Annotated in this window: 90 protein-coding genes and 2 tRNA genes (1 of these 92 cut by a window edge); 43 read left to right on the forward strand and 49 right to left on the reverse strand. The window is 58.5% G+C overall.

From position 1 onward, the window contains the following. The 3 genes from tnpC to tnpA all read right to left on the reverse strand — a co-directional run. Positions 1-313, reverse strand: partial view of an IS66 family transposase gene (tnpC, locus tag DET50_RS07595; RefSeq protein WP_113862267.1) — the 5' portion only. 1,253 nt of this gene lie to the left of the window's left edge; only the first 313 of its 1,566 coding nucleotides appear in the window; its start codon is at positions 311-313; its stop codon lies off the left edge, out of view. Positions 314-388: 75 nt separating this feature from the next. Then, complete coding sequence (gene tnpB / locus DET50_RS07600; RefSeq protein WP_113862268.1) at positions 389-724, reverse strand: IS66 family insertion sequence element accessory protein TnpB; 336 nt, start codon at positions 722-724, stop codon at positions 389-391. Then, positions 721-1,086 (reverse strand): IS66-like element accessory protein TnpA, encoded by a 366-nt coding sequence (tnpA, locus tag DET50_RS07605; protein WP_113862269.1) that lies wholly within the window; start codon positions 1,084-1,086, stop codon positions 721-723. Before tnpA ends, tnpB begins: the two co-directional genes overlap by 4 nt. A gap of 332 nt (positions 1,087-1,418) precedes the next feature. Here tnpA and DET50_RS07610 point away from each other — a divergent pair, with 332 nt between their 5' ends. The 4 genes from DET50_RS07610 (at position 1,419) to DET50_RS07625 (ending at position 5,109) form a co-directional block, all read left to right on the forward strand. Beyond that, on the forward strand, positions 1,419-1,868 hold the full coding sequence (locus DET50_RS07610; RefSeq protein ID WP_113862270.1) for a hypothetical protein: 450 nt from the start codon (positions 1,419-1,421) through the stop codon (positions 1,866-1,868). A 130-nt stretch (positions 1,869-1,998) separates the two neighbouring features. After that, positions 1,999-3,825 (forward strand): DUF4209 domain-containing protein, encoded by a 1,827-nt coding sequence (locus tag DET50_RS07615; protein ID WP_113862271.1) that lies wholly within the window; start codon positions 1,999-2,001, stop codon positions 3,823-3,825. A 136-nt stretch (positions 3,826-3,961) separates the two neighbouring features. Further along, positions 3,962-4,483: a Z-ring associated ZapG family protein gene (locus tag DET50_RS07620; protein ID WP_113862272.1), complete on the forward strand. Its 522-nt coding sequence runs from the start codon at positions 3,962-3,964 to the stop codon at positions 4,481-4,483. A gap of 41 nt (positions 4,484-4,524) precedes the next feature. Next, the gene (locus DET50_RS07625; RefSeq protein WP_113862273.1) at positions 4,525-5,109 is read left to right on the forward strand and encodes a hypothetical protein; all 585 of its coding nucleotides are present in this window, start codon (positions 4,525-4,527) and stop codon (positions 5,107-5,109) included. Positions 5,110-5,482: 373 nt separating this feature from the next. Here DET50_RS07625 and DET50_RS07635 read toward each other — a convergent pair whose 3' ends face one another. The 3 genes from DET50_RS07635 to DET50_RS07645 form a co-directional block, all read right to left on the reverse strand. After that, positions 5,483-5,719, reverse strand: coding sequence for an addiction module protein (locus tag DET50_RS07635; protein WP_113862274.1), 237 nt, complete (start codon positions 5,717-5,719; stop codon positions 5,483-5,485). Between the two features lie 132 nt (positions 5,720-5,851). Next, positions 5,852-6,148, reverse strand: a complete 297-nt coding sequence (locus DET50_RS07640) for a type II toxin-antitoxin system RelE/ParE family toxin (protein WP_113862275.1) — start codon at positions 6,146-6,148, stop codon at positions 5,852-5,854. After that, positions 6,148-6,387, reverse strand: a complete 240-nt coding sequence (locus DET50_RS07645; RefSeq protein WP_092002830.1) for a type II toxin-antitoxin system ParD family antitoxin — start codon at positions 6,385-6,387, stop codon at positions 6,148-6,150. Before DET50_RS07645 ends, DET50_RS07640 begins: the two co-directional genes overlap by 1 nt. Positions 6,388-6,819: 432 nt before the next feature. On the opposite strand from DET50_RS07645, the gene DET50_RS07655 reads away from it, so the two are divergent. The 4 genes from DET50_RS07655 (at position 6,820) to yghU (ending at position 10,809) form a co-directional block, all read left to right on the forward strand. Then, positions 6,820-7,668 carry a sulfurtransferase gene (locus tag DET50_RS07655; RefSeq protein WP_113862277.1) on the forward strand — a complete coding sequence of 283 codons (849 nt, stop codon included), beginning with the start codon at positions 6,820-6,822 and terminating at the stop codon, positions 7,666-7,668. Positions 7,669-7,711: 43 nt separating this feature from the next. Then, positions 7,712-8,623 carry a homocysteine S-methyltransferase family protein gene (locus tag DET50_RS07660; protein ID WP_113862278.1) on the forward strand — a complete coding sequence of 304 codons (912 nt, stop codon included), beginning with the start codon at positions 7,712-7,714 and terminating at the stop codon, positions 8,621-8,623. 103 nt (positions 8,624-8,726) lie between these two features. Continuing rightward, positions 8,727-9,842 carry a Glu/Leu/Phe/Val family dehydrogenase gene (locus DET50_RS07665; RefSeq protein WP_113862279.1) on the forward strand — a complete coding sequence of 372 codons (1,116 nt, stop codon included), beginning with the start codon at positions 8,727-8,729 and terminating at the stop codon, positions 9,840-9,842. Between the two features lie 91 nt (positions 9,843-9,933). Beyond that, entirely contained in the window at positions 9,934-10,809 is an 876-nt protein-coding gene (yghU, locus tag DET50_RS07670; RefSeq protein ID WP_113862280.1) for a glutathione-dependent disulfide-bond oxidoreductase, read from the forward strand. A gap of 72 nt (positions 10,810-10,881) precedes the next feature. Here the strand turns inward: yghU and DET50_RS07675 are convergent, their stop codons facing one another. Continuing rightward, positions 10,882-11,583, reverse strand: a complete 702-nt coding sequence (locus DET50_RS07675; protein WP_113862281.1) for a DUF2202 domain-containing protein — start codon at positions 11,581-11,583, stop codon at positions 10,882-10,884. A gap of 301 nt (positions 11,584-11,884) precedes the next feature. Here DET50_RS07675 and DET50_RS07680 point away from each other — a divergent pair, with 301 nt between their 5' ends. From DET50_RS07680 to DET50_RS07690, 3 genes are read left to right on the forward strand one after another with little or no spacing between them, the layout of a single operon-like run. After that, entirely contained in the window at positions 11,885-14,290 is a 2,406-nt protein-coding gene (locus DET50_RS07680; RefSeq protein ID WP_113862282.1) for a Lon protease family protein, read from the forward strand. Further along, a complete protein-coding gene (locus tag DET50_RS07685; protein WP_113862283.1) occupies positions 14,283-15,146 on the forward strand; it encodes a universal stress protein in 864 nt (287 codons plus the stop codon). The genes DET50_RS07680 and DET50_RS07685 overlap by 8 nt, the downstream gene beginning before the upstream one ends. A 32-nt stretch (positions 15,147-15,178) precedes the next feature. Further along, entirely contained in the window at positions 15,179-15,904 is a 726-nt protein-coding gene (locus DET50_RS07690) for a ZIP family metal transporter (protein ID WP_113862284.1), read from the forward strand. A gap of 9 nt (positions 15,905-15,913) precedes the next feature. Here the strand turns inward: DET50_RS07690 and ftsH are convergent, their stop codons facing one another. Genes ftsH through ggt form a run of 3 tightly spaced genes read right to left on the reverse strand, consistent with a single transcriptional unit; the run spans position 15,914 to position 19,816 of the window. Continuing rightward, positions 15,914-17,824 carry an ATP-dependent zinc metalloprotease FtsH gene (gene ftsH, locus DET50_RS07695; RefSeq protein WP_113862285.1) on the reverse strand — a complete coding sequence of 637 codons (1,911 nt, stop codon included), beginning with the start codon at positions 17,822-17,824 and terminating at the stop codon, positions 15,914-15,916. Further along, the gene (locus DET50_RS07700; protein WP_092002801.1) at positions 17,821-18,069 is read right to left on the reverse strand and encodes a YkoF family thiamine/hydroxymethylpyrimidine-binding protein; all 249 of its coding nucleotides are present in this window, start codon (positions 18,067-18,069) and stop codon (positions 17,821-17,823) included. The genes ftsH and DET50_RS07700 overlap by 4 nt, the downstream gene beginning before the upstream one ends. Before the next feature lie 43 nt (positions 18,070-18,112). After that, positions 18,113-19,816: a gamma-glutamyltransferase gene (gene ggt, locus DET50_RS07705; protein WP_113862286.1), complete on the reverse strand. Its 1,704-nt coding sequence runs from the start codon at positions 19,814-19,816 to the stop codon at positions 18,113-18,115. Positions 19,817-19,960: 144 nt separating this feature from the next. On the opposite strand from ggt, the gene purU reads away from it, so the two are divergent. The 12 genes from purU (at position 19,961) to pyrF (ending at position 34,255) form a co-directional block, all read left to right on the forward strand. Continuing rightward, a complete protein-coding gene (purU, locus tag DET50_RS07710; RefSeq protein ID WP_113862287.1) occupies positions 19,961-20,815 on the forward strand; it encodes a formyltetrahydrofolate deformylase in 855 nt (284 codons plus the stop codon). 126 nt (positions 20,816-20,941) lie between these two features. Further along, the gene (gene gyrA / locus DET50_RS07715) at positions 20,942-23,509 is read left to right on the forward strand and encodes a DNA gyrase subunit A (protein ID WP_113862288.1); all 2,568 of its coding nucleotides are present in this window, start codon (positions 20,942-20,944) and stop codon (positions 23,507-23,509) included. Then, complete coding sequence (serC, locus tag DET50_RS07720) at positions 23,506-24,588, forward strand: 3-phosphoserine/phosphohydroxythreonine transaminase (protein ID WP_113862289.1); 1,083 nt, start codon at positions 23,506-23,508, stop codon at positions 24,586-24,588. The genes gyrA and serC overlap by 4 nt, the downstream gene beginning before the upstream one ends. Positions 24,589-24,590: 2 nt before the next feature. Then, positions 24,591-25,688: a prephenate dehydratase gene (gene pheA / locus DET50_RS07725; RefSeq protein ID WP_113862290.1), complete on the forward strand. Its 1,098-nt coding sequence runs from the start codon at positions 24,591-24,593 to the stop codon at positions 25,686-25,688. A gap of 12 nt (positions 25,689-25,700) precedes the next feature. Further along, positions 25,701-26,825 (forward strand): histidinol-phosphate transaminase, encoded by a 1,125-nt coding sequence (gene hisC, locus DET50_RS07730; RefSeq protein WP_113862291.1) that lies wholly within the window; start codon positions 25,701-25,703, stop codon positions 26,823-26,825. Between the two features lies 1 nt (position 26,826). Continuing rightward, entirely contained in the window at positions 26,827-29,055 is a 2,229-nt protein-coding gene (locus tag DET50_RS07735; RefSeq protein WP_113862355.1) for a bifunctional prephenate dehydrogenase/3-phosphoshikimate 1-carboxyvinyltransferase, read from the forward strand. Continuing rightward, complete coding sequence (gene cmk / locus DET50_RS07740) at positions 29,055-29,735, forward strand: (d)CMP kinase (protein WP_113862292.1); 681 nt, start codon at positions 29,055-29,057, stop codon at positions 29,733-29,735. Before DET50_RS07735 ends, cmk begins: the two co-directional genes overlap by 1 nt. Before the next feature lie 130 nt (positions 29,736-29,865). Further along, a complete protein-coding gene (gene rpsA / locus DET50_RS07745; protein ID WP_008938049.1) occupies positions 29,866-31,557 on the forward strand; it encodes a 30S ribosomal protein S1 in 1,692 nt (563 codons plus the stop codon). Positions 31,558-31,687: 130 nt separating this feature from the next. After that, positions 31,688-31,984, forward strand: a complete 297-nt coding sequence (locus DET50_RS07750) for an integration host factor subunit beta (RefSeq protein ID WP_008938050.1) — start codon at positions 31,688-31,690, stop codon at positions 31,982-31,984. A gap of 57 nt (positions 31,985-32,041) precedes the next feature. After that, the gene (locus tag DET50_RS07755) at positions 32,042-32,344 is read left to right on the forward strand and encodes a LapA family protein (RefSeq protein WP_113862293.1); all 303 of its coding nucleotides are present in this window, start codon (positions 32,042-32,044) and stop codon (positions 32,342-32,344) included. Next, positions 32,344-33,513 (forward strand): lipopolysaccharide assembly protein LapB, encoded by a 1,170-nt coding sequence (gene lapB / locus DET50_RS07760; RefSeq protein WP_113862294.1) that lies wholly within the window; start codon positions 32,344-32,346, stop codon positions 33,511-33,513. Before DET50_RS07755 ends, lapB begins: the two co-directional genes overlap by 1 nt. Before the next feature lie 31 nt (positions 33,514-33,544). After that, a complete protein-coding gene (pyrF, locus tag DET50_RS07765) occupies positions 33,545-34,255 on the forward strand; it encodes an orotidine-5'-phosphate decarboxylase (protein ID WP_113862295.1) in 711 nt (236 codons plus the stop codon). Positions 34,256-34,738: 483 nt separating this feature from the next. On the opposite strand, the gene DET50_RS07770 is transcribed toward pyrF, so the two are convergent. Beyond that, positions 34,739-34,814, reverse strand: a tRNA-Asn gene (locus tag DET50_RS07770). Between the two features lie 70 nt (positions 34,815-34,884). Beyond that, positions 34,885-36,069: a pyridoxal phosphate-dependent aminotransferase gene (locus DET50_RS07775; RefSeq protein ID WP_113862296.1), complete on the reverse strand. Its 1,185-nt coding sequence runs from the start codon at positions 36,067-36,069 to the stop codon at positions 34,885-34,887. Positions 36,070-36,253: 184 nt separating this feature from the next. On the opposite strand from DET50_RS07775, the gene uvrB reads away from it, so the two are divergent. Further along, positions 36,254-38,314: an excinuclease ABC subunit UvrB gene (gene uvrB, locus DET50_RS07780; protein ID WP_113862297.1), complete on the forward strand. Its 2,061-nt coding sequence runs from the start codon at positions 36,254-36,256 to the stop codon at positions 38,312-38,314. Here the strand turns inward: uvrB and rimI are convergent, their stop codons facing one another. Beyond that, positions 38,315-39,433: a ribosomal protein S18-alanine N-acetyltransferase gene (rimI, locus tag DET50_RS07785; RefSeq protein ID WP_113862298.1), complete on the reverse strand. Its 1,119-nt coding sequence runs from the start codon at positions 39,431-39,433 to the stop codon at positions 38,315-38,317. It lies immediately after the preceding gene. 197 nt (positions 39,434-39,630) lie between these two features. Between rimI and DET50_RS07790 the strand changes: the two genes are divergently transcribed. Next, positions 39,631-41,130 carry a RimK family protein gene (locus DET50_RS07790; protein WP_113862299.1) on the forward strand — a complete coding sequence of 500 codons (1,500 nt, stop codon included), beginning with the start codon at positions 39,631-39,633 and terminating at the stop codon, positions 41,128-41,130. A 16-nt stretch (positions 41,131-41,146) separates the two neighbouring features. On the opposite strand, the gene DET50_RS07795 is transcribed toward DET50_RS07790, so the two are convergent. Next, on the reverse strand, positions 41,147-42,307 hold the full coding sequence (locus DET50_RS07795; protein ID WP_113862300.1) for a cation diffusion facilitator family transporter: 1,161 nt from the start codon (positions 42,305-42,307) through the stop codon (positions 41,147-41,149). A gap of 408 nt (positions 42,308-42,715) precedes the next feature. Between DET50_RS07795 and DET50_RS07800 the strand changes: the two genes are divergently transcribed. Beyond that, entirely contained in the window at positions 42,716-43,744 is a 1,029-nt protein-coding gene (locus tag DET50_RS07800; protein ID WP_113862301.1) for a quinone-dependent dihydroorotate dehydrogenase, read from the forward strand. 161 nt (positions 43,745-43,905) lie between these two features. Here the strand turns inward: DET50_RS07800 and rmf are convergent, their stop codons facing one another. Beyond that, on the reverse strand, positions 43,906-44,118 hold the full coding sequence (gene rmf, locus DET50_RS07805; RefSeq protein WP_092002744.1) for a ribosome modulation factor: 213 nt from the start codon (positions 44,116-44,118) through the stop codon (positions 43,906-43,908). Between the two features lie 320 nt (positions 44,119-44,438). Between rmf and rlmKL the strand changes: the two genes are divergently transcribed. Continuing rightward, entirely contained in the window at positions 44,439-46,613 is a 2,175-nt protein-coding gene (gene rlmKL / locus DET50_RS07810; RefSeq protein WP_113862302.1) for a bifunctional 23S rRNA (guanine(2069)-N(7))-methyltransferase RlmK/23S rRNA (guanine(2445)-N(2))-methyltransferase RlmL, read from the forward strand. A gap of 15 nt (positions 46,614-46,628) precedes the next feature. Here rlmKL and DET50_RS07815 read toward each other — a convergent pair whose 3' ends face one another. Continuing rightward, positions 46,629-47,246 (reverse strand): outer membrane beta-barrel protein, encoded by a 618-nt coding sequence (locus tag DET50_RS07815; RefSeq protein WP_113862303.1) that lies wholly within the window; start codon positions 47,244-47,246, stop codon positions 46,629-46,631. A 239-nt stretch (positions 47,247-47,485) separates the two neighbouring features. After that, the gene (locus DET50_RS07820; RefSeq protein WP_113862304.1) at positions 47,486-47,971 is read right to left on the reverse strand and encodes a hypothetical protein; all 486 of its coding nucleotides are present in this window, start codon (positions 47,969-47,971) and stop codon (positions 47,486-47,488) included. A 116-nt stretch (positions 47,972-48,087) separates the two neighbouring features. Between DET50_RS07820 and DET50_RS07825 the strand changes: the two genes are divergently transcribed. Further along, complete coding sequence (locus tag DET50_RS07825) at positions 48,088-49,377, forward strand: M18 family aminopeptidase (protein ID WP_113862305.1); 1,290 nt, start codon at positions 48,088-48,090, stop codon at positions 49,375-49,377. Positions 49,378-49,429: 52 nt separating this feature from the next. On the opposite strand, the gene DET50_RS07830 is transcribed toward DET50_RS07825, so the two are convergent. Beyond that, a tRNA-Asn gene (locus DET50_RS07830) sits at positions 49,430-49,505 on the reverse strand. Between the two features lie 130 nt (positions 49,506-49,635). On the opposite strand from DET50_RS07830, the gene DET50_RS07835 reads away from it, so the two are divergent. Next, entirely contained in the window at positions 49,636-50,544 is a 909-nt protein-coding gene (locus DET50_RS07835; RefSeq protein ID WP_258546076.1) for a YheT family hydrolase, read from the forward strand. Here DET50_RS07835 and DET50_RS07840 read toward each other — a convergent pair. Then, positions 50,539-51,195: an arylesterase gene (locus DET50_RS07840; protein WP_113862307.1), complete on the reverse strand. Its 657-nt coding sequence runs from the start codon at positions 51,193-51,195 to the stop codon at positions 50,539-50,541. The genes DET50_RS07835 and DET50_RS07840 overlap by 6 nt on opposite strands. Positions 51,196-51,258: 63 nt before the next feature. Between DET50_RS07840 and DET50_RS07845 the strand changes: the two genes are divergently transcribed. Together DET50_RS07845 and DET50_RS07850 are read left to right on the forward strand one after the other, a co-directional pair. Further along, a complete protein-coding gene (locus DET50_RS07845; protein ID WP_113862356.1) occupies positions 51,259-51,978 on the forward strand; it encodes an ABC transporter ATP-binding protein in 720 nt (239 codons plus the stop codon). Next, positions 51,978-54,464 (forward strand): ABC transporter permease, encoded by a 2,487-nt coding sequence (locus tag DET50_RS07850; protein ID WP_113862308.1) that lies wholly within the window; start codon positions 51,978-51,980, stop codon positions 54,462-54,464. Before DET50_RS07845 ends, DET50_RS07850 begins: the two co-directional genes overlap by 1 nt. Positions 54,465-54,470: 6 nt before the next feature. On the opposite strand, the gene DET50_RS07855 is transcribed toward DET50_RS07850, so the two are convergent. From DET50_RS07855 to DET50_RS07870, 4 genes are all read right to left on the reverse strand, one after another. Then, the gene (locus DET50_RS07855; protein WP_113862309.1) at positions 54,471-55,241 is read right to left on the reverse strand and encodes a substrate-binding periplasmic protein; all 771 of its coding nucleotides are present in this window, start codon (positions 55,239-55,241) and stop codon (positions 54,471-54,473) included. Positions 55,242-55,394: 153 nt separating this feature from the next. After that, positions 55,395-56,582 (reverse strand): iron-containing alcohol dehydrogenase, encoded by a 1,188-nt coding sequence (locus DET50_RS07860; protein ID WP_113862310.1) that lies wholly within the window; start codon positions 56,580-56,582, stop codon positions 55,395-55,397. Continuing rightward, on the reverse strand, positions 56,583-57,128 hold the full coding sequence (locus tag DET50_RS07865) for a hypothetical protein (RefSeq protein WP_113862311.1): 546 nt from the start codon (positions 57,126-57,128) through the stop codon (positions 56,583-56,585). Positions 57,129-57,300: 172 nt separating this feature from the next. After that, positions 57,301-58,575, reverse strand: a complete 1,275-nt coding sequence (locus DET50_RS07870) for a M48 family metalloprotease (RefSeq protein ID WP_258546077.1) — start codon at positions 58,573-58,575, stop codon at positions 57,301-57,303. Positions 58,576-58,737: 162 nt separating this feature from the next. Between DET50_RS07870 and DET50_RS07875 the strand changes: the two genes are divergently transcribed. The 7 genes from DET50_RS07875 (at position 58,738) to DET50_RS07905 (ending at position 67,553) form a co-directional block, all read left to right on the forward strand. Continuing rightward, positions 58,738-59,475 carry a DUF599 domain-containing protein gene (locus DET50_RS07875; RefSeq protein ID WP_113862313.1) on the forward strand — a complete coding sequence of 246 codons (738 nt, stop codon included), beginning with the start codon at positions 58,738-58,740 and terminating at the stop codon, positions 59,473-59,475. Positions 59,476-59,493: 18 nt separating this feature from the next. Further along, a complete protein-coding gene (locus tag DET50_RS07880) occupies positions 59,494-59,964 on the forward strand; it encodes a PaaI family thioesterase (protein WP_113862314.1) in 471 nt (156 codons plus the stop codon). Further along, entirely contained in the window at positions 59,961-60,395 is a 435-nt protein-coding gene (locus DET50_RS07885; protein ID WP_113862315.1) for a PaaI family thioesterase, read from the forward strand. The genes DET50_RS07880 and DET50_RS07885 overlap by 4 nt, the downstream gene beginning before the upstream one ends. Before the next feature lie 224 nt (positions 60,396-60,619). Then, positions 60,620-62,512 carry a molecular chaperone HtpG gene (htpG, locus tag DET50_RS07890; RefSeq protein ID WP_113862316.1) on the forward strand — a complete coding sequence of 631 codons (1,893 nt, stop codon included), beginning with the start codon at positions 60,620-60,622 and terminating at the stop codon, positions 62,510-62,512. Between the two features lie 602 nt (positions 62,513-63,114). Then, positions 63,115-65,286, forward strand: coding sequence for a catalase/peroxidase HPI (katG, locus tag DET50_RS07895; RefSeq protein WP_113862317.1), 2,172 nt, complete (start codon positions 63,115-63,117; stop codon positions 65,284-65,286). Positions 65,287-65,423: 137 nt separating this feature from the next. Further along, a complete protein-coding gene (locus tag DET50_RS07900; RefSeq protein WP_113862318.1) occupies positions 65,424-66,401 on the forward strand; it encodes a tRNA dihydrouridine synthase in 978 nt (325 codons plus the stop codon). Positions 66,402-66,557: 156 nt separating this feature from the next. Continuing rightward, positions 66,558-67,553: an MBL fold metallo-hydrolase gene (locus DET50_RS07905; RefSeq protein WP_113862319.1), complete on the forward strand. Its 996-nt coding sequence runs from the start codon at positions 66,558-66,560 to the stop codon at positions 67,551-67,553. Positions 67,554-67,562: 9 nt separating this feature from the next. Here DET50_RS07905 and DET50_RS07910 read toward each other — a convergent pair whose 3' ends face one another. Further along, entirely contained in the window at positions 67,563-68,582 is a 1,020-nt protein-coding gene (locus DET50_RS07910; protein WP_113862320.1) for a class I fructose-bisphosphate aldolase, read from the reverse strand. A gap of 156 nt (positions 68,583-68,738) precedes the next feature. Here DET50_RS07910 and DET50_RS07915 point away from each other — a divergent pair, with 156 nt between their 5' ends. Next, positions 68,739-70,796 carry a dehydrogenase gene (locus DET50_RS07915; protein WP_113862321.1) on the forward strand — a complete coding sequence of 686 codons (2,058 nt, stop codon included), beginning with the start codon at positions 68,739-68,741 and terminating at the stop codon, positions 70,794-70,796. A gap of 13 nt (positions 70,797-70,809) precedes the next feature. On the opposite strand, the gene DET50_RS07920 is transcribed toward DET50_RS07915, so the two are convergent. The 5 genes from DET50_RS07920 to DET50_RS07940 form a co-directional block, all read right to left on the reverse strand. Continuing rightward, on the reverse strand, positions 70,810-71,214 hold the full coding sequence (locus tag DET50_RS07920) for a bacteriohemerythrin (RefSeq protein WP_113862322.1): 405 nt from the start codon (positions 71,212-71,214) through the stop codon (positions 70,810-70,812). Positions 71,215-71,373: 159 nt separating this feature from the next. Beyond that, positions 71,374-71,883 carry a methylated-DNA--[protein]-cysteine S-methyltransferase gene (locus tag DET50_RS07925; protein ID WP_220150129.1) on the reverse strand — a complete coding sequence of 170 codons (510 nt, stop codon included), beginning with the start codon at positions 71,881-71,883 and terminating at the stop codon, positions 71,374-71,376. A 16-nt stretch (positions 71,884-71,899) separates the two neighbouring features. Next, on the reverse strand, positions 71,900-73,474 hold the full coding sequence (locus DET50_RS07930) for a glutamate synthase-related protein (RefSeq protein ID WP_113862324.1): 1,575 nt from the start codon (positions 73,472-73,474) through the stop codon (positions 71,900-71,902). A 128-nt stretch (positions 73,475-73,602) separates the two neighbouring features. Beyond that, complete coding sequence (locus DET50_RS07935; RefSeq protein ID WP_258546078.1) at positions 73,603-74,391, reverse strand: alpha/beta fold hydrolase; 789 nt, start codon at positions 74,389-74,391, stop codon at positions 73,603-73,605. A gap of 52 nt (positions 74,392-74,443) precedes the next feature. Further along, on the reverse strand, positions 74,444-75,475 hold the full coding sequence (locus DET50_RS07940; protein ID WP_113862325.1) for a threonine aldolase family protein: 1,032 nt from the start codon (positions 75,473-75,475) through the stop codon (positions 74,444-74,446). Positions 75,476-75,615: 140 nt separating this feature from the next. Here DET50_RS07940 and DET50_RS07945 point away from each other — a divergent pair, with 140 nt between their 5' ends. The 3 genes from DET50_RS07945 to DET50_RS07955 all read left to right on the forward strand — a co-directional run bounded on the left by DET50_RS07945 (position 75,616) and on the right by DET50_RS07955 (position 79,288). Next, on the forward strand, positions 75,616-77,634 hold the full coding sequence (locus tag DET50_RS07945) for an oleate hydratase (protein ID WP_220150130.1): 2,019 nt from the start codon (positions 75,616-75,618) through the stop codon (positions 77,632-77,634). A 67-nt stretch (positions 77,635-77,701) separates the two neighbouring features. Then, positions 77,702-78,613, forward strand: coding sequence for a pirin family protein (locus tag DET50_RS07950; RefSeq protein ID WP_113862326.1), 912 nt, complete (start codon positions 77,702-77,704; stop codon positions 78,611-78,613). A gap of 81 nt (positions 78,614-78,694) precedes the next feature. Further along, positions 78,695-79,288, forward strand: a complete 594-nt coding sequence (locus DET50_RS07955; RefSeq protein WP_113862327.1) for a LysE family translocator — start codon at positions 78,695-78,697, stop codon at positions 79,286-79,288. Here the strand turns inward: DET50_RS07955 and DET50_RS07960 are convergent. The 13 genes from DET50_RS07960 to DET50_RS08020 all read right to left on the reverse strand — a co-directional run bounded on the left by DET50_RS07960 (position 79,247) and on the right by DET50_RS08020 (position 88,646). Then, complete coding sequence (locus DET50_RS07960) at positions 79,247-80,116, reverse strand: AraC family transcriptional regulator (RefSeq protein ID WP_113862328.1); 870 nt, start codon at positions 80,114-80,116, stop codon at positions 79,247-79,249. The two genes, DET50_RS07955 and DET50_RS07960, sit on opposite strands and share 42 nt — an antisense overlap. After that, positions 80,097-80,723, reverse strand: a complete 627-nt coding sequence (locus tag DET50_RS07965) for a class I SAM-dependent DNA methyltransferase (RefSeq protein WP_113862329.1) — start codon at positions 80,721-80,723, stop codon at positions 80,097-80,099. Before DET50_RS07965 ends, DET50_RS07960 begins: the two co-directional genes overlap by 20 nt. Positions 80,724-80,901: 178 nt before the next feature. Continuing rightward, a complete protein-coding gene (locus tag DET50_RS07970; RefSeq protein ID WP_147252199.1) occupies positions 80,902-82,299 on the reverse strand; it encodes a hypothetical protein in 1,398 nt (465 codons plus the stop codon). A 181-nt stretch (positions 82,300-82,480) separates the two neighbouring features. Then, the gene (locus DET50_RS07975; RefSeq protein WP_113862331.1) at positions 82,481-83,224 is read right to left on the reverse strand and encodes an SGNH/GDSL hydrolase family protein; all 744 of its coding nucleotides are present in this window, start codon (positions 83,222-83,224) and stop codon (positions 82,481-82,483) included. Positions 83,225-83,237: 13 nt separating this feature from the next. Beyond that, positions 83,238-83,930 (reverse strand): aspartate/glutamate racemase family protein, encoded by a 693-nt coding sequence (locus tag DET50_RS07980; protein WP_113862332.1) that lies wholly within the window; start codon positions 83,928-83,930, stop codon positions 83,238-83,240. After that, positions 83,927-85,183 (reverse strand): MFS transporter, encoded by a 1,257-nt coding sequence (locus DET50_RS07985; RefSeq protein ID WP_113862333.1) that lies wholly within the window; start codon positions 85,181-85,183, stop codon positions 83,927-83,929. Before DET50_RS07985 ends, DET50_RS07980 begins: the two co-directional genes overlap by 4 nt. A gap of 120 nt (positions 85,184-85,303) precedes the next feature. After that, entirely contained in the window at positions 85,304-85,543 is a 240-nt protein-coding gene (locus DET50_RS07990) for a hypothetical protein (protein WP_113862334.1), read from the reverse strand. A gap of 131 nt (positions 85,544-85,674) precedes the next feature. Further along, positions 85,675-86,082: a PaaI family thioesterase gene (locus DET50_RS07995; RefSeq protein WP_113862335.1), complete on the reverse strand. Its 408-nt coding sequence runs from the start codon at positions 86,080-86,082 to the stop codon at positions 85,675-85,677. 46 nt (positions 86,083-86,128) lie between these two features. Continuing rightward, a complete protein-coding gene (locus tag DET50_RS08000; protein ID WP_113862336.1) occupies positions 86,129-86,611 on the reverse strand; it encodes a VOC family protein in 483 nt (160 codons plus the stop codon). 4 nt (positions 86,612-86,615) lie between these two features. Continuing rightward, positions 86,616-87,284 (reverse strand): dihydrofolate reductase family protein, encoded by a 669-nt coding sequence (locus DET50_RS08005; protein WP_113862337.1) that lies wholly within the window; start codon positions 87,282-87,284, stop codon positions 86,616-86,618. Between the two features lie 92 nt (positions 87,285-87,376). Then, positions 87,377-87,709 (reverse strand): YnfA family protein, encoded by a 333-nt coding sequence (locus tag DET50_RS08010; RefSeq protein ID WP_092002643.1) that lies wholly within the window; start codon positions 87,707-87,709, stop codon positions 87,377-87,379. An 82-nt stretch (positions 87,710-87,791) separates the two neighbouring features. Continuing rightward, positions 87,792-88,220 carry a GFA family protein gene (locus DET50_RS08015; RefSeq protein ID WP_113862338.1) on the reverse strand — a complete coding sequence of 143 codons (429 nt, stop codon included), beginning with the start codon at positions 88,218-88,220 and terminating at the stop codon, positions 87,792-87,794. A 159-nt stretch (positions 88,221-88,379) separates the two neighbouring features. After that, positions 88,380-88,646 carry a DksA/TraR family C4-type zinc finger protein gene (locus DET50_RS08020; RefSeq protein ID WP_113862339.1) on the reverse strand — a complete coding sequence of 89 codons (267 nt, stop codon included), beginning with the start codon at positions 88,644-88,646 and terminating at the stop codon, positions 88,380-88,382. Between the two features lie 93 nt (positions 88,647-88,739). Here DET50_RS08020 and DET50_RS08025 point away from each other — a divergent pair, with 93 nt between their 5' ends. Beyond that, a complete protein-coding gene (locus DET50_RS08025) occupies positions 88,740-89,063 on the forward strand; it encodes a thioredoxin family protein (RefSeq protein ID WP_113862340.1) in 324 nt (107 codons plus the stop codon). A gap of 55 nt (positions 89,064-89,118) precedes the next feature. On the opposite strand, the gene DET50_RS08030 is transcribed toward DET50_RS08025, so the two are convergent. The 7 genes from DET50_RS08030 to DET50_RS19765 form a co-directional block, all read right to left on the reverse strand. Continuing rightward, positions 89,119-89,868 (reverse strand): endonuclease NucS domain-containing protein, encoded by a 750-nt coding sequence (locus DET50_RS08030; RefSeq protein WP_113862341.1) that lies wholly within the window; start codon positions 89,866-89,868, stop codon positions 89,119-89,121. A 42-nt stretch (positions 89,869-89,910) separates the two neighbouring features. Further along, positions 89,911-90,417 carry a hypothetical protein gene (locus tag DET50_RS08035; protein WP_113862342.1) on the reverse strand — a complete coding sequence of 169 codons (507 nt, stop codon included), beginning with the start codon at positions 90,415-90,417 and terminating at the stop codon, positions 89,911-89,913. A 57-nt stretch (positions 90,418-90,474) separates the two neighbouring features. Then, on the reverse strand, positions 90,475-90,900 hold the full coding sequence (locus DET50_RS08040; protein WP_113862343.1) for a GNAT family N-acetyltransferase: 426 nt from the start codon (positions 90,898-90,900) through the stop codon (positions 90,475-90,477). After that, positions 90,900-91,163, reverse strand: a complete 264-nt coding sequence (locus DET50_RS08045) for a Txe/YoeB family addiction module toxin (protein ID WP_113862344.1) — start codon at positions 91,161-91,163, stop codon at positions 90,900-90,902. Before DET50_RS08045 ends, DET50_RS08040 begins: the two co-directional genes overlap by 1 nt. Next, positions 91,160-91,402 (reverse strand): type II toxin-antitoxin system Phd/YefM family antitoxin, encoded by a 243-nt coding sequence (locus tag DET50_RS08050; protein ID WP_113862345.1) that lies wholly within the window; start codon positions 91,400-91,402, stop codon positions 91,160-91,162. The genes DET50_RS08045 and DET50_RS08050 overlap by 4 nt, the downstream gene beginning before the upstream one ends. Positions 91,403-91,539: 137 nt before the next feature. Beyond that, positions 91,540-91,770, reverse strand: coding sequence for a ChaB family protein (locus DET50_RS08055; protein ID WP_113862346.1), 231 nt, complete (start codon positions 91,768-91,770; stop codon positions 91,540-91,542). Positions 91,771-91,840: 70 nt separating this feature from the next. Further along, entirely contained in the window at positions 91,841-91,987 is a 147-nt protein-coding gene (locus DET50_RS19765; protein ID WP_404932725.1) for a CPBP family glutamic-type intramembrane protease, read from the reverse strand. Between the last annotated feature and the right edge of the window lie 108 nt (positions 91,988-92,095).

Here is a 92,095-nt window from a genome sequence, read left to right on the forward strand (position 1 = left end):
GCCGGGTGGCTTTCTCCTCCTCGGTCATCGCCTGATCCAGCTCGACCTCGATCGCTGCCAGGTCGCTGTCGATCAGTTCGTCCAGCAGCTTTCCCTGAACGGCATCGAGTTGCTCACTGCGCCGGGCGTACTTGTGACGCTTGAGGATGGCGACTTCGTGGGTCAGCTTCTCGATGATGGCGTTGCTGCGCACCAACTCTCGCTCCTTCCGGCCCAAGACTTGATCCTTGGCGTCCAGAGAGTCCATCAGTTCCGTCGCCAGGGCACGGAGCTGATCGGCAGAGAGTTGGTTGATGTCGGGGCGCTGAGTCATGCCGCCTAGTATGCCAAGTCCCTGTGCGGCAAGCGATTCGCGGTTCTGGCTATAGCGGCATCACGGCACTTGTGGTTACAGGATGGAGATAACGCCTTCCGCGCCAATGCGCTGCCAGGGCAAGCCCTGAACCAGGGCGGACAGCTGTTCCTCAGTCAGGCGTAATTGGTCACCGCGCCAGGATTCGCCCCAATGGAATTTACCCCGGTTCAGCCGACGGGCACAGAGCCAGATGCCCAGTCCATCGTGGATGAGCACCTTCATCCGGTTGCCCCGTTTGTTGGCGAACAGGTAGGCGCAATTGGGCCTGGCCGAACCGAACACCTGAATAACCCGGGCCAGGGCCTTGTCGGGCCCGGCCCGCATATCCAGTGGTTCGGTGGCCAGCCAGATCTCGTCAATGCGGATCATCCCAACAGGTCCCGCAGCAAAGCGATGCACTGGTGCGCCTGCTCCGCCGGCCACTCCACCACAACCACACCACCGGCGCGGGGAATCTCGATGCGGATGGTGCTACGCTTGCCGGAGACCGATTGGTGGCTCGGCGCTGAGGTTGCCGCTGGCAGTTTGACCGGTACAAATCCCGGTGTTTTATCCGCTCGCTGCGCTTCACTCATCCAGCGCCGGACCATGTTGGCGTTGAGACCGTTATCCAGCGAGATCCGGGAAACAGAGGCACCGGGTTCCAGGCATTTGGCGACAATCTGGGCTTTGAATTCCCGGGAAAACCGGCGACGGCGTTGGTAGGGCTTGGTTACGCTTACTTCGTTCATGTTAAGTGTCCACTAGAAAATAAGTGGACACTATCCTGACGGCGGCAACGCCAGGCTCAAGATGGGATTACCGGACGGTTACGCTGAATCTACATCGCTTTCGAAATACTGCCTACCACCAAGGACTACGACACGAAGGCATTCTTCATTCGCTAGCAGTTTTCTACTTCATTAACGCGTGCGACCTCTTACTATGTTACGAGCCCCGTTTCTGGGCATGGTCTAGTCAAGACAGATACTCTCATCGAGCTCGCAAGTACATCGGCGACATCAAGATGCGGGACCACAAGGATGTTCTCCAAAGCGCGTCTCTCCGGTTAAAAGAAGTCGCAATGTCACTGGATTTTGATCTTATTCAGGATCTTGCAGCAGATATGGAGTCCTCAATCGAGGCAACGAACGAAATGATCGATTTCTTGGCTAATGATGCACCTGAGAGGCGCACCAGGGACCAAGTTATTGTGGATGTGCAGGCGTGGCCGTTCGCATTTACCGAAGAAGCAAAAGAGTTTGCGAGGAATAACGGGTGTACAGCTAAATACGTAGGGTCTTACGTCGAATGGATTGCTCAGAACTACAAGTGGCCAGTCACATCAGACCCTGTAGTATCCTGGCGTGATCGATTGAATACCGTTCGCCAGCAAGCTGACCCTCACGAAGCCCTAAAGCGATATTGTGATTTTATGAGTCAGACGAAAGTCTTGCGAGCTCGGATTGATGAGGCTGCTGGCCAGCTTGATACACACATTCAGCAGCTCATTGACGAAGCTCGTGGCAAGTGATCTTCTAACCAGTGCAGGCACGGTGACGCCTACTACATTGCGCCTTCGGCTCCATTCCAAGGGCGCGCATGCTGCAAGCGTTATGAGGCTCTAAGAGAGTAGGCTTTGAGTTCTAAACGGAAAGGAACGTATGGATACTGCAGTAAAGTTAACTCGTGAAATCTTTATGGAATGCGACTGGAGTTATGACGTATCCCCGGAAAACCACTATGGATACTCTTCAGTTATGAGTTGTCTGCAGAAATCTGCAAAGGCAATGGAGGAAGCGGGGAAGCCAGAGCACGCTAAAGTCCTAGAAGTGCTGTCGCGAGCAGCTTCAATGATGCTGAGACCGAGTAGTCTCAATGAGCCCTTCACCGCACGCTTCCAAGACTTTCAGGCAGGAAGGCGGTCTTCTCAGCCTGAAGACTTTACCGAGGAAGAATTAATTTTCTTCGACACCATTCTAAACGATATCGATGAGCCATGGTTAAGAGCGAGGCTGGCGGATCTACTTTGGCTGCTAAGAAAACCGAAGAACCCAGAACATGCAAAAATTGCAGTAGATTCGTATATTGCGAATCCGATTGATTCGGAAACTTGGCATCGCGATGTAAGAAATGCATGGGAACGGGCTGCTCGTTTATGCATGCAAATCAAAGATTATGACCGGCTAGATAATATAAAAAATGGCTTGTTCTCAGTGTTCTGCTCCGAGCATCCAAGAAGTAAGTTCATGGCGTTATGGGTCGCGGATTTACTGGATCAGCTAAAAATTGATAGAGATTTTAAAGAAGATATAGCTTCATCGCTGAATGAAAAAGCGCTCGAATTAAAACGTGATGGGGATTTCCATTCTTCGAGATCATATTTTGAATTGGCAGCAAAGAAGTATCAGCAGTGCTCTGCGGAGCAAGGCTGGCTGGAAGCACTGATAGCGATAGCCGACTGTTTTGAGCTGGAAGCTGATTCGAGGTCGCATGGTAGTAACATGGCTGCCAATTCTTTCTATGAAAATGCAATACAGGCATACCGTCGAATCCCGAACAAACATAGAGAAGGCTACGATGTCGATAACAGAATCTCAATAATACGAAGTAAAATCAAAGAATCAGGTCGAGCTACACTAGAGGAAATGGACGTGTTAGAAACGCCTGGGGTAGATATATCCGAGATTTCAAAGTCATCAATGGCGCATGTTGCCGGGAAAGACAGTCCGGGGGACGCCTTGATGTATTTTAGCGGCTTGTTCAATGGTCCCAAATATCAAGAATTGGCGTCTAGCGCAAAAGAAAGTATGCAGGAATGCATATTTAGTAGTCTATCAGGCTCAAACCATATGAGTAGTGATGGCCGCGTTGTTGCGAAGACCCCTCCCATGAACTTGACCGCGGGTGAGGACGATCCGGCAAATCAGGCTGTTTTGAAAAGGCAGGTCCAACAGCAATTTTCTTTTGAGGTACAGCTTGTAGTGCAAGGTCAAATACTGCCTGCACTGGGACAGTTGCTTATGGAGCACAGGTTTACAAAGGACTTGCTCATAGCTTCGTGCTATCAATCCCCCATTGTTCCAAAAGATCGAGAGAAACTCTTAGGTGATGCGTTATGGCAAGGCTTCGAATACGAGTTTGGTGCTGCGATCTACTTGCTTTGCCCTCAGGTTGAGCACATCGTTCGGACACAGCTGAAGGAATCTGGTTTCCATACAAGCACGATTGATAAAGATGGAATAGAAAATGAGAATGGACTGAGTACGCTGATGGATTCTCCGGAAGCTGTTCAGGTATTCGGTGAAGACCTGTCTTTTGAAATAAGAAGTATCTTCACTGAGGCTCTGGGCTTTAACCTCCGTAATGAAACTGCACACGGGCTACTGGACGATAATGCATCCTCCTCTTTAGCTGCTATTTACGCGTGGTGGATGGTTCTCAGGTTAGTCCTTCGTTCAATTGTGCTTGGCGGCATCAAAGCCGACTAGCATCGCGCGCATGGCCAGAGAATGATAGATCCGCATAACCAAACCATGCACCGGATGTCAAAACCTTCGCTTCGCTATGGCTTTGCCACCGGTGATGGCGGGCGTTATGCAGCCGGATTGACTAGGGAGATAAGGAATGCCTGAGTGGGGCGTAGCCTTAATTGGTGTTTTCGTTGGGTTCCTATTGAACGAAGTAGTGTCGTTCCTCAAGCGGTACTGCCAGCTTTCGACCTATCTAAAGGCTCTGAATGATGAGCTAGAAGCAAATAAGTTTCAGATACGGCAAAAGAGAGAAATAGCAGAGAAAATTCTCGAAGCACTTGAAAAAGGCCATTTTCTTCCCGGCAAAAGCGTCCCGTTTGCTTCACTCGCGTATTCCAACTACATGGCCAATTTAGTGCCAAAACTCAGCCCCATCGAGCGAGACAACGTCAGACACATTTACGGAAATCTTTTGGCAGTCGATGAAATAATGTCGTCGCTTGAGGAGTCATTCAGAACAGATCATCAAGCAGGCGTCATGGAGAACGTCTCAGAAGCTTACAAGGGGAAGGTTCGAGACATTATTACGAATTATGATGTGATTTCGCACTTAATTGATAGTTATCTCAAAGGACAACCTGAAGACATTTATCATAGAAATCAGGAAAATGCATAATTAGCTGTTATATAGAGAGAAGCGCGAAACAGGGAGTTAGTATGAAAAACTATTTCTACTTTTTAGTTCTGATGCTTTCCGTTCCAAACTTGGCTTCGGCGGACGAAAGTTCCTCTCTACTTTTTGATGGAGGAATGGGCAGCCTAATCGCCTTAAGGGATAATTTTTTTATCGAATATAGTGACCAAGTTTCGGATGGCTGTCTTCCCCAGCCCTCGAAAATGAAAGACAAGATGGAGTTAGCTCTCCGACAAAACGGGTTCTCCATTTCATCAGAAAAATCATTTTTCCCGAATGTGGTAAAAATTACAGCACTGGGATTTGGTACAAACAACTATTCATGTGCAGTTCATGTCGAAGCGAGTCTTGTATTTTTCGCCAATGTTGCAGTGCCTTACGCACAAGAAATGGAAGACGGTAAAACCACATTTGCACCAGTAACTTATAAATTTGGTAGCACAATGTTGACTGGTAGTAAAAATGGGATGCAGGGACGCGTAGAAGAAACAGTAAAAGAATATGGTGATAATCTATACTTGCAAATTTCTCGTTCCAAGGACGAACTGGCTGAAAATTTTCCTGAAATTCTCGAATACCACACAAAGCAGAATTCGCAGAACAATTAAAAATATAACAAGGTGGTCAACAGGACGCCAACTACGCTGCGCTCCGTCGGCGCCCATTACCACTGGCGTTAGGGCTTACCACGTCCCAGCCAATAGCCAGGCTTGCGAGAGTGGTGGGCAACGGCAATTACGACAGTTTCTTCCGGCAACTCAATCGCAACTATGTCGTACGGGAATCGGTCAAGGATTAGACGTTTTGCACCGGTATCGCCAGCTTCTTCGGGGAGAGGTGATAAGGGGATAAAGTTTTCTTCAATCACATCAATGGCAGCGAAAAACTCAGCTCCAAGTCCAGCCTGCTCATATTCGTACTATGCTGCTGCCTCTATTGCTTCCTGCGAGGCTTCTTCCAGTATCCTTACCGTTCGCACTGTTACTGGCCTAACCTCGCTCGCATCTTTGATCGGAATTCTTCACGGCTCAGCAGCGTGGCTTTTCCGCTCTTGACCTTGGAAACACGACGAACAATTTCATCATTCCAAGCCTGCTCGACAGAGTCGTCGCGAGGGCCGTCCAGGCTCATTATGATCTCGCGAGCCAGCGCTGCACGTTCCGATTCGGAGAGAGTCGAAATCTGGGAACGTAGGTGGTCTAATGTTTCGGTAGTCATGGTGCCTCCGAGAATGGCGATACGATTATGCTATCCCTATTCAAAGGCCCTAACAAGGCCAGTCACGGCGACGCCCACTACATTTCGCCTTCGGCTCCATTTCACGGGCACGCATGCTGCAGGCGTTATGCCTTAAAGCAGATGCCCTTCTGGCAACATTCGTTTGTGCAGAATACGGATAACTTCAACAACACCGTCGTTGGCTACTCGATAAAAGATGATGTGGCTTCCTTGGGGGTACTGTCGGTACCCCGGGCTGATCTCCTCGCAGGATTGCCCCAGGTTCGGATTTTCACCCAGTAGGTGGAAGCACTGGTCGAACTGAAAAATGTAGTGGTTTCGCTGATCCCGGTCCCATTCACGCTCCGTGTAAACTGCAATCGATTTGAGGTCAGCTTTGGCCTTCCTGGAAAGCTTGAAATTCAGCATCAGCGCTCTTCGTTGTCCAGTTCGCGAATGAACGAGTCATAGGAGTAGTCTTCAAAACCACTGTCCTCGCCTTCCTTAAGCAGTTTGCGGAGAGCAGTCAGGCGGGTTTCGGACTCTTCAAGCAGGCGCAATCCTGCACGAACAACTTCGCTGGTTGAGCTGTATCGGCCATTTTTGAGTTGTTCCGCAATGAACGCATCAAAATGTTGGCCTAGAGTGATGCTGGTGTTCTTTTGCATGATGCCACCTCGCTAGTACCAATAATTGGTATATTTTGGTCCAGGTGGCATGACAATGCAATCCACGCGACAAGCGCCTGATTGGTGGCCTAATGATCGTAGCGTCTGTCGTTGGTAGGGCCAATGCCCAATGAAACCTACAGCCAAAGAACGCAAATTCTGGTGCGTGGTCGTGGTTACGCTCGGATTGCTTCTGTTCTTTTCTGTTATTGCTAATTCCGTGCTTGCTACAATCGTTCCCGCGGGAATCACGTTGCTGCTTTTTGCCAGTCTCGTTGCCATAGGGATCGGAAATGCGTTCGTGAACGTTTGATCAGCGGCAACCCTTGAGGGGATATTGCGAACGAACGTGGCCATACCCAATGGTCGTTGCGCTGCTCCAAATTTGCCAATGAGTGTGGCATTTATTTCTGTTTCAGACCGGAGAACACCATGCCTTCCCCCCTCGTGACTACCGACTGGCTGCAAGACAACCTGAATAACGAACGTTTGCTATTGGTCGACGCGAGTATGGTCAATGTCGTTGGCAAGGCGCCGATCGTTTATGACCGCCCTGTGTTTATCCCGGGTAGCTACAAGATCGATCTGGAAGGAACGCTCTGCGATACCGGATCTTCCCAAATTCATGCCTTCCCGACGGAAGTGCAGTTTACGGAGGAGGCCCGCCGGCTGGGCATTACGCCCGAAAGTCTGGTGGTGCTGTATGACAACCAGGGCATCTACTCGGCACCCCGGGCCTGGTGGATTCTACGGGCTATGGGTCTCAAACAAGTGTGTGTTCTGGATGGTGGCCTGCCGCAGTGGTTGGCCGAAGGCCGGGACACCGTTTCTGCTCCGGTTTCAGAGGCGGCCACGCCTGGCAGCGTGGTGGGCAAGCTAGACCAGGGCCTGGTTCGGGATTCCGCCTACGTTTTCCAGCATCTGGAGGACGAGCGCGTACTGGTCATCGATGCGCGATCACAGGCGCGTTTTCTGGCACAAGCGCCAGAACCCCGGCCTGGTGTGCGCGGTGGCCACATCCCCAATTCCCTCAATCTGCCGTTTACCGAGGTATTGAATGGCTATCGCTTCAAGCCGGCGACCCGGCTGGCGGATATATTTTCCAACCTCGTTCCCTCCCGCCAATCCGATAAAGAGCACCGACTGGTGTTTTCCTGTGGTTCCGGTATCACCGCCTGCATCGTTCTGCTGGCGGCTGAGCTGGCGGGGTATAACCGGCTATCCCTGTATGACGGCTCCTGGGCCGATTGGGGCAGCAATGAGTCGCTGCCGGTGGCGTAGCACACTGAGTAAATGATCCGATATCGCACCAGGTTAACCGAGAATGAAGAAATTCCTGGAAAACAATCCGTTGATATTGATGGAAGCGGCCATCGTAGAGCAGTTGCGGCGTTCTGGGACGGTGCGCCTTCACGGGACGCTCGTGAATGCGCCGTTGATTTATAACCCTGCTGCCCGGGAGATCATGAGCGCCATCTACCTGGAGTATATGAGGCTGGCGCAGAGTGCACACTTGCCAATTCTTGTTTGCACACCTACCTGGCGAGCGAATCAGGCCAGGGTGTATGAGTCCGGTGTCAACCATGCCGTCAATCTGGACGCGGTTTCCTATATGCGGGAACTTCGCGACTCAGAAGGCTATGGCGACGCGCTTGTGAAAATTGGTGGAATGATCGGATGCAAGAACGATTGCTATCAGCCAGATGAAGGGCTATCCGCTTCAAAGGCCGAGCAGTTTCATGCATGGCAAATCCAGCAACTCACCGGCGGAGGCGTCGATTTCCTGATTGCGGAAACGCTGCCGAATATTCAGGAGGCGTTGGGTATAGCAAGGGCCATGGAGGTGACAGGCGTTCCGTACATTATCAGTTTCGTCATCTCCAGGGACGGCCGCGTTCTGGATGGTTCCAGTTTGAAGGCTGCCATTGATCTCATTGATTCCGGTACGAGCCGGCCACCTCTTGGCTACATGGTTAATTGTGCTCATCCGTCTTTCCTGTGCCCGGAACAGCAACCGGGGGATATTTTCAATCGATTGATCGGCTATCAGGCCAATGCTTCATCACTGGATCACTGCGAGCTGGAAAAGGCGGGGCAATTACAGGCCGACGATGTGGTTGAGTGGGGGCAGCTGATGCTTACGCTCAACAAATCCTATGGGGTGAAGATACTTGGGGGATGTTGTGGAACCAGTGTTGAACATCTGCAATACCTGATAAAGCACATGCCAGGCTGATATGCCCGGCCATGCCGCCCGTGAGGATTCCGGTTCCCAGCCGGCGGCGACATGCAGATCCACTATCTATACTCAACTGGAAACAACGGGTAAAGGAGGCTGCATGACGACTGTTTTCAATCTCGCCGATGATCTCGGGCCGGCAAAAGTCATTCATGTCCATGTTCCGAAAGTGGGGCTGAAGGGTATTCTGGTCGTGGATAATGTGGCTGCCGGGCCCTCTATCGGGGGTGTGCGGATGGCACCGGATGTGTCGCTGACTGAGTGCGCGCGCCTGGCACGGGCAATGACCCTGAAGAACGCCATGGCCGGCTTGCCCCATGGGGGTGGCAAATCCGTGATTTTTGCCGATCCGAAAATGCCGGCATCCGAGAAGGAGCAGCTGATCCGGGCCTTTGCCACGGCTATTGGGTCGGAAACCCAGTACATTGCCGGGCCGGATATGGGCACGAATGAGCAGTGCATGGCCTGGGTCCACGATGAGATTGGCCGTTCCGTAGGATTGCCCCGGGAGCTGGGCGGGATTCCGCTGGACCAGCTGGGTGCTACTGGCTGGGGTCTGGCGCATGCGGTGAAGGCGGCGCTGCCGTTCTGTGACCTGGACCTGAAGGGTGCCCGGGTTGCCGTCCAGGGCTTTGGCTCGGTGGGGTATCACGCTGCCCGGTTCCTGACCGCTGAGGGCGCGGTGATTGTCGCGGCATCGGATTCGCGAGGCACCATTTACCGGCCGCAAGGTCTGGATCCGGATGCGCTTTTCCGGCTGAAAGCGGAAGGTAAATCCGTGGGGGAGTGCCGCGATGGCCAGGCCAGTGGCCCGGAGGAAATCATTGATATCGAGTGCGATATCTGGATTCCCGCGGCGCGGCCGGATGTGGTGACCGAACAGAATGCAGATCGCCTGCGAGCCCGCCTGGTTGCCGAGGGCGCCAATATCCCGCTGACCAGTGGTGCCGAGGAGCTTCTCCATCAACGTGGTGTGCTTGTGTTGCCTGATTTTGTCGCCAATGCCGGTGGCGTGATCTGTGCCGCCATGGAATACCACGGTGCCACCCAGACCGCTGCCTTCGACGCTATCGCCGAAAAGCTGACCCATAACACCACGCAGGTGTTGCAGGCAGCCACGGAAGACCGGGTGTTGCCCCGTACCGCCGCGGTGAAAATCGCAAAAGAGCGGGTTCGCAAGGCCATGGCCACACGCCGCTGGGGTGGTATGGTCTAGATAGACTTCCTGTCGTAAACCTTCACCGTCAAAGTGATTTTCCGGTAAAGTCGGGAAAATCTACTCACGCACCAAACGGAGATGTCCCCAGATGAGCGACCCAACGTACACGCCTCCCAAAGTATGGAAATGGGATCCGGGTAACGGTGGCCGGTTTGCCAATATCAACCGCCCGATCGCCGGCCCCACCCATGACAAGGAGTTGCCGGTCGGCAAGCATCCGATCCAGCTGTATTCCCTGGCCACACCGAACGGCGTGAAAGCCACGGTGATGCTCGAGGAACTGTTGGAAAAGGGTCACAAGGGAGCCGAGTATGATGCCTGGTTGATTCAGATCACCGAAGGCGATCAGTTCGGAAGCGGATTCGTGAAAGTGAACCCCAACTCCAAGATTCCGGCCATGATGGACCACAGTGTCGATCCCGCCATCCGGGTCTTCGAGTCCGGTTCCATCCTGTTATATCTGGCGGAGAAGTTCGGTGAATTCCTGCCGAAGGATCTCGCCAAGCGGACCGAGACCCTGAACTGGCTGTTCTGGCAGATGGGCAGCGCACCTTTCCTCGGTGGGGGCTTTGGTCACTTCTACGCCTACGCGCCGGAGAAGTATGAATACCCGATCAACCGCTACACTATGGAAGTAAAGCGGCAGCTGGATGTGCTGGATCGCCAGCTGGCGGACAACCAGTACATCGCCGGTGACGAATACACCATCGCCGATATGGCCATCTGGCCCTGGTATGGCGCGCTGGTGAAGAACATGGTGTACGAAGCCGCGGAGTTCCTGGAGGCTCACACCTACAAGAACGTGGTGCGTTGGACCGATGAGATCGCTCAGCGCCCGGCGGTGAAGCGTGGCCGGATGGTCAACAAGACCTGGGGGGATCTGTCCTCCCAGTTGCATGAACGCCATGATGCCAGTGACTTTGAGCTCAGGACCCAGGACAAGCTGGAAGGCAAGGAAGGGTAATCGTCCCGCTTCGAGTGAGGCCAGAAACAACAAGGGCAGCCATTTGGCTGCCCTTGTTCGTTACAGAGGGTTTTACTCCTCGACGGCGCTATTATCCTCGAGGATCAGTTCCACTTCCTCGGGATCGAGAAGCTGTGCCTCGTAGGTCAGACCCTGGGCCTCGATCACCTTGACGAAAGCCCGCAGATGGCTCTTGGAACCGTCGAGCAGGTTGGAGTAGGCCAGGATGATCGGGCGCTCATCGGTCTGGTTGATGGCTGCCAGGATGTCCCGCATGTCCTTTTCTTCAATCAGTGCGCCGACATAAAGGGCGTTGATAAAGGAGGTCTTACCCTTGGCAACGAGCTCGTTATAAAGCGCCTGAAGCTCTTCATTGGTGAACACGCCAATGGTGTCGTTTACCACCGGGTCTTCCACGCCAAACTTGTCCAGCAGGTAGTCAACGGTGCTGGTGTGGGTTTCCTCAGACAGGGCAATCTTCGCGAAGACCTGGGTTTGCTTTCCCCAGGACTGGTCGAGGGTGAGGTAAACATCCCGGGCCAGTTTCTCCTCTTCCCGCATGTACTTGAGATCGTCAGTTTCGATCTCGGTCAGGTCGCTGTCATCCACAACGACGGTATCGGTTGAAGATGTTGCTTCTGTTGAAGAAGTTTCTGTTGCTTCGGCCAGCATCATGCTCTGCTTGCCGTAGCCAGGCCCTCCGGCAGCCAGGGCAACACTGCTCGCAAACATGGAGCCGATAAGGGTAGCGGTGATAAAGGGTTTCGTGTTCATAGGTAACCTCTCTTGAACAGGTAATAGGAAAACCCGAATTCACTACTTAAGACGCCTGGCGATTGAAAAAGTTCGCCCAATTTCTTAAATTTATTGCAATAAAATGTAGGTAAAAGTATCTATCGCCGCCGAAAAATGCGTCAAATTGTCGCACCTTGATATTTTCAGCCTTAGCCAGTCCCTTTCCGTTTTTATTCCTATTCTGATTTCCACTCACTGACCAACCCTTGGTCGTGGTCTATCCTTTGAGTCACTCGTGATCACGAATTAATGAAGTGCGACTCGCCTGAAGGAGTAGTTGATGACAGTACCCGCACCGCTGAACATTGATCAGGTTTATCACCGCTGCCCGCCGGAAAAACTGGATTTCGAGACCACGGAAACCCTGGAGGATCTCGAACTGCCTTGCGGCCAGGAGCGGGTGCTGCGCGCGCTGGAGTTCGGCGCCAGCATGGAAGGCCGGGGATTCAACCTCTTCGTGCTGGGGCCCTCGGGAGCCGGAAAGCAGGAGTTGGTGGAGCGCTTTCTGGGCAGGCATGCGGGCGAAAAGGAAGTTCCGCCGGACTGGTGCCATGTCTACAACTTCAAGAACGCTGACCGCCCCAAGGCGCTGCATTTTCCTGCCGGCCAGGGCCGCGAGTTCCGTAAGGACATGAATGATTTTACCGACGAGCTGCGCACGGCCATCCCGGCGACGTTCGAGAGTGAGGAATACCAGTCCCGGATTCAGGAGCTCCAGGAGGAGATGGCCAAGCGCCAGCATCAGGGGCTGTTCGATATCCAGGAAGAGGCCAACCGCAACAACATTGCCATGATCACCACGCCGGCGGGATTTACCTTTGCCCCCATGCGGGATGGGGAGGTGATCGATCCCGAGGACTACAAGAAATTCTCTGATGAGGAAAAGCAGCTGGTCGAATCCAAGGTGGAGGAGCTTCAGAAAAAACTCCAGCAGACCATCCAGCAGATTCCCCGGCTGCGCAAGGAGGTTCGCGAGCGGGTACACGCCCTGAATGAAGAGATGGTTCAGATTACCCTTGGTGGCCCCATGGGCGAATTGCGCGAGAAGTGGTCACACTTGCCCGAAGTGGTGGCGCATCTGGACGCCGTGAGGGAGGACGTGGTCGAGCATGCCGAAGCCTTCCAGGATGGCGAAAGCGGTCCACCGGCCGGCCTGTTGGTGCGATACAAAGTGAATCTGCTGGTGGACAACGCCGAGACGCAGGGCGCTCCGGTGATCTATGAAGACCTGCCCAATCACCAGCACCTGACCGGCCAGATCGAGCACCGGGCGCGCCAGGGCACGCTGTATACGGATTTCACCCTGATCAAGGGAGGCGCCATGCACCGGGCCAGCGGGGGTTACCTGATCCTCGACGCCCGCCGCATCCTGACCCAGCCCATGGCCTGGGAAAGCCTCAAGCGCATCCTGTTCTCCGGTGAAATCCGCATCGAATCCCTGGAGCGCCTATACGGCCTGGTGAGCACCACCAGCCTGCAGCCCGAGCCGATTCCGGTGTCGGTCAAGGTGGTGATTCTTGGGGACCGGATGCTGTATTACCTCCTGTCCCATTACGATCCGGATTTCCTGGACCTGTTCAAGGTGGAAGCGGATTTTGAGGATGATCTTGATCGGGATGATGGCTGCTACGAGCTCTACGCCAGGATGATTGCCACCATGGCCCGGGGTGTCAAAGCGCGACCCTTGTCCCGGGATGGTGTGGCCCGTCTGATCGAACACGCCAGCCGACTGGCCAGCGACCAGCGCAAGCTTACCGCCCATGATCGGGTGTTGAGGGATCTGATGAGCGAGGCGGACCACTGGGCCAGGCAGGCAGGTGAAAAACTCATCACCGCCGACCATATTCAGCAGGCAATTGATGAGCGCGAATACCGTGCCAGCCGGGTGCGTGAACGCAGCATGGAGCAGATCACCCGGGGCATCGTAAAGATTGCCACCGAAGGTGAGGAAGTGGGGCAGGTGAATGGCCTGTCCGTGCTCCGGCTGGGTGCCTCCATGTTCGGCCAGCCCACACGGATTACCGCCACCGCCCGCCCGGGCAAGGGCCAGGTCGTGGATATCGAGCGGGAGGCCAAGCTGGGCGGTCCGATCCACAGTAAGGCAGTAATGATCCTGTCCAGGTTCCTGGCCAGCCGCTATGCCGGAGAGAGGGAGCTGTCGCTCTCGGCGAGCCTGGCCTTCGAGCAGTCCTATGGTGGTGTGGAGGGGGATTCTGCCTCGGTGGCGGAAACCTGTGTCCTGCTTTCCGCCATTGCCGGGGTGCCGCTGAGGCAGAACTTTGCGGTCACCGGGTCCATGAACCAGCATGGCGAGGTCCAGGCCGTGGGCGGAGTCAATGAGAAAATCGAGGGCTTTTTCAGTGTCTGCCGGAATTCCGGCAACCTGGGTAATCAGGGCGTGTTGTTGCCGGAAAGCAACGTGGAGCACCTGATGCTCAGAAAAGATGTCAGGGACGCCATGGGCGAGGGTCAATTCACCATCTATCCGATCTCGGATATCAATGAAGCAATCGAGTTGCTGACCGGGATGGAAGCGGGTGTTGCTGATGAAAATGGCGACTACCCGGAGGGCAGCTTCAACCGGAAGGTGCAGGACCGCCTCGTGGCCTTCGCGGAAGTGGGCAAGAAGCGGGACGATGACAAGGACAACGGCAATGGCAACGGAGGCAAGGACAACGATGACTGAGCAGCCCGAATCCGTCCCCGCCGAACCCGGTTCCGGTCGTGTACTTGTGCTGTTGGATGGCTCCCGGCTCAGCCTGTCGGCGCTGGAAGCAGCCGCCGATATCGCTGCGTTGCGGGGGCACGAAATTCTCGGTGTGTTTGTCGAGGAAGTGAACCTGCTGCGCAGCTCGGGCTTTGACTTTGCCCGGGAGATTGGCGCAAGCTCCGGCACCTCACGCCCACTGGATTCGGCCATGCTCGAGATGCGCATGCGCTCGCTTGCGGAACAGGCACGCCGTTCGTTGCAGCGGGCGGTGGCCAGCCGCGGTCTGCGCCAGGCACTGAAGTTGTGCCGGGGCAGTGTGATTGAGGAGGTTCTCGGCCTGGTAGGCCCGGATGATCTGGTGGTGATGGGGCGTGCGGGGTGGTCGGCCACACCCGGCTCGCGGCTGGGCTCCACTGCCCGGGGGCTGATTCGTCAGGCTCCGGGGGATGTGCTGCTCTGGGCCGAGATCCAGCGCCGCCCTGGCCACGGTGTGGTTGTGCTCCTCAACGACGACCAGGGCGCTAACCACCGGGCGCTGGCCGTCGGTATCGAACAGGCACGACGCCATCACCAGCCCTTGACGGTGCTGATTCGCAGCCATGGAGAGGGTGGCCAGGAAGTCGTCAGGGCCATCGAGGAACAGCTGATTGCCCGGGGCGCCGGCGCACGGGTTCGGCTTATTCCCCGTGCCAGTGCCGCCGAAGTGGCCCGGATACTTCGCCAGGAACGCCCGTCCGAGCTGGTGGTCAGCCGTCAGTGCAGTGTGTTTGATGAACAGGGTGCCGATCAGCTACTGGTCGAACTGAATCTTCCGGTGACCGTAACACCCTGATTCAAAAATTCCTTTCAGATTGTTGGTGCCGGATGTTTCTGGATGTTGTCTATATCGTTGTCCTGACCGCAGCGGCGGGTGCCTGTATTCCCGCCGGTGGCCTGCTGGCGAGCTTTGAGCACATCAGGCCGAACTGGCTTGAGCAGGAGTTTCGCCATTTCCTGATCGCCTTTGGCGGGGGGATTCTGCTCGGGGCGGTTGCGGTGGTGCTGGTGCCAGAGGGGCGTGCCAGCATGCACGGGTCGATTTGGAGCATCCCAATCATCTTGTTGGGTGGGCTGCTGTTTTTCGGGATTGAGCGGGTGCTGGGTCTGCGGCGCCGGGAAGCACCACAGTTGACCGGTTTGATGCTCGATTACATTCCGGAAGCAACGGCTCTGGGCGGGCTGATTGTGGTTAACCCCGCCATGGCGGCACTGCTGGCGGCATTGATTGCCCTGCAGAACCTGCCGGAAGGGTTCAATGCCTACCGCGAACTCTGTGATCAGCCGGACTACACCTCACGGAAAACGCTGGGATTCATGAGTTCACTGGTCGTGACGGGGCCCATATCCGGCCTGCTCGGTTACTTCGTGCTATCAGATCATCAGGCCATATTGGGCGGCATCATGCTCTTTGCGTCCGGCGGGATCCTGTATCTGATTTTTCAGGATATCGCGCCCCAGTCCCGATTGGAGCGGCATTGGGGGCCGCCCCTCGGAGCCGTGCTCGGGTTCTGCCTTGCACTGTTCAGCGAGATGCTGGTGGCGCACGCCTGAGAGCCAGCCTCAGGCGATCTTGCGGGCACTTTCCTTGCTGAGAATGTCCTCGATTTCTTCTGCCGAGAGGGTTTCTTTTTTCAGGAGCGCCTTGGCGAGCGCGTCCAGGTGATTACGGTGTTCGTTCAGAAAGTCCACGGTGGCTTTCTCCATCTCAAGCAGTTTGGACTGGATTTCACCGTCGATCATTTCCGCCATCTTTTCACTGAATTCCCTGGGAGCGCCCATTTCGCGACCCAGAAAAACGTGTTCCTCGCCGATGCTCAGCCCCATGGGACCAAGCTTTTCGCTCATGCCCCATTGGCCGATCATCTTGCGCAACAGCTTGGTGGCTTCCTTGAGGTCGTTCTGGGCGCCGGTACTGACTTCGCCATAGACGATCTTCTCCGCCGACCGGCCACCGAGCATCACCTTGATGCGGTCTTTCAGGTAGCTCTCGGTGTAGGTGTAGCGGTCTTCCTTGGGGGTCTGCTCGGTCACGCCCATGGCCATGCCGTGGGGAATGATGGTGATCTTCGTGAGCGGGTCCGCCTTCGGCATGAAATAGGCCATGATGGCGTGGCCGCTCTCGTGGTAGGCCACCGCCTGCTTCTCTTCCGGTGTCAGCCGGGCGTCCCGTTCCTCACCCAGGATCAGGCGGTCCCGGGCCTCGTCGAAGCATTGGGCGTCCACCTTGTCCTTGTTTTCGCGGACCGCGGTCAGGGCGGCTTCGTTCACCAGGTTCTTCAGGTCGGCGCCGGAAAACCCGATGGTGCGTGCGGCGACGTCGGTCAGGTTCACGTCGTCGGCCAGCGGAACCTTGCGGACATGAACCTTCAGGATGGCTTCCCGGGCGTCCTTGTGCGGGCGGTCCAGGGTAATGGTGCGATCAAAACGACCGGGGCGGAGCAGGGCGCTGTCCAGTACGTCCGGCCGGTTGGTGGCGGCCAGCACCAGAATGTTTTCGTGCTCCTCGAAGCCGTCCATTTCTGTGAGGATCTGGTTCAGGGTCTGTTCCCGTTCATCGTGGCCGCCACCCAGGCCGGTGCCACGGGAGCGGCCGACCGCGTCCAGTTCGTCAATAAAGATCAGCGCCGGGGCTTCTTTGCGGGCGGTCTGGAACATGTCCCGGACCCGGGCCGCGCCCACGCCGACAAACATTTCGATGAACTCCGAGGCGCTGATGCTGAAAAACGGTACGTCCGCTTCCCCGGCGATGGCCCGCGCCAGCAGGGTCTTGCCGGTGCCCGGCGGGCCGACCAGCAGTACACCCTTGGGCATCACTGCGCCGAGCCTGCGGAACCGTTCCGGGGCTTTCAGGAAGTCGATGATTTCGGTGATCTCCCGCTTGGCGGATTCGATCCCGGCGACATCGTCCAGCGTGGTGTGGGAGGTTTCCGGGCGAGCCCGGCGGGCCTTGGATTTGGCGTAATCGAACAGACCGCCGCCCTGGGTCATCCGCCGCTGGGCTGCGCCCCAGAACCAGAACATCAGGGCCAGCAGCAGAATCCACGGCAGGAATGCCTGGATCAGCTGTTGCCACCAGGGCAGCTCGGAACTGGTGGCCCGGATGGTGACATTGTTCTGCTCAAGCAGGGGTAGCAGCTCCGGGTCTTCCATGGGTGGCCGCACCGTGTGGAAGCCGGTAGTCGGTTGCCGGGCCTGGCTTTCGGCGCTGAAGTCAGTCATGCCCTGATCGTTGAAGGTGCCGACGATCGACTCGGACTTCAGAGTGACTTCGGCAACCTGGCGTTCCGCCACGGCGGTCTTGAACTCGGAATAGGCGAGCTCCTGCTGGCGTGGCTGGTCCCCGTCCTGCAACCACAACACCATCAGGAAGATGGCGGCGCTCAACCAGAGAAAGGCAAACTGGTTGGGAATCGCGGGTTGCGGGTTGTTGTCGCCCGGTTTCTGCTGGTCCGGTCCCTGCGGTGCTGTCATCTGGGCCTCCGATCGCCCTCCATGATTTTTGCAACGAATACCGATTTGCCGTAGGTCTCGAATGACCACTTCATGGTATCCGAGAGTACCTTCATGACTTCATCGTATTCCCCGAAGATTTCTGTGCTCATACGTCCGGAATACACTTCCAGCCCGGATTGTTCAAGTCGGGCGATGAGATCCCATATCGGCTGTTTGTAGTCATCCTTAAGCGGATAGCAGCTCAACTGTACTGAAAGATACATGGTACCTCCTTTCGGATCAGTGACCCGGGTCAATCGGATTCGTTCAATACCCCATCGCCGATGAGGTGCTCCGGCGCGGATCGGCGCCTCCATACAGCGTACCATCTGGCCCGATTAGTATGCTCTGGATGGCTCCCATGGCGGATTTGGTTACCACCGTGTGGCCCTTTTCCTGAAGTCGTTGAACTGTATCGGGGCTGATGCCCTGTTCAATGCGGATCTCGTCCGGCAGCCACTGATGGTGGATCCGGGGTACGCTCACCGCTGTCTGTATATTCATATTATGGTCGATCACGTTCATTACCACCTGCAACGTGGTGGTAATGATCCTCGAGCCGCCGGGGCTGCCGGTGACCAGGAAGTTCTTGCCGTCCTTGCGGACAATGGTGGGTGACATGGAGCTGAGCATGCGCTTGCCGGGCTCCACCTTGTTGGCCTCGCCGCCGATCAGGCCGTAGGCATTGGGCACGCCGGGCTTGGCGCTGAAGTCGTCCATTTCGTTGTTGAGCAGGAAACCGGCGCCGGCCACGGTGATGCCCGAGCCGTAGCTGAAGTTGATGGTGTAGGTGTTGGAAACCGCGTTGCCCCAGCGATCTACCACGGAAAAGTGGGTGGTCTCGGGGCTTTCGTAGGCCGCGGGCTCGCCGGGACCTATTTCGGTGGCGGGGCGGGCCTGGTCCGGCTGGATGGTCTCACGCAGACCCTCGGCATAGGCCTTGCTGGTGAGGCCGGCGAGCGGAACCTCAACATAGTCGGTATCCCCCAGGTATTGCGAGCGGTCGGCGTAGGCCAGTTTCATGGCTTCGGCCATGTGGTGGATGGTGCTGGCGGAGTTATGGCCCCAGTCGGAAATGGGGTAGCCCTCCAGGATGTTCAGGATCTGAACGATGTGAGTGCCGCCGGAGGAGGGTGGCGACATGGAATAGATGTCGTGGCCGCGATAGGTGCCATGGACCGGCTTGCGGATGGCCGGTTCGTAGTCCTGCAGGTCCTGCTCGGTGATCAGGCCGCCATTGCGCTGCATTTCCTCGGCAATGAGGCGAGCGGTTTCGCCTTCGTAGAAGCCCTCGACGCCGTTATCGGCAATCCGCTGGAGCGTGGCGGCCAGTTCCGGCTGGCGGAAGCGCTCACCCGGCTGCCAGGCCGAGCCGTCTTCCTTGTAGAAGGTCTCGAGGGTCGCTGGCCAGCGCTGCAGCCGATCCTTGGCCTGTTCCAGGCCTTCGGTGAACCGGTGTGGCACGATAAACCCGTCCCGGGCGAGCTTGATCGCGGGTGCCAGGGCGTCTTTTAGGCTGAGGGTGCCATGGCGCTCCAGGGCCAGCGCCAGACCGGCGACCGTACCGGGTACACCGGCTGCCAGGTGGGTAAAGCGGCTGCGGTTGGTGACCACGTTGCCGTCTTCATCCTGGAACATGGTTTCGCTGGCGGCAGCGGGTGCTTTCTCCCGGTAGTCGATGGCTTCGGGGGCACTACCATCACCCGGCGAGAACAGCATGAAACCACCGCCGCCGATATTGCCGGAACGGGGTTGGGTGACGGCCAGGGCAAAGCCCGCCGTGACGGCGGCATCAACGGCATTGCCGCCCTCTTTGAGCACCTCCAGCGCCACCTCCGTAGCGAGGCTGTGGCTGGTAGCCACCATGCCATGTTCGCCCTGGACCGGGTGGAAGCGTTCACCCTCAAGAATGGCCTGGGCCCAAACCGTGGGCAGGCAAGTCATCAGCAGTAAAAGCACGATTATCCGCATGCGTCCATTCCTCGTTTTAGGCGTTCAGATAGGCTATGATAGCCGGTCATTTTTGATGGTGCGTACCGATTGCCCGCCTTGTGTTTTTCCACCGGGGTCCCTGTCGCACCTGCTTTCCCGGATTCAAGTTAAGGAAAGGCTTTCATGGAGCATACCTATCGTCTTGTGATTTCCTGCCCGGATCGGGTCGGAATCGTTGCCAAGGTGAGTAATTTCCTGTCCACCTACAATGGCTGGATTACCGAGGCGAGCCACCATTCGGACACCCAGACCGGCTGGTTCTTCATGCGTCACGAGATCAAGGCCGAGTCCATCCCGTTCGGGCTGGACCAGTTCCGTGCCGCGTTCGAGCCCATTGCCCGCGAGTTCAACATGAACTGGCATATTGCCGACTCCGCGCGGCCCAAGCGGGTCATCCTGATGTGCAGCAAGGAGTCCCACTGTCTGGCGGATCTCCTGCACCGCTGGCACAGCAAGGAGCTGAATGCCGAGATCGTCGCGGTGATTTCCAACCATGATGATTTGCGCCGCATGGTCGAATGGCATGAAATCCCGTATCACCACGTGCCGGTGAGCAAGGAGAACAAGGCCGAGGCCTTCGCTCACATCGAGGAACTGTTCGGGAAGTACGAGACCGATGTCGTCGTGCTGGCGCGCTACATGCAGATCCTCCCGGCCGAGTTGTGCGAGAAGTACGCTGGCAAGGTGATCAATATCCATCACAGCTTCCTGCCGTCCTTCGCCGGTGCGCGCCCGTACCATCAGGCGTACAGCCGCGGTGTTAAGCTGATCGGGGCCACATGCCACTATGTGACCCAGGACCTCGATGAGGGCCCGATCATCGAACAGGACGTCATCCGCATCAATCACAGCGATTCCATCGAAGACATGGTCCGCCTGGGCAAGGATGTGGAGAAAAACGTGCTGGCGCGCGGCCTGCGGGCGCATGTTGAAGACCGGGTGATTACCTACGAAAACAAGACCGTGGTGTTTGGTTAAGGCTTGGCCACAAGTGCCCCGGAATAGGGCGGACTGTGGTATGCTTGGCGGCTTGTTGAAGAATAAATACGGGGCCCGGAAACGGCTCCCGCACGACTTCCAGATAACGCAAAGGAACCTTTCTCGATGGGTGAGTTAGCCAAAGAGATCCTGCCGGTAAACATTGAAGACGAGTTGAAGCAGTCCTACCTCGATTACGCCATGAGCGTCATTGTCGGCCGGGCACTGCCGGATGTGCGTGACGGCCTCAAGCCGGTGCACCGTCGGGTGCTGTTCGCCATGTCCGAGCTGGGCAATGACTGGAACAAGGCCTATAAGAAGTCTGCCCGCGTGGTAGGTGATGTTATCGGTAAATATCACCCCCACGGTGACTCTGCGGTATATGACACCATCGTGCGGATGGCCCAGCCGTTCTCCCTGCGCTACCCGCTGGTGGATGGTCAGGGTAACTTCGGTTCCATTGACGGCGATAACGCGGCGGCCATGCGTTACACCGAGATTCGCATGGAGAAGATTGCCCACTCCCTGCTGGCAGATCTGGATAAGGAAACCGTTGATTACGTCGACAACTACGACGGCACCGAGCGGATTCCCGATGTGCTGCCAACCCGGGTCCCGAACCTGCTGGTGAACGGCTCTTCCGGTATTGCGGTGGGCATGGCCACCAATATCCCGCCCCACAACCTGACCGAAGTGGTCAACGGCTGTCTGGCACTGATTGATAACGGCGATCTGACCGTGGATGAACTCATGGAGTACATTCCCGGCCCGGATTTCCCGACCCAGGGCATCATCAACGGCCGCGCCGGCATCGTCGAGGCCTACCGCACCGGTCGTGGCCGCATCTATATCCGCGCCCGCCACGAGATCGAGCAGGACAAGAAGACCGGTCGCGAATCCATCATCATCACCGAGCTTCCTTACCAGCTCAACAAGGCCCGTCTGATCGAGAAGATCGCCGAGCTGGTGAAAGAAAAGCGTGTTGAAGGTATTTCCGAGCTGCGGGACGAATCCAACAAGGAAGGTATCCGAGTTGTGATCGAACTGCGTCGTGGCGAGAACGCCGACGTGGTGATCAACAACCTGTTCGCCCACACCCAGCTGGAAACCGTGTTCGGTATCAACATGGTTGCCCTGATCAACGGCGAACCCAAGACCCTCAATCTGAAAGAAATGCTGGATGCGTTCCTGCGCCACCGCCGCGAGGTGGTGACCCGCCGGACCATCTACGAACTGCGCAAGGCCCGTGAGCGCGGCCATATTCTCGAAGGCCTGACCGTTGCGCTGGCGAACATCGACGAGATCATTGAGCTGATCAAGCAGTCCCCGACTGCGGCCGAGGCCAAAGAAAAACTGATGGACAAGGGCTGGGCGCCGGGTGATGTGCTGGCCATGCTCGAGCGTGCCGGCGAAGATGCCTGCCGCCCCGATGACCTGCCAGAGATCTACGGCCTGCGCGAAGGCCTTTACCATCTGTCACCGGAACAGGCCCAGGCCATTCTGGACCTGCGTCTGCACCGCCTGACCGGTCTGGAAACCGAGAAGCTGCAGAACGAGTACAAGGAAATCCTCGAGAAGATCGCCGATCTACTCGACATCCTGGGCGATCCGGAGCGCCTGTTGCAGGTGATCCGTGAAGAGCTGGAAGCGATTGTGAACGACTACGGCGACGACCGCCGTACCGAGATAACCAGCTCCCGCCGTGACCTGACCATCGCGGACCTGATCGACGAAGAGGACCTGGTGGTCACCATCTCCCACGGTGGTTACGCCAAGACCCAGGCCGTTGAAGATTACCAGGCCCAGCGACGCGGTGGCCGTGGCAAGGCCGCCACCTCCATGAAGGACGAAGACTTCATCGAGAAACTATTGGTGGCCAACTCCCACGACACCATCCTGTGCTTCTCCAACCGTGGCAAGGTCTATTGGCTGCGTGTGTTCGAGATTCCCCGTGGCAGCCGTGGCTCCCGGGGCCGGCCGATGGTCAATATCCTGCCGCTGGACGAAGGTGAGCGTATCACGACCTTCCTGCCGGTGAAGGATTACCCGGAAGACCAGTTTGTGCTGATGGCCACCTCTAACGGTGTGGTCAAGAAAACCCCGTTGCCGAACTTCTCCCGTCCGCGCAGCAATGGTTTGATCGCCCTGAATCTGGACGAGGGCGATACCCTGGTTGGCGCAGCCATCACCAAGGGCGATGCCGAGGTCATGCTGTTCTCCACCGCCGGCAAGGCAGTGCGCTTCACCGAGGACCAGGTGCGACCCATGAGCCGGACTGCCCGTGGCGTGCGCGGTATCCGGATGCCGGAAGGCCAGCATGTGGTGTCCCTGATCATCCCGGAAGAAGGCGGCGTGATCCTGACCGCCAGTGAGCATGGCTATGGCAAGCGCACCGCGATCGACGAGTTCCCCACTTACAGTCGGGGCAGCCAGGGCGTTATCGCTATGCAGTGCTCCGAGCGTAACGGCGACCTGGTCACCGCGCTCCAGCTGTTTGATGGCGATGAAATGATGCTGATTTCCGATAAGGGTACCCTGGTGCGCACGCGCACAGATGAGGTTTCGGTTCTGAGTCGGAATACTCAGGGTGTGCGTCTGATCCGCCTGTCCCAGGAAGACGAGCGTCTGGTCGGCGTGGAGCGGATTGCAGAATCCGATGATGAAGAGATAGAAGGCGAGGAAAGCGAAGAATGAGCAGGGCGTTCAACTTTTGCGCGGGGCCGGCTACCTTGCCGGAGCCCGTGCTGAAACAGGCCCGGGACGAAATGCTGGACTGGCGTGGTACCGGCATGTCGGTGATGGAAATGAGCCACCGCAGCGACGAGTTCGTGGCCATTGCCGAAACTGCCGAGAAAGACCTGCGTGAATTGGCCGGAATTTCAGATGATTACGCTGTACTCTTCATGCAAGGTGGAGCTTCCAGCCAGTTCTCCACCATCCCCCTGAACCTGCTCGGCGACAAGACCACGGCGGATTACGTCAACACCGGGATCTGGTCCAAAAAGGCGATTGCCGAGGCCAAACGCTACGGTGACGTGAACGTGGTGGCCAGTTCCGAGGACAGCGATTTTACCACCGTGCCGGAACAGTCTACCTGGTCCACCAATGCCGATGCCGCCTACCTGCATTACACCCCGAACGAGACCATCGGTGGCCTGGAATTCGATTTCACACCGGACAGCGGAGATGTGCCCCTGGTGGCAGACATGTCCTCCACCATGCTGTCCCGGCCGGTGGATGTGTCCCGCTATGGGCTGATCTACGCTGGCGCCCAGAAGAACATTGGTCCGTCCGGCCTGGTGGTGGTCATCATCCGCAAGGACCTGCTTGGCAAGGCCCGCAAGGAAACGCCGACGATGATGAATTACCAGGTCATCGCCGACAATGGCTCCATGTACAACACCCCGGCGACCTATTCCTGGTACCTGGCCGGACTGGTTTTCAAGTGGCTGAAGGCGCAGGGAGGCGTCAAGGCCATGGGCGAGATCAACTATCGCAAGGCGAAGAAACTGTATGACTTCATCGACGCCAACGATTTTTACGCCAACCCAATTGAGCCCCGCTTCCGCTCCTGGATGAACGTACCATTCACCCTGGCCGACGATGCCCTGAATGACGACTTCCTCAAGGGTGCGGACGCCCGGAGGCTCCTGAACCTCAAGGGCCATCGCTCCGTGGGCGGGATGCGCGCCAGCATCTATAACGCCATGCCCGAAGCGGGTGTTGACGCACTGATCCAGTACATGACGGAATTTGCGAAGGAGCGTGGCTGATCATGACGGACGAGAAGACCCGTCTGGGCGAACTGCGTGACGAAATCGACAGTATTGACCAGCAGATCATGGACCTCATCAGTGCCCGGGCCCGCTGTGCCCAGGAAGTGGCCCATGTAAAGATGGCTGCGAATCCGGACGAGGATGTGTTCTTCTACCGTCCCGAGCGCGAGGCCCAGGTGCTGCGTCGTATCAAGGAGCACAATCCGGGGCCGCTGCCCGCCGAGGAAATGGCGCGGCTGTTCCGTGAAATCATGTCCGCTTGCCTGGCGCTGGAAAAGCCGATGCACATCGCTTTCCTGGGGCCGATCGGTACCTTTACCCAGGCGGCGGCGCTGAAGCATTTCGGTCATTCCGTTGTCAGTGTCCCTTTACCGGCCATCGACGCCGTCTTCCGTGAGGTGGAGTCCGGTGCAGCCCACTACGGGGTGGTGCCGGTGGAGAACTCCACCGAAGGCATGATCAACCACACCCTGGACATGTTCATGTCATCGCCGCTGAAGATCTGCGGAGAGGTGCAGTTGCGGATTCACCATCACCTGTTGGTGTCTCCGAAGCACAAGGATCAGGAAATAACACGCATCTATTCCCACCAGCAGTCTTTTGCCCAGTGCCGGCAGTGGCTGGATACCCATCGCTACGGCATCGAGCGGGTGACCGTGTCCAGCAACGCCGAAGCCGCGCGCCGGGCCGCCGAGGAGCCGGGTACGGCTGCTATTGCCGGGGATATGGCAGCGGAACTGTATGGCCTGGAGAAGCTGGCCAACAGCATCGAGGATCGTCCGGACAATACCACCCGGTTCCTGATCATCGGGCGGGAGGAAGTGCCGGCCAGTGGTCACGACAAGTCCTCCATCCTGGTGTCCATGCGCAACAAGCCCGGCGCGCTGTATCAGTTGCTGGAGCCGTTCCACCGTCACGGTATCAGTCTGACCCGTATTGAAACCCGGCCGTCGCCCAGTGGCACCTGGGCCTACGTGTTCTACATCGACTTCGAGGGCCACATGGAGGACGAGACCATCCGAAAGGCGCTGGCCGAAGTGGACGAAGAGGCGGTGGAGCTCAAGCGGCTCGGTTCCTACCCAATCGGCGTTTTGTAAAGGAGGCTTTGAATGGCAGTCGATTACCAGAGTCTTGCGGTTAAAGGTGTCCAGGCTTTGTCTCCCTACCAGCCGGGCAAACCGATCGAGGAACTGGCCCGGGAGCTGGGCCTGAAGCCTGCCGAGATCATCAAGCTGGCCAGTAACGAGAATCCGTTGGGGCCCAGCGAAAAGGCGCTGGCTGCCGCCCGGAAAGCACTGTCTGAAATGTGCCTGTATCCGGATGGCAACGGCTTTGATCTCAAGCAGGCGCTGTCCGAGCGCTTCGGCGTGGGCATGGATCAGATCACCCTGGGCAACGGTTCGAACGATGTTCTGGAAGTGGTTGCCCGCTGCTTTGCCGACGCGGATTCCGAAGTGGTGTTCTCCCAGTATGCCTTTGCGGTTTATCCCCTGGTGACCCAGGCCATCGGTGCCAAGGGTGTGTCCGTGCCGGCGAAGGATTGGGGGCATGATCTTGATGCCATGGCCGATGCCGTGACCGAGCGTACCCGCCTGGTATTCGTGGCCAACCCGAACAACCCGACTGGTACTGTGCATACCGCCGATGCGATCGAGGGCTTCCTGGCGAAGATTCCCGAAGATGTGCTGGTGGTTCTGGATGAAGCCTATTGTGAATACCTGACGGGTACCGAGTACCCCGACGGCATTGAACTGCTCGAGCGTTTCCCCAACCTGATCGTCTGCCGCACCTTCTCCAAGGCCTGGGGCCTTGCGGCCTTGCGGGTGGGGTACAGCATCAGTTCGCCTGCGATTGCGGACATCCTCAATCGGGTACGTCAGCCGTTCAACGTGGATACCGTCGCGTTGGCTGCGGCAACTGCGGTCCTGGGGGACGAGGATTATCTGAACCGTTCCCGCGAGGTGAATGCCGAAGGGCTGAGGCAGCTGGCGGACGGTTTTGACCGAATGGGGCTGCCTTACATACCTTCCGCAGGAAACTTCATCGCCGTGGAAGTCGGAGAGCAGGCCCTGGCGATATATCACACGTTGCTTGAACACGGGGTCATCGTGCGGCCGATTGCCGGTTACGGTATGCCGGAACACCTGCGGGTTTCTGTCGGCCTTGCCAGGGAAAACGAACGCTTCCTCGACGCCCTTGCCGAGGCCCTGAGTGCCGCCGGGGAGGGTGGCTGAAGTGGGCGACGGCGAGCCACTTTTCAAGCGCGTTGCCATTATCGGTCTGGGGCTCATCGGCGGGTCTCTGGCCAGTGCCATCAGACAGCACCGGCTGGCCGGCCAGGTAGTCGGTTATGACCGGCGGGCCGAAGAGCTTGACCTCGGCGAGGAGCTGGGTGTTATCGACGTGGCGGCCGAGTCCCTGGAACAGGCCGTTCGCGGCAGTGATCTGGTGGTGCTGGCGGTTCCGGTACGCGCGACCCGTGCGGTGCTTACAGAGCTCAAGCCGTTTCTCGACAGCGACACAATGCTGTCCGATGTCGGCAGTACCAAATCCAGTTTTGTGGCGGACGTTGAAGCCGTTTTCGGTGAGCTTTCTCCCCACGTGATTCCCGGTCACCCGATTGCCGGATCCGAAAAAAGCGGCATCCGGGCAGCCAATCCCGAGTTGTTTGCCAATCACAAGGTCATCCTGACGCCGGCGGATAACGCCCATCAGCCCGCTGTCGAGCGGCTCAGGGCGCTGTGGGAAGGCTGTGGCGCCACCGTGTTGACGATGTCCGTGGCTTACCATGACGAAGTACTGGCCGCCACCAGCCACCTGCCACACCTCATTGCTTTTTCCCTCGTGGACACCCTTGCCGGGGAAGACGAGAATATGGATATCTTCCGGTATGCCGCCGGCGGTTTCCGGGATTTCACCCGGATCGCGGCCAGTGACCCGGTGATGTGGCATGACATCTTTCTGTCGAACCGGGATGCGGTGCTCCGGGTTATCGACCACTTTACCCATGATCTGGACCAGTTGCGGTCTGCCATTGCCGCTGGCGATGGGGCAATGCTGCTCCGGGTCTTCAGTCGCGCCAAGGCGGCGCGGGAACACTTCACCAAGATGCTTTCAGGACAGGCGTACGTGACTAACAACAGCGAAAAGCAGGTAACCTTCCAGCTCCAGCCCGGTGGCTCCATCCGGGGTGATATCCGGGTTCCGGGTGACAAATCCATGTCCCACCGTTCCATCATGCTGGGTGCCCTGGCGGAGGGAATTACCGAGGTCAAAGGTTTCCTCGAAGGTGAAGACAGCCTGGCGACCCTGCAGGCATTCCGTGACATGGGCGTGACCATCGAAGGCCCGGAAGACGGCTTCGTTCGCATCCACGGTGTCGGTATGCACGGCCTGCAGGCACCCCGGGGCCCGCTCTACCTGGGGAATTCCGGAACCGCCATGCGCCTGTTTGCCGGTTTGCTGGCCACCCAACCGTTCGATTCCGAGCTGACCGGTGATGCCAGTCTGTCCAAGCGTCCCATGGGACGCGTTGCCGATCCGCTCCGGGCCATGGGTGCGGTGATCGACACCGCCGAGGGTGGCCGCCCGCCGCTGAAGATTCGTGGTGGTCATAAACTGACCGGCATTCATTATGAAATGCCCGTGGCCAGTGCCCAGGTCAAGTCCTGCCTGTTACTGGCGGGCCTCTATGCCGAGGGCGTTACCTCGGTGACCGAACCTGCGCCGACACGGGACCACACCGAGCGCATGCTGGAGGGCTTCGGCTATCACGTTTACCGTGACGGCGCGACCGCCAGTGTGTCCGGCGGCGGCAAGCTGACTGCCTGCGCCATCGATGTGCCCGCGGATATTTCTTCCGCCGCCTTCTTCCTGGTGGCCGGGAGCATTGCCCCGGATTCCGAACTGGTGCTGCGCCATGTCGGCATGAACCCGACCCGGGTCGGTGTCATCAATATCCTGCGCCAGATGGGCGCCGATATTGAAGTACTCGAGGAGCGGGAAATCGGCGGCGAGCCGGTGGCCGACCTGCGTGTGCGCTCTGCCGAGCTCAAGGGCATCGACATCCCGGAAGAGCAGGTTCCCCTGGCCATCGACGAATTCCCTGTGCTGTTCGTCGCCGCCACCTGCGCGCAGGGCCGTACTGTGCTCCGCGGCGCCGAGGAACTGCGGGTGAAGGAAAGTGACCGGATCCAGGTCATGGCGGATGGCCTGGCAGCCTTGGGCGTGGAGACGACCGTTACCCCGGATGGCATCATCATCGATGGCGGCCAGGACATCGGCGGTGGAACCGTGAACAGCCACGGGGATCATCGGATCGCCATGTCGTTTGCGGTGGCATCGCTGAGGGCAACCGGCCCGATCGAGATCACAGACTGTGCCAACGTGGCCACCTCCTTCCCGAGCTTTGTGGAGCTGGCGCAGCAGACCGGTATCCAGATCCGTACAGAAGGTGGTGAGTAATGGCAGACAGCAAGGCACCGGTCATCGCGGTGGATGGCCCCGGCGGTTCGGGCAAGGGCACCATCACCCAGATGCTGGCGCAGAAGCTGGGCTGGCATCTGCTGGACAGTGGCGCCCTGTATCGTCTGACCGCCCTGGCAGCCATGCGGCAGGGCGTTTCCTTTGATGATGAACAGGGACTGGTCAGGGTGGCGTCTTCGCTGAACGTGACCTTCGAGCCGACCCCGGCCGGTCAGCCCGCGAAAGTATTGCTGGCAGGCGAAGATGTCACCTCCGAGATCCGTACCGAAACCTGTGGCGATAACGCTTCGCGGGTGGCGGTCATGCAGCCCGTCCGGGATGCGTTGTTGCAGCGGCAGCGGGACTTTCGCCAGGCGCCCGGTCTGGTTGCCGATGGCCGCGACATGGGCACAGTGGTGTTCCCGGATGCGCCGGTGAAAATCTTCCTGACGGCCAGTGCCGAGGAACGGGCCCGGCGACGTTTTAACCAGTTGAAGGAAGCGGGTGTCGATGTTAATATTGATGCCCTTTTAGAGGAGATACGGGTTCGTGACGAACGGGATATGAACCGTTCCGCAGCCCCTCTCAGGCCCGCGGATGATGCGCAAGTCATTGATTCTACGGGGTTGAGTATAGAAGAGGTGTTGGACAGGTGTATGGCCGCAGCAGGTCAGGCCTGACTACACCTTTTTGTCGTTGAAATGCCGGAAACAGCGTTATTTGCCAGCCGCTGGCTGATTCCGGAAATCGTTAACAGACCGTGTTGCTGGCGGCACGGAGTACACTTGCGTTGATCACATAGGACACATAATGAGCGAGAGCTTTGCGGATCTTTTTGAAGAAAGCCTGAAAGAAATTGACATGCAACCGGGTTCCATCGTCCAGGGAACCGTAGTTGACGTCGACAACGACTGGGTCACCGTTAACGCCGGACTGAAGTCCGAGGGCGTTATCCCCGCCTCCCAGTTCCTCAACGAAAAAGGCGAGTTGGAAGTAGCTGTCGGCGATGTTGTCGATGTGGCTCTCGATGCTGTTGAAGATGGCTTCGGTGAAACCCGTCTTTCCCGCGAGAAGGCCAAGCGTGCCGAAGCGTGGAAAGTACTGGAGAAGTCCTTCGAGGCTGAAGAAGTTGTTAAAGGCGTGATCAATGGCAAGGTCAAGGGCGGTTTCACCGTCGACCTGTCTGGTATTCGTGCCTTCCTGCCGGGTTCCCTGGTAGACGTTCGTCCGGTTCGCGACACTGCGCACCTGGAGAACAAAGAACTGGAATTCAAGGTTATCAAGCTGGACCAGAAGCGTAACAACGTGGTTGTTTCCCGCCGCGCCGTTCTGGAAGCTGAAAACAGCGAGCAGCGTGAAGCTCTGCTCGAGACCCTGACCGAGGGTATGGAAATCAAGGGTATCGTCAAGAACCTGACCGACTACGGCGCGTTCGTGGATCTGGGTGGTGTTGACGGCCTGCTGCACATCACCGATATGGCCTGGAAGCGCATCAAGCATCCGAGCGAAATCGTGAACGTTGGTGACGAGATCAACGTCAAGGTGCTGAAGTTCGATCGCGAGCGCAACCGTGTTTCCCTGGGTCTGAAGCAGCTGGGCGAAGATCCCTGGGTCGACATCAAGGGTCGTTACCCGGAAGGCTCCAAGGTTACTGCACGCGTAACCAACCTGACCGACTACGGCTGCTTTGCCGAGCTGGAAGAGGGTGTTGAAGGTCTGGTACACGTGTCCGAAATGGACTGGACCAACAAGAACATCCATCCGTCCAAGGTTGTTCAGGTCGGTGACGAAGTAGAAGTCATGATCCTGGATATCGACGAAGAGCGTCGTCGTATCTCCCTGGGTATCAAGCAGTGCGTATCCAACCCGTGGGAAGACTTCTCCAGCAAGTTCAACAAGGGCGACCGCATCTCCGGTAAGATCAAGTCCATCACTGACTTTGGTATCTTCATCGGTCTGGAAGGCGGCATCGACGGACTGGTTCACCTGTCCGACATCAGCTGGAACGAGACTGGCGAAGAAGCCGTTCGCGAATACAAGAAGGGCGACGAAGTCGAGACCGTTATCCTGTCTGTTGATCCGGAGCGTGAGCGTATCTCCCTGGGCATCAAGCAGCTGGAAAGCGATCCGTTCGCCGAGTTTGTGCAGCTGAACGACAAGGGCTCCATCGTCAAGGGTACTGTATCCGCTGTTGACGCCAAAGGCGCAACCGTTGCCCTGAACGACGAGGTTGAGGCGGTACTGAAAGCCTCTGAAATCAGCCGTGACCGTGTTGAAGACGCACGCAACGCGCTGAAGGAAGGTGAAGAAGTCGAAGCGAAGATCATCAGCATCGACCGCAAGAACCGCGTCATTAACCTGTCCATCAAGTCCAAGGACGTTGAAGACGACAAGCAGGCGCTGGAAAGCGTCCGTAGCAAAGCCGCTGAATCTTCTGGTGCGACCACCATCGGTGATCTCATCAAGGAACAGATGCAGCAGCAGAACGCCAACAAGGAATAAGTTTCCTTCTGGTGTGAAAAAAACGGGCTCTAAGAGCCCGTTTTTTTTGTGTTTTTTTCTGGTTTGACTAAACTAGGACAAGAAATCACGGTAATAGACTACCGAATAATAAATAAGAGGGAAGCGCCTCATGACGAAGTCCGAACTGGTCGAACTGATTGCTTCCAAGCAGACCCAGTTGTCTGTGAAGGATGTTGAACTTGCAGTGAAAACCATCATAGAGCATATGTCCCAGTCGCTCGCGGATGGTCAGAGAATCGAAATTCGGGGATTTGGCAGCTTTTCCCTCCATCACCGGGCGGCCCGTGTCGGGCGTAACCCCAAGACCGGTGAGGCAGTGAACTTGCCGGCAAAGTATGTGCCCCATTTCAAACCCGGGAAGGAACTCCGGGAGCAGGTCAATGACAGCCTGAAAAAAGGTTTCTAGGGTCTCGCAGAGAACATGAAGATTCGGGCCTGTTGAGCCCTACGGAGTGCTTACGCTATGGCAGGATTGCAGAAAATCCTCATTATTCTGTTGGTACTGGTCCTGATTTTATTGGCACTCGTATTCTCGCTGAATAACCAGATGGCGGTCTCCCTTAATTTTCTGCTGTTCGAGACCCAACCCCACGGCGTGGCCGTCTGGATTATTATGGCGTTCGTCATTGGCGCGTTGTTTGGCGTTCTGATGACCATGCTGGCGACCGTTCGGACATCCGTATCGCGGCGAACCCTCAAAAAACGACTCGATCGTGCCGAGCAGGCATTGGAGAAATCCAGGGCTGAGAACGACCGGACTCTTTAATGGATATAGTGCTTCAGTGGCTGCTGCTGACCGCGGCAGTCGCGGCCGGCTGGATGGCTGGCCGGCTTGGCAGTAACAACCGTAGTTCGAAAAGCGCCATCTCTGACGAAGACTCGGTCCGCGATCGCCTTCAATTCCTGTTTACCAACTACTCCGACCAGGCGGTCGAAAATTTCGTCCAGTCTCTCGCCGTCAACAAGGACACCGTCAGCCTGCACCTTTCCATTGGCAGTCACTTCCGGAACAAGGGCGAGACCGACCGCGCCATCCTGATTCACCAGAACCTCCTTGCCCGCCCCGAGTTGCCCGGCCGTTTTTCGCCGCAGGTGACGATGGAGCTTGCCCTGGACTATCTCAATGCCGGCTTGTTGGACCGCGCCGAAGCGCTGCTGCACCAGATCATGGGTGACCGGGAATACGGTCGCGACGCAGCGCTCCAGCTGATCGAGCTGTACCAGCAAGAACGCGAGTGGGGCAAGGCGGCCGACGTGGCCCGCACTCTCGCCAAGGGCGATTCCGATGTGGCGCTGTTCAAGACCCTGGCCTACATCACCTGCGAGCTCGCCGAGCAGGCACTGAAACACGACGACAGGTGGACGGCCCAGAAGTTGACCAAGGAGGCCCTGGAATACGACCGCTCCTGCGTCCGTGCCACGCTGATCCTGATGAGCCTTCTCATTCGGCAGGGCAGCTTCAGGGAAGCGGGTAAGGAAAGCCTCAAGGTATTCGACCAGAACCCGGAGTTCGGGCCGGAAGCGATCGACCGCCTGATGAAACTCGAGCGCGAGCATGGCGACGTAGGCCGTCTGGTAAAGAAGCTCCGCAAACTCTACGAGAAATATCCCAGCACGAGTTTGCTGCTGGCTCTGGTAGAATCCGTCGAACGCTCTTCCGGGCGGCCGGCGGCGATTGATCTGCTGCGCCAGGAACTGGAAAGCCGCCCATCTGTGCGCGGACTGCTCCGGCTGGTGGAAATGGCGGGTTACGAGAAAGGCATGACCACGGATGAAGGCCGCCTGGTCAGCCGCATCGGTCATCTGCTCCTGTCCAACCGCCCGGTCTACCGCTGCGTCAGCTGCGGCTTCTCCGGTCGGCAGCTACACTGGCTTTGCCCGAGCTGCAAGCAATGGGAAACCATCCGCCCGATCCAGGGCGTGGAAGCCGAATAAACCCGTCACGATTTATCCCAGGAACCGAACCGTGCAAAACCCCTCTGACCCCAAAATCATCGTCGCCCTCGACTTCCCCTCCCAGGACCCGGCACTGGCCCTGGTCGACCAGCTGGACCCGGCCAAATGTCGCCTGAAAGTCGGCAAGGAACTGTTCACCCGCTCTGGTCCGCAGCTGGTACAGGCGCTGCAGGGCAGGGGCTTCGACGTGTTCCTGGACCTGAAATTCCACGACATCCCGAACACCACCTCCGCTGCCGTTGCCGCTGCGGCCGATCTCGGTGTCTGGATGGTAAATGTCCACGCCTCCGGCGGTGAAAAGATGATGGTCGCCTGCCGCGAACGTCTCGAATCTTTCGGCGCCGACAAGCCCCTGCTGATCGCAGTCACGGTCCTCACCAGCATGGGACCGGAAGACCTGGCCGGCATCGGTATCACCGACTCCCCGGAAGTTCAGGTATCACGCCTCGCCACCCTGACCAGAAACTGCGGCCTCGACGGCGTCGTCTGCTCCGCGCAGGAAGCGCCGAAGCTAAAAGCCGAGCAGGGCGCCGACTTCAAACTGATCACCCCGGGGATCCGGCCGCTGACCGCCGACAAAGGCGACCAACAACGCATCATGACTCCCACGGATGCCCTCAAAGCCGGTTCCGATTACCTCGTGATTGGCCGTCCGATTACTCAGGCGCCTGATCCATTGGCTGCCTTGGAGGCTATTCATGTGGAGGTGATTGGCCTCTAATTTGTTTTCTGTCCTTTGATCCTGCCCCAGCCTGCTGTCTTGGCGGGCTGGTGGTGTGGGGTCGCCCTCCCAAAAACCGCTACGAGCACGTCCATGTGCGCTTGTTTCAGGCCATCCCTGGCCTTCAACATTTTTGGGAGGGCGGCCCCACACCACCGGTCTAGGCATTCGGGGGTATCGCAACTGATCTGAAAGAGAATTTTGGGGAGGGTTGATGGGAGATTCTCTCCGCGCTCCAGCGAAGTCGTATATCTCCTGGATTCAGAGGGGCGATGGGTACCTGCTCCCAAAAATGTGCGGAGCCATGGATGGCGGAGCCAAGCGCACATGGACGTGCTCGTAGCGGTTTTTGGGAGCAGGTACCCATTGCCCCTTGCACCAGAACTGGAAGGCTAGGGCAGGAATCAGTCGAACGAACAAAGCAACGAAAAACCAACACAAAAAAGCCCGCTAACTCAGAGAATTAGCGGGCTTTCGGAATATTGGCTCCCCGAGCTGGGCTCGAACCAGCGACAAACGGATTAACAGTCCGTTGCTCTACCAACTGAGCTATCGGGGAACGTCGTCATGTGACGAGGCGCGTATATTAAGGTGGCTATACCGCCTCGTCAACCCCTGACAAAAACTTTTTAGCCAAGCGCCTTCTGCAAACGCTCAACCGCCTTCTGCAGGTTCTCCATGCTGGTCGCGAAGCTCAAACGCATGTGGCCCGGGGCACCGAAAGCGGAGCCCGGCACGATCGCCACGCCGGCGTCGGTCAGCAGCTTCTCGGCGAACTCCACATCGGTGCTGACGCTGTCATCCGCATCAATGGCGCCCTGGAAGCTCGGGAACACATAAAAGGTGCCGTCGCCAGTCAGGCACTCAACACCCGGCAGCTTGTTCAGGGCATCTACCAGCCAGTCGTGGCGTTCCTTGAACGCTTTGACCATCTCGCCCACGCACGCCTGGTCACCGTCCAGGGCGGCGGTTGCTGCAGCCTGGGAGATGGAGCAGGGGTTGGATGTGCTCTGGGACTGGATCTTCTTCATCGCGCCGATGATCTTCGCCGGGCCCGCAGCATAGCCGATACGCCAGCCGGTCATGGAATAGGCCTTGGAAACACCGTTCAGTACGAAGGTGCGCTCGTACAGTTCCGGACAGGCGTTCACGATGTTGCAGAACGGCTTGCCGGTCCACAGGATCGGCTCGTACATGTCGTCGGTGGCGATCATGATGTTCGGGTGCTTCTTCAGCACCTCACCAATCGCCTTCAGCTCTTCCATGGAGTAGGCCATGCCACTCGGGTTGGACGGGCTGTTGATCACGAACAGGCGGGTACGCTCGGTGATGGCGTTCTCCAGCTGCTCCGGAGTGATCTTGAAGCGGGTGTCGGCGCTGGTCTCGATGATGACCGGCTTGCCTTCGGCGACCAGTACCATGTCCGGGTAGGAAACCCAGTAAGGGGCCGGGATGATGGCCTCGTCGCCTTCGTTCAGTGTGGCAAGTGCCAGGTTGAAAAAGCTCTGTTTGCCACCACTGCTTACCAGTATCTGGTTGGCTTCGTATTCCAGGCCGTTGTCCCGTTTGAACTTCGCAATAATCGCTTTTTTCAAGGCCGGCGTACCATCCACGGCGGTGTATTTGGTCTGGCCGTTATTGATGGCTTCAATGGCTGCCTGTTTGATGTGCTCGGGGGTGTCGAAGTCCGGCTCGCCTGCACCCAGGCCAATGATGTCCTGGCCGGCTGCGCGGAGTTCCGCGGCCTTGTTGGTGACTGCGAGGGTGGGAGAGGGCTTGATAGCCTGTACTCGGCTGGAAAGTTGAAGGTCCAAACTTGAGCTCCTTAAAGCTGCGTCCTATTGGGCTGCGATCGGCCGGGGGAGCCATTGCTGGCTGATTTTCGCCCAGCCGTCGATCGCACTGATGGTATCATGAAGCCAGCGTAACGCTAAATTTCTCGATGGTATAAGTCCGCCACAGCGGGCACCGCGCAAATCCGGAGGTTATCCGCCAGTTATGGCAAAGCAAGAAACCAGTACTGCACAGAGCGGGGTGTTCCGAGTCGATTCCCCCTACCAGCCGGCCGGTGATCAGCCCAAGGCGATCGAGGGCCTGGTGGATGGTATCCAGTCCGGCCTGGCGCACCAGACGCTGCTCGGGGTGACCGGCTCGGGGAAAACCTTCACCGTCGCCAATGTGATCGAGCACGTGCAGCGGCCCACCATCATCATGGCCCATAACAAGACTCTGGCGGCTCAGCTGTATGGCGAGTTCCGCGAGTTCTTTCCGGACAACGCGGTGGAGTACTTCGTCTCCTACTACGACTATTACCAGCCGGAAGCCTACGTGCCGTCCTCGGACACCTTCATCGAGAAAGACGCCTCCATCAACGAGCACATCGAGCAGATGCGGCTGTCCGCCACCAAGGCGCTGCTGGAGCGGCCGGATGCGATCATCGTGGCCACGGTGTCGTCCATCTACGGTCTGGGTGACCCCCAGTCCTACCTGAAGATGATGCTGCACCTGGACCGGGGCGATCAGATCGACCAGCGCTTCATCCTGCGTCGTCTGGCCGAGCTTCAGTACACCCGCAATGACGTGGAATTCCACCGGGCCAATTACCGGGTCCGGGGCGATGTCATCGATGTGTTCCCGGCGGAATCGGAGAAGGAGGCCATCCGGATCGAGCTGTTCGATGACGAGGTGGAGAATCTCAGCTATTTCGATCCGCTCACCGGCGAGGTCCTGCGTCGGGTGCCCCGGGTGACCATCTACCCGAAATCCCACTACGTCACTCCGCGGCAGACAGTGCTGGATGCGGTGGAGCACATCAAGGTGGAGCTGGATGAACGCCTGCAGCAGTTGCGGGACAACAATCGGCTGGTGGAAGCCCAGCGCCTGGAGGAGCGTACCCGGTACGACATCGAGATGATGCTCGAGCTCGGTTACTGCAACGGCATCGAGAACTACTCCCGGTACCTGTCCGGGCGTCGGCCGGGGGAGGCGCCGCCAACCCTGTTCGATTACCTGCCGCCCAACGCTTTGCTGGTGGTGGACGAGTCCCACGTGACCATTCCCCAGATCGGTGCCATGTACAAGGGTGACCGGTCGCGCAAGGAAACCCTGGTGGAATACGGGTTCCGGCTGCCCTCGGCGCTGGATAACCGGCCGATGCGCTTCGAGGAATGGGAACGTATTGCGCCGCAGATGATTTTTGTCTCGGCGACGCCGGGGAATTATGAGGCCGAACATGCCGGCCAGGTGGTTGAGCAGGTGGTCCGTCCCACCGGCCTGCTGGATCCGGAAATCGAGGTTCGGCCGGCCTCCACCCAGGTGGATGACCTGCTGTCAGAAATTCACGCTCGGGTGAAGGTACAGGAGCGGGTTCTGGTGACCACCCTGACCAAGCGCATGGCGGAAGACCTGACCGATTTCCTGATGGAACACGACATCAAGGTCCGGTACCTGCACTCGGATATCGACACTGTGGAGCGGGTTGAGATCATCCGGGATCTGCGCCGGGGCGAGTTTGATGTGCTGGTGGGGATAAACCTGTTGCGGGAAGGTCTGGATATGCCGGAAGTCTCCCTGGTGGCGATTCTGGATGCCGACAAGGAAGGCTTCCTGCGCAGTGAACGGTCCCTGATCCAGACCATCGGTAGGGCCGCTCGTAACGTGCACGGCAAGGCGATCCTCTACGGCGATAGGATCACCGGCTCCATGCAGCGGGCGATCGATGAGACCGAGCGGCGCCGGGAGAAGCAGACCGCTTTCAACGAAGAGCATGGCATCACGCCGACCGGCCTGAACAAGAAGATCGCCGACATCATGGAAGGTGCGGCCGGTGGTGGCGGCCGTGGCCGTCGCACGGCCGAGCGTCCGGGTCAGAAGGCGGCCGAGGAGGCCGAACAGTATCGGGCGAAGGCCGGCAACCGGTCGCCGGAGGAAGTACTCAAGGAAGTGGCGCGCCTGGAGGACGAGATGTACAAGGCGGCCTCGGACCTGGATTTCGAGACCGCCGCACGCCTGCGGGACGAGATTTCCGAACTCAAGGAGGCGGCCCTGCGGACCGGCTGATTAACCGGTTCGTTTCGGCCCGACAATCACCGCTGCCTGCAACGGCTGGTTGCGGCCGTAGCTGGACATCCGGGTGAAGACCCGTTTGTCCACCGGCAGGTACTGTTTGTCTGCCACGGTCTCTCCCGCCTGTACGTCGATTTCCGGATCGTGCAGGTAAACGAACTCCTCGTCGATGGCACAAACGGTGACCCAGTGCGGCACCCGGCTGCGGTTCAGTTGCCAGGTGCTGATCAGGATGACCGGAATGCGTCCCTCGTGCAGGGCGCTCTCCATGCTCTCGAGGGTCAGCGGGTCATGGTGAAGCTGGATGCCGGTGGCGCCGATATCGTGGAGGAAACCTTCATGCACCAGTTCCAGCACTCTTTTTTTGTCTTCATTGCGCACCGTGTCCTTGAACAGGGCGCCTTCCTGGCTGATCCAGGCACTGGCTTCCAAACCCCGGTTCCAGCAGGCCAGAGCGAGGCCGTGGGGGCCACAGCCGCCGTGGCCGGCGAGCATGAAAATAGTCGTGGCCTCGCGCCAGATCTTCAGCTCTTCCAGGGTGGTGACCGGCTGGTTCTCATCCAGCGCGGCCATGGCCATGATCAGGGCTGAAGGGCCACAGGTGAATTCGGTGGTCTGCGGGTAATAGGGAACCGGCAGAAACTCCCGGCTCGGCTCGTAGTAAAGGATCCTGCGCTCGAAGCGGAGCGCATCGCCGTGGTCTTCGTAGTAATCGCGGTAGGTACCGAACTGCCGGTAGCCCAGGCGCTTGTAGAGATTGATGGCGCCGGGATTATCTTCCCGCACTTCCAGGCGCATGATGATGCGGTCGGCCTCGGCTGCTTCCTTTTCGGCCTCCCGGATCAGCATTTCACCAACACCCCGGCCCCGGGCCGCGGGAGCGACTGCAATGGAGTAGACCCGCGCCAGACGGGTGGCAGCGTTCATCAGCACCAGGCAATAGCCGACCAGCTCGCCGTCCTGTTCGGCCACAATCAGCCGGTCCCGGGGCACTTCCAGAAAACGGCGGAAACTCCGCCGGGAAAGCCGGTCGTCGCTAAAACAGCGATGCTCCAGCTGCACCAGATTGTCCAAGTCGGAACTGACAGCTTGGCGAAGTGTTACATCAGGCATGGTTTTGCTGGCCCTGAGCGGTGGGAAGGGCAGGCTCGCGGGCTTCCCTCTTGCGGCTATTATGGTAGAGAGCGGCTTTTACGCAAGCCCCGCCGGCATGCGTAAAAGCACGCACGGCGGGGTGATTGTGGAATATCGGGGCCGGGCGTATTGTTGCGCAATCAAGGCGGCTGAACCTTCAGGGAGGAATGCCACAGATGTCCCGTTTGCTCATTGTTGTTGATCGCGCCAAAGACTGGGCACCGTATTACCCCAGCGAAGATGTGCTGACCTTTGACCAGTATCTGCAGTACTCCTCGTCATCCACCGGACGGGTGCGGGTCATCAACCTGTGCCAGAGCGCAAAATACCTGAGCAAGGGCTATTACTGTTCGCTATTGGCCGAAGCCCGCGGCCACCACGTGGTGCCTTCGGTGATGACCCTCAACGATCTCAGCCGCAAGGGCCTGTTCTCGCTGGAGTTGGAAGAACTCGACCCCAGCGTACTCAACTGGCTGGATGCCGCCGGTTGGGAAATTGAATCTGCGAGCGAGGAGAAGGACGCAACCGTTGAGGTCCGGATCCGCACCTACTTTGGCCAGGCCGAGCACCAGGATCTGAAGCCGGTTGCCCGGGCACTGTTCGAGAGCTTTCCGTGTCCCATCCTGGAAGTCGTCTTCAAACGCCGCAAGAATTGGCAGATCGCCTCCATGCGGCCTGCGGCGCCGGCGGACCTTTCCGAGCAGGAGCAGGATCTTTTTGCGGCCGCGCTGGACCGTTTCAGTACCATGGTCTGGCGCAAGCCACGGACCCGCCGCCGCTATCGCTTCGATCTGGCGATGCTGGTGAATCCGGAGGAGGAGATGCCGCCGAGCGATGAAGCAGCCCTCAAGCGCTTCGAGAAAGCGGGCCGGAAACTGGGAATCAATGTGGAACGGATCACCCGGCGGGACTACATGCGGCTGCCGGAATACGATGGCCTGTTCATCCGCGAGACCACGGCCATTGACCACCACACCTACCGTTTTGCCCGCAAGGCCGAAGCCGAGGGCATGGTGGTCATTGATGATCCGGTCTCCATCCTGCGCTGCACCAACAAGGTATTCCTGGCGGACCTGCTGCGAAATAACAAGGTGCCGACACCGAAAACCCTGATCCTGTCCCGGGACCAGAAAGATGCGGTGGAGTATGTGGTCAGTACGCTGGGCTTCCCGGTGGTCATCAAGATCCCGGACGGGGCATTCTCCCGTGGGGTGACCAAGGCCCGGGACGAGAAGGAGTTGCGGGCAGGGCTTCGGGAATTGTTCCGGCAGTCAGCCCTGGTGCTGGCCCAGGAATATCTGTACACGGACTACGACTGGCGGATCGGCGTGCTGGGTGGCCGCGCCATCTATGCCTGCAAGTACATGATGGTCAAGGGGCACTGGCAGATCTACCAGCATGGAGAGTCCAAGGTAGAGAGCGGTGATTTCGAGACGCTGCCCACCTATGAGGTGCCCAGGGCCGTGATCCAGGCCGCCTTGAACGCTACGCGCCTTATTGGTGATGGTCTGTACGGAGTCGACATCAAACAGTCCGGCAACCGGGTGGCCATCATCGAGGTAAATGACAACCCCAGTGTCGATTCCGGCGTCGAGGACAAGTTCCTCGGTGGCGAACTCTATACACTGATCATGCAGGAATTCCTGTCCCGCATGGAGGCCAAGAGGCGGGGCTGAGCGGGCAGGTCGGCTGTTACGGCTCGCCCAGCCAGATCCTCACGCTGCCGAACCATGGGTAGTGCTCCAGAGCCTGGCGGACCTGCTCGTTGGTGATGTCGCCGGACTTGTCCGGGGCATCGAAGAAGAGTTCCAGGTGTACCTTGTTTTTAAGGTAGTGGAGTCGGAGCCTGCTGTGGGTCGGGAGTTCCCCCATGGTTTCATACAGCATCTGGCGAATTTCCTTTCGAGAAGGCAGGCGCTCTGAGGTCGGCGCTTGCTCCTCATCGTTCTCTGCGTCGATATGGAAATTGATATCGCGGATGTTGTCGAGTTCCTGCCGCATGCCGGACACCACCTGCATGCCGATCTGGTGGCCCTCTGAAACGCTGATATCCGGTCGCACTACCAGGTGAACATCCAGCAGGATGTCGTGCCCCATGCGGCGGCTGCGCAGTTCATGGACATTGCGCACGCCGTCCGTCTCGTGGGCGATGGCCTTCAGTTTTTGCGTATCCTCCTGGGAAAGCCCGGTGTCCACCAGTTCCTTAACGCTGTCCCAGGTGAATTTCCAGCCGATGTGGATGATGATCAGCGCGATGACCACCGCAGCCAGCACATCCAGCCACTCCCAGCCCATCATGGCACCCACGGTGGAGAGCAGGACCACAACCGACGAGAAGGCATCGGTGCGACTGTGCCAGGCGTTGGCAATGATCAGGTCCGACCGGATCGCCTGGCCTACCCGGCGGGTATAGTGATAAATCCACTCCTTGCCAGCAACGGAAAGTCCGGCTGCCACCAGGACTGGCCAGCCCGGCACGTCGCTGATTCCACCGGCAAAGAGCCGCAACAGGTTTTCCCACGCCAGGGCCGCGCCGACAGCGATAAGAATGCTGCCGAGCAGTAAAGTGCCGAAGGTTTCGATACGCTGGTGGCCGTAAGGGTGATTCTCGTCCGGTTCCTGCCGGGATACACGCATTACCGCCAGTACCACGAAGTCAGAAGCGACATCGGTAAAGGAGTGGATGCCGTCCACAAACAGGGCCTGGGAGTTGAAAAGTGTACCACCGATGACTTTTATGACACCGAGGACGGCATCAAGAATCATTCCGATTATGGTGACCTTCGAGGCCGCCCTCATTTCCTTGTTCAGGGCATCCTGGGTACTGGACGTCGTGGAAACGGGGTCTTGCATTCGGAATGGCTCCGGCAGTTGAGTGTCCCGGAAAGTATAACGTTAAACCCCGCTCCTGTGGGGACGGGCGTTACACGCCTGATCGTGCCATTTATGCACATGGTTGCATTTTGGTGACGATGCAAAGAACCTTGACTATGTGTAGCCGCGGGAGCTTTGAGTATTATAAGTTATTGAAAAACATAACAAAATAAACTGGTTAAAAAATGATCAATTTGTAGGCTGGCGCAGTTATCAAGGGGTCTGAAAGTTTGCCCCGTGATTTTCAACAGGGTTATCCACAGATTCCGTGGAAAAGCTCACGAGATGTTAATGAGACAAGCAGTTACGAGCGATTGCTCAGGCAAGCGGGATGCTGTGGAAAACTTCCGGTATACTCCCGCCCACTGACATTCAGGGAGTTATCTGATGTACGGCGTTATCCGCAACCTGTTATTCCGTTTTCCACCCGAGCAAGCCCACAATTTGGCGCTGGGCAGTCTTGATGTTGCCCAAAAACTGGGCTTGTTGAGCGCTTTTTCGCCAAAAATAGATGCATTGCCGGTCAATGTTATGGGGCTGGACTTCCCCAATCCCGTGGGACTGGCGGCGGGCCTGGACAAGAATGCTGATCATCTGGACGCCCTCGGCGCCCTGGGCTTTGGATTCATCGAGGTGGGAACGGTCACACCGCGAGCGCAACCGGGTAACCCCAGGCCCCGTATGTTTCGCCTCCCCGAGCACCAGGCGATCATCAACCGCATGGGTTTCAACAATGAGGGTCTGGAACACCTGCTCCACCGGGTGGATCACAGGCATTACCGGGGCATTCTCGGGATCAATGTCGGCAAGAACAAGGACACTCCGAACGAGGAGTCGGAGTCAGACTATCGCAAGGGCATTGCGGCGGTATACTCCCGGGCCGATTACATCACGGTGAACGTGTCGTCGCCCAATACTCCGGGGCTTCGGGATCTGCAGTTCGGGGATTCGTTGAAAGGTCTGCTGGAGGCGATCAAGGACGAGCAGCGCCGGTGTGAACAAGAAACCGGAAAGTACGTTCCCATTGCGGTAAAGATTGCGCCGGACATGGACGACACCGGCATCCGGTTTGTGGCCAATGCGCTGCTGGACACTGGCCTTGACGGCGTTATCGCCACCAACACCACCATCAGCCGTGATGCCGTGGCCGGCCACCGTCACGCAGATGAGGCGGGCGGCCTCAGTGGTGACCCGGTCCGTGAGGCCTCCCTGAGAGTTATCCAGGGGCTGTATGCAGAACTCGGGGAACGATTACCTATTATCGGCGTGGGTGGCATTACCGACGGCGAGAGTGCCGCAGAGAAGGTGAGGGCGGGTGCAAAACTGGTGCAGATCTACACGGGCTTCATCTACAAGGGGCCGGCGTTGATAAAAGAGGCGGTGGAGGCCATTCGGCGGGAAACGTCAGGAGGCTGAAAAAAGATGGGCCCGCTTAGCGGGCCCGTGCGGGGAATAAACCCCGTTGCGCTTCTTCGCATGGTACGGGGCGGGAGGCCCCGTTTGGGTTGCTCTTGGTACTGCGTCAAATTGTGTAGAAAAAGATCAGATCAAGATTCGGGGTTGCTGGTGAATGTCCGTCACGCTGATGTGACATTGGCAAGTTTGTGAATACCGGAGACGCCGGTCATGCCCTCCCAGTTATCTGTGCGACCTTCGCGCCACCCGTTCAGCCATTCCTGTCGCACTTCCGGTTGTTCGATCGGGCAGCTGTCTTTCGGCTTTCCGGACACTCCGGCGAGATAACCCCTTTTATATGCACGGGCGTACATGTCTCTTTTCTGTCTTTTCATGCCGTTCCTCACTAATGGATTAACAGAACAAGCGTGTACACATCTGCAGTGGTCGTGGCAATTCGGGTTTCCCTCCGGGACAACCCCCTATTGCCAGCTTTGACCAGAGCAGTCAGGATCCTGTTAACGGAGGCTTTTCAGACCTCCGGAACGACGCGTCAAGTACAAGGTAGAACGAACCTTGAGCGCGTGTACACTAATTATTTCATCTATGTGACCGTTTTCTTATATTTTTATGAACTAAAAATTACGCAGCAAAATTGGAATTACTGCGAAAAACGGAAACTTACCCGGATTGTTATTTTGCCCAGGAGCTCGCTTTGTCTAAATGTGTCTTTTTCGTAACCTGCCCGAAAGGTGTTGAGTACCTGCTGGGGGATGAGCTTCGGACCTTCGGCCTGGAGACGGTTCGTAACGCGCCGGCCGGGGTGTGGGTTGAAGGGGAGCTGCAGGCGGGATACCGGGCCTGCCTGTGGTCGCGCCTGGCCAACCGCGTGATCCTCAACATCGCCGAGGTGGATGCGGGTAACGGGGACGCCATGTACGAAGGCGTGCTCGGTGTGGACTGGACACAGCACATTCCTGAGAAGGGCTGCTTCCGGGTAACTTTCCTCGGCCAGAACCAGGCGATCCGCAACACCCAGTTCGGCGCCCAGCGGGTCAAGGACGGCATTGTCGATGGTTTCCGCGCCAAGGGTGCGGCTCGGCCGGCGGTGGATGCCAAGAATCCCGACGTGACGATTTCTGCCCGCCTCAATCGCAACCGGCTTTCCATTGGCGTGGATCTCAGCGGTCACAGCCTGCACATGCGCGGCTACCGTACCGACAAGGGCATAGCTCCGCTGAAGGAGAACCTGGCAGCAGCGCTGTTGATTCGGTCCGGCTGGCCGGAGATTGCCGGGCAGGGCGGTGATTTTGTGGACCCCATGTGCGGCTCCGGGACGCTGCTGATTGAAGCTGCGATGATGGCCCTGGATATCGCTCCCGGGCGTCGGCAGGAGCGATTCGGTTTCGAGAAGTGGCCGGGCCATCAGCCTGAGATTTGGCTTGCTCTCCGGCAGGAAGCGGAACGCCGGGCCCATGAGGGCAAGCAGGGCAGGCTCCCCAGATTTTCCGGATTTGACCAGGATTCCCGGGTTATCGCCACAGCCTGGAAGAACATCGAGCGTGCGGGCCTTGACGGTGTGGTGCATGTGGAAGCCCGGCCGGTGCAGGAATTCAGTCTGGAGGGGCAGTGGTCGGAGCGTGGCCTGGTGCTGACCAACCCTCCGTACGGCGAGCGACTGAGCGAACGCAAGGAACTGGCTGGATTGTATCAAGCTCTCGGTGATGCCATGAAACAGTCTGTCCCTGGCTGGCGCCTTGGGGTCTTCACCGGCGCGCCGGAGTTCGGCAAGTCCGTGGGGCTGCGCAGCTTCAAGCAGTACAAACTGTTCAATGGCAAGCTCCCGGCCCAGTTGCTGCTGTTCGAGGTGGCCGAGGAGAACGCCATGACTCCCAGGGAGCCGGACGTTCCCGGGGAGATCCGTCCGCGCATCGCCAACGAAGAGCGCGCGGCGATGCTGCGCAATCGCCTGAAAAAGAACATGAAAACCATCGGCCAGTGGGCCCGGAAACAGGGTATCGGTTGCTACCGGCTGTACGATGCCGATATGCCGGAATATGCCCTGGCGATCGATATCTACGAGGGCCGGGTGCATGTGCAGGAGTATGCTGCACCCAAGTCTGTGGACGAGCGGGCCGCCCAGGAGAGGCTGGCCGAAGCCCTGGCGGTGATTCCGGACGTGCTGGGAATCGAGCGCTCGGACCTGGTGTGCAAACAGCGCCAGCGTCAGGCCGGTACCCAGCAGTACGAGAAGCAGGCCGCCAGCGGCGAGTTCTTCACCGTACACGAACATGGCTGTCTGTTGCGGGTGAACCTCAAGGATTACCTCGACACCGGCCTGTTCCTCGATCATCGCCCGGTGCGGCACTGGATCCAGCAGAACGCCCGGGGTAAACGCTTCCTCAACCTGTTCTGTTACACCGGCGCGGCTTCGGTGCATGCTTTGGTGGGGGGTGCCAGCCGCTCCCTGAGCCTGGATATGTCGAAGACCTACGTGAACTGGGCCCGGGAAAACCTGGCGCTCAACGATGCGGATCCGAAAAAACATATGGTGGAGCAGGCTGATTGCCTGGCGTGGCTGGCGGAGAAGCCGGCGGCGGACCAGCGCTTTGACCTGATCTTCATGGACCCGCCGACGTTCTCCAATTCCGCCCGCATGGCCGGGGTGCTGGATATCCAGCGGGATCACGCCACGTTGATCCGCCAGGCGATGGCACGGCTGACCTCGGACGGCTTGTTGATCTTTTCCAACAACTTCCGCCGGTTCCGGCTTGATGAGGCGCTGAATGAGGAGTTTGCGGTGGAGGAAGTCTCACGCAGCACCCTGGATAAGGATTTCCAGCGTAATCCGAGGATTCACCGCTGCTGGCATATCCGGCACAAGGTCTGAGAAACCGCCTGAGAACTAGAACTCGTATCTCAGGCCGCCCGAAAACTGGAAGCTGTTCACTTCACTGCCGGTGTCTTCGAACAGCTTTCCACCCTCGAACACCAGGAAGGTGTCATCCATCACCTCGATATCGAAGCCGGCCAGCCAGCTGGTGCTGAAGCCGCTGTCCGGGAATTCCTCGCCAAAGCTGCGATAGAAAACGTTGCGGTCGGCATCCGGGTTCTCGAGGGTGGCCTCGCCGTGAATGTAGGAAAACCCGAACTGGCCATAGACATTGGCGTACTCGCCGAGGGGGTAGTGCATCCCGATGTACCAGCTGGCGAAATAATCCACCGCCAGGGTGAAGTCGCTGTCCGGGACCTCGGCATCCTTGTAGCCGCCCCCGGCGCGCAACTCCGCATGGAACAGGTCGGTGATGTGGCCGCCCACCACCAGGGTAGCGGCGCTGCCCCAGGCACGCTCAGCGGCGGGTCCGATGGTGCGGTGGTTGATGGCGGTAGCCAGCAGGCCAATGTAGTGCTTATCGGCCCTCGGGGTGGTTTCCTCGGCGAGGGCCTGTTGCGACGCCAGAAGGGCAAAGAGGTAGATCGGTGCCAGGGCGAATCGAAGGGCGGTGGGTACAACCTTTGTCATTGTTATCAGGCTTCCTGACGGGTGAGCGGTTGGCCCGATTTTGCCCTGTGTAACGGTTTGTTACGTCGACTCGTGTCACAGTTCCCTGTGCCCAGTGTGGAGAGGGGAGGTCTAGAAAGGGGTCAGAAGAAGGTTTTCTTCAGACCCCGGCTTCGGCTTCAGCTCCGGAGTCAGGTGTAACTCCGGGGTCAGATGAACGCTTTCATCTGACCCCATCTTCACGATCCCATCCCCGAGCCTCAGTCTTCGTCCAGGTAGCCCTCTTCCCTCGCCAGCAGCAGCAACGCATACACCCCGTTCTCCGGCAACTGCGGCTCCAGCCCCTCCTCGATCATCAGCTGATGGCGACGATCCTCCAGGCTTTCCAGATCCAGGCCGGTAACCAGTTCGCTGATCGGCGCAATCTCGAAAGGCGCCTCGTGGCCCACGGCACTGAAGATTAGGTCCACCAGGATCTCGTCGGGATCCAGGCCGTCGACGTACACGGTCTGGTCGGGCAGGTCTTCGTGCAGCTCCCTGACGAGCTCAATGAGCGGAACCCCCTGTTCCATCAGGTAGCGGATATCGGTATCACCCGGATCGCCGTCGTCGGGTAGCCAGCTCTCATCCGGGGCAATGACCACGGCTTTCATCTGACCGTCACCGAGGGACCAGGCAATCGCCGTCGGGAACAGGACATCGTCGGTCTGGCAGTATTCGATATCGAGAAATCTGGGTAGGGACAAGGTCGTCTCCGCTCCGCCGCATGGGTGGATATAAGGAATGTCACTATGGCCTGTAGGAGCTGTTATCGCTTCATGCCATACTGTTACAACGCAATTATCAATCAATCAGGGACATCATGGAACACGTTGAATTTAACAAAGATTTGATTGAATTTCTGAACAGCTCACCGACTCCGTGGCATGCGGTGTCGACCATGAAAAGCCGGCTGGATGCCGCCGGATTCGAGCAGCTGGACGAGCGCGATGACTGGTCACTGGATCGTAACCGGGGATATTACGTCATTCGTAACGGCTCCTCTATCGTGGCCTTCCGAACCGGCAACAAAGATGTCTCCACCAGCGGTATCCGCATGGTTGGTGCCCACACGGACAGTCCCTGCCTGAAGGTCAAACCCAACCCGGAACTGCGCCGCAAGGGTTATTTCCAGCTTGGCGTCGAGGTCTACGGGGGCGTGTTGCTGAACCCGTGGTTTGACCGGGACCTGTCCCTGGCCGGTCGCGTCACCCTGTTGGACGAAGCCGGTGAGGTGCAGGATGTCCTGGTGGATTTCCGCAAGCCGGTCGCGTTCATTCCGAGCCTGGCGATCCACCTCGACCGGGAGGCCAACAGCAACCGGTCGATCAACGCCCAGACCGATCTACCGCCGGTACTCATGCAGGTGCCGGAGGACGACACCACCAGTTTCGCGGATCTACTGAGCCAGCAGGTTGCTGCGGAAAGCGGTATCAAGGCCCGCAAGGTCCTGGGTTACGAGCTGAGCTTTTACGATGCCCAGCAGGCGGAATTCGTCGGGCTCCGGAACGAGTTTGTCGCCTCCGCCCGGATGGACAATCTGCTGAGCTGCTACATCGGCCTGCAGTCCCTGATCCACACCTCCGGTGACGAGGCGGCGCTGCTGGTCTGCAACGACCACGAGGAAGTGGGCAGCATGTCCGCAGAGGGCGCGCAGGGGCCATTCCTGACCGCGGTCCTGGACCGCTGGTGCGGCGCCGGCAAAGCCCGGGCCATTGCCCATTCCATGATGATCTCTGCGGATAATGCCCACGGGGTGCATCCGAACTACCTGGACAGACACGACGAGAATCACGGCCCGATCCTGAACCAGGGGCCGGTGATCAAGGTCAACCACAACCAGCGCTATGCGACCAACAGCCGGTCTGCGGCGTTGTATCGTCATATCAGCGATGAGCTAAGTCTGCCGCACCAGACCTTCGTCGTGCGCAGTGATATGGGCTGCGGCAGCACCATCGGCCCGCTGACCGCCGGCAACCTGGGTGTGACCACGCTGGATATCGGTGTGCCCCAGTTTGGTATGCACTCGATCCGCGAGCTGATCGGAGCAGAGGATGGCTTCACCCTGTTCCGCGTGCTGGCGGAGTTCATGCAGCGTGAGAAAGTATTCTAGGATAGAAATGAAAAAGGCCGCTGATCGGAAATCAGCGGCCTTTCGGAATAAGTGGCTCCCCGAGCTGGGCTCGAACCAGCGACAAACGGATTAACAGTCCGTTGCTCTACCAACTGAGCTATCGGGGAACAATGTCGAAGTGGCGCGCATATTAAGCGCTTTGATTTGAGTCGTCAACCCCCTGAATTGAAAGGTTAAAAATTGTACGGAAGCAAGACGTTACGGTACCGGCCACCGGTATGGCTGAGGAACGGCCACGTGCAATCGGTATGGCCAACCCTGTTTCGGTCCGTGCCGATGCAGGAGCCTGTTCGCGAAGTATTGCCCACCCTGGATGAAGACGAGCTGCAGCTGGACTGGTACCGTCAGGGCAGTGATCGCCTGGCGGTCATCTCCCATGGCTTGGAAGGGCATAGCCGCAGACCCTACGTGCTTGGCCTGGCCCGGGCCCTGCTGGCTGAGGGTTGGGACGTGCTGGCCTGGAACTACCGATCCTGTGGCGGTGTGATGAACCTTCAACCCCGTTTCTATCACAGTGGTGCCACCGGGGATCTGACCCACGTGGTCAATCACGCTCTCGCCGGCGATTACAAATCCCTGTTCCTGTCAGGCTTCAGCATGGGCGGTAACCTGACGCTGCTGTACCTGGGGCAGCAGGGTGAGATGGTGGACAGCCGGATCTGTGGCGCCGTGACCTATTCGGTGCCCTGTGACCTGGCCGGCAGCGCGGAGGTGCTTGCACGTCCCAGTCGCCGGATCTATATGCAGAGATTTTTGAAGGACCTGCACGTGAAAATGCAGGAGAAATCGAGAAGGTTTCCAGATCTTATTGATACAGAAGGGTTTGAGTCGATCCGGACATTCAGGGAGTTCGATGACCGCTATACCGCACCCCTGCACGGGTTCCGGAATGCCGAGGATTACTGGGCACAATGTTCGGCCCTGCCGCGTCTTCGGGATATCCGGGTACCTGCGCTGATGATCAATGCCACGGATGACCCGTTCCTGTCCCCAAATTGCTTTCCGGAGACGCGAAAGCTGTTGGGCGACCATGTGCGCCTCGAAGCACCCCGGTGGGGCGGGCATGTCGGCTTTGTCGAGCACGCGCAGGACGGATTTTATTGGTCGGAACGCCGGGCGCTGGGCTTCCTCAGCCACCTGTCATGAGCCGGTAGCGGCTGTACGCGCTTCTTCCAGCATGGGTTCAAGTACCGGCCAGACCTTGTCCAGGAGTTTCGGTTGGGCCTGTTCGGTCGGGTGAATGCCGTCCTCCTGCATCATGTTCTCATGGTTGTAGATGCCATCCAGGAAGAAGGGAACCAGTTCGGTGTTGTAACGGTCCGAGAGTGTCGGATACAGCTCCGCAAACATCCGCGTGTATCGGGGCCCGTAGTTGGGCGGCATCTGCATGCCCACCAGCAGTGCTTTTGCGCCGGACTGCTGGGTGTCCTCGATCATGGACGCCAGGTTGGACTCGATCACGTTCGGCGGAAAGCCCCTTAGCCCGTCATTGCCTCCCAGTTCGATGACCACGACCTCGGGGTCGTGCTTCTCGATCAGCTCGGGCAGTCGTCTTGCGCCGCCATCGGTGGTTTCACCACTGATACTGGCGTTGACCACCTGCCAGTGGCTCAGACCGTTTTGTTCCAGGCGCTGGCGCAGCAGCTGGACCCAGGCGGTTTCGGAGGGCACGCCATAGGCGGCACTGAGGCTGTCACCCATGATCAGGATGGTGTTCTGACTGGCCAGTGCCGGAGCGGCCAGGGTAGTGGCCAGCACCAGAAGGATTGATCTGGCGTGCAGCAATAGCGTATCCATAGACAATTCGTTTACCTTGATAAAGCGTTTTAAACCATTGAGCCGGGAGTGCCCGTGAATCAGATGACCAAACCGACACCTGAAAGCCAGCCCCCGATGTTGCGAGTAAAAGACCTCTCTCATCGGGTGCGCCTGGAAACCGATACGTTGACGATCTTGCAGGGGGTCAACCTGGAAATCAATCGTGGAGAATCAGTAGCCATCGTCGGTCGCTCCGGCTCGGGGAAGACCACGCTGCTGGGCCTGCTCGCGGGGCTGGACACGCCAACCGAGGGATCGGTGGAACTCGACGGTGCTACCATCAGCCAGTTGAGCGAGGACGAGCGGGCGCAACTGCGGGCCAGCCGGGTCGGCTTCGTGTTCCAGTCTTTCCAGCTGCTTCCGGCGCTGACCGCTCTTGAAAACGTCATGCTGCCACTGGAGCTGGCTGGCATCGAGGATCCGGAGAAGCGCGCCCGGGAATTGCTCGAGCGGGTCGGGCTCGGTGAACGCCTGACCCACACGCCGCGGCAGTTGTCCGGCGGTGAGCAACAGCGGGTGGCGATCGCCCGGGCCTTTGCCTCCGAGCCCGTCGTACTGTTTGCGGACGAACCCACTGGCAACCTGGACAACCGCACCGGCCAGGCGGTCTCGGACCTGCTGATGGCACTCAACCGGGAGCAGGGCACCACCCTGGTGATGGTCACCCACGATGAGCACCTCGCGGCCCGGTGCGCTCGCCAGTTCCATATCGAGGCAGGACAACTGACCGAGCCCAACGAGCTCGGGGAGCCGGTATCCTGATGGCTGCTGAACAGAAACTCATGTCCGTGCGCCGAGACTGGCGCGAGCGGGATGTGCGGGTGGTGCTGGCGGCTTTGGTGATTGCCGTTGCCACGGTGGCGACCATTGCGCTGTTTGCCAGCCAGCTGCAACGGACCCTGGTAACCTCTGCCAGCTCTTTCCTGGCGGCGGATCGTCAGCTGGAAGCCGAAAATGGCCGGCCTATCCCGGATTCGTGGTTGCAGGAAGCCGATGCCCGGGGCCTTGAAACCGGTCAGATGGTTGAATTCTCAACCATGGTATTCGGGGGCGGCGGCTTCCAGCTGGTGTCCGTCAAGGCCGTCAGCAATGAATACCCGCTTCGGGGCGAGATTGAAATTCAGTCCGGGCCGGACAGCCCCCGGGCATTGGTCCAGTCCGGTCCGAAACCCGGAGAGGTCTGGATCAATCCCCGCTTGCTGCGATTGCTGGAATTGCAGATAGGCGACTCGCTGGAAGTGGGCAACCTGGAGCTTACGGTGTCCGGCCTGCTGATCCGGGAGCCGGACGGCGGTTTCCGGCTGTCTGCGCTCGCTCCGAGGGTGATGATGCACAAGGACGATGTGCGAGCCACAGGCGTGGTTCAGGAAGGCAGCCGGGTGGAATACGTCTATCTGTTCGCCGGTGAGGAAGCCGCCCTGGAAGGCTATTACGAGTGGCTGCAACCGCAACTGGAGCCCAGCCATGAATGGGAAGGTGTGCGGGACGGTGAGACCTTCTCCCGGTCACTCCAGCGAGCCGAACGCTTCCTGCTGCTCGGTGGCAGTCTGGCGGTACTGCTGGCCGCCGTGGCGGTCGCCGTGGCCAGTCGGCAGTATGCGTTGTCCCAGCGGGACACGGTGGCGCTGCTGAAAACCCTGGGGCTCAATGGCGCCGGTATCGGGCGGCTGTACCTCAGAAGATTGCTGCTGTGGGGCGTGACCGGCATCGTCGGCGGCCTGCTGGTGGCGCTCCCACTGTTCTGGCTGCTGGCATCTATGCTCAGTGATGTGCTGGAGCGCCCAGTGGACATTTCCCTGGACCCGGCTGCGCTTACCCCTGCGCTGCTGACCGCACTGGTTTCGCTGTTCGCATTTGCCTATCCGCCCATTCGCCGGCTTCGGAACGTGCCGGCCATGCGGGTGCTGCGCAGTCAGCCCGGCGAGAGCGGCCGCGAGGCCTGGCCGGATATGCTGGTGGCCATTGTCGCCATCTTCGGGCTGGTCTGGCTCTACGCCGGTGAGCTGGCCCTGGTGGTATCACTCCTCGGTGGTCTGGTTCTGCTGCTGGCGGCACTGGGGCTGCTCGGATGGGCGATGGTGACGGTGTTGCGCCGGGTTCGGGGTGGCGGTAACGCGTGGCGTCTGGCTCTGGTCGGGTTGTACCGGCACCGGAATGCCAGCCTTTCCCAGATTGCGGTCTTCGCCATGACCCTCATGCTGGCGGCCACCCTGGTGCTGGTGCGCACCTCGTTGCTGAATGACTGGCAGGCGCAGTTACCGGAGGATGCCCCCAACCATTTCCTGATCAACATCGCGCCGGACACCGTCGATGAGGTTGCCGGATTCTGGGAGGAACGGGGGCAGCCGCTGGAGGAGCTATATCCCATGGTTCGGGGACGGCTTACCGAGTTGAATGGCCAACCGGTGAAAGAAGCCGTGAGCAAGGACGAGCGCATCGGTGCCCTGAATCGCGAACTCAATCTGACCTGGATGGAGTCGCCGCCGGAAAACAACGAAATCATCGAAGGCCAGTGGTTTGCCGATGGTGTGCAGACTGGCGTCTCGGTCGAGTCGGAACTGGCCGCGCGGCTGGGGCTGCAGCTGGGGGATAAGCTGACCTTTACCATTGGCTCGCAGCAGGTGACCGAGCCCGTGACCAGCATTCGTACCGTCCAGTGGGACAGCATGAAACCGAACTTTTACATGGCCTTCCCTCCGGGTGGGGGCCTGGAAGGATTGCCCGCCACCTGGATTACCAGCTTCTATCTCCCGCCGGAGAAGAAAACGGCACTGAATGCCTTCTCGCGGCAATTCCCCACTGTATCGGTACTGGAGATCGACCATATCATCAGCCGGATACAGGAGATTGTGCAGCAGGTGACGCGGGCCATCGAGGCGATTCTGGCCCTGATCCTGGCCGCTGCGCTGGTGGTGATGGCTGCCGTGGTCAGTGCCACACTTCAGGACCGTCAGCGCGAGGGTGCGCTGCTCCGGACCCTGGGCGGGCGGCAGTCGTTGCTGGTGCGCAGTACCATGCTGGAGTTTGCGGTGCTGGGTGGTTTTGCCGGCCTGCTGGGTGTGGTTGCCGCGGAGGCGGCGGTTTACGCCTTGCAGTTCCGTATGTTCGAGGGCAGCTTCAACTGGCATTGGCAGGTCATCATTCCAATCCCGATCATCAGTGCCGTCGTGCTGTCCCTGTTTGGGCGCTGGCAGTTGCGGCCGGTCCTGAGCGTTTCGCCCATGCTGCTGCTGCGTCGGCTCGAGTAAGGCTGATCAACGGTAATTCTCGAGGATGGCATCGAGTTCGCCATTCTCGCGAATCCTGGCCAGTTCTCGGTTGAATGCCTTGGCGAAGTCCTGCCAGTCCTTGCGCAGCATGATCCGGAACCCGAAGGTACTGATGCTTTCTGCGGAAGTGCGGAACTGCTCCCGCAGGCCTTCGTTCCTCAGGAACCACTGCCCGACAAGCCGGTCGGCGACGGCGGCGTCGAAACGGTTCCCGTGCAGCACGTAAAAGAACATGTCCCGATCCCGGGCAACGTCGAAACGTCGAATCTTGCCGGACTCGAAGTAGGACTCCAGGGTCGGGTAGATGTAACCGAGGTGGGTCACGATGGTTTTGGAGAACAGGTCCTCCGGGGTTCGGTATGTCAGCTCCGATGCTTCCGGAATGAAGAAGACTTCCTCGATGGCCACCACGGCATCGGTGAACAGGAACTTTTCCGGTTCATCAGTCCATTCCCGGGCCCGGGGCGTGGCATCGATGTAACCCTCAAGAAGCATCTGGTCTACCCGTTTACGGGGAATCTTCTTCGCAATCAGGTCATAGCCGAGCCGGTCTGTAATCAGCGACATGACATCCCACATGATGCCCGAGGGCTCACGATTCTCAACGATGAGGTAGGGTGGATATCCGTTCGGGGAAACGTTGAAAAGTAATGTCTGTTTTTCGGAGGTTGCGCTGGCGGTTGCCGGGAACAGGATGGCCGTGGACAAAAGGAACAGGGAGGCCAGGGCCAGGGAGGAGGTCTTGCGGTCTGTCATGTTTGGACTCTGATGGCGTCGTGAACGTTACTCAGGGTAATCCGGCTACCTCCCTGCCAGCTTGCCGTGCAATTGTTACCGTAATGACGGCCGATTTCAATTATTCCGGTTCTTTCTTTTGCGCTGGATCAAACGGGCCCGAAGGCCCGTCGCTCAGGCCCAGGCCCGGCGCAGGACCGACCGGGCATCTTCCAGAGTGACTTCCTTCGGGTTGAACATGATCGAGCCATCATCCAGAGCCATCTCGGCAATGTGGTCCAGCTGGCTTTCCTGCACCTTGCCGGTTTCCTTCAGGGTGCGGGGCAGCTGACAGCGCTTGTAGAGCTGGTCCCGCAGCTTGCGGAGGGCGGAGATGGTGGCTTCCGCACGACGTGCTGCAGGAGTGGCCGAGTAGACTTCGGGGCCCTCGAGATACAGCAGCAACTCACCCAGAGGCTCCCGGATCGACTCCAGGTTGTACTCCAGCACGTAGGGCAGGTACAGGCTCATGCACAGGCCATGGGGAAGGTGGCAGATCGCCCCGGTGGCGTGGCCCAGAGAGTGCACCAGCCCAACCATGGAGTTGGAGAAGGCAATGCCGGCCATGGTCGAGGCCTGGGCCAGCTCCAGTCGCCCTTGGGCGTCCTTGGGGTTATCCATCACATTCAGCAGCGACTGGCTGATCTTCTTGATGGCCGCCGTGGCATAGGCATCGCTGAGTGGATTCTTCGCCATGCAGGTGAACGCCTCGGTGGCGTGGGTCATCGCATCCATGGCGGTTGCCGCGGTGATGTGCGGCGGCAGCGTCAGGGTCATCCGCGGGTCGATGATGGCGGCGTTGGGCAGCAGGAACGAGGAGGTGAAGGGCAGCTTCACGCCTTTCTTCTCGTCGGTAATCACCGCCACGGCCGTGACCTCGGAGCCGGTGCCTGCCGTGGTTGGTACCACGAAGAACGGCTTCAGGGGATGCTTGAGGATGCCGGCGCCGCTGTATTTGGCAATGTCGTCACCGCCCTCGGACACCAGGATGTTGACGGCCTTGCCGGTATCGATAGCCGATCCGCCGCCCACGGCAATGATGGCATCGCATTTTTCCTGCCGGTAAATGCCGGCGATGTCACGGACGACGGAGGTGGATGAATCCGGCGGCACGTCGTCGTAGATGCTGACAATCTCCAGGCCGCTCTCCTCGCAGGCGGCAATCACCGGGTCCAGCAGACCGGCGGCGCGAACGCCCTTGTCGGTTACGATCATCGGCCGCTTCGCCGCCAGTCCAGTCAGTTCGTAGGGAATGTGCTCGAGGGCAGCCTTGCCGGCAATGACTTTGACCGGGCAGAAGAACTCGTAATATTTTTGGCTCATTTAGGGTCTCACTGTCTCGACAAAATTGGTGGCAACCTTCAGGTAGATGCGGGCAGCACTGATCAGCTTTTCCGGAAGATGCAGGTTGGCGGGGTACTCCTTCACCGCCCGCTTGGCAATCAGTTTGGGGAGGATGAACGTCTCCAGCCGGTTGAGAACACGGGTCATTCGCACCGCATAGCTGACATCACCATCGACCAGCATGCGGTCGTTGGCAAACGCCTCCGAGGTTTTTTCCTGGAAGGACAGCACCAGGAAGGCATGGGCGATGTGCTTGAACTGGATGGACAGGTCCACCGGTCGCGGCGCGGACTGGCCGTGGTAGTGGAAATGGCCGTCCCCGATGTGCTCCACGATCAGGCGCGGTCCCTCGGGCATCACCATCATCTCGAACAGCAGTCCTTGCGGAAGCGCCCGGGCTTCATTCTGCACGGTCTCGTCCACTTCACTGACTGCCTGCAAGGCCCGCCCCATCACCTGGAACATTATGTCCACGTAGAGTCGGCGCGCCTGGAACGCCATTGGCTGGATTCGTTTGAGCAACATGGCCGTCGTCCATTGTCTGTTGTTTGTACCCTGATTTTTAGAGTTAATGCTCTAAAAGTCAATGCAGGCAGTGACGAAGATTTGCCGTCGCTGGGGCAACAGAAGATTGCACAACAAAAAAAGCCGGGACGCTGTCGCGGTTCCCGGCTTGGCTGGGGGAGGGGAGAGGTGGCTACTGGGTGAGTGCGGCCAGCTTGCGCTGGGCTTCCGCGCCCACATCGCCGCCGGCCTTGGCGGCCTGGCTGTAATAGGCCACGGCCTCGTCCCGGCGGTTCTGCTTGACGGCGACATCGCCCATGCGCAGGTAGCCGATGGATGTGGGCACCACTTTGTTGGCCTTGGTCAGGTGAGTCCTTGCCTTGTCGAGCTTGTTCAGGGCCAGGGCGTTCAGGCCGGTTCGCAGCTGGTACTCGAACATCTCCGGGTACAGGGAGACCGCCTTCTCGAAATCCGCCTCGGCCTTCTGCATTTGCTTCTGTTGCTGGTAAATGCGCCCTCTCAGGGAATAGAACATGGCCTCCCGGGGCAGGATGCGGATCGCCTCGTTGATCTTGCCGAGGGCAGCGTCGTAGTTCTTGTTCGAAGCCAGTTTCAGGGCCTCGTCATGGGCGTCATAGGCAGGCTGCAGCTCCCTCAGTTTAGCCAGCTTGCGCTGGTAGACATCAGCGCCCCGATAACCGCCGGCGCCGATGTTGCTGACCAGTTCCCGGTTCTCCGCTACACGCTTCGCCGAAGGCGGGTGCGTGGCGAACAAGCCCTGGATGAAGCCCTGGTCACGGCCTTCACTCATTTCCAGAAACAGCTCCTGCAGTTCCACCGCGGCCTGGGGATCGTAGCCGGCTTCCTTCATGTAATTGATGCCGTAGTGGTCCGACTCCAGCTCATCCCCCTGACTGTATTGTGCCAGGGCCAGTTGCGCACCGAGCGCCGCGCCGCCCATGACCAGGCCTGCCCACTCGTTATCGGAAAGTGCAAACCCAAGTCCGGCCACGCCGAGGCTGATTAGCTGGGCCTGCTGCATACGCTGGACGCTGTGGCGGGCGGCGGCGTGAACAATCTCGTGGCCCAGCACCGAGGCCAGCTGAGCTTCGTCGTCCAGTTTGGTGAGCAGGCCACGGTTGACGGCAATTTTGCCTCCGGGCAGGGCCCAGGCATTGGGCACGCTATTGTTCAGCACCACGAACTCGTAGGGCAGGTCCGGGCGGTCGCTTACCTGTGCCAGTTTTCGGCCCACCTCACTGACATAGAGATTCAGCTCCGGATCGATGTAGAACCGGCCACCCTGGGTCTGCTGGGTCGGGACGTACTGTTCCGCACCGATGGCCAGTTCCTGGCTCTCTGGGATCAGGGAAAGCTGCTTCTCGCCGGTGACGGGGTTAACGGAACACCCTGCAACGAAAGCGAGGGCAAGAAACACCAGCCCGAATCGGGATATGGAAAGACGCACGGTTACCTCCTGTACCTGGGTGCCTGGCGGATATTGGTTTTCTACATGATTGCACGGTTGGGTGAGCCTGAAAACGCCCGTTTTCTGGAGAGGCGCCATGTCTTGGCGTATTATAGGTGGCTGATTCCTTTCCAAGCTGCCAATTCCCGACTAAGGCCTTACATGAACAATCTGCTCGAGCTTGCCTCGTTGCTCTGGTTCTTCATCTGCTGGGTTGGCTACACCCAGTATTCCAAGCGCAGGGCGTCTGACCGGCCCTGTCTGTCGAACACCCTGGATTTGTATCGGGAGGATTGGATGCGGGTGATGCTGAGGCGCGGGAATCGCATGTCCGACACCTCGGTGGTGGGCAATCTGGAACGTAACGGCGCTTTCTTCGCCTCCAGCTGTCTGCTGATCCTGGCCGGTATCATCACCGCGCTCGGCTACACCAGTGAGGCTATGGAAGTATTCGCTGCCATGCCCTTCAGCGCGGTGCCGACCCGGGAGATCTGGGAATTGCGGCTGGTGGTGCTGCTGGTGGTATTTGTTTATGCCTTTTTCAAATTCACCTGGTCCATGCGAATGTACAATTTCGTCGCGGTGATGGTGGGCAGTGCACCCCTGGCCGAGGACACCAAGACCAGCCCGGCAGCCCGGGAGGCCTTCGCACGCAGTGCCGGCAACATCTGTAACATGGCCGGGGATGCCTTCAACCTGGGTCTGAGGTCGTTCTACTACGCGCTGGCGGTGGTTGCCTGGTTCTTCCACCCCATCGCCTTCATCGCGGCCTCCACCGTTGTGGTGGTTGTTCTCTACCGCCGGGAATTCTGCTCCGATGCCCTCGAGGCGCTGCGTTCCGGAAAAGTGTTCGAGGAGCCGGCAGCGGGCAAGGCGGAGCCAAAGACCAAAACCAACTGATCAACAGGATTCTCCTGAATGGATAATCAAACCCGAATAGACCGGGTAACCCGGTTTATCGAAACCCTGAACCAGGCTCGCGAGCTGGGCCTGTCAGTCACTGACGCCGGTGATGGCACGCTGACCCTGTGTCTGCCCTACAGCGACCGGATCATTGGTAATCCGGATACCGGTGTCATCCACGGCGGCGCGATCACCACCCTGATGGACACCACCTCCGGCTGCGTGATTCTCTGTGCCCTGGAAGATTTCGAATTGTGCCCGACCCTCGACCTGCGGGTGGACTACATGCGTCCGGCGCATCCCCACAAACCGGTCTACGCCCGCGCGGAAACCTACCGGATGACCCGCAATATCATCTTCACCCGGTGTGAGGCCTACCAGGAGGGCGGGGAAACCATTGCCAATTGCGTGGCCACCTTCATGCGCATCGGCAAAGAGGCCAGTCCCAAACACTACCGTGACCTGATCGCCGGAGGTGCCAAATGACCGATCCGGAAATCCTCCGTTACACCCAGGAAACCGGGGACTTCTCCCGCATGCTCGAAAGCATTCCCTACGCCACCTGGATTGGATTGCAGTGCGAGCGTTTCGGAGACGACCTTATCTTCCGGCTGCCGAAAAAGGAATCCAACCTGGGCAACCCGATCCTGCCGGCGATCCACGGCGGGGTGATCGGCGGCTTCATGGAGATGTCCGCGAACATCTACCTGATCATGTCCCGGGAATCCCTGCGCATGCCCCGCATCGTGGATTTTTCCCTGGACTACCTGCGCGCCGGCCTGAACCGGGAAACCTTCGCCGAGTGCCGGCTGACCCGCCAGGGCAACCGCGTGGCCAACGTGATGGTCACGGCCTGGCAGAAATCCCGTTCCGAGCCCATTGCTACCGCCCGGGCGCATTTCCTTCTCGAAGACTGATCCTGCCTGACCAATCCGGGGCTTGAAATGCCCCGGTGTGGCCCCATTTTTCCTGCAGACCTAACACGACAGTCGGGTGGCATGGGCAGGAAGGCAGTTCCAAAACCGTGCGGAGCCATGGATGGCGGAGCCGAGCGTACAGGGATGTATTCACAGCGTGTTTTGGAACTGCCTTCCTGCCCGTGCCGCTCCACCGATCCAAGACAGCAGGAGAACCAAAAGCCATGACGGTTGAAGCAAACAAAGAGACTTTGGGGTTTCAGACAGAAGTTAAGCAACTGCTTAACCTGATGATCCACTCCCTGTATTCGAACAAAGAAATCTTCCTTCGTGAGTTGATTTCCAACGCCTCGGATGCCGAGGACAAGCTGCGTTTTGCCGCCCTGAAGGACGACAAACTGTACGAGGGCGATTCCGAACTTAAGATCCGTCTGGATTACGACAAGGATGCGGGCACCGTGACCCTCACGGACAATGGTATCGGCATGACCCGGGATGACGTGATCTCCAACCTGGGCACCATCGCCAGGTCCGGTACTGCCGAGTTCCTTAAGCAGCTGTCCGGTGACGAGAAGAAGGACAGCAAGCTGATCGGTCAGTTTGGCGTCGGTTTCTACTCCGCCTTCATCGTGGCGGACAAGGTCGACGTGTTTACCCGCCGTGCCGGTGCGCCCGCCGAAGAAGGTGTGCACTGGGAGTCCAAGGGCGACGGCGAGTTTTCCATCGAGCAGGTGAACCGCGAGCAGCGTGGCACCCAGATCGTTCTGCACCTGAAATCCGACGCCAAGGAATTCGCCGATGGCTGGAAACTGCGCAGCCTGGTGAAGAAATACTCCGACCACATTTCCTTCCCGGTGGTGATGAAGTCCGAATCCGAGGAAGAGGACAAGAAGGGCGAGGACGAGACAGTCAACGACGCCACCGCCCTGTGGACTCTGCCGCGTACCGAGATCAAGGATGAGGAATACAAGGAGTTCTACAAGCACATCGCCCACGACTTCGAGGATCCGCTGACCTGGTCCCACAACAAGGTCGAGGGCAAGCTGGATTACACCAGCCTGCTGTACATCCCGAAGCGTGCGCCGTTTGACCTGTACAACCGGGAAGCGCCCCGTGGCTTGAAGCTGTACGTGCAGCGGGTGTTCATCATGGACGACGCCGAGCAGTTCCTGCCGCTGTACCTGCGCTTTACCAAGGGTGTGATCGATTCCAACGATCTGTCACTGAACGTCTCCCGGGAGATCCTCCAGAACGACAGCACCGTGGACAGCATCCGCACCGCCATGACCAAGCGGGTACTGGACATGTTGTCCAAGCTGGCCAAGAAGCAGCCGGAGGACTACCAGGCGTTCTGGGACGAGTTCGGTACCGTTCTGAAAGAAGGCCCGGCCGAGGACTTCAGCAACCGCGAGAAGATCGCAGGCTTGTTGCGTTTTGCTACCACCCATACCGGCGAGGCTACCCAGAACGTTTCCCTCGATGAGTACATCGAGCGGATGAAGGACGGGCAGAAGAAGATCTTCTACATCACCGGCGACAACTTCGCCGCCGCCAAGAGCAGCCCGCACCTGGAAGTGTTCCGCAAGAAGGGGATCGAGGTGCTGATTCTGTCCGACCGCATCGACGAGTGGATGATGGGCTACCTCAGCGAGTATGACGGCAAGCAGTTCCAGGACGTTGCCCGCGGCGACCTGGACCTGGGTGAAGTCGAGACTGAAGAGGACAAAAAGCACAAGGAAGAGGCCGCCGAGGAGCACAAGGACCTGGTGGAGCGTATCAAGAAGGCGTTGGACGACCGGGTTCAGGAAGTGCGCGTGACCAACCGCCTGACCGATTCTCCCGCGTGCCTGGTGGTCGGTGAGTTCGACATGGGCGCCCAGATGAAGAAGATTATGGAAGCGGCCGGCCAGAAGGTGCCGGAGAGCAAGCCGATCTTCGAAATCAACGTCGACCACCCGCTGGTCCAGCGCCTGGAGACCGAGAAGGGTGAAGAGCGTTTCAACGAACTCTCCGCCGTGTTGTTCGACCAGGCTACCCTGGCCAGCGGCGAGCAGCTCAAGGATCCCGGCGCGTATGTGAGCCGACTGAACCGGCTGCTGCTGGAGTTGGCTAACTGAGGGAAACGGACGTGAAGTTGGGGTCAGAAGAACGAGTTCTTCAGACCCCGACGTAACCTTAAGCCATGCGGGCAAACACCGGGGTCAGATGAAAGCTTTCATCTGACCCCTTTTTCATTGGAGTGGACTTGAACATGGGGTCAGAAGAACGAGTTCTTCAGACCCCTACCTGTGCCGAATCCCTGGGGTCAGAAGAAAGCCTTCTTCTGAACCCACCTTCATCTCACCAAGCCCCGCCTTCACCACCCATAAACAAAATCTCTCAAAAGTTTATCTTTTATTAATTATCCCTTCCAAATCTCCCGGGCTAAGGTGAAATCGTTCTCGTTAAGAAAGGAGTCACCCATGGCAGCTCGGAAAATCACCCCTTCGGCAACATGGTTCGGCGCGTTCTCAATTCTCGCGGACTATTACGGGAACTACGCCATTGCCCACTAGACAGAGGGCCCGAACAGGCCGTCAGGCCTGTTCGGAAAGGCTATAGGAACCCGCTATGGAAGCAGTAGGAAACATTCAAGCAGCACAATGTGAATGAACTATATTGAGTGATGTTTCCATCACAAAACGCTCGTTTGCCAATGCAGCAAAAACAGGAGAGTAAGATGACAGACAACAATACTGGTGGTAAGTGCCCGGTCATGCATGGAGGCAGTACAGCCCATGCGCAGGACAATATCAACTGGTGGCCTGAAGCCCTGAACCTGGACATTCTGCACCAGCACGATCGCAAGACGAACCCGATGGGGGAAGACTTCGATTACCGTGAAGAAGTCAAAAAGCTCGACTACGAAGCTCTTGAAAAGGACATGCACGAGCTGATGACCAACAGCCAGGACTGGTGGCCTGCGGATTGGGGGCACTACGGTGGTCTAATGATCCGTCTGGCATGGCACGCAGCGGGCACCTATCGTCTGGCTGACGGCCGCGGTGGTGGTGGTACCGGCAACCAGCGTTTTGCGCCCCTGAACTCCTGGCCTGACAACGGCAACCTGGACAAGGCGCGCCGCCTGTTGTGGCCGATCAAGAAGAAGTACGGCAACAAGGTGAGCTGGGCCGATCTCTTTATCCTGGCCGGCAACATTGCCTACGAATCCATGGGCTTCAAGACCTTCGGTTTCTCCTACGGCCGTGAGGACATCTGGCACCCGGAGAAAGACATCTACTGGGGTGCTGAGAAAGAGTGGCTGGCGCCGTCCGACAGCCGCTATGAGAACGTAGACAAGCCCGACACCATGGAAAACCCGCTGGCTGCCGTACAGATGGGTCTGATCTATGTGAACCCGGAAGGTGTGAACGGCCAGTCTGATCCGATCAAGAGCGGTGACCAGGTTCTTGAAACCTTTGCCCGCATGGCCATGAATGCGGAAGAAACCGCAGCCCTGACTGCAGGCGGCCATACCGTTGGTAAGACGCACGGTAACGGCGATGCAGAAGCCCTCGGTCCGGAGCCGGAAGGTGCCGACGTACACGAGCAAGGGCTTGGCTGGCACAACCCGAACATGGGTGGCAAGGCCGCCAATGCGATCACATCAGGCATCGAAGGTGCCTGGACCACCAACCCGACCCAATTCGATATGGGCTACTTCGAGTTGCTGTTCGGCTATGAGTGGGAGCTGAAGAAGAGCCCTGCCGGTGCCAACCAGTGGGAGCCGATCGATATCAAGGAAGAGCACAAGCCGGTAGATGCGACGGATCCGTCCAAGCGCCATAACCCGATCATGACTGACGCGGATATGGCCATGAAGATGCATCCGACTTTCCGGCCGATTTGCGAAAAATTCATGAAGGACCCGGAGTACTTCAAGGACTGCTTCGCTCGCGCCTGGTTCAAGCTGACTCACCGGGATATGGGTCCGAAGTCCCGTTACATTGGTCCGGATGTGCCCGCTGAAGACCTGATCTGGCAGGATCCGATTCCCCAGGGCGAGACCAACTACATCGAGGAAGTCGTCAAGGAGAAGATCGAAGAAGCCGGCCTGAGCCTCAATGAGCTGGTCTGCACCGCCTGGGACAGCGCCCGTACCTACCGCGGTTCTGACATGCGCGGCGGTGCCAACGGTGCCCGTATCCGTCTGGCTCCGCAGAAAGACTGGGAAGGAAACGAGCCGGATCGTCTGGCCAAGGTGCTGAAGGTCTACGAGCAGATCTCTGCCGACACGGGCGCCAGCATCGCGGATGTGATCGTGCTCGGTGGCAACCTGGGCGTCGAGAAGGCCGCCAAAGCTGCCGGCCATGACGTCCACGTACCTTTCCTTAAGGGCCGTGGCGATGCGACGGATGAGATGACCGATGCCGAGTCCTTCGAGCCGCTGGAGCCGCTGGCGGATGGTTTCCGCAACTGGCAGAAGAAGGAGTACGTGGTCAAGCCGGAAGAGATGCTTCTGGACCGCGCCCAGCTGATGGGTCTGACCGCGCCGGAAATGACCGTCCTGCTCGGTGGTATGCGGGTGCTGGGCACCAACCACGGCGGCACCAGGCACGGTGTGTTCACGGACCGCGTTGGCCAGCTGACCAACGACTTCTTCGTGAACCTCACCGACATGGCAAACCGTTGGGAGCCCACTGGCAAGAACTCGTACAACATCGTGGATCGCAAGAGCGGCAACACCAAGTTCACCGCGACCCGTGTTGATCTCGTGTTCGGTTCCAACTCCATCCTGCGCTCTTACGCCGAGGTATATGCTCAGGACGACAACGAGGAGAAGTTCGTGAAGGACTTCGTTGCCGCCTGGGCCAAGGTCATGAACAACGACCGCTTCGACGTGAAGAAGTAAGCCAGTAGTAACCGGCCGGGCATCCTGTTTCGGGATGCCCGGCTACCAAGTTCCCCCCGAATTCCTTACAATCCGCTCCGCCTGATTTTTGATCAGCCATAACCTTTACCCCTCTTGGTCAAACCGCTGGAGCCTCCATGCGAATCATCCTTGCCCCGATGGAAGGGCTGGTCGATGCACCCATCCGAGAAACCCTGACCAAAGTCGGCGGGATTGACCGGTGCGTGACCGAATTCATTCGCGTGACCCACGGCATGCTGCCGCCCCGGATTTTCTACAAATTCGCACCGGAACTGCTTCAAGACTGCGCGACCGAGGTGGGCACACCGGTGGCTGTACAGCTGCTCGGATCAGACCCCGAACAAATGGGCCGACACGGCATGAAAGCGGCCGAGCTGGGCGCGACCCAGGTGGACATCAACTTCGGCTGCCCGGCCAAGACCGTGAACAAGCACAAGGGCGGCTGTGTGCTGATGCGTGAGCCGGAACTGATGCACGAAATCACCGTCGCCGTGCGCAAAGCAGTGCCGGCTGAAATCCCCGTGACCGCCAAGATGCGCCTGGGCTATGACGACCGTTCCATGGGCGTCGCCTGTGGTCAGGCCCTGGAAGCCGCCGGCGCCTCCGAGATCGTGATTCACGCCCGCAGCAAGGTGGACGGATACAAGCCGCCGGCCTACTGGGAGGAGATTGCGCGGGTACGGGAAGCGGTCAAAGCCCATGTGATTGCCAACGGCGAGGTATGGACCGTCGACGACTACTGGCGTTGCCGCAAAGTCTCCGGCTGTGAAGACGTGATGATCGGTCGCGGGCTGATTGCCCGTCCGGATCTGGCCGCTCAGATCAAGGCCTCCCAGCGGGGCGACACCTTCACACCGATGACCTGGCTGGAAGCCGTGGCACTGGTGCGGGAATACGCTGCCGCGCTGCAGACCCGGCTTGAGGACCGGTACGTTACCGGTCGCATCAAGCAATGGCTGAACTTCCTGCGCCAGGGCTTTGCCGAGGCGGAGTACCTGTGGCCACAGGCCCGCAAGATCCGCGAGGTCGCCCCCATGCTGGCGTGTCTGGAGCAGGCCGTACCCTCCGATGCCCTTAAAGAGCGGGCAGCCTGAACGCGCCGTTTTTTACACTCTTGATTCCCGAAAGCCCCTTCTGAGGGGCTTTTTTGCGTCTTCCGGGTCCGTTTGCGGGTCTACACTGGTACGAACAGGCAATGTGACCGTACTAACACGGACCAATAACAAAGAACGGAGAGGAGACGTGATCTCATGAGTAACGGGATAGTCAGGCGGACCCTTGTGGGTATCGCCGCAAGTGCAGGTCTGTTCGTGGCGGGAGCCGGGTTGGCACAGGCCCAGGGAGACGGGCAGGTGAAGGTAACGCCTCTGGGAAGTCATGACGGCGAGTTCTGTGTGGTGGACCGCGCCATGGTGTTCGAGGACCCCAACGGCACCCGCATTCTCTATGATGCCGGTCGCACCGTGGCCGGCGCCGACGATCCACGGCTCGGTGACATCGACGTGGTGCTGGTGTCGCACATGCACGGTGACCACGTGGGTGATCGCCGCATCGAGGCGGTGAACCGGGGCGCGTGCGGCTCACCGGAGTTTCCGGTAGTTACCCTGCCGCAGTCCAATACCGTGGATATCGCCGTCGCGAAGCAGGCCACCATCGTCACCGGCAGTGAAATGCCGGCGTTCTTTGCCGCCAAGCTCGAAGCCGCCGGCGCGGACAAATCCAGATCCCAACTGGTTCGCTTCGGTGCCAGCAAAGAAGTGGGTGGGGTAAAGATCACCACAGTACCCGCGGTTCACAGTAATGGCGTGTCGCCATCCTTCCTGACCGGGCCGCTGGCCGAGCACCTGAAAGCCGCCGGCGTGTCCGCGAGTGTCGGGCCGCCCACCGGTTATGTGCTGACCTTCTCCAACGGGCTAGTGGTGTACCTGTCCGGTGATACCGGCATTACTGCCGAGCAGAAACTGGTGGTGGCTGACCATTACGGTGCTGAACTGGTGGTGATGAACATCGGGGATACCTACACGACCGGCCCGGCCGAAGCCGCATACGTTATCAACGACCTGATCAAACCCAGGGCCGTGATTCCGTCCCACGCCAATGAGCCGGCCACCGAAGGCGGCAAAGTGAAAGAGGGCACTCGCACGGCGGCCTTCCGGGATGCCGTGAATGTGCCCGTGCACATTCCGCTCAGTGGCCGGACCATGGCGTTCAATGGCAACGGCAAATGCGTGGATATCTGCGACTAGGCAAGCGCCTCAGTCTTCATTCTCCATCTCGGGAGAGTAATCACCGGAGCGGGCCAGGCCATTGAGCCTGGCCCGTTTGTGCAGGGCAGCCTGGGCCTTGTCGGCATTGGCCCGATCACCTGCCCAGGCGTGCTGGGCCGGCTCCTGCAGCGCACGTCCGTAGGAGAAACTCAGCTCCCACGGATGGTAACCCATGCTGTTGATGGCATTGAGATTGACGGTGGCCTCCGCCGGCGTCTGGCCGCCTGACAGGAAGAAGATCCCCGGCACTGCCGCGGGTACCGCGCGCCGGAAAATCATCAGTGTGTGTTCTGCCACCTGTTCCGGGCTGGCCGAAGGGGATTCCTTGCCCGGGGTGACCATGCTGGGTTTCAGTACCATGGTTTCCAGGTCCACATGGTGCCGGTACAGCGCCTTGAACACCTGCCGGAGTACCGCTTCGCTGACTTCCCCGGCCCGCTCGATGCTGTGGTGGCCGTCGATCAGCACTTCCGGCTCGACAATCGGCACGATGCCCATGGACTGGCACACCGCCGCGTAGCGGGCCAGCACCTCGGCGTTGGCCTTGATCGCCTGCCGTGAGGGCAGGGTATCGGAGATGTGGAACACATCCCGCCACTTGGCGAACCGGGCGCCCAGCTTCTTGTATTCCTCCAGGCGGGACTCCAGGCCATCCAGGCCATAGGTGATCTCATCTCCCGGCGCGTTGACCAGCGGCCCCTTGCCCTTGTCCACCTTGATGCCCGGAACAATGCCCTGGCTGGCCAGAAGCTTGGGCATGGCCACATCTTCCAGGCTCAGTTGCTCCAGGGTTTCCTCATACAGGATGACGCCGCTGATGTATTTGCCCAGGTCAGGGGTGGAGAAAATAATGCTCCGGTACTCCCGACGCTTTCCTTCCGTGGATTCCACGCCCACCGCCTTGAATCGCTTGGCGATGGTGGGTGAACTCTCATCGGCGGCCAGGATGCCTTTACCTGGCTGGACCAGGTCCGCGATGGTTGCGGTCAACTCTTCCTGAATACTCATTGCGTTCTCCTTTACCGGCAACACCGGTGTCCTTTGGATTGTTTCGGGTAATTGTAGACCCTGTACGATGGACGCAAATTTGACCTACGCTAAGACATACCGAATCAGTCTGGATTAGGCTAATTACAAGAACGACAGGAAGGATGGAAGACCGCTATGAAAACGGTTGTGAGTGTGAGCCAGGGATCGTCCGAATACGATTACGAGATGGAAACCGAATTCCTTGGGCAGGCGTTCCGGGTGATCCGCATCGGCACGGACGGCGACATCGAAAAGGCCGAATCCGTCCTGGAGTCCGTGCACCCCCAGGCAGATGCCATCGGCCTGAGCATGATTCACGACCACTACCAGGTGGGCAGGGAACAACTGGAGCACCCGGAAACCGCCAGGCTGGAAGCCTGCGTGCCCGACAAACCGGTCACCACGGGCGCCGGCTTGCGCGGCATCCTGCAGGAATGGGCCGTTCGCCACACCCAGACTGAACTGGGGCATTTTTTTGACAATGCCCGGGTGCTCTTCCTGAACGGCCAGGCTGGCTATCGGATTGCCAGGTCCTTGTCCGAACACACCGATAACCTGCAATTCGCGGATCCTTACCTGGATTTCGGGGTGCCGCGGGTCCTGACCTCCCTCGTCCAGCTCGAAACCTACACCCGGCTCACCGCGCCGCTGATGTTCCGGCCGATGGCGGTCAAAGCCATCAACGCATTGCACCAGAGCCCGTTGTACCGCCTGGGTGAGAACCTGGTGGCCGGCTCCCTGCACAGTGCAGTCCGGGACTCCCATGTGATCGTGGGTGCGATTGGTGACCTTGAAAGCTTCACCGAGAAGGAGCTGGACGGCAAAACCATCATCACCTCTCGGGTTACCGACTCGGTGTTGGACTGGATGCGCTCTCGGCGCGTGGCCATGGTGGTGGACTACAGCCCCTGGCTGGAGGGTCGTCCCATCGGTGTGAACGTGATGGAGGCGATGATCAGCGCCGCCCTGTCACGCACGCCGGAGCAACTGGGTGCGGACGACTTCCTGGAGGTCATCCAGAGCCTGGGTATTGAACCGCGGATCCTGTACCCGAACGGCTACCGGCGGGTAAACCGGTTTGCCTTCGTGATTCACCCGTTGTCTCAGCAGTACCTGACCAAGACTCCGCCCCTGGACTGGGTGGCCAGTGTGTCGCCGCCCAAAGTGATGGACTTGGTGGAAAAGGCGATTGCCTACACACCACCGTTCGTCTACTCAAAGGTTTCCGGTATCCGCTCACCCACCGGCGACGAAGTGGAAGGCTGGCTAATCACCGTGGGTGGCACGCCCCGGGAGATCATGGCCCATGGCCCGGAATTCACCTACAGCCGGTTGCTGGCGGCTGCCAAGCTGGCCAAGAAACTGGGCGCCCAGATCATGGGGCTCGGCGCGTTCACCAAGGTGGTAGGGGATGCGGGCATCACGGTGGCCAAGCGGGCGCCATTGCCGATCACCACGGGTAACAGCTACAGTGCCTCAGGAGCCCTCTGGGCCGCCCATGACGCAGCGAAGAAGGTGGGCCGTGTCCATGTCGGTGAAAGTGGCAAGATGGCCGGCAAAGCCATGGTGGTGGGTGCCACGGGGGCCATTGGCTCGGTCTGTGCCCGACTGTTGGCCAAGGCGGTCGATGAAATCTACATGGTGGCCCCCGAGGCGGCGAAACTGCTCGCCCTCAAGGAAAGCATTGAACTGGAAACCCCGGGCGCGGTGGTCCATGTGGCCGCCACCACCAACCGGGATCTGGCGGATATGGACATGATCGTGACCGCCACCTCGGGCGCCGGCAAACGTATCCTGGACATCATGAAGGTGAAGCCCGGTTGTGTGATCACCGACGTTGCCCGGCCCCTGGATATTCCTGCAGAAGACGTGGCCAAGCGCCCGGATGTGCTGGTGATCGAATCCGGGGAAATCCAGCTGCCGGGGAACCCGAAGATGAAAGACATCGGGCTGCCCAAAGGCATCGCCTATGCCTGCCTGGCGGAGACAATTGTTCTGGCCCTGGAAGGGCGGTTCGAGAACTTCACACTGGGCCGGAACATCGAGTGGGAGAAGGTGCGGGAAATCTACAAACTCGGCCTGAAGCACGGTATGGAGCTGGCCTCCATCTCCGGCGTGAACGGGGTATTTACCGAGGAGGATTTTGAGCGGGTGAGGACCCTGGCGGCGCAGGCAACAGAGGAGCCCGCCTGAGCGGGCTCCGGACTCAGCCCACTCCGTGGGCGCGGAAGTGCTCCACGTAGGCTTTGTCGACTTTCAGGATGTGGTGAGTCAGCCAGTCCTTTAGCAGCTCCAGGGTTTCTTCGCCGGCTGAGTCGCCGTTTTCATGGCGTTCGATCAGACTCATGATCTGGCCGGTGAATTTGTTGTGTTCGGCCTTGTGGGCGTCCGTCTCCGGGTAGCCCAGACGCAGGAACAGATCCTCCTCCACGATAAAGTGGTTCATGGTGTAATCCATGAGGGATTCCAGAATCTCGCTCGTTTTCTCCTGATCTGCGCCTCCCTCCAGTGCGTCATGCAGCTGGTTGGTCAGATCCACCAGCCACTTGTGTTGCTCATCAATCGCTCCGATTCCGACTTCAAGCTCTTTACTCCATGGCCAGAATGTCATCGGTATCTCCCCTGTATTCCTGTTTATAGTTATGGTTCCTGAACCATCCTATGAACACGCATTCATTGGGATATTGACTGACATCAAGGAAGACGGGCGGGATCCCGCCAAACAGTGGGCAGGATCAGCAGATTTGCAATATGCGGACAGGGGCGCAGGTCAGGCCGCAGCAATCGGGGCGGCTTCCCTCTCCAACAGGGCACGTTTGCGATCTATGCCCCAGCGATAGCCGCTCAGGTTGCCGTCACTGCGCACCACGCGATGGCAGGGGATGACCACGGCCAGTCGATTGGCAGCGCAGGCACCGGCCACCGCCCGGATCGCCTTCGGGTTCCCCACTTGTCTGGCGAGTTCGGCGTAACTGACTGTTTCACCCGGCGGAATGGTTTGAAGCGCTTCCCACACCCGTTTCTGAAACCCCGTGCCCTCGACAGAAAGGGGCAGGTCGAGCCCCGACTGTTGTGGCGCGTCGATAAACCGGACCACCTTCGGCAACATGCCATCAAGGTCGTCGGTGGCTGGCGCCAGTATGGCATCCGGGAAGCGGATCTCTAGCGCAGAATGCAGGGAATCGGGATCGTCGCCCAGCTCGATGGTGCAAAGGCCGTTGTTGTCGGCGCCGGCAAGGACCCAGCCCAGGTTGCAGCGGTCAATGGCGTAACGGATCACGGGGCACCTCCTCTGATCAGGTGGAAGGATCCAGTACCCCAGCGTACCGCACGCCACTGAGCAGCGCCATATCCCGGTTCCAGGTGGAAAGGTCGTCAATGGAGAACTTGCCAAGGCTGTCATGGCCGCAGGCCCGGGCCATCACCTGCATCAGGGACACAGAGCCCTGCAGGAAGTTCTTCAGCTGATGGGCGGACTTGTCTGCGTCCAGGCGCTGGCGCAGATCCTTTTTCTGGGTGGCGATGCCGGCCGGGCAGTTGTTGGTGTTGCAGATACGCGCGGCAACACACCCGATGGATTGCATGGCGCTATTGGCGACGGCGATACCATCCGCGCCCAGGGCCAGGGCCTTCACAAAGTCCATTGGCACACGAAGGCCACCGGTGACAATCAGGGTGACGCGACCGCTGGCGCCATGGTTATCCAGGTAACGGCGTGCCCGGGCGAGGGCAGGAATGGTGGGCACACTGATGTGGTCCCGGAAAATTTCCGGCGCTGCACCGGTGCCACCACCACGGCCATCCAGGATGATGTAATCGGCGCCGGCATCCAGGGCAAACTGGATATCCCGCTCGATGTGGTTGGCGCTGAGCTTGAAGCCCACCGGAATGCCGCCGGTAATCTCCCGGACCCGACCGGCGAAGTCCCGGAAATCCTGAACCGAACTCAGATCTTCGAACGTGGGCGGCGACACCGCCGGCTCACCCTCGGGAATCCCCCGCACCTCGGAGATCCGGCCGGTATTCTTGTTGGCGGGCAGGTGGCCACCGGTGCCGGTTTTCGCCCCTTGACCGCCTTTGAAATGGAAGCTCTGGACTTTTTTGAGCAGGTCTTCCTCATACCCGAATTTGGCACTGGCCAGTTCGTAGAAGTACCGGGAGTTCTCTTCCTGCTCCTCCGGCAACATGCCGCCTTCGCCGGAGCAGATGCCGGTGCCGGCCAACTCCGCACCCCGTGCCAGGGCAATCTTGGCTTCCTCGGACAAAGCGCCAAAGCTCATGTCTGAAACCAGCAGGGGCATGCTCAACGTCAGCGGCTTCTTCGCTTCCGGGCCCACCACCAGCTCCGTGGCTACGTCCACGTCCTCCATCAGGGGCTTGTTGGCCATCTGGGCCACCATGATTTGCAGGTCGTCCCAGTGGGGCAGGGTATGGCGCGGCACGCCCATGGCGGTGACCGGACCGTGGTGACCCATACTTTCCAGGCCTTCTCGCGCAAGCTGATGAATGAACTCCACAGTGGGCTCTTCTTTGGTGGCTTTGGCCTTGGGGGCCTTGTCCTGTTTTCCGGACTTGCCGGATTCCTCGGAATCGCCGGAGATTTCTGGTGCTTCCTTGCCCACCAGATCATCACTGAATTGCTGGTGGGTGCCGTCGCAATAGGGTGGGTTGGCGGTCTGTTTGCACTGGCACAGCACCGCTTCTTCATTATCTTCCGCCACGAATTTCTGAGGCGTGATGCCGGTTCCGGCGTGGGAGCCATCGCAGAACGGCTGATCATCCGACCGGCCGCAGGCGCAGAACAGATATTCCTCGCCTTTCTCCAGCTTGACCTTGGTGGGCTTGTTGTCGGCAATGACTGGCTTTCCCATGGTACAGGCTCCTGAACCGTTGAATGAATTAAGGCTACAGGGGAGTACGTTGGCCGGGTGTTGATCGGACCAATACGGGGGAAAGTGTGGCTGAAGAAGGCAAATCCCGCCAATGGGCGGGATTCCGTTTATTTCGCCAGATGCTCTGTCACGAAGGCGGCAACGGTCCCAAGAACTTTCGGCTGCTGCTCCCGATGGGGAACATGGCCGCAGTTCTCGAGGATGCCCTTGGCAGAGGGCCCCTTAACCCCTTCGGCAATACGCCGGGGAAACTCCAGGGTACCGAACTCATCGTGGTCGCCGTGAAGGGCCAGCACAGGGCAGCGCACCCGCGGCAGGAAAGGCTCCAGGTTCCAGTGGTGGAAGCTCGGGTCCAGCCAGACTTCGGTCCAGGCCTCCAGCACCCACCGGGCCTTGTCGCCGTGGTAGCGGGCCAGTTTGTCCATCTGTCCCGGTTTCTGGAACTGGACTTTGGCGGCCCGGATGCCGTTCAGGGTGTGTTCCTCCACAAAGGCCTGGGAGGCCTCGGTAATGACCAGCTCGCAGGCCTCACCAAACCGGCCGGCAATTATGATCGCCATGGCGCCGCCTACGCTGTGGCCGAAGAGCAGGAACTTTGTAAAGCCCAGGGCTTCCCTCAGGGCCGGAAAATAAATCTCCGCCTCTTCTTCGATAAAGCGTTGGGAAGGCAGCCCTTCACGCGGGGAAGACTGGCCGAAACCCAGGCGATCGTAGGCAATCACCGGCCGCTCAAGCCGGCGCGCCAACGCCTCGGGAAAATCCCGCCAGAGTTTCACGCTCCCAAGGGAGTCATGAAGCAGCACCATGGGCGGGCGGTCTTCGGTGCCGGCTGGGGTCCAGGAGCGAACGAACAGCTCACCCCCGGGTACATCAACAAAGCAGTCCTGAACGTTCAAGACAGGTTCTCCAGATTCATTCAGTTTTTATTCAACGTCGGAATGGCCGAAATCAGCCCACCAATTCCCGCAAATCTGCCAGGAAACGGTCCACCTGGGCCTCACTGGTGGACCAGGAGCACATCAGCCGGGCACAGCCGCCAATGAAGTTGTAGAAGCGCCAGCCCTTTGCTCGCAGTGCGGCCTGGACCGGTTCCGGCATCTCTACGAACACTCCGTTCACCTGTCTCGGGTAGCGCAGGCTCACCCCCGGCAACCCGGCCAGGCCCTTTTCCAGTCGCGCGGCGCAGGCATTGGCGTGGCGGGCGTTGGCCAGCCAGACCTCGTTCTCCAGTAGCCCGCACCAGGGGGCGGAAATATACCGCATCTTGGAGGCCAGCTGCCCGGCCTGCTTGCAGCGCCACTCGAAGTCCTCGGCGAGGTCCCGGTTGAAGAACACCACGGCTTCACCGAGGGCCAGCCCGTTCTTGGTGCCGGAGAAGCACAACACATCCACGCCGGCTTTCCAGGTGATCTCGGAAGGGTGCACATCCAGCGCCGCCACGGCATTGGCGAAGCGGGCACCATCCATGTGAATGTTCAGCCGGTGCTTGTCTGCCACGGCACGGATGGCTTTCAGTTCCTCCGGGGTATAGACCGTACCCACTTCCGTGGCCTGGGTCAGGCTCAGGGCCTTGGGCTTCGGGTAATGGATGTCCGTGCGCTTGGTCACCAGGTGCTCTATGCTCTCCGGCGTCAGTTTGCCATCCGGCCCCTCGCCGAGGAGCAGTTTGGCACCGTTGGAGGCGTATTCCGGGCCACCGCATTCATCGGTCTCGACGTGTGCCAGCTCATGGCAGATCACACTGTGAAAGGACTGCCCGATGGAGGCCAGGGCCAGCGAGTTGGCGGCGGTGCCGTTGAAGACGAAATACACATCGCAGTCGGTATCGAACAACGCACGCAGGCCATCCGCGGCCCGCTGGGTCCAGCTGTCCTCCCCGTAGGCGGGTTCGTCCATCCGGTTCGCCTGCTCCATGGCAGCCCAGGCCTGGGGGCAAACACCACTGTAGTTATCGCTGGCGAACTGTTCGGAATCGGACACGCCGGGTACTCCTGTCTCGGGGATTGGGTTAACAGATTACCGTTTTTTGATAACTGACATCGAGTTGATGTGTGTCATCCGTCAATTAAGCTTATGAGATTCACCATAGGGATAGCCATTATCACAAAGGAGAAGTCAGCGTGACCGACTCAAAGAAACGGACAGTTCCAGATCCCAGCCTCGACGCCCACATTCGCGCCCTGAAAGCCCGTGGCGTGAATGCATCTCCGGATGCTACCGCCACGCACCTGCATAACGGGATCGATACCCCACTTCCTCCGGCAGACTTGCACGGCACCTACGTCAATCACCGGCCACTGCCTACCGAGGGCATAGAAGACCGCCGCGCCTACATTATCGGCAGTGGCATTGCCGGCATGGCGGCGGCTTTCTTTCTGATTCGCGATGGCCACATGCCCGCTGAGAACATTGTGTTTCTCGAAGAAGGATCGATCGAGGGTGGCTCCCTGGATGGAGCAGGCAATGCCGAGGAAGGCTATATCGTCCGCGGTGGTCGTGAAATGGAGATGACCTACCAGAACTTCTGGGATGTGTTCTCCGAGATTCCGGCCCTGGAGCTGCCGGAGCCGTTTACCGTGCTCGACGAGTACCGCCTGGTCAACGATCCGGACAAGAACTGGTCAAAAGCCCGCCTGCTGGAAAACCAGGGGCAGGTCGCGGATTTCTCCACTATGGGGCTGAGCCGCAAGCAGCAGCTGGAGGTTATCCGCTTGCTGCTGGCCCGCAAGGAGGACCTGGACGACGTCACCGTCGAACAGTGGTTCAGCGAGGGCTTCCTGGAAACCAATTTCTGGACCTTCTGGCGCACCATGTTCGCCTTCCAGAACTGGCATTCGGTACTGGAAATGAAGCTCTACATGCATCGTTTCCTGCATCTCATGGACGGGCTCAACGACATGACCTCGCTGGTCTTCCCCCGCTACAACCAGTACGACAGCTTCGTCCGCCCGCTGATGAACTGGCTCAAAGAGCAGGGCGTGAAGATCCAGTACGACACCATCGTTTCGAACCTGAAATTCAGTACCAGGGGAGGCCAGCGCACGGTTACCGGGATCGAGTGCGAGACCGAGCAGGGTGAGAAAACCATCCGGGTGCGCAAACGGGACCTGGTGTTCGTTACCACCGGCTCGATGACCGAAGATACCGCCTATGGGGATGACGAGACCGCACCGGTACTGAATGACAAGAAGGAACCGGGCGAGGCTTCGGGCTGGCAGCTGTGGAAGAACCTGGCCAGCCAGTCCGAGGGGTTTGGCCGGCCCGAGAAGTTCTGTGGCAACGTGCCGCAATCCACCTGGGAATCGGTGACGCTGACCTGCAAGCCATCACCCCTGATGGACAAGCTCAAGGAGCTCTCGGTGAACGACCCGTATTCCGGGTTTACCGCTACCGGTGGCATCATCACCTTCACCGACTCATCCTGGCTGATGAGCTTCACCTGCAATCGCCAGCCGCATTTCCCCGATCAGCCGGATGACGTGATCGTGCTGTGGGTATATGCCCTGCTCATGGACAAGCCCGGCGATTACGTCAAAAAGCCCATGCCGGAATGCACCGGTCAGGAAGTGCTGACGGAACTCTGCTATCACCTGGGCCTGATCGATCAGGTGGACGACGTCATCGCGGCCACCAAAACCCGGATTGCCCTGATGCCCTACATCACCTCCCAGTTTATGCCGAGGGCCCAGGGCGACCGCCCCGAGATCGTTCCGGAAGGCTGCACCAACCTTGCCCTGATGGGGCAGTTCGTGGAAACCCCGAACGACGTGGTTTTCACCCTGGAAAGCTCGGTGCGGACGGCACGGGTCGGAGTCTACAGCTTGCTGGAAATTCCCAAGCAGGTACCGGATATCTATCCCGGCCAGTACGACATCCGCCGCCTGTTGCGCGCCACCCGCACTCTCAACAACGACGAACCTTTCCTCGGCGAGGGCCTGCTTCGGCGGGTATTGGGAGGGACTTACTTCCGGCACATACTGCCACTGGGGCAGGACGAGGACAGTGGGGACGTGGAAAAGCACGGCTTGTTCGAGCAACAGCTCAATGCCGTCCGTGAGGTGCTTGGGGACAGTAACACCCTGAACGACGCCAAGGACCGAATTCAGAGCGTGATTGAGAAGATTCGCGGGCGTTTCTGACAACTCGGTTGCCCAATGATCCTCCGGTGGGCCAACATTAGGAAATCAAGTCCACCGGAGCGGTGCCATGAGTAACTCCCTGAAGTACGCAGAGCAGCAATGCGATGCTATCGAAGCGCCATGCAGCGCCATCCAGAAGATCCTGAGCCCCCGTGTCGCAGAGCTGGGCGGGTTCTCGGTGCGCCGACTGCTGCCAACGGCGAAGCAGAGAATGGTCGGGCCCTGGATCTTCTTTGATGAAATGGGGCCGGCGGATTTTCCCGCGGGCGAAGGCATCAACGTTCGTCCTCATCCGCACATCGGTATCGCCACGGTGACCTACCTCTTCGAGGGCGAGATACTGCACCGGGATTCCGTGGGCAGTTGCCAGCCGATCCGGCCCGGCGATATCAACCTGATGGTTGCCGGCCGGGGCATCGCCCATTCCGAACGGGAACGCCCCGAAGTCACGGCGACAGACCACAGACTGCACGGCCTGCAATTGTGGCTGGCACTGCCGGAGGAACACGAGGAGACCGACCCGGCGTTCCATCATTACCCCAGTGACGATATCCCGGCGACTGATATCAACGGTGTCCCCGTCCGGGTGATGATTGGCAGCGCCTATGGCCTGACCTCGCCGGTGCGCAGCCTCAGTGAAACCCTCTACCTGGAGGCTACCCTGAAGGCCGGCCAGACTCTGGAGTTGCCCGATGCCCCTGAGCGGGCAGTCTATGTGGCGAGCGGGTCGCTCAAGGCGCATGGCTCGGAATTACCAACCCACAGCATGACCGTGTTTGCGCCTGAGCCTGGTGTTTGTATCACCGCGGCGGAAGACACCCGCATTGCCCTGATTGGCGGTGAGCCCGTGGGCCGGCGCTATATCGAGTGGAACTTTGTGTCGTCCAGGAAGGAGCGGATCGAGCAGGGGAAGGATGACTGGCGGGCAGAGCGGTTTGCGAAAGTCGTGGGCGATGAGGAGGAATTCATTCCCTACTAGCGTGCATCCGCAATTTTGTTCAATACCACGAGCACCGTTTGGGACAGACTTTCTCCATGACCTGAACGGAGACCCTTTCCAATGAGCCTTTCACTGATCCTGCCCATGTCCGCCTTTGCCCTGGCCGCATCCATATCGCCGGGGCCAGTTAACCTGGTATGCCTCAGCAGCGGAACCCGTTACCCCGTTTCGCGGGGGCTGATCTTCGTAAGCGGTGCCACCATCGGCTTTATCGCACTGTTCATCTCCGTTGGGCTGGGACTTTACTCCCTTCTGACCCTGGTGCCGGCCTTTGAGGCATTTCTGAGGTGGGCGGGCGTGGCATTTCTGCTCTATCTGAGTGTGAAACTGGCCCTCGATAGCGGCCACTTGCCCGAGACTGCGGCGGAAAAGGCACCCGGCTTCGGGACCGGGGCGTTGATGCAGTGGCTCAATCCCAAGGCCTGGTTGGCCTCGGCTTCCGGCATCGGCGCCTATACGAGCGCTAATGACTGGCCCCAGGTGCTGTTGTTCGCCTCGGTGTACCTGCCGATTTGCTGGCTCTCCCTGGCGTGCTGGGTTTATGCGGGTGCCTTTCTCCGGAAACAGGTTCAACGGCCCTTGGTGTTGGTAACTGTAAACCGGATGCTGGCTTTACTGCTCGCGGCGAGCTGTCTGTACCTTGTGATCGGCTGAAGCGCGCCGGTACTGGTTTGGCGTTGCTGCCATCAGCCGTTTGAAGACACGCTGGAAATGCGGTTGGTCGGCGAAGCCCGCGTTCAGGGCTGCCTCGGCAATGGCGGAACCGTTCTTGAGTTCATGGCGCCCCAGTTGCACGCGACGGTTCACCAGATAGGCGTGGGGCGTGAGTCCGAAATGTTGTTTGAACGCCCGGATCAGATGGCCCGGGCTGAACCCGGACAGCTCGCAAAGGGTGTCCAGCGAAACATCATCCGTTGCGTGGTCGTCCAGATAGCGGGCGAGGTCAGCGAGAATCTCTGGAGTCTTTGGTGCTGTTGCGACGGGTTGGCTCGCCAGTTCATGCATCAGGTCTGAAAGAAATTCCACAAGCTTCGATTGCTTCTCAAGCAACTCATGCCCCGGTTCCAGCAGACATTCGGCCAACTGGCAGTAACGTTCAAACCAGGCGGGATCCGATATCACTGCAGTGGAGATGTCCTGCCACCACGGTTCCGGGAGCAGTCCCGCCCGGAACCGCAGGTCTGTCAGCCACGTCGTATCCACATATAACATCAGATACGCCCACGGCTGATTGTCGATGGGATTGCAGGTATGGACCCACTCGGGATTCATCAGCACGAGATCCCCCGCCTGGACACGGTAATGATCATCCCGGTACTGAAATGTACTCTTGCCTCCGGTTATGGCGCCCATCGACCACTGGGTGTGAGTGTGCGGGGCATAGCAAACCTTGCGACCGTCGGCGACCTTGCGCAGCTCCACATGGGGCAGGCGGGCGTCTCGCCAGAATATGGGTTTGCTTTTACTGGTGGCTGTTTTCATCTGAATTGGCGCTCGCAGTCAGCAAGAACACCGGATAGCTCCGATCTTCTTTTTCGATGGCGCTGGCGGACACTACTTCAACCCTGGAGAAACCTGCCTTTTCAGCAGCACGGGCGATTTCATTCCGCTCAAAACCAAAATGGAAAACGCCGGTGTCTTCACTATGGAAGGTGCCATCTTCCTTGTCCAGATCGGAAATGGCGATAAAGCCACCCGGCTTCAGCAGCTCCCGGAACCGTCGGAACATGGCATCAATATCCCTGACGTGGTGCATGGTCATGGAGGAGATGATGCCGTCGAAGCGCTCGTCGATTGACTGTTTTTCCAGATCAATCTCCTTGATCTCCAGCTCACAGTTCAGTGAAGCCCGCTTTTCAGAGAGCTGGCGGTTCATGGAAGGGGAAATATCCACCGCCGTGATTTTCTTCACGTGAGGCGCGATCCTTTCCAGCAACAGCCCGGTTCCGGAGCCGAAATCCATCAGGTGCATGGAGGGCTCAATGTGCGCCTTTTCCAGAATGGTGTTGGCGATGTTGGTGACGTTATCAACGCGATCGCGGTTCTGCTCGTAGGTGTCTGCCTTGTGGGCGAAGTAGTCTTTGCTCATGAAGCTGCCGTTTTTGGTTGAGAAACTTACTCGATTATGCGGCGTTTGGGCTGATGTTCAAGATGAAATAAGGTAATTCCAGAATATCTGGACGAATAAACTTTAGTGAAAAAAAACAGCCCTACCGTTTCATCTGATAGGGCTGGTTTTTCTCAGCTATTGCTGGCTTCGACCATATTCAGGGTAACTGCTGAACTCCATCGATTGAGAGGCTTATCAGTTCGACCTCTGTTACTTCGCCGCTCTCTGTCACGATGGCGGTGCGAAGCGGAATCCCATCCCCGACATTGTACCAACTTGCTGCCGTTGAACTGTTGGTTTGGGTCGAGTCACTACTAGTAGTAGTAGCTACAAATTTACAGGCTTCAAAAGTTCCTGCTGGCACTGTAATCGTTTCGTTTCCTATATATTCAATGGTGGACTCCAACTGTAGTAAAAACGTTTCTGGACCGCCGTCAGTTGACATATACATCGAGACAGACTGACTGTAGGACTCACCAGGAGTAAGTCCATAAGGGAAATTGAAGGTTGGTTCGTACCAGCTTGTGGTATCCCCGCCTGTCACTGAGTCCACGCTTGTGGAACCATGAGTCCGTTCAAGCATCGCGGAGCTATCCAAAGAAACGTATGTTGTTGATCCTGGATCATTTGGATCAAAGCTCAGATCTTGAACAAAAATCCCCAAGGTATCTTCCCCACGGAATTCAACCGGTCCAAGCAGTTCCTGTCTGAATTCCATAATTCCGAAAGGCTCGCCGGTCACGGTATCGTAAAACTGTTGCTGGAACTCAATAATAGTTCCTGGTGGCCGAGTTTGCGGGGTGTAACAGGCCTGATCGGTAGAGCCTCCGTCTCCGCCTCCAGTATCGCCATCGCCATCACCGCCACCTGAACCGCCATCACCCGGAATCTGGGGTGCGGGAGGAATAGACTCAAGGTTACCGCTAGAAATTAGGTCGACAAGCTCCTGATAGAACGCAATATTCACAAGGTCTCTTGCAGCTTGCGAGAAGGCATCGAGTAGTCGGTCGACTGCGTCACCTATGGCGAAACTGGAATGGAAAGGATCGAAATCATCAGCCGGAATGTCGTAGCTTGCTTGGATCAGCGCTTGAAGGAACTCGCTTTTTGCTTGATTCAGGTTGTCAGTGACGACGGCATAATCTTCCTGCTGAAACCAGATTTCCGGGTCTCGTGCAGATGCCAGGGCGATAATCAAATCCGTGAATGGAGTGATGTTGACGGTGCCCGCTGAGCTTGCGTAGCTGTGCAGCATTTCGTACTCAGTGCCAGCATTCACCCTCAGGGCACATGGTAGAGCTGAAGACGCAACTTGCCCGCTGAAACCGCCGGAAGCGTCCGTTTCAACATTCTCTGTAAAACCCGTTCCACCTTCGCATCGGGCATCAATTGTGGTATTTGCGATCGGTGCACCAACTGCGGCGCGCCCGGACAAAGTCACCAGCTCATCGCCGGTGGCCTCGCTTTCGCTTGAATCATTGGATGAAGAGCCTCCGCATCCCCCTATGGTTACTGCCAGAGCCAGGATTCCAGCTCCCTTTGCTATCCAGGTCATAATCAAACCCTCTGTCAGTACCCGACACGCCTGCCAGAAGGTGGTTGAAAGCAAGATGAAAGCCACGGAATAAGATGTTTACTGAAAACAGACCTCGCCAGTTCAGGGTCGCTATCCACGAGTGAGGAACTGTAAAGAATATCGACGTATTTGGAGTCCTTGACTGAAGCCAGCGTACGCTTCAGGCGACCTTTTCGTGGGATCGACCGTGGTCAGGTAGCCAGTTTCCGCTGGCCAGCGCTTCTGCAATCGCACGGTAACCCTTCTCACTCGGATGATAGCCATCATTCGCCAGCATCGAAGTGTCGGTGATGGTCGGGTAGGTCAGATAGCGGAATTCGTCCGGCGCCTGGTGCGCCAGTTCCTGGTACAGCCGGTCCAGCTGCCGCGCCCGCCAACCCATGACATGCCTGAGGGGTGAGGGCAATGCGGTAAACAGATGCATCGGAGGTACGCTCAGTAGATAGACTGGTGACGGATAGCTTTGAGCGAGCAGGTCGCGAAGGACCCACAGCTGCTGGCGGAACCGGAACCTCGGGGTGAACCCGGTGGTGTCGTTAACGCCCATGCTGAGCAACACCACATCGGCTTCCGGAAGATCTGCATTTGCCAGCTTCTCGTTCAGCTCGCCCAGACGAATGCCGTTCAGTCCGAAGGTATGCCAGGCGATGGTCTGACCGGAGCGCTCGTGCAACTGCGACGCCAACTGGCTGGCGAGGCCCTGGTCATGGATGGTCACACCCACACCGGCTGCCGTGGATTCGCCGATAACCAGCACCCGGAACACCGGCGCGCCTTCGCCGTATTGGCCGCCGGGGGCGCCTTGGGCTTCCGGGAGTCGTGGCGTGTCCCGCCGGGCACGTTTGCCCTGGTATAGCAATACCGGGAACAGCAGGGCCGTGGTCAGCCAGAAGGGAAGGTGCATGGGTAAGCCTCAATCAAGTATCAAGCGCCTTCTCAACGGCCTGAGCGGCATGGATTTCTGTGGTGTCGTAGAGGGCGACCGGCGTGTCTGCTTGCTGGATCAGCAGCCCGATCTCGGTGCAGCCGAGGATGACCGCCTCCGCGCCCCGTTCGGCGAGGGCCGCGACGATCTCCAGGTACGCCTGTTTTGACGAATCGTTGATTGCACCCTGGCACAGCTCCTCGTAGATGACCCGGTGAATCATTTCCCGCTCCGGCTCATCCGGAACGATCACCCGGATTCCGGCCTGCTCCAGGCGTTCCCGGTAAAAGTCCTGCTCCATGGTGAAACGCGTACCCAGCAATCCCACGTTGGAAACACCATCCCGCTTCAGAACTCGGCCCGTTGCATCGGCAATATGAAGCAGGGGAATCCCACTGGCCTGTTCAATCTCCGGTGCCACCTTGTGCATGGTGTTGGTGCCGATCACCAGAAACTCCGCCCCGGCCTGTTCAACCGCACGGGCGGCCCGGGACAGGATGTCCGCTGTCCCGGCCCAGTTGCCCTGGTGCTGGAGCGCCTCGATCTCGGCAAAATCTACGCTGTAAAGAATGAGCTTTGCAGAATGCAGCCCGCCGAGGCGTGCTTTTACGTGCTCATTGAGCAGCCAATAATAGGTCTGGGTCGATTCCCAGCTCATCCCGCCCAGCAGGCCAATGGTCTTCATACGGTCGGACCTTTCACTTTCATCGATTCATCTTCCTCGAGCTGAAGCTGGTTATCATAAGCAGCCTGAAGGCCGGTTTCATCCTCTTCCTCGGACCCATCATCAATAGAGCGCGGATAAAATGGCGACAACATCGCCGCCAGAATGCCGGTGGCGGCGAATATGGCAAAGGCATCGCCATAACCGAATTCATTCACCAGCATACCCACCACGGGCGAGCCGGTTGCCTGCCCGAGTGAGACGGCCATGAAAGGCAGAACCGGCCCCATGGACAGCCGGCCCGGCAACAGGCGGATGCCGGTCATCAGATAAAGCCCTGTCAGGCTCATATAAGCCAGGCCGAAGACCAGCGCGGAGAATATCGCGATGGCCAGCCGATCGGGGCTGGCGGCCAGCAAGGCCAGGCTTGCAGCCAGCATCATCAGCATCAGGGCCTGGGTGATGGGCGGGTTGTTTCGATCTGCCAGATCCGCCACCACGGCGCCCCCGAGACCCGCAATGCCCACGCCCAGCCACAGCCAGCCGGTTGCGTCGGACGACAGGGCGCCCAGATTGACCACCAGATCCGGTGCGAAAATCCAGTAGGCGGCGGAAACAAAACCCATCACGAAAGCAAAAAGCGCGAGCCGAATCAGGCGCGCCCACTGCAGGGCGCTGATCGGAGGCGGCGGTGCGGCGTTCGACGGTGTCACCCGAGACACCGAGGGAATGAAAAACCAGGTGGCAACCACCCCGATAGCGGCCAGGATGGCAAATGAAAGGTACGCATAGCGCCAGGCGCCGGTCAGAAACAATACCGCGGGTACCGCAACGGCGACACCAATGCTGGTTCCGGCATTCATGACCGAACTCACGCGGCCATGCAGTGAACGTTTCACCAAGGCCTGCATGGCGGCGGTAAGCGCCGGCATCATCAGGCCGGTACAGATGCCACAGGCGAACACACCCATGCCGAGGGACAGCGCCCCCGCGGACTGGCTGATCAGTGTCAGGCCTGCGGCACCAAAACAGCCCGAAATCACCGCTGTGTTGCGGGCACCGAGACGGTCGGCCGCGGAGGGCGCGACCATTGTGGCAAACAGAAAACTGATGAGGGGCAGGGCACCGATGATACCGATGACTTCTGCCGACAGCTCCAGCTCGGATCGGATCGGCGGCACAAACAAACCGAAGGCAAAGCGCGCGAGCCCATAACTGATGGCGATCAGCGCCGCCCCGAAAATCGCGAATGCTGTACTCGAAGGAAACTTCATGCCGCCTCCGCCCTATAAAAATTTCAGGCTTTCGGTCCGTTTCGGTTCCTGTCTGTACTGCCCTGGTCTTGCTTCACCTTCGTGATCCGGGCACCCCGAATGCGCTTGCTGCGTTCACCTTCAGGATGCAGATTCCGGCTTGATGATCAGTAGGTTAGCAGGATCACCATGGTGAAGGACAACCTTTGCGTCTGAATTGCCGGCCGTAAACTCCAGAACCTGACCAGGCCCCAGGTCAATATCGACCCGACAGGCGTCACCACAGAACAGACTGATCGAGAGTTTGGCGGTATGGGTGTTTTCAATGCTGGCGGACTCGCCGGCACTGATCCTTTCTCCGACATCGGGTAAGTTATTCATATGAAATGAGCTCCCTGCGTGTATGGGGGACCAGAGAGCAATCGTTCCTCTGGTCACTCACTTGAAAATAGTACGAGTTGGCTCCTGCTGCCGCTATTACGATCAACTTTTGTACAGGGCGAGATGCTCGATTACCGGTCAACCTTGTTGATCGTGCCCTGGGCAACCGCAACCGTGCGCTCACCGGCATCGCCATTCGCGATAACGGTGCACTGGCAGACTGCCTGGTTCCTTCCCGACGAAAGGACTGTGGCCTTGGCGGCTAGCTTGTCCCCGATCGCAGGGCGGAGGTAATTGATCTTGTATTCAGAGGTCACCGAATCGCCTAGGACAGAGCCCCCTGCATAGGTCAGTGCGTTGTCAGCCAGGTAACTGACAACGCCTCCATGCACAAAGCCGTGCTGCTGTCTCAAGTCCGGCCTGATGGCAAGCGAGAGAACGGCGGTTCCGGGCTCGATGACCTCCAGTTCGGTGCCGAGCAGGGCGCTGAAGGGTTGGTTCTTCAGTATCTTTTTTCCAAACTCCAGTAACTCGCTCATTTCCTGAGTTCCTCGCATCTGAGACCTGTTGTTGCGGTGACCGTCATTAACCCCGGCGTGCCGCTTCAATGGCCGCAATATCGATCTTCCCCATCTCCATCATGGCATCAAACGCGCGCTTTGCCGCTGCGGGATCCGGGTCGGCGATAGCTTCGGTCAGAGCCACCGGCGTAATCTGCCATGAGATGCCCCATTTGTCCCGGCACCAGCCGCAGGCGCTTTCTTCGCCGCCGTTTCCGACAATTGCGTTCCAGTAGCGGTCCGTCTCCTTCTGATCATAGGTGGCAACCTGGAAGGAAAAGGCCTCATCGTGGGTAAAGGCAGGGCCGCCGTTGAGCCCGAGGCAGGGGATGCCCAGCACGGTGAACTGCACGGTCAGCACATCGCCTTTCTTGCCGGATGGAAAGTCTCCCGGAGCGCGGAGAATTCTGCCTACCGATGAATCGGGAAAAGTTTTCGCATAAAAGCGGGCCGCCTCTTCGGCGCCGCCGTTGAACCAGAGACAAATGGTATTCTTTGCATGTTCCATCGCGTTAGCCCTCCTGCCGCATCTTGTCCCGGCGAGCGATTTCCGCCGGAGTAGGCGGGTCCATGGCAAAGTCACCGGTTGCCACCTTGCCATCGCGCACATAGCGCCCGATGACGATGCCGCTTGGTGAAATACGGCTGGCGGCCAGCTTGAATGCGGCTGGTTTGGTGCCATTGCCAAACAGCTTCTTGCCGTGGCCGAGTACGACCGGGAAGGTGAAGACATTGATCTGATCGACGAGGTCGTTGGCAAACAGCGTCTGCAGCAGATCCGAACTGCCTTGCGTGACCAGCGCAGGACCATCCTCCTGCTTCAGCCTCGCAATATCGGCCGCCGCGTCATTGAGGGCCACCGAGCCCTGCCAGGTCAGATCCAGGCCTTTGCGGGTGGCAACGTACTTGTTGATCGAATTGAAGGTCTTGGCGATCGAATCGTCTGGTCCGTCCTCGGCGTAGGGCCAGTGGGCGGCAAAAATCTCATAGGTCTTGCGCCCGAGCAGCAGGTCGAAGGGCTGACCGAACATGCGGTCAATCTCTTCGCCAAATACCTCGTCCACTATCGGGGCAACCCAGCCGCCGTAGCCGAATCCGCCGGTAGGATCTTCTTCAGGGCCGCCGGGGGCTTGCATCACGCCATCCAGCGACACCATGGCGCCAACAATCACTTTTCGCATGAGTCCATCCTCCTGGTTTGCGTTCTTGCAACCAGTAGTCGTGTGGAGCACCGCAAAATCGACAGCAGGTTTTATTTTGGGTATGAACCAGCTTAGCTGCTTCTCGGCGCAAACATGATGATCGCCATACCCAGCAGGGCCACGGCCGAGCCAAGGATGTCCCAGCCGGTAGGCCGGATACCGTCAACCGCCCAGAGCCACAGTATCGCCATAAAGACGTAGACTCCGCCATAAGCCGCATACACCCGCCCAGCCGCTGTCGGATGAAGCGACAACAGCCAGGCGAAGAGCGCGAGGCTGAGGGCGCCGGGCACGAGCAGCCAAATGCTTTTGCCCTCCCGAAGCCAGAGGTAGGGCAGGTAACAGCCAACGATCTCGGCCAGGGCGGTGACGACAAACAGACCGAGGGTTTTCAATTCAGGCACTGGGGGGGGCTCCTTTTGATTGGTTGGCGGCATTTATGAGATCAGACTGTCAGTCTACTGACAGGTCACTGCTTGGTCAGGCTTATGTGCAGTTGAGCGCTTGATTCAGGGCATCCAGACTCTCAGGGCCAGCGCCCAGCCGGACGCAGTTCTCAGAATCGCGTTCCCACTTCGCAGCTGAGTTGAGGTGAAGATGGACATTCACCACCGCATCGAAATCCTCCTCCAGCAACCCGGCGGGAATCCAGACCAGCTCGGTGCCCCTCAACTGGTTGGGAACCGGGCTGCCACACACGGAGCAAAAATCACTGCGATAGCCGGTTGGTTTCTGGAACGAGGTGATCCTGTCCTGGCCCGAGAGCCAGCGGAAATCTTGCTGGTGAACAAAGGTAGCCGCGTTGGCTGCAGATCCGGTGGCCTTGCGGCAGAGGGAGCAATGGCATTGGTAGAGGTTGGGGAGATCGCCCTGGATCTCGAATTGCACTTTGCCGCACAGGCATTCGCCGTTCATGGGTTATTCCGATTAAGAGTGGAGTAGGACCCGGTATGGGTTAAGTGCAAATATAAGCGGTTGTTTCAGTAGCTAAAAGCCAAAGGCCTTCCCCCCGCACCTCGGTTGCGGTGATTCCGGTAGCCATGGGGGTGCCCGATTACAGGCGAAACCAACAGGTTATCGAAGCTGGCTGTCCTTACTGCCTCTGCGATTGATGCTGCCAGAGTGGGTCTGCTGTTTTTCATGGGCCGACTGGCAGTCAATGCACAACCGGACACCGGGAATGGCCTTGCGCCGGGCTTCCGGAATCGGGGCGCCACACTCATCGCATTCCGTGGCGCTCTCGCCCACGGCTAACTGGCTGCGTGCGCGCTGAATTTCGTCTTCAACGCTTGCGTCGATCTGTTCCTGAACCGCACCATCACGTGACCATCCACCTGCCATGAGCCCTCCGGAATCTGGATGACTGAAACCACCAAACGTTATCATTCGAGTGCAGGCGCTCCAAGATTGCCGATAACCCAACGAGGAAACACCATGTCCTATACCAGCCAATATACACCCGAAACCCTGAGCCGTGACGAGCTGGACCAGGCCACGGGCCCTATGGTGATCGAATTCGGTACCAACTGGTGCGGGTTCTGTAAGGGTGCGCAGGCAGACATCAAGGCAGCCATGGACAACCACCCGGACGTTCCGCATGTGAAGGTTGAGGATGGCAAAGGCCGCAGGTTGGGGCGGACATTTGGAGTGAAGCTCTGGCCGTCGCTGATTCTTCTTAAGGATGGTGAGGAAGTGGCACGGGTAGTGCGTCCGGAGAGTAGCGGCGAGATCGAGGGTGCACTGAGAAAAATTCTATGAGGATGTGCCGGCGCTATCAGATGAAAAAAAGACTATTCCCAACTTTTTGAAATCATTATTCCAGTCTCGCCTCACGCAGGCTGACCGAAAGCTCATATTCAAATAACCGCACGCCCTGGACTCCCGAGCAAGCGAGCAGCAGGTCTTCGGAGATATGTCGAGCAACGATAATGCCTCGAACCAGCTGACCAGATTCAGTTTGGTTTTTTCGTATCCAGGCCATATAGCGCAGCAACTGACCCACGACTCTGTCATACCCCTTGGAAACTTTTAACTCTATGACAACGAAGTTGCCTCTGGAGTCAGTGGCCAGAATGTCAATAAACCTGCCACCGGCAGGGAACTCAAGGCCATTAATGCCTTCATCTTCAAAAAGAGTGAGCCCCGGCTCTAGGAGATGGAGATTCTTGGCGAGATAGTTTTGAAGGTCCTTTTCATAGGCGAACTCTGGACTTCCTGCCTCTGTTAGCTCCCCAACCTCTTCTTCTACAGTCGGTTCGGCATCATTGCCTGGATAGATTGGTGCTGGATCGGTCTGGGGTTGGTACAAACGAAAATGTTTTGGGTCGACCTGGAAGAACAGGTCGTCCTCTCCCGGCTTTGCCCCATAATGAACCCGGCTTCTAGAATTCACTGACATCCGGAGCAGGTGCGCGGCAATCGTTCCTTCTTTGATCTTTGGGTAGTTCTCCCGGAACCAGGAACGCACGCGATCACGAGAAAGGACCGTGTCCGGTGTTAAACCAATTTCATGCACCATATCGTGCATGAGAGTACGAACTGGTTTGTCGTAAAGTGATGCCATGCGACCCCTCGGAATTTACCGGCTGCAGTCCTGATTATGCATCTAATACCCTATGATCAGAATTCCCTTGAGTGGAAGACGAATCCGACTACTTGCATACAGAGTATCGATGAAACGGATGACCCGATCAAAATCGTTGCTATTCCGGTACACATTTCGGACAGCAATACCAAGATAATTTACTCCATGCATCATGCATGCTTGGAACAGGTCTTTCAGGAATTGATTGTTCACTACTGCCCGGCCTGCCTCCACCTCAAGCACAAACTCCTCTTGTCGGTGGTATGCATCAGCTTCAAATGATTTTTCGGGCTTGCCGTTGAGCCCAAAGAGTACTGGTACAAAAATCTTTTCGGATTTTTTCTTGCCCGTTTCTACGTCAAATTCTGCGGCTTGAAGTCGACTGCAGACTTCTGCCAGGACGTCATTACTGGGCAGATCGAATTTGGATGAATCAATTCTTTTGGAAGCCTCTTCAAAAGCATCGATTACAGTGTGAACGATAGAGGGCGCTTCGTCGGATTTAGGAAAATACTGCCAGTTGATCATTTATCATCCATTTGTGATGGGCAAATAGAACTGTCCCGGTTTATTGAGCAGCCCTCGTTATCGGTTAAGTTCAAATACCAATTGTTGCTTAATTACCTTGAAGCCGAAGTCCTGGTAGAAACCATGAGTTTCTTCTCTTTCCGAGTGACAGCGTACACGGAGAGCCATTCCTTCCGACCTGGCCCACTCAGCTGATTCGTGAACCAACGCAGAGCCAACTCCTGCACGCCTGTAGTCTTCCTTAACTACGAGGCCTCCAATTTCTACGAATGGGCTAATTGCAACTCGTAAAGCAATGAATGCGTGCAGCCAGCCAACGACAGTACCACGGCATTCGGCAACCCATACGCGGTGATCCCTGGAATCGAGCAGGGCACAAAAAGTCGTATCAAACTCTGTAAAAGAGGAGGCAATTGACTGGAATGAACGGGCCAGCGAATAGACATCCAATCCATCCTCGGCGGTTGCAGGCCTGATGTGCATTATTCGTAGTGGCTCCAGAGCCGGAGAACCTTCACCACTCGCTCCTCCTCAAGCACTTGGTAGACGAGGCGATGCTGAATATTGATGCGGCGTGAATAGGCCCCCGAGAGATCACCTATGAGCTTCTCGAACGGAGGTGGTTTGCGGTACGGGTCTTCTGAAATCAGTGTCAACAATTCCTGGGCTTTTGGTTTGAGGCCGCTGGAGGCCAGTTTCTTTGCATCTTTCTGTGCTTGTTTGGTGTAAACCAACTTCCATGTCACCAGTCCAGCTCCTCATTGCATTCATCCACGGGGGTATCCATCCCCTCACGAATAGACTCTCGCATACCAGGTACCGAGAGCAGGAAGAGTGTTTCCTGAATTGCGGACCAATCTTCCTCGGATATCAAGACTGCAGTGTTCCGTTTACCCGTAATGACTATTGGTTGGTGGGACTCGGCAGTTTCATCAATCAACCGATAAAGATTGCTGCGCGCCTCAGTTGCTGTGATTCCGGTCATGACGCACCTCTTGTATGTTCAACTTTTGATCAAAGTGTACGCCTTTATGTACGTACGTCAAGACGAACGCTGAAATCAGCCGGCTAGTCACCGGACTGCCGCATTCCGAGCAGAAATAGGTTTGTGCCGGTCTATCCTCAGGTTTTATCCTTCACCCACTTCTCACCTTCCTTGTGGTACTCGTTTTTTACCGCCGCCCAGGCCACCTTATGGGCCGTTTCTTCCCGCCCTGAACTGCCACGTCGATTTTCAGGATCGCTATATTCTTCCCAAGCGGAATTGAAGGCCTTTCGATAAATCTCCTGGGCGTGGGCTGGCAGATTGTTGCGTACACTGGCCGGTAATTCCGAATTGCTGTTGTAGGGCATGGGGCCTACCTCCAAAACGCTTGCGTCATTACAAGGCTAGCATCTGTAAGCACCGGGGCAGGGCGAAAGGTTACAACTCCAGCACAAGATTTCTGCCGCCAAGAAAAAGCACCCAAACCGTTACCGCCGCCCAGTGAATGATTACCGGAACCCAGATAGAGCGGGAAAGAACGTATGCGTAGCCACAGGTAACCCCCATAGCGCTTACGATAACCAGAAACCACGGATCCCCCCCTCTGTCAGCCTAGTTGTCCAGTAGGCGGTTTCGCCTGAATTTAACCAATCAGGGGCGGCATGGGAGCATTCATGCCACGCTATTCCGAAG

Origin of the sequence: Marinobacter pelagius, from assembly GCF_003315345.1 — a bacterium.
GTDB lineage: Bacteria > Pseudomonadota > Gammaproteobacteria > Pseudomonadales > Oleiphilaceae > Marinobacter > Marinobacter pelagius_A.

Bases quoted from the DNA above. Each gene is read 5' to 3' on its own strand.
- tnpB (WP_113862268.1), bottom strand. From the start codon at position 724: ATGATCCGCATTGACGAGATCTGGCTGGCCACCGAACCACTGGATATG.
- tnpA (WP_113862269.1), bottom strand. From the start codon at position 1,086: ATGAACGAAGTAAGCGTAACCAAGCCCTACCAACGCCGTCGCCGGTTT.
- DET50_RS07610 (WP_113862270.1), top strand. From the start codon at position 1,419: ATGTCACTGGATTTTGATCTTATTCAGGATCTTGCAGCAGATATGGAG.
- DET50_RS07615 (WP_113862271.1), top strand. From the start codon at position 1,999: ATGGATACTGCAGTAAAGTTAACTCGTGAAATCTTTATGGAATGCGAC.
- DET50_RS07620 (WP_113862272.1), top strand. From the start codon at position 3,962: ATGCCTGAGTGGGGCGTAGCCTTAATTGGTGTTTTCGTTGGGTTCCTA.
- DET50_RS07625 (WP_113862273.1), top strand. From the start codon at position 4,525: ATGAAAAACTATTTCTACTTTTTAGTTCTGATGCTTTCCGTTCCAAAC.
- DET50_RS07635 (WP_113862274.1), bottom strand. From the start codon at position 5,719: ATGACTACCGAAACATTAGACCACCTACGTTCCCAGATTTCGACTCTC.
- DET50_RS07640 (WP_113862275.1), bottom strand. From the start codon at position 6,148: ATGCTGAATTTCAAGCTTTCCAGGAAGGCCAAAGCTGACCTCAAATCG.
- DET50_RS07645 (WP_092002830.1), bottom strand. From the start codon at position 6,387: ATGCAAAAGAACACCAGCATCACTCTAGGCCAACATTTTGATGCGTTC.
- DET50_RS07655 (WP_113862277.1), top strand. From the start codon at position 6,820: ATGCCTTCCCCCCTCGTGACTACCGACTGGCTGCAAGACAACCTGAAT.
- DET50_RS07660 (WP_113862278.1), top strand. From the start codon at position 7,712: ATGAAGAAATTCCTGGAAAACAATCCGTTGATATTGATGGAAGCGGCC.
- DET50_RS07665 (WP_113862279.1), top strand. From the start codon at position 8,727: ATGACGACTGTTTTCAATCTCGCCGATGATCTCGGGCCGGCAAAAGTC.
- yghU (WP_113862280.1), top strand. From the start codon at position 9,934: ATGAGCGACCCAACGTACACGCCTCCCAAAGTATGGAAATGGGATCCG.
- DET50_RS07675 (WP_113862281.1), bottom strand. From the start codon at position 11,583: ATGAACACGAAACCCTTTATCACCGCTACCCTTATCGGCTCCATGTTT.
- DET50_RS07680 (WP_113862282.1), top strand. From the start codon at position 11,885: ATGACAGTACCCGCACCGCTGAACATTGATCAGGTTTATCACCGCTGC.
- DET50_RS07685 (WP_113862283.1), top strand. From the start codon at position 14,283: ATGACTGAGCAGCCCGAATCCGTCCCCGCCGAACCCGGTTCCGGTCGT.
- DET50_RS07690 (WP_113862284.1), top strand. From the start codon at position 15,179: ATGTTTCTGGATGTTGTCTATATCGTTGTCCTGACCGCAGCGGCGGGT.
- ftsH (WP_113862285.1), bottom strand. From the start codon at position 17,824: ATGACAGCACCGCAGGGACCGGACCAGCAGAAACCGGGCGACAACAAC.
- DET50_RS07700 (WP_092002801.1), bottom strand. From the start codon at position 18,069: ATGTATCTTTCAGTACAGTTGAGCTGCTATCCGCTTAAGGATGACTAC.
- ggt (WP_113862286.1), bottom strand. From the start codon at position 19,816: ATGCGGATAATCGTGCTTTTACTGCTGATGACTTGCCTGCCCACGGTT.
- purU (WP_113862287.1), top strand. From the start codon at position 19,961: ATGGAGCATACCTATCGTCTTGTGATTTCCTGCCCGGATCGGGTCGGA.
- gyrA (WP_113862288.1), top strand. From the start codon at position 20,942: ATGGGTGAGTTAGCCAAAGAGATCCTGCCGGTAAACATTGAAGACGAG.
- serC (WP_113862289.1), top strand. From the start codon at position 23,506: ATGAGCAGGGCGTTCAACTTTTGCGCGGGGCCGGCTACCTTGCCGGAG.
- pheA (WP_113862290.1), top strand. From the start codon at position 24,591: ATGACGGACGAGAAGACCCGTCTGGGCGAACTGCGTGACGAAATCGAC.
- hisC (WP_113862291.1), top strand. From the start codon at position 25,701: ATGGCAGTCGATTACCAGAGTCTTGCGGTTAAAGGTGTCCAGGCTTTG.
- cmk (WP_113862292.1), top strand. From the start codon at position 29,055: ATGGCAGACAGCAAGGCACCGGTCATCGCGGTGGATGGCCCCGGCGGT.
- rpsA (WP_008938049.1), top strand. From the start codon at position 29,866: ATGAGCGAGAGCTTTGCGGATCTTTTTGAAGAAAGCCTGAAAGAAATT.
- DET50_RS07750 (WP_008938050.1), top strand. From the start codon at position 31,688: ATGACGAAGTCCGAACTGGTCGAACTGATTGCTTCCAAGCAGACCCAG.
- DET50_RS07755 (WP_113862293.1), top strand. From the start codon at position 32,042: ATGGCAGGATTGCAGAAAATCCTCATTATTCTGTTGGTACTGGTCCTG.
- lapB (WP_113862294.1), top strand. From the start codon at position 32,344: ATGGATATAGTGCTTCAGTGGCTGCTGCTGACCGCGGCAGTCGCGGCC.
- uvrB (WP_113862297.1), top strand. From the start codon at position 36,254: ATGGCAAAGCAAGAAACCAGTACTGCACAGAGCGGGGTGTTCCGAGTC.
- rimI (WP_113862298.1), bottom strand. From the start codon at position 39,433: ATGCCTGATGTAACACTTCGCCAAGCTGTCAGTTCCGACTTGGACAAT.
- DET50_RS07790 (WP_113862299.1), top strand. From the start codon at position 39,631: ATGTCCCGTTTGCTCATTGTTGTTGATCGCGCCAAAGACTGGGCACCG.
- DET50_RS07795 (WP_113862300.1), bottom strand. From the start codon at position 42,307: ATGCAAGACCCCGTTTCCACGACGTCCAGTACCCAGGATGCCCTGAAC.
- DET50_RS07800 (WP_113862301.1), top strand. From the start codon at position 42,716: ATGTACGGCGTTATCCGCAACCTGTTATTCCGTTTTCCACCCGAGCAA.
- rmf (WP_092002744.1), bottom strand. From the start codon at position 44,118: ATGAAAAGACAGAAAAGAGACATGTACGCCCGTGCATATAAAAGGGGT.
- DET50_RS07815 (WP_113862303.1), bottom strand. From the start codon at position 47,246: ATGACAAAGGTTGTACCCACCGCCCTTCGATTCGCCCTGGCACCGATC.
- DET50_RS07825 (WP_113862305.1), top strand. From the start codon at position 48,088: ATGGAACACGTTGAATTTAACAAAGATTTGATTGAATTTCTGAACAGC.
- DET50_RS07840 (WP_113862307.1), bottom strand. From the start codon at position 51,195: ATGGATACGCTATTGCTGCACGCCAGATCAATCCTTCTGGTGCTGGCC.
- DET50_RS07845 (WP_113862356.1), top strand. From the start codon at position 51,259: ATGACCAAACCGACACCTGAAAGCCAGCCCCCGATGTTGCGAGTAAAA.
- DET50_RS07850 (WP_113862308.1), top strand. From the start codon at position 51,978: ATGGCTGCTGAACAGAAACTCATGTCCGTGCGCCGAGACTGGCGCGAG.
- DET50_RS07855 (WP_113862309.1), bottom strand. From the start codon at position 55,241: ATGACAGACCGCAAGACCTCCTCCCTGGCCCTGGCCTCCCTGTTCCTT.
- DET50_RS07860 (WP_113862310.1), bottom strand. From the start codon at position 56,582: ATGAGCCAAAAATATTACGAGTTCTTCTGCCCGGTCAAAGTCATTGCC.
- DET50_RS07865 (WP_113862311.1), bottom strand. From the start codon at position 57,128: ATGTTGCTCAAACGAATCCAGCCAATGGCGTTCCAGGCGCGCCGACTC.
- DET50_RS07875 (WP_113862313.1), top strand. From the start codon at position 58,738: ATGAACAATCTGCTCGAGCTTGCCTCGTTGCTCTGGTTCTTCATCTGC.
- DET50_RS07880 (WP_113862314.1), top strand. From the start codon at position 59,494: ATGGATAATCAAACCCGAATAGACCGGGTAACCCGGTTTATCGAAACC.
- DET50_RS07885 (WP_113862315.1), top strand. From the start codon at position 59,961: ATGACCGATCCGGAAATCCTCCGTTACACCCAGGAAACCGGGGACTTC.
- htpG (WP_113862316.1), top strand. From the start codon at position 60,620: ATGACGGTTGAAGCAAACAAAGAGACTTTGGGGTTTCAGACAGAAGTT.
- katG (WP_113862317.1), top strand. From the start codon at position 63,115: ATGACAGACAACAATACTGGTGGTAAGTGCCCGGTCATGCATGGAGGC.
- DET50_RS07900 (WP_113862318.1), top strand. From the start codon at position 65,424: ATGCGAATCATCCTTGCCCCGATGGAAGGGCTGGTCGATGCACCCATC.
- DET50_RS07905 (WP_113862319.1), top strand. From the start codon at position 66,558: ATGAGTAACGGGATAGTCAGGCGGACCCTTGTGGGTATCGCCGCAAGT.
- DET50_RS07910 (WP_113862320.1), bottom strand. From the start codon at position 68,582: ATGAGTATTCAGGAAGAGTTGACCGCAACCATCGCGGACCTGGTCCAG.
- DET50_RS07915 (WP_113862321.1), top strand. From the start codon at position 68,739: ATGAAAACGGTTGTGAGTGTGAGCCAGGGATCGTCCGAATACGATTAC.
- DET50_RS07920 (WP_113862322.1), bottom strand. From the start codon at position 71,214: ATGACATTCTGGCCATGGAGTAAAGAGCTTGAAGTCGGAATCGGAGCG.
- DET50_RS07930 (WP_113862324.1), bottom strand. From the start codon at position 73,474: ATGGGAAAGCCAGTCATTGCCGACAACAAGCCCACCAAGGTCAAGCTG.
- DET50_RS07950 (WP_113862326.1), top strand. From the start codon at position 77,702: ATGAGTAACTCCCTGAAGTACGCAGAGCAGCAATGCGATGCTATCGAA.
- DET50_RS07955 (WP_113862327.1), top strand. From the start codon at position 78,695: ATGAGCCTTTCACTGATCCTGCCCATGTCCGCCTTTGCCCTGGCCGCA.
- DET50_RS07960 (WP_113862328.1), bottom strand. From the start codon at position 80,116: ATGAAAACAGCCACCAGTAAAAGCAAACCCATATTCTGGCGAGACGCC.
- DET50_RS07965 (WP_113862329.1), bottom strand. From the start codon at position 80,723: ATGAGCAAAGACTACTTCGCCCACAAGGCAGACACCTACGAGCAGAAC.
- DET50_RS07970 (WP_147252199.1), bottom strand. From the start codon at position 82,299: ATGACCTGGATAGCAAAGGGAGCTGGAATCCTGGCTCTGGCAGTAACC.
- DET50_RS07975 (WP_113862331.1), bottom strand. From the start codon at position 83,224: ATGCACCTTCCCTTCTGGCTGACCACGGCCCTGCTGTTCCCGGTATTG.
- DET50_RS07980 (WP_113862332.1), bottom strand. From the start codon at position 83,930: ATGAAGACCATTGGCCTGCTGGGCGGGATGAGCTGGGAATCGACCCAG.
- DET50_RS07985 (WP_113862333.1), bottom strand. From the start codon at position 85,183: ATGAAGTTTCCTTCGAGTACAGCATTCGCGATTTTCGGGGCGGCGCTG.
- DET50_RS07990 (WP_113862334.1), bottom strand. From the start codon at position 85,543: ATGAATAACTTACCCGATGTCGGAGAAAGGATCAGTGCCGGCGAGTCC.
- DET50_RS07995 (WP_113862335.1), bottom strand. From the start codon at position 86,082: ATGAGCGAGTTACTGGAGTTTGGAAAAAAGATACTGAAGAACCAACCC.
- DET50_RS08000 (WP_113862336.1), bottom strand. From the start codon at position 86,611: ATGGAACATGCAAAGAATACCATTTGTCTCTGGTTCAACGGCGGCGCC.
- DET50_RS08005 (WP_113862337.1), bottom strand. From the start codon at position 87,284: ATGCGAAAAGTGATTGTTGGCGCCATGGTGTCGCTGGATGGCGTGATG.
- DET50_RS08015 (WP_113862338.1), bottom strand. From the start codon at position 88,220: ATGAACGGCGAATGCCTGTGCGGCAAAGTGCAATTCGAGATCCAGGGC.
- DET50_RS08020 (WP_113862339.1), bottom strand. From the start codon at position 88,646: ATGGCAGGTGGATGGTCACGTGATGGTGCGGTTCAGGAACAGATCGAC.
- DET50_RS08025 (WP_113862340.1), top strand. From the start codon at position 88,740: ATGTCCTATACCAGCCAATATACACCCGAAACCCTGAGCCGTGACGAG.
- DET50_RS08030 (WP_113862341.1), bottom strand. From the start codon at position 89,868: ATGGCATCACTTTACGACAAACCAGTTCGTACTCTCATGCACGATATG.
- DET50_RS08035 (WP_113862342.1), bottom strand. From the start codon at position 90,417: ATGATCAACTGGCAGTATTTTCCTAAATCCGACGAAGCGCCCTCTATC.
- DET50_RS08040 (WP_113862343.1), bottom strand. From the start codon at position 90,900: ATGCACATCAGGCCTGCAACCGCCGAGGATGGATTGGATGTCTATTCG.
- DET50_RS08050 (WP_113862345.1), bottom strand. From the start codon at position 91,402: ATGACCGGAATCACAGCAACTGAGGCGCGCAGCAATCTTTATCGGTTG.
- DET50_RS08055 (WP_113862346.1), bottom strand. From the start codon at position 91,770: ATGCCCTACAACAGCAATTCGGAATTACCGGCCAGTGTACGCAACAAT.